Origin of the sequence: Streptomyces sp. NPDC057280 (assembly GCF_042668605.1) — a bacterium.
Taxonomy (GTDB): Bacteria; Actinomycetota; Actinomycetes; order Streptomycetales; family Streptomycetaceae; genus Streptomyces.
On record NZ_JBHUYR010000011.1, the window covers coordinates 171249 to 257761 of the forward strand.

General features: G+C 69.4%; 81 protein-coding genes, 6 pseudogenes and 1 riboswitch. Of the genes and pseudogenes, 55 read left to right on the forward strand and 32 right to left on the reverse strand.

Features of this window, described 5'->3' with window-relative positions:
- The first annotated feature begins 217 nt into the window (after positions 1–217).
- From ACFUO4_RS39525 to ACFUO4_RS39535, 3 genes are all read left to right on the forward strand, one after another.
- Positions 218–961 (forward strand): SDR family oxidoreductase, encoded by a 744-nt coding sequence (locus tag ACFUO4_RS39525; RefSeq protein WP_383494375.1) that lies wholly within the window; start codon positions 218–220, stop codon positions 959–961.
- An 84-nt stretch (positions 962–1045) separates the two neighbouring features.
- A complete protein-coding gene (locus tag ACFUO4_RS39530) occupies positions 1046–1516 on the forward strand; it encodes a carboxymuconolactone decarboxylase family protein (protein WP_079305911.1) in 471 nt (156 codons plus the stop codon).
- A gap of 277 nt (positions 1517–1793) precedes the next feature.
- Positions 1794–3338, forward strand: a complete 1545-nt coding sequence (locus ACFUO4_RS39535; protein WP_383494378.1) for an MFS transporter — start codon at positions 1794–1796, stop codon at positions 3336–3338.
- Positions 3339–3421: 83 nt separating this feature from the next.
- On the opposite strand, the gene ACFUO4_RS39540 is transcribed toward ACFUO4_RS39535, so the two are convergent.
- Complete coding sequence (locus ACFUO4_RS39540) at positions 3422–4549, reverse strand: PP2C family protein-serine/threonine phosphatase (RefSeq protein ID WP_383494381.1); 1128 nt, start codon at positions 4547–4549, stop codon at positions 3422–3424.
- Between the two features lie 422 nt (positions 4550–4971).
- On the opposite strand from ACFUO4_RS39540, the gene ACFUO4_RS39545 reads away from it, so the two are divergent.
- Together ACFUO4_RS39545 and ACFUO4_RS39550 are read left to right on the forward strand one after the other, a co-directional pair.
- Positions 4972–5229, forward strand: coding sequence for a hypothetical protein (locus ACFUO4_RS39545; protein ID WP_383494384.1), 258 nt, complete (start codon positions 4972–4974; stop codon positions 5227–5229).
- A 129-nt stretch (positions 5230–5358) separates the two neighbouring features.
- Positions 5359–5595: a hypothetical protein gene (locus ACFUO4_RS39550; RefSeq protein WP_383494387.1), complete on the forward strand. Its 237-nt coding sequence runs from the start codon at positions 5359–5361 to the stop codon at positions 5593–5595.
- A gap of 16 nt (positions 5596–5611) precedes the next feature.
- On the opposite strand, the gene ACFUO4_RS39555 is transcribed toward ACFUO4_RS39550, so the two are convergent.
- The 3 genes from ACFUO4_RS39555 to ACFUO4_RS39565 all read right to left on the reverse strand — a co-directional run bounded on the left by ACFUO4_RS39555 (position 5612) and on the right by ACFUO4_RS39565 (position 8122).
- Positions 5612–6046: a VOC family protein gene (locus ACFUO4_RS39555; RefSeq protein WP_383494569.1), complete on the reverse strand. Its 435-nt coding sequence runs from the start codon at positions 6044–6046 to the stop codon at positions 5612–5614.
- Between the two features lie 423 nt (positions 6047–6469).
- Entirely contained in the window at positions 6470–7474 is a 1005-nt protein-coding gene (gene ilvC / locus ACFUO4_RS39560) for a ketol-acid reductoisomerase (protein WP_383494390.1), read from the reverse strand.
- A gap of 117 nt (positions 7475–7591) precedes the next feature.
- A complete protein-coding gene (locus ACFUO4_RS39565) occupies positions 7592–8122 on the reverse strand; it encodes a GNAT family N-acetyltransferase (protein ID WP_383494393.1) in 531 nt (176 codons plus the stop codon).
- Between the two features lie 232 nt (positions 8123–8354).
- On the opposite strand from ACFUO4_RS39565, the gene ACFUO4_RS39570 reads away from it, so the two are divergent.
- Together ACFUO4_RS39570 and ACFUO4_RS39575 are read left to right on the forward strand one after the other, a co-directional pair.
- Positions 8355–9455, forward strand: a complete 1101-nt coding sequence (locus ACFUO4_RS39570) for a phenazine antibiotic biosynthesis protein (RefSeq protein ID WP_383494396.1) — start codon at positions 8355–8357, stop codon at positions 9453–9455.
- Positions 9455–10849 carry an aldehyde dehydrogenase family protein gene (locus tag ACFUO4_RS39575; RefSeq protein WP_079305905.1) on the forward strand — a complete coding sequence of 465 codons (1395 nt, stop codon included), beginning with the start codon at positions 9455–9457 and terminating at the stop codon, positions 10847–10849. Before ACFUO4_RS39570 ends, ACFUO4_RS39575 begins: the two co-directional genes overlap by 1 nt.
- A gap of 173 nt (positions 10850–11022) precedes the next feature.
- Here the strand turns inward: ACFUO4_RS39575 and ACFUO4_RS39580 are convergent, their stop codons facing one another.
- Complete coding sequence (locus tag ACFUO4_RS39580; protein ID WP_079305904.1) at positions 11023–11646, reverse strand: DUF5134 domain-containing protein; 624 nt, start codon at positions 11644–11646, stop codon at positions 11023–11025.
- 17 nt (positions 11647–11663) lie between these two features.
- On the reverse strand, positions 11664–12113 hold the full coding sequence (locus ACFUO4_RS39585; RefSeq protein ID WP_079305935.1) for a cupin domain-containing protein: 450 nt from the start codon (positions 12111–12113) through the stop codon (positions 11664–11666).
- A gap of 301 nt (positions 12114–12414) precedes the next feature.
- On the opposite strand from ACFUO4_RS39585, the gene ACFUO4_RS39590 reads away from it, so the two are divergent.
- Positions 12415–13311, forward strand: coding sequence for an RNA polymerase sigma-70 factor (locus ACFUO4_RS39590; RefSeq protein WP_079305903.1), 897 nt, complete (start codon positions 12415–12417; stop codon positions 13309–13311).
- 150 nt (positions 13312–13461) lie between these two features.
- Here the strand turns inward: ACFUO4_RS39590 and fdxA are convergent.
- Positions 13462–13764 (reverse strand): annotated as a pseudogene (gene fdxA / locus ACFUO4_RS39595) (ferredoxin); the annotation flags it as partial.
- Positions 13765–13941: 177 nt separating this feature from the next.
- On the opposite strand from fdxA, the gene ACFUO4_RS39600 reads away from it, so the two are divergent.
- The 3 genes from ACFUO4_RS39600 to ACFUO4_RS39610 all read left to right on the forward strand — a co-directional run bounded on the left by ACFUO4_RS39600 (position 13942) and on the right by ACFUO4_RS39610 (position 17795).
- On the forward strand, positions 13942–15684 hold the full coding sequence (locus ACFUO4_RS39600) for an L-aspartate oxidase (RefSeq protein WP_383494401.1): 1743 nt from the start codon (positions 13942–13944) through the stop codon (positions 15682–15684).
- 115 nt (positions 15685–15799) lie between these two features.
- Positions 15800–16546 (forward strand): SDR family oxidoreductase, encoded by a 747-nt coding sequence (locus ACFUO4_RS39605; protein ID WP_383494404.1) that lies wholly within the window; start codon positions 15800–15802, stop codon positions 16544–16546.
- Between the two features lie 244 nt (positions 16547–16790).
- Positions 16791–17795: a sigma-70 family RNA polymerase sigma factor gene (locus ACFUO4_RS39610; protein ID WP_383494407.1), complete on the forward strand. Its 1005-nt coding sequence runs from the start codon at positions 16791–16793 to the stop codon at positions 17793–17795.
- On the opposite strand, the gene ACFUO4_RS39615 is transcribed toward ACFUO4_RS39610, so the two are convergent.
- Complete coding sequence (locus ACFUO4_RS39615; RefSeq protein ID WP_383494410.1) at positions 17749–18471, reverse strand: RNA polymerase subunit sigma; 723 nt, start codon at positions 18469–18471, stop codon at positions 17749–17751. The two genes, ACFUO4_RS39610 and ACFUO4_RS39615, sit on opposite strands and share 47 nt — an antisense overlap.
- A 160-nt stretch (positions 18472–18631) precedes the next feature.
- A complete protein-coding gene (locus ACFUO4_RS39620) occupies positions 18632–19288 on the reverse strand; it encodes a TetR/AcrR family transcriptional regulator (RefSeq protein WP_079305898.1) in 657 nt (218 codons plus the stop codon).
- A 169-nt stretch (positions 19289–19457) separates the two neighbouring features.
- Here ACFUO4_RS39620 and ACFUO4_RS39625 point away from each other — a divergent pair, with 169 nt between their 5' ends.
- Positions 19458–20195, forward strand: coding sequence for an SDR family NAD(P)-dependent oxidoreductase (locus ACFUO4_RS39625; protein ID WP_383494414.1), 738 nt, complete (start codon positions 19458–19460; stop codon positions 20193–20195).
- 147 nt (positions 20196–20342) lie between these two features.
- Positions 20343–20747: an OsmC family protein gene (locus ACFUO4_RS39630; RefSeq protein WP_079305897.1), complete on the forward strand. Its 405-nt coding sequence runs from the start codon at positions 20343–20345 to the stop codon at positions 20745–20747.
- Positions 20748–20835: 88 nt separating this feature from the next.
- On the opposite strand, the gene ACFUO4_RS39635 is transcribed toward ACFUO4_RS39630, so the two are convergent.
- From ACFUO4_RS39635 to ACFUO4_RS39645, 3 genes are all read right to left on the reverse strand, one after another.
- Positions 20836–21555: an alpha/beta fold hydrolase gene (locus tag ACFUO4_RS39635; RefSeq protein WP_383494417.1), complete on the reverse strand. Its 720-nt coding sequence runs from the start codon at positions 21553–21555 to the stop codon at positions 20836–20838.
- 50 nt (positions 21556–21605) lie between these two features.
- Complete coding sequence (locus tag ACFUO4_RS39640; protein ID WP_079305895.1) at positions 21606–22556, reverse strand: alpha/beta hydrolase; 951 nt, start codon at positions 22554–22556, stop codon at positions 21606–21608.
- Positions 22557–22684: 128 nt separating this feature from the next.
- Positions 22685–23461, reverse strand: a complete 777-nt coding sequence (locus ACFUO4_RS39645; RefSeq protein WP_383494421.1) for a DUF427 domain-containing protein — start codon at positions 23459–23461, stop codon at positions 22685–22687.
- A gap of 413 nt (positions 23462–23874) precedes the next feature.
- On the opposite strand from ACFUO4_RS39645, the gene ACFUO4_RS39650 reads away from it, so the two are divergent.
- From ACFUO4_RS39650 to ACFUO4_RS39680, 7 genes are all read left to right on the forward strand, one after another.
- Positions 23875–24822 carry an alpha/beta fold hydrolase gene (locus ACFUO4_RS39650; protein ID WP_079305894.1) on the forward strand — a complete coding sequence of 316 codons (948 nt, stop codon included), beginning with the start codon at positions 23875–23877 and terminating at the stop codon, positions 24820–24822.
- A 120-nt stretch (positions 24823–24942) separates the two neighbouring features.
- Positions 24943–25437 carry a cupin domain-containing protein gene (locus tag ACFUO4_RS39655; RefSeq protein WP_361495098.1) on the forward strand — a complete coding sequence of 165 codons (495 nt, stop codon included), beginning with the start codon at positions 24943–24945 and terminating at the stop codon, positions 25435–25437.
- A gap of 628 nt (positions 25438–26065) precedes the next feature.
- On the forward strand, positions 26066–28753 hold the full coding sequence (gene aceE / locus ACFUO4_RS39660) for a pyruvate dehydrogenase (acetyl-transferring), homodimeric type (protein ID WP_383494426.1): 2688 nt from the start codon (positions 26066–26068) through the stop codon (positions 28751–28753).
- Positions 28754–28770: 17 nt separating this feature from the next.
- On the forward strand, positions 28771–29982 hold the full coding sequence (locus tag ACFUO4_RS39665) for a 2-oxo acid dehydrogenase subunit E2 (RefSeq protein ID WP_383494429.1): 1212 nt from the start codon (positions 28771–28773) through the stop codon (positions 29980–29982).
- 193 nt (positions 29983–30175) lie between these two features.
- Positions 30176–32941: an ATP-binding protein gene (locus tag ACFUO4_RS39670; protein ID WP_383494432.1), complete on the forward strand. Its 2766-nt coding sequence runs from the start codon at positions 30176–30178 to the stop codon at positions 32939–32941.
- A 478-nt stretch (positions 32942–33419) separates the two neighbouring features.
- Positions 33420–34151, forward strand: coding sequence for a sigma-70 family RNA polymerase sigma factor (locus tag ACFUO4_RS39675; RefSeq protein ID WP_383494435.1), 732 nt, complete (start codon positions 33420–33422; stop codon positions 34149–34151).
- Positions 34148–34663, forward strand: a complete 516-nt coding sequence (locus tag ACFUO4_RS39680) for a MarR family winged helix-turn-helix transcriptional regulator (protein WP_383494438.1) — start codon at positions 34148–34150, stop codon at positions 34661–34663. The genes ACFUO4_RS39675 and ACFUO4_RS39680 overlap by 4 nt, the downstream gene beginning before the upstream one ends.
- Here the strand turns inward: ACFUO4_RS39680 and ACFUO4_RS39685 are convergent.
- Positions 34653–35579: an alpha/beta fold hydrolase gene (locus tag ACFUO4_RS39685; RefSeq protein WP_383494441.1), complete on the reverse strand. Its 927-nt coding sequence runs from the start codon at positions 35577–35579 to the stop codon at positions 34653–34655. The two genes, ACFUO4_RS39680 and ACFUO4_RS39685, sit on opposite strands and share 11 nt — an antisense overlap.
- Before the next feature lie 164 nt (positions 35580–35743).
- On the opposite strand from ACFUO4_RS39685, the gene ACFUO4_RS39690 reads away from it, so the two are divergent.
- The 3 genes from ACFUO4_RS39690 (at position 35744) to ACFUO4_RS39700 (ending at position 38745) form a co-directional block, all read left to right on the forward strand.
- Positions 35744–36010 (forward strand): WhiB family transcriptional regulator, encoded by a 267-nt coding sequence (locus ACFUO4_RS39690; protein WP_079305889.1) that lies wholly within the window; start codon positions 35744–35746, stop codon positions 36008–36010.
- 176 nt (positions 36011–36186) lie between these two features.
- On the forward strand, positions 36187–37827 hold the full coding sequence (locus ACFUO4_RS39695; RefSeq protein ID WP_383494444.1) for a cytochrome bc complex cytochrome b subunit: 1641 nt from the start codon (positions 36187–36189) through the stop codon (positions 37825–37827).
- A 69-nt stretch (positions 37828–37896) separates the two neighbouring features.
- Positions 37897–38745 (forward strand): alpha/beta fold hydrolase, encoded by an 849-nt coding sequence (locus tag ACFUO4_RS39700; protein ID WP_383494447.1) that lies wholly within the window; start codon positions 37897–37899, stop codon positions 38743–38745.
- 109 nt (positions 38746–38854) lie between these two features.
- Here the strand turns inward: ACFUO4_RS39700 and ACFUO4_RS39705 are convergent, their stop codons facing one another.
- Together ACFUO4_RS39705 and ACFUO4_RS39710 are read right to left on the reverse strand one after the other, a co-directional pair.
- Positions 38855–39916 carry a ferritin-like protein gene (locus tag ACFUO4_RS39705; protein ID WP_383494450.1) on the reverse strand — a complete coding sequence of 354 codons (1062 nt, stop codon included), beginning with the start codon at positions 39914–39916 and terminating at the stop codon, positions 38855–38857.
- Positions 39917–40036: 120 nt separating this feature from the next.
- Entirely contained in the window at positions 40037–40609 is a 573-nt protein-coding gene (locus tag ACFUO4_RS39710) for a YceI family protein (protein ID WP_383494453.1), read from the reverse strand.
- Between the two features lie 741 nt (positions 40610–41350).
- Between ACFUO4_RS39710 and ACFUO4_RS39715 the strand changes: the two genes are divergently transcribed.
- The 6 genes from ACFUO4_RS39715 to ACFUO4_RS39740 all read left to right on the forward strand — a co-directional run bounded on the left by ACFUO4_RS39715 (position 41351) and on the right by ACFUO4_RS39740 (position 48491).
- A complete protein-coding gene (locus ACFUO4_RS39715) occupies positions 41351–42085 on the forward strand; it encodes an alpha/beta fold hydrolase (RefSeq protein WP_383494456.1) in 735 nt (244 codons plus the stop codon).
- Positions 42086–42291: 206 nt separating this feature from the next.
- Entirely contained in the window at positions 42292–43524 is a 1233-nt protein-coding gene (locus tag ACFUO4_RS39720; RefSeq protein WP_079305885.1) for an NAD(P)/FAD-dependent oxidoreductase, read from the forward strand.
- Between the two features lie 210 nt (positions 43525–43734).
- Positions 43735–44601 (forward strand): sigma factor, encoded by an 867-nt coding sequence (locus ACFUO4_RS39725; RefSeq protein ID WP_079305884.1) that lies wholly within the window; start codon positions 43735–43737, stop codon positions 44599–44601.
- A 367-nt stretch (positions 44602–44968) separates the two neighbouring features.
- Complete coding sequence (locus ACFUO4_RS39730) at positions 44969–45520, forward strand: hypothetical protein (RefSeq protein ID WP_079305883.1); 552 nt, start codon at positions 44969–44971, stop codon at positions 45518–45520.
- Between the two features lie 493 nt (positions 45521–46013).
- The gene (locus ACFUO4_RS39735; RefSeq protein ID WP_383494462.1) at positions 46014–47969 is read left to right on the forward strand and encodes an N-acetylmuramoyl-L-alanine amidase; all 1956 of its coding nucleotides are present in this window, start codon (positions 46014–46016) and stop codon (positions 47967–47969) included.
- Positions 47970–48137: 168 nt separating this feature from the next.
- Positions 48138–48491, forward strand: a complete 354-nt coding sequence (locus ACFUO4_RS39740; RefSeq protein WP_383494465.1) for an antibiotic biosynthesis monooxygenase family protein — start codon at positions 48138–48140, stop codon at positions 48489–48491.
- Between the two features lie 561 nt (positions 48492–49052).
- On the opposite strand, the gene ACFUO4_RS39745 is transcribed toward ACFUO4_RS39740, so the two are convergent.
- From ACFUO4_RS39745 to ACFUO4_RS39760, 4 genes are all read right to left on the reverse strand, one after another.
- Positions 49053–50009: a sigma-70 family RNA polymerase sigma factor gene (locus ACFUO4_RS39745; protein WP_383494468.1), complete on the reverse strand. Its 957-nt coding sequence runs from the start codon at positions 50007–50009 to the stop codon at positions 49053–49055.
- 14 nt (positions 50010–50023) lie between these two features.
- Positions 50024–51232 (reverse strand): NAD(P)/FAD-dependent oxidoreductase, encoded by a 1209-nt coding sequence (locus tag ACFUO4_RS39750; RefSeq protein ID WP_383494471.1) that lies wholly within the window; start codon positions 51230–51232, stop codon positions 50024–50026.
- 375 nt (positions 51233–51607) lie between these two features.
- Complete coding sequence (locus ACFUO4_RS39755; protein ID WP_383494474.1) at positions 51608–52081, reverse strand: NUDIX domain-containing protein; 474 nt, start codon at positions 52079–52081, stop codon at positions 51608–51610.
- A 438-nt stretch (positions 52082–52519) separates the two neighbouring features.
- A complete protein-coding gene (locus ACFUO4_RS39760; protein ID WP_383494478.1) occupies positions 52520–53347 on the reverse strand; it encodes an SDR family NAD(P)-dependent oxidoreductase in 828 nt (275 codons plus the stop codon).
- 184 nt (positions 53348–53531) lie between these two features.
- Between ACFUO4_RS39760 and ACFUO4_RS39765 the strand changes: the two genes are divergently transcribed.
- The gene (locus tag ACFUO4_RS39765; protein ID WP_383494481.1) at positions 53532–54422 is read left to right on the forward strand and encodes a helix-turn-helix transcriptional regulator; all 891 of its coding nucleotides are present in this window, start codon (positions 53532–53534) and stop codon (positions 54420–54422) included.
- Between the two features lie 108 nt (positions 54423–54530).
- Here ACFUO4_RS39765 and ACFUO4_RS39770 read toward each other — a convergent pair.
- Both ACFUO4_RS39770 and ACFUO4_RS39775 read right to left on the reverse strand, forming a co-directional pair.
- Positions 54531–54772, reverse strand: a pseudogene (locus ACFUO4_RS39770) (YhjD/YihY/BrkB family envelope integrity protein); the annotation flags it as partial.
- The gene (locus ACFUO4_RS39775; protein WP_383494484.1) at positions 54750–54971 is read right to left on the reverse strand and encodes a hypothetical protein; all 222 of its coding nucleotides are present in this window, start codon (positions 54969–54971) and stop codon (positions 54750–54752) included. The pseudogene ACFUO4_RS39770 and the gene ACFUO4_RS39775, both read right to left, overlap by 23 nt.
- 171 nt (positions 54972–55142) lie before the next feature.
- On the opposite strand from ACFUO4_RS39775, the gene ACFUO4_RS39780 reads away from it, so the two are divergent.
- The 5 genes and pseudogenes from ACFUO4_RS39780 to ACFUO4_RS39800 all read left to right on the forward strand — a co-directional run bounded on the left by ACFUO4_RS39780 (position 55143) and on the right by ACFUO4_RS39800 (position 59777).
- Positions 55143–55553 (forward strand): carboxymuconolactone decarboxylase family protein, encoded by a 411-nt coding sequence (locus tag ACFUO4_RS39780; protein ID WP_079305930.1) that lies wholly within the window; start codon positions 55143–55145, stop codon positions 55551–55553.
- Positions 55554–55831: 278 nt separating this feature from the next.
- Positions 55832–56059, forward strand: a pseudogene (locus tag ACFUO4_RS39785) (YhjD/YihY/BrkB family envelope integrity protein); the annotation flags it as partial.
- A 126-nt stretch (positions 56060–56185) separates the two neighbouring features.
- A complete protein-coding gene (locus ACFUO4_RS39790; protein ID WP_383494487.1) occupies positions 56186–56695 on the forward strand; it encodes a phosphatase PAP2 family protein in 510 nt (169 codons plus the stop codon).
- An 876-nt stretch (positions 56696–57571) separates the two neighbouring features.
- On the forward strand, positions 57572–58213 hold the full coding sequence (locus tag ACFUO4_RS39795) for a carbonic anhydrase (protein ID WP_079305874.1): 642 nt from the start codon (positions 57572–57574) through the stop codon (positions 58211–58213).
- A 628-nt stretch (positions 58214–58841) separates the two neighbouring features.
- Positions 58842–59777 carry an alpha/beta hydrolase gene (locus ACFUO4_RS39800; protein WP_383494490.1) on the forward strand — a complete coding sequence of 312 codons (936 nt, stop codon included), beginning with the start codon at positions 58842–58844 and terminating at the stop codon, positions 59775–59777.
- A gap of 324 nt (positions 59778–60101) precedes the next feature.
- On the opposite strand, the gene ACFUO4_RS39805 is transcribed toward ACFUO4_RS39800, so the two are convergent.
- Complete coding sequence (locus ACFUO4_RS39805; RefSeq protein ID WP_383494493.1) at positions 60102–60488, reverse strand: hypothetical protein; 387 nt, start codon at positions 60486–60488, stop codon at positions 60102–60104.
- Positions 60489–60680: 192 nt separating this feature from the next.
- Positions 60681–61613 (reverse strand): LysR substrate-binding domain-containing protein, encoded by a 933-nt coding sequence (locus tag ACFUO4_RS39810; RefSeq protein WP_383494496.1) that lies wholly within the window; start codon positions 61611–61613, stop codon positions 60681–60683.
- A 105-nt stretch (positions 61614–61718) separates the two neighbouring features.
- On the opposite strand from ACFUO4_RS39810, the gene mdlC reads away from it, so the two are divergent.
- The 5 genes from mdlC (at position 61719) to ACFUO4_RS39835 (ending at position 70332) form a co-directional block, all read left to right on the forward strand.
- Positions 61719–63299, forward strand: a complete 1581-nt coding sequence (mdlC, locus tag ACFUO4_RS39815) for a benzoylformate decarboxylase (RefSeq protein ID WP_383494499.1) — start codon at positions 61719–61721, stop codon at positions 63297–63299.
- Between the two features lie 62 nt (positions 63300–63361).
- A complete protein-coding gene (locus ACFUO4_RS39820; protein ID WP_383494503.1) occupies positions 63362–64816 on the forward strand; it encodes a benzaldehyde dehydrogenase in 1455 nt (484 codons plus the stop codon).
- Positions 64817–64874: 58 nt separating this feature from the next.
- The gene (locus ACFUO4_RS39825) at positions 64875–66158 is read left to right on the forward strand and encodes an MFS transporter (protein ID WP_383494506.1); all 1284 of its coding nucleotides are present in this window, start codon (positions 64875–64877) and stop codon (positions 66156–66158) included.
- 653 nt (positions 66159–66811) lie between these two features.
- Positions 66812–68242, forward strand: a complete 1431-nt coding sequence (locus ACFUO4_RS39830) for a non-reducing end alpha-L-arabinofuranosidase family hydrolase (protein ID WP_383494509.1) — start codon at positions 66812–66814, stop codon at positions 68240–68242.
- Positions 68243–69441: 1199 nt separating this feature from the next.
- Positions 69442–70332, forward strand: coding sequence for a magnesium and cobalt transport protein CorA (locus ACFUO4_RS39835; protein WP_383494512.1), 891 nt, complete (start codon positions 69442–69444; stop codon positions 70330–70332).
- A gap of 1088 nt (positions 70333–71420) precedes the next feature.
- Here ACFUO4_RS39835 and ACFUO4_RS39840 read toward each other — a convergent pair.
- Together ACFUO4_RS39840 and ACFUO4_RS39845 are read right to left on the reverse strand one after the other, a co-directional pair.
- Positions 71421–72299, reverse strand: coding sequence for an MBL fold metallo-hydrolase (locus ACFUO4_RS39840; protein ID WP_079305862.1), 879 nt, complete (start codon positions 72297–72299; stop codon positions 71421–71423).
- A gap of 11 nt (positions 72300–72310) precedes the next feature.
- Positions 72311–72378: riboswitch (guanidine-III (ykkC-III) riboswitch) on the reverse strand.
- A gap of 140 nt (positions 72379–72518) precedes the next feature.
- The gene (locus tag ACFUO4_RS39845) at positions 72519–72980 is read right to left on the reverse strand and encodes an amidohydrolase family protein (RefSeq protein ID WP_383494572.1); all 462 of its coding nucleotides are present in this window, start codon (positions 72978–72980) and stop codon (positions 72519–72521) included.
- Positions 72981–73317: 337 nt separating this feature from the next.
- On the opposite strand from ACFUO4_RS39845, the gene ACFUO4_RS39850 reads away from it, so the two are divergent.
- From ACFUO4_RS39850 to ACFUO4_RS39860, 3 genes are all read left to right on the forward strand, one after another.
- The gene (locus tag ACFUO4_RS39850; RefSeq protein WP_383494516.1) at positions 73318–73761 is read left to right on the forward strand and encodes a cytidine deaminase; all 444 of its coding nucleotides are present in this window, start codon (positions 73318–73320) and stop codon (positions 73759–73761) included.
- A gap of 162 nt (positions 73762–73923) precedes the next feature.
- Positions 73924–74067 (forward strand): RHS repeat-associated core domain-containing protein, encoded by a 144-nt coding sequence (locus ACFUO4_RS39855; protein ID WP_383494519.1) that lies wholly within the window; start codon positions 73924–73926, stop codon positions 74065–74067.
- A gap of 200 nt (positions 74068–74267) precedes the next feature.
- Positions 74268–74645 (forward strand): hypothetical protein, encoded by a 378-nt coding sequence (locus ACFUO4_RS39860; protein WP_079305858.1) that lies wholly within the window; start codon positions 74268–74270, stop codon positions 74643–74645.
- Positions 74646–74660: 15 nt separating this feature from the next.
- On the opposite strand, the pseudogene ACFUO4_RS39865 reads toward ACFUO4_RS39860, so the two are convergent.
- The 3 genes and pseudogenes from ACFUO4_RS39865 to ACFUO4_RS39875 form a co-directional block, all read right to left on the reverse strand.
- Positions 74661–74876: pseudogene (locus tag ACFUO4_RS39865) on the reverse strand (hypothetical protein); the annotation flags it as partial.
- Between the two features lie 15 nt (positions 74877–74891).
- Complete coding sequence (locus ACFUO4_RS39870) at positions 74892–75230, reverse strand: hypothetical protein (RefSeq protein WP_383494522.1); 339 nt, start codon at positions 75228–75230, stop codon at positions 74892–74894.
- Positions 75231–75352: 122 nt separating this feature from the next.
- Entirely contained in the window at positions 75353–76063 is a 711-nt protein-coding gene (locus ACFUO4_RS39875; RefSeq protein WP_383494525.1) for a hypothetical protein, read from the reverse strand.
- Positions 76064–76592: 529 nt separating this feature from the next.
- Here ACFUO4_RS39875 and ACFUO4_RS39880 point away from each other — a divergent pair.
- Both ACFUO4_RS39880 and ACFUO4_RS39885 read left to right on the forward strand, forming a co-directional pair.
- A complete protein-coding gene (locus tag ACFUO4_RS39880) occupies positions 76593–76931 on the forward strand; it encodes a DUF6233 domain-containing protein (protein ID WP_383494527.1) in 339 nt (112 codons plus the stop codon).
- A 172-nt stretch (positions 76932–77103) separates the two neighbouring features.
- The gene (locus ACFUO4_RS39885) at positions 77104–77730 is read left to right on the forward strand and encodes a GNAT family N-acetyltransferase (protein WP_383494530.1); all 627 of its coding nucleotides are present in this window, start codon (positions 77104–77106) and stop codon (positions 77728–77730) included.
- 27 nt (positions 77731–77757) lie between these two features.
- Here ACFUO4_RS39885 and ACFUO4_RS39890 read toward each other — a convergent pair.
- From ACFUO4_RS39890 to ACFUO4_RS39900, 3 genes and pseudogenes are all read right to left on the reverse strand, one after another.
- Positions 77758–77906, reverse strand: a pseudogene (locus ACFUO4_RS39890) (IS630 family transposase); the annotation flags it as partial.
- The gene (locus ACFUO4_RS39895; RefSeq protein WP_383494533.1) at positions 77907–78269 is read right to left on the reverse strand and encodes a hypothetical protein; all 363 of its coding nucleotides are present in this window, start codon (positions 78267–78269) and stop codon (positions 77907–77909) included. It abuts the pseudogene before it with no gap.
- A 1251-nt stretch (positions 78270–79520) separates the two neighbouring features.
- Positions 79521–80018 carry a cupin domain-containing protein gene (locus tag ACFUO4_RS39900; RefSeq protein ID WP_383494536.1) on the reverse strand — a complete coding sequence of 166 codons (498 nt, stop codon included), beginning with the start codon at positions 80016–80018 and terminating at the stop codon, positions 79521–79523.
- Between the two features lie 56 nt (positions 80019–80074).
- Here ACFUO4_RS39900 and ACFUO4_RS39905 point away from each other — a divergent pair, with 56 nt between their 5' ends.
- The 10 genes and pseudogenes from ACFUO4_RS39905 (at position 80075) to ACFUO4_RS39950 (ending at position 86135) form a co-directional block, all read left to right on the forward strand.
- Positions 80075–80782: a TetR/AcrR family transcriptional regulator gene (locus tag ACFUO4_RS39905; RefSeq protein WP_383494539.1), complete on the forward strand. Its 708-nt coding sequence runs from the start codon at positions 80075–80077 to the stop codon at positions 80780–80782.
- Positions 80783–80938: 156 nt separating this feature from the next.
- Positions 80939–81331 (forward strand): ATP-binding protein, encoded by a 393-nt coding sequence (locus tag ACFUO4_RS39910; RefSeq protein WP_383494542.1) that lies wholly within the window; start codon positions 80939–80941, stop codon positions 81329–81331.
- A gap of 765 nt (positions 81332–82096) precedes the next feature.
- Positions 82097–82465 (forward strand): STAS domain-containing protein, encoded by a 369-nt coding sequence (locus ACFUO4_RS39915; protein ID WP_079305848.1) that lies wholly within the window; start codon positions 82097–82099, stop codon positions 82463–82465.
- Between the two features lie 71 nt (positions 82466–82536).
- Positions 82537–82644, forward strand: a pseudogene (locus ACFUO4_RS39920) (RHS repeat domain-containing protein); the annotation flags it as partial.
- 50 nt (positions 82645–82694) lie between these two features.
- Positions 82695–83096 (forward strand): hypothetical protein, encoded by a 402-nt coding sequence (locus ACFUO4_RS39925; protein ID WP_383494575.1) that lies wholly within the window; start codon positions 82695–82697, stop codon positions 83094–83096.
- A gap of 229 nt (positions 83097–83325) precedes the next feature.
- Positions 83326–83925 (forward strand): sulfite oxidase-like oxidoreductase, encoded by a 600-nt coding sequence (locus tag ACFUO4_RS39930; RefSeq protein WP_383494546.1) that lies wholly within the window; start codon positions 83326–83328, stop codon positions 83923–83925.
- Between the two features lie 8 nt (positions 83926–83933).
- Positions 83934–84647 (forward strand): ferredoxin reductase, encoded by a 714-nt coding sequence (locus ACFUO4_RS39935; protein WP_079305929.1) that lies wholly within the window; start codon positions 83934–83936, stop codon positions 84645–84647.
- A gap of 12 nt (positions 84648–84659) precedes the next feature.
- On the forward strand, positions 84660–84932 hold the full coding sequence (locus tag ACFUO4_RS39940) for a DUF6510 family protein (RefSeq protein ID WP_079305845.1): 273 nt from the start codon (positions 84660–84662) through the stop codon (positions 84930–84932).
- A 165-nt stretch (positions 84933–85097) separates the two neighbouring features.
- Positions 85098–85358, forward strand: coding sequence for a hypothetical protein (locus tag ACFUO4_RS39945; RefSeq protein WP_383494550.1), 261 nt, complete (start codon positions 85098–85100; stop codon positions 85356–85358).
- A 282-nt stretch (positions 85359–85640) separates the two neighbouring features.
- The gene (locus ACFUO4_RS39950; RefSeq protein WP_383494552.1) at positions 85641–86135 is read left to right on the forward strand and encodes an SMI1/KNR4 family protein; all 495 of its coding nucleotides are present in this window, start codon (positions 85641–85643) and stop codon (positions 86133–86135) included.
- 90 nt (positions 86136–86225) lie between these two features.
- Here the strand turns inward: ACFUO4_RS39950 and ACFUO4_RS39955 are convergent, their stop codons facing one another.
- Positions 86226–86354, reverse strand: a complete 129-nt coding sequence (locus ACFUO4_RS39955; RefSeq protein WP_383494555.1) for a hypothetical protein — start codon at positions 86352–86354, stop codon at positions 86226–86228.
- Between the last annotated feature and the right edge of the window lie 159 nt (positions 86355–86513).

Genomic DNA, 86513 nt, shown 5'->3' on the forward strand with positions numbered 1-86513 from the left:
GGGGATCCATGTCGCCGAGCCGTGGTGCGACGTGTCCGACCATGCCAGACCCATCGTGTGAGGGCCGATCGCCAGCGGCACGCGGTCTTTCCGGGCCGCCCTGTCACAGATGCCGGGGCCGCCTGGTCAGGAGGGTACGAGCCATCGCGGCCGGTGCCGTGGCCGAGGTCGCCGCAGACCTGCGGGGCACCGTGCGTGATCAGAGAAGGGAAAGTCCATGAAGGTCGTAGTGATCGGCGGAACCGGACTCATCGGTTCCAAGGTCGTCTCCAAGCTCAACGAACACGGTCACGAGGCGGTGGCAGCCTCCCCGAACACCGGAGTCAACACGGTCACCGGCGAAGGTCTGGCCGACATCCTGAAGGGCGCCTCCGTCGTCGTCGACGTCTCCAACTCCCCCTCCTTCGAGGACGACGCGGTGATGGAGTTCTTCCGCGCTTCCACGACGAACCTGCTCGCGGCGGAGGCCGCCGCCGGCGTCACGCATCACGTGGCTCTGTCGGTCGTGGGCACCGCTCGCCTCCAGCAGGTCGGCTACTTCCAGGCCAAGCAGGTCCAGGAGGACATGATCCGGGACTCCGGGCTGCCGTACTCGATCGTCCACGCCACGCAGTTCTTCGAGTTCGCCAAGACCCTCGCGGACTCAGCGACCAGCGGTGACACGGTGTCCGTCGCCCCCATCAAGATCCAGCCCATCTTCTCGGGGGACGTAGCCGCGGCGGTCGGCCGCACGGCGGTCGGCACTCCGGTCAACGGGATCGTCGAGGTCGCCGGCCCCGACACCTTCACCCTGGAGGACTTCATCCGCAAGAGCCTCGCTGCCCACAACGACCCTCGCACGGTCGTGACGGACCCGACGGGTCTCTACTGGGGTGCCGCTCTGAAGGAGTCCGACCTGCTGCCCGGCCCCGACGCACAGCTCGGCGAGACGCACTTCGCCGACTGGAGCAGCAAGCAGTAGCTGCGGGCACGGAGCCCACGGCCCCGAACTCGCAGCAACGTCACATCAGTTCACCTCCCATCACTCGACTCTCAGGATCCCTACATGGACGCGCGCATCAACTACTTCGGCAACGCTCTCGCGGGCAAGGTCATGAAGCACCTCAACTCGGCAGGGGCCGCTGTGCACTCGGCGCTGCCCGTAGCCACCCAGGAACTGGTGAAGATCCGGGCCAGCCAGATCAACGGCTGCGGGTTCTGCACCGACATGCACACCAAGGACGCCGTCGCCGCGGGCGAAGACCAGCAGCGACTGCACCTGGTCGCCGCCTGGCGTGAGGCGACCGTCTTCACCGACGCCGAGCGCGCGGCGCTGGAGATCACCGAGCAGGGCACCCGTATCGCCGACGCAGCGGGCGGAGTGTCGGATGACGCCTGGGCCAACGCTGCCAAGCACTACGACGAGGACCAGCTCGCCGCACTGATCTCGTTGATCGCGATCATCAACGCCTACAACCGCATCAACGTCATCAACCAGCAGCCTGCCGGCGGCTACACGCCGGGCATGTTCGGCTGACCCTCCCGCTCCGGCCCCGCCGGACACCCATCGTCCGTCTCCCGCTCGCCCCGGCCCACCGAGCGGGAGACGGATCCCCGGCCACTTCCGCAGCGCATCCGCACGACGCCGCAGCACGAACCTCAGCGCCCCGGCTCCCACGCAAAGGCCCACCCGCGAACCACCGCCCCGGGCCGTACACGTCGCGATGCGCACTCCCCCCTCCCGAAGCCCCCGGCACCCGCTGCCCGGCACGAACGCACCGGCCGCCTCCTGGCCACTGTCCCAAGGAGACGACATGCCCCCCTCCCCCGCCCCGGGCGACCCCGCTTTCCTACGCGTCGCCAGTGCCCGTGGTCGATGGACTCTGCTGGCTACCGTGCTCGGCTCCAGTGTGGTGCTGCTCGGCTCGACCGTCACCAACGTCGCGCTGCCGCACATCGGAGACGACTTCGACGCCGACCTGGCCGCACTCCAGTGGACCGTGAACGCCTACATGCTGACCCTGGCGGGACTCATTCTGCTGGGCGGCTCCCTGGGCGACCGCTTCGGCCGGCGCCGGATCTTCGTCCTGGGAATCGTCTGGTTCGCTGCGGCGTCCCTGCTGTGCGGGCTGGCTCCCGACACCACCACGCTCATCGCCGCCCGCGCGCTCCAGGGCGTCGGCGGTGCACTGCTCACCCCAGGCTCACTTGCGATCATCGAAGCCTCCTTCCATCCGGACGACAGGCCGCGCGCCATCGGCCTGTGGTCAGGGTTCGGAGGCATCGGTGCGGCACTCGGGCCGTTTCTCGGCGGATGGCTCGTCGACGGGCCGGGCTGGCGCTGGACGTTCCTGCTGACGATCCCCCCGGCGCTGCTGTGCGTGCCCCTGGCCCTGCGGCACGTCCCGGAGTCCGTCGGCAGACCTCAGCAGCCCACCGACCCGGCCGGTACCCACACCCCGTCCCGGCGGGGCTTCGACCTAGCCGGTGCGGCGCTGGGCGCGCTGACGCTCGCGCTGGCTACCTACGCTCTGACCGAAGCACGTTCCGGCGGGCCAGTCGCCCTTGGCTCGGCCGCGGGCGGCATCGCGGCCGGGGCCGCATTCCTCATGGTGGAGCGGCGCAGCAGCGACCCGATGATGCCCCTGTCGATCTTCTCGTCGCGGCCGTTCACGGCCATCAACCTGATCACCCTGTGCGTCTACGCCGGGCTGGGCGGGTTCTTCTTCCTGACCGCCCTGCAATTGCAGATCGTCGCCGGCTACTCGGCGCTGGCGGCGGGCGCCGCCATGTTGCCGAGCACGGTGCTGATGCTGTTGTTCTCCGCCCGTTCCGGGACGCTCGCCCAGCGCCTGGGGCCGCGCATCCCGCTCACCGTCGGCCCTGTGGTGTGCGGAGTCGGCATGTTGATGACGGCGCGGGTGGGCACGCACGCCTCCTACTTCGCCGACGTTCTGCCCGCCTTGCTCGTGATGGGGACGGGCATGGTCATCATGGTCGCTCCGCTGAGTGTGACGCTGCTGTCATCGGTCGAGGCCGCCGACGCGGGGCTGGCCAGCGGGATCAACAACGCGGTCGCACGCGCGGCCGGACTGGTCTCGGTGGCCGCACTGCCGCTGCTGGTCGGCATGAGCCCGGACGCCTACCGCTCCCCCGACTCCTTCGACACGGCGTTCAACCGGGCCATGCCCCTGTGCGCGGGTCTACTGGTCATCGGCGCGGCAATAGCATTCGCTCTGCTCCGCGAGACTGCGGACACCTCTGACGCACGGCACGGCCGGGCGCACGGCTGGCTGATGGAGCCGCCGCTGGTGTCGCGCTTCGCCCATCACCGGGCTCCCGACCAGGCGGGGCGCTGAGACGCCTCGCCAGCCGGTCCCCACCCCTTCCACCGGCGAGAACCGGCGACGCCCGCAGGTCGGTCCTACGAGTCGGCAGAACATCAGGCCCCGCCCTTTCCGTCGCAGGACAGGTGAAGCACTGCCACGTCGTCCCGCATTCCACCGAACGGAACGGTCAGCAGCGACACGCCACGTACCAGGGCGTCGACGAACGGCTGCGCCTCCAGATGCGCGAGCCCACTGGCCAGCCTCAGCAAGCCCTCCTCGCCGAGCCGTCCGCCAGCCGTACGACCTTCGTAGAGCCCGTCGGTGAACAGCACCACGCCGTCCCCGTCCAGCAGCGCCATCTCGCTCTCACGCCAGTCCCCTTGCCCGGGGAAGAGTCCCAGCGGGAGACCCGGCGGCGGCTCCACCCAACGGACCTCTCCCCCGTGGCGGTACAGAAAGCCCGGGTGGCCGGCGGTGACCATCCGCAGCGTGCGGCGATGGGGCGAGAGGACCAGCGACACCACGGTCGCGTACGCCTCCTCCTCCGCTCGCTCCTCGGTCAGGATGCGTTCGAGCAGGCGGAGTTGTTCCAGCTGGCTCCGCCCGCACAGTACGGCCGTGCGCCATGCCAGGCGCAGATGGACACCGAGGGCGGCCGCTGCGGCACCGTGCCCGGACACATCGCCCATGACCACGTGGGCGCTGCCGTCGTCGCCGTGCACCACATCGCAGAAGTCACCGCCCAGCAACGCGTGCGAGCGGCGCGGCGCGTAGTGGAAGGCGGTCGTGAAGCCGTCCGTCCGCAGCGCCAGGTCGGGCGACAAGCCTCGTTCCAGCACGGCGTTGTCCCGCGCGATCTCCTCGTCCGCCACCGTGCGGCCCGCGAGGGCACGTTGGAGCGCCACCCAGATGTTCCGGCAGAACTCGCCGGGGGCGCTGTGCCGGTGATCGGCCCGGCCCTGCACCGAATTTGCGACGGAGCGGAAGGCATGGGACGTATGCGTGCCCTCGAGAACGAGCATGGCCGCGTCGGGGGCCCGGCGGCGTACCCGCGTGACGACATCGGCCAAGGTCCCTCCGGCCGGTGTGCTGCCCACCAGAACGCACAGCGGGCCGTGGGTACCGCACGCGCGGCATCCCTCCTCGACACTCGTGTGCCAGACCAGCGCATCGGCCAGCCGGTCCGGTAGCAGCCGCCGGACGTTGACCGCGTCCTGTTCGTCCTGCGACAGCAGGACCACTCGGAGGTCGCGGCAGAAGGAGACAGCCCCAGGGGGGCGGACCTCGCGAGGCCGATGTCCTCCACAGCGATCGGCGGCCGGAACGTCCGGCCGCGGAAGGGGGATGCTCATGTGTGGTCTTTCGTGCGGCGAGTAGCGATGGCGGCTCCACGCACGAGTGTCGGCGGCTCGCGTGACGCGCACCCTTTTTCTCCTGCCTGGCCCGATCTGTTCGCTCATGAGACAGGGACGCACACGTATCTGTGACACCAAGATCCCCACCGTGGGCCCGGACGCGGCAGTTGGGGGGATAGCTGCGGCAGTCCGGTTTGCTGTCACGAACCGGGGGCGCTGTCCGGTCAACGAAGAAGAGGCGGAGCTCCTCGCGGAGTTCCACCCGATGTGCCGTCATCGCCGCCGGCAGAGATCAGAGATGAGACCTCATGTTCAGCACTCCCGGAGACTCCCGCACCTGGCTGGTCGGGCTGCCGTGCCGTTCGGACGGCTCCAGGATCGTCTGGCTGTACTACGTCGTGGGCGAGGCGCCGGACAGCGCCGAAGCCCTGTGCGCGGCGGTGCGGCGGGCCGACAGCGCCAAAGAGCGGGCCGCCCGCGGCGACGTGCCCGTGGAACCCGATCGCGCCGAGGTGCAGCGCATCCGACAGCACGTCCTGGGCGACTTCGTCCTGGAAGCCTGCTGAACTCAGGCCGCGTCAGCCACGGCCTGCCAGCCGCGCCACTGTGGGGTCGACGCCTGCGGCTGTCACAAGCGCGCCCGCTGTCCGGTCAGTACGGGGATTGGTGTCCGACACGATCCGAGGAGGACCGGGATGATGTCCCATAGCGTTGATCTTCAGGCGGACCCCGCCACCGTCGCGGCGGCGCTCACGGCCGAGGCGACCGCTCTCGAAGGGCGGCTGCGCCAACTCCGCGAGGCCGTGCACGTCGTGAACGCTCGTATCGCGTCGATCGCCGAGTCCCTCCAGACCCTGCGCGGCACGGCGACGACACACGGCGGAGGTGAGCGTCGCCTCGGACCCCCGGACGACGCCCTCCACCACGGTTGAACACCGCACAGGCCTCTCAGCCCCGCGCCGGCACCTCCTGAAGCACCCACTCGTTGCCGTCCGGGTCGCTGAACTCGGCGTAGGAGTGATAGTCACGGCGCTGCGGGTCGGGTCCCACGATCCGCTTCTCAGCGGTGCTGCGGTGGAACACACCGCTGGTGTCATGGAAGATCTCGCCGGTCGCCACGCCCCTCGCGGCCAGTTCCTGGCAGGCCCGCTCGATGTCGGAGACGACGAGGTGCAGCCCCCGCACCGAGCCCGGAGCAGCCGTGGTGACTCCGGTCCCGAACAGGATCGAGCACGCCGATCCTGGGGGCGTCATGTGCACCACGCGGTAGGAGGCATCGATGGCGTGGTCGGCATCGAGCCGGAATCCGACAGCCTCGTAGAACGACTTCGCCCGGTCGACGTCCGAGACGGGCAGTACCAGAACGGCCAGTCTGAGCTGCAAGGCGTCGGCGCTCTCGCCGGCGGGCAACGTGCCCGCCTCGGCTGACGCGCCCTCGCCTTCCGCTCGGCTGACGGCCCGCGCGGCGTCCTCCACCTCCTCGATCTCCACCCGGTACCGGTGGATCCCGGTCCGCGGACCATTGGCCACGACGGTCCAGCCCTCCACCACACGCCACCTCGCGTCGGTGCCTTGCAGGTACGTGCCGTCGGGCGCGGCGGCGGCCCGCAGTTCGGCATCCAGTGCGGCATGCCGTTCATGCGGCACGCGGAGTTCCAGGGCGAAGCGGCGCAGCGACCGCGTGCCGTGCGCGGCTTCCGCCGCGGACAGGGGTACGGCGGCTATCTCGCGGAGCCCGCCGAGCAGAGTGACGTGCAGTGTCGTCATGAGACCGTCACCGGTTCCGTTCCGTGCCGACCGACGCGATCACGAGCGCTCCTCGTCGGTGACCCAACTCATCAGTTTGCGCAGTTCCTTGCCGGTGGTCTCCAGCAGGTGCTCGGAGTCCGCGGTCTTGTACTCGTTGTACTTCTTCAGACCGCCGTGGTACTCGGCCATCCACGCACGCGCGAAGGTGCCGTCCTGGATCTCGGCGAGGACCTTCTTCATCTCGGCCTTGGTGGCGTCGGTGATGATCCGCGGGCCGGTGACGTAGTCGCCCCACTCGGCGGTCTCCGAGATCGACCAGCGCATCTTCTCCAGGCCGCCCTCGTACATCAGGTCAACGATCAGCTTCAGCTCGTGCAGGCACTCGAAGTAGGCGATCTCCGGCTGGTAGCCCCCGTCGGTCAGCGTCTCGAAGCCGGCCTTGACCAGCGCTGACACACCACCGGCGAGCACTGCCTGCTCACCGAAAAGGTCGGTCTCGGTCTCCTCGGTGAAGGTCGTCTTGATGACGCCCGCGCGGGTGCCACCGATGCCCTTGGCGTACGACAGCGCCAGCGCGAAGGCGCTTCCTGTGGCGTCCTGCTCCACCGCCACCAGACACGGAACGCCGCGCCCCTCCTCGTACTGACGGCGCACCAGGTGCCCCGGCCCCTTGGGGGCGACCATGCACACGTCCACGTTCGCCGGCGGCTTGATGAAGCCGAACCTGATGTTGAATCCGTGGCCGAAGAGCAGCGCGTCGCCGTCCTTCAGGTACGGGGCGATGGACTCCTCGTAGATCTCGCCCTGGATCGGGTCCGGGACCAGGATCATGATCACATCGGCCTCGGCGGCGGCCTCCGCCACCGTCACCACGCGCAGGCCCTGCTCCTCGGCCTGCGCACGGGACTTGGAACCCTCGTGCAGTCCCACGCGCACGTCCACACCCGAGTCGCGCAGCGACAGCGCGTGGGCATGGCCCTGGCTCCCGTAACCGATGACCGCCACCTTGCGGCCCTGGATGATGGACAGGTCGGCGTCGGTGTCATAGAACAGCTCGGCCATGGCAATCCCCTCGCTCGTAACCGTCGGCGTCGCACCGCGGGGAGAAACCCCCGCCATTGAGCGACAGCAAAAACACTATCTCAGCCAATGTTGTCACATCTCTCACACTGTGCGAGTTCAGCAAGTAGGCAACGCGTCTTCGAAAAAGTGCTCTCGCGTTGACGGGCAGGCGAGGGCGAGGCCGATGTCCCGCGTCCGGGCCCGGACCGTCGACGCACTGCCCGTCTCCGGAACCGTGCGCATCGGAACGCCGGCGCGGTGCAGGATGGCCGCCATGCGGGCGTCGTCGGGGTGGATCAGGCCGTAGACCTCACCTACGCCCAACACGACGGCGAACCGGCCAAGTTCTCCCAGGAGCCGGGTGCCCAGCCCCTTGTTCTGCCATGCGTCCTCCACCAGCAGCGCTGCCTCAGCGTCCCCGTCGTCCGGCAGCAGATGCCCGATCGCGACGAGCCGCTCCAGCGAGTCCTGCACCGCCAGGTGAACCGAGTGGGGTCGGGACAACAGCGGCCCCAGGTAGGTGACGGGGTCGCCCATGGCACGGTGGTAGCGGCGCCATCGGGCGGCGGCGGAGCACCGGCGGTGCAGAGCGGCCACACGGGGCTCGTCGTCCTGGTCAACACGCACGATCCGCAGTCCCTGTCGCATGTCCCTCTCCCTCGGCACACCGCCGGTCGCCTGTGGCCCAGTCATCAGACCGGGTGACACGGGTCGTTGTGACGGTGTGCCGCTGCCAGGGGGCGGCCACGTTTTCCGAGGGACTGTCACAGCCGCCATCGCCCCTCGGTCTTCTCTGCGAGAGCGGGTCGGGCCCGCGCGGCCGCCCGGGACGCGCGGGTCTCACGCGTCCGCCCTCAGCGACTTCGAGAAAGGCGGTTCCATGCCGATCGGCTCAATGACCGTTCTGGACGCCGGCCCCTTCGACGGGGTGGACCCCGACGAGTACGTCAGGGCGGCCATGCGGTGGCATTTCACTCCCGAGACGGGGTCCCGGTACTGGCTGGACCGGGTCGACCGGCTCGGTTTCGACCCTTGCCACGACGTCAAAGGCGTGGCGGACCTGGCGCTCTTTCCCGATCTGACGAACGAGCTGCGCGATGTGCGGGTGTCCGATCTTGTGCCCCGCGGCTACGGTCCGCGGGCCCGACCGCTGCATGTGTTCGAAAGCGGCGGCACGACCGGGGCACCCAAGCGGGTCGTGCAGATGGACGACTGGGCGCGGCACGGCAGCGAGCAAGTGACCCGCCGGCTCCGGGACCACGGACTGCCCGTCGGCGCACTCTGGCTGACCGTGGCACCGACCGGCCCGCACCTCGTGGGCGATGTGCTGCAACGGGCCGCGGCAAGTCTCGGCAGCCCCGGGCTGGGGGTCGACATGGATCCCCGCTGGGTCAAGAAGCTCGTCGCCGCGGGGCGTCGCGACGAGGTCGACGCCTACACCAGGCATCTCGTGGACCAGTGCCGGCGCATCCTTCTCGGCCAGGACATCGGTGTCATAGCCGCCACCACCCCGATGCTGGAGCGCTTCGCCCTGGACAACGACCTCGTGGAGGTCATCAACGGCGGAGCACAGGCGATCATCTGGGGCGGCACCCACATGGACCCCGACACCCGGGACCTGTTGCAGACCGAGGTGTTTCCCGACGTGCCGGTGATCGGCATGTACGGCAACACCATGATGCTCACCGCGCTTCTGGAACGGGTGGGGCCCACGGCGTCGGAGCCGTGTGTGTTCGACCCGGTCTCGCCGTACGTCTTTCTGAGGGTCGTGGATCCCGACACCGGGCAACAGGTGGCGGAGGGCGAACGCGGTCAGGTGGTGGTGAGCCACGTCAGCAAGTCCATGCTGATCCCCAACAACCGGGAGCGGGACACCGCGTTGCGGGTCCGCCCGGGCGACGGCCACGCCGGGGACGCGGTCGCCGACGTCGCGCCGGTGCCTGCGGTCGAGGGTGAGACGGTCATCGAGGGTGTCTACTGATGGCCCCCGTACCGACCACCAAGCCGCTGCACCTCGACGCGCTGGGCCCACGGGGCAGCTACCGCACGCGTGTACCGAGCACGGTGACCGACGTGTCCGGTGCCCCGATCGCGCGGCTGAGTCTGGTTCCCCCGCTCTATGTGGCTCGGTCGATCGACGCCCTGCGCCAAGCGCCACCGATCGCCGCGGCCGACTTGGAGACCGTGTTCGCCACCGCCGGGGAGGTCTTCGCCGCAGGCACCGTGGGGGGTTTGAGCGTCCGGGAGTACGAGCGTCTCGTGAGCCGGGCCTCCGGCACACCGCTGGCCGTGGTGCGCGCCACGACACGGGGCACGGCGCATTTCGTACGGCACGCCGCCACGTCCGCCGACCGTGGCAGGCCACGCGGCGCCGCCCGCGACCTCAGCGATCCCGCCCTGCATCAGACGCACACCGTGTGGGCGCGCCAGGGCGACGTGTTCGTCGTCAACGCGTCCGGCAACCACCCCGGTGTACACCGCGTATGGCTGGAGGCGCTGGCGCTGGGTTACCGCGTCGCCGTGCGCCCCTCCCGGCGCGAGCCCTTCACCCCCTACCGGCTCGTCGCGGCACTGCGGCAAGCGGGAATCCGGGATGACCAGCTGATGCTGCTGCCCACCGACCACGCGACCGCCGACACGCTCGTCCGCGGCGCGGACCGGGCCGTGGTCTACGGCGGCGACGAAGTGGTGACCAAATACGCGCACGACGCCCGGATCCTGCCGCAGGGTCCGGGACGGTCGAAGATCCTCGTCACCGCGGACACCGACTGGCGTGACCATCTCGATGCCCTCGTCGCGTCCGTCGCCGGCGAGGGCGGCACCGCGTGCGTCAATGCCACCGCCATCCTCGTCGAGGGCGACCCAGCCCCGCTCGCCGAAGCCCTCGCGGCACGTCTGGCCGTCCTGCCCAGCCTTCCCCCGCAGGACGAGAGGGCCCGTCTGCCGGTGTGCCCACAGGGGCGGGCTCGCGCCTTGAGCGCGTATCTGAAAACGGTGGCGGCCGGGACGCACGCCTGGCTCGGCGGCGACGGGATCGCCGACGACCTCGGAGACGGCAGCGCCGTACTGCGCCCCGCCGTGCACCAGACCACGAGCGCCCGAGCGCCTCAACTGCGCACCGAACTGCCCTTCCCCTGCGTGTGGATCGCCCCCTGGACCCGCGCGGACGGCATGGCGCCGCTGCGCGACACGCTCGTGCTGGCGGCGCTGACCCGGGACCGGGACCTGTGGGAGTCCCTGTTCGCGGAGCCCAGCATCACCAACGTGTACTTCGGCGATCAACCGACCCACTGGATGGCGCCGGGTGTCCCCCACGACAGCTATCTCTCCGACTTCCTGATGCGGAGCAAGGCGGTGTACGAGGGCCCGTCCTGAACGGCGCTCACCTCCTCGGGGCGGGGCCGCTGTGAGCGGCATCCGCCCCTCGGCAGGGCGACTACCGTCGCGCCGGCCGTCCGGGGCGAGGGCCCGCGGTCACTCAGCACATGACCGCGGACCCTCGCGCCTTCGGCGTGCCCAGGCGCGTGCCCTTTTCTCGTTACGCGTGCTCAGTGGGGCAGGACCAGCATCACGGCCGTCCCGAGCGCCATCGCCCCTTCACCCACGTGCCGTGACGGCGTCGCCGCCGCGGCATGGCGCGCCGCGCTCACGGCCGACCGCAGCGCGGGCATGGGGCGGTTCAGGGACCACAGCGCGTACGCCAGCAGGCAGAACGCCAGCGACAGAGTGATCACGGAGCCGCCGAGGGGGACGCCGGCACCCGAAGCGTCGGGGCCGGTGGGGCGGGCAGCAGCCCCCTGGTGTGCGTGTGCCGCACCGGTGCCGATGTGCGGCACACGCAGCATCCAGGCCATCGCGGCCAGACCGGCCGCGTGCGGCACCCTGTGAGCCATCGTCGCCGTCCCCGCGGCCTCCCGGCGGCGGCCGACCGGCAGGAGAAACCACACCGCGCCGACGGTGAAGAAACCGCTGGCGACGGCAGCGGGCCCCGCGGGGACGTCGACCCAGGGCATCGCCGCCATGGACGCGGCCATGGCGGCGGCCAGCAGCCGGTCCACCCGGGCACCCAACCCGGCCGGGGGTGGCCCGACGCACCGCGCCAGCCCGGGCAGGAGCAGCGCCGTGAACAACAGCGTCAGCAGGCAGTGCACCAGGACGACGGGCGTGCCCATGCCGGGTCCGCGCCCGGTCAGACGGTGGGGCGCGGTGCCCTCAGGTGGGCGCGCTCCGCCAGTTCCTTCTCATCGACCAGTTCCAGCATGGGCTTGCCTGGAGCACACATCATGGTCACCACGAACCGGGTCCGCGCGTCGGCAAGCGCGTTGCCGTCCTGGTAGTGGATGGCGTCGCCGCCGGGCTCCCAGAAGGTGCCACCCGCCTCCACCACGCGCTCGGGCTCGCCCTCGAGCTCGAAACGGACCGCGCCCTCGACGACGTAGCCGAAGGCGGGGCCGGAGTGCCGGTGCGGGGGCGTGCCCGGGTCGCCGGGCTCCCACTCGACGAGAATGGTCATCGCCGACGCCCCCTCCGGGACGGTGAACGGTGCGGCGTCCTGGAGCACCTTCGCCGCTGTCATCCAGCCGGCCGTGCCCTCCTGGCCGCCGTGCCCGTGGTGGCCGTGGTGGCCGTGTGCTGTCATGTTGTCCGACACTGTGTTGCACCTTCCGTAGGCGTGAACATTGTTCGTCACTGGTGACCGGGGACCCGGCGCATGTGTGACAACCGTCCTCTCCGCACAGCCTTTTCACTCGTCGACCGCAGTCCCACGGAGTATGGGGCGGGCAGCGGAACCGCAAAGCAAACCCGGCGAATCAGGCGGGGCGATTACCACCGTGTGACCGGGGATCGCGAAAGAGATAACGTGAGCGGATGAGGCCCGCAGCGCGTAGCGTTACCCCTCGCGCGTAGCATGTAGGGCGCAAAGCCAGAAGGGACGACCCATGCGCGCCGGCGCCCAACCCGACCCGTTCGATCACGGTCTCGACGACTTCCTCTCGGCCAGACCCCGGTTGTTCGGCATCGCGTACCGCATCCTCGGCAGTGCCGTCGAAGCCGAGGACATCGTCCAGGACACCTGGCTGCGCTGGCAGAACACCGACCGCGCCCAGATCCAGGAACCGGCCGCCTTCCTGACCACGGTCACCACCCGGCTCGCGATCAACCTGGCCCAGTCCGCGCGGGTACGCCGGGAGTCCTACGTCGGGCCGTGGCTCCCCGAGCCTGTCGACACCGCCCAAGACCCGCACCTGGGGGCGGAACGCGCCGAGGCGGTCGAGCTGGCGGTGCTGTTGCTGATGGAGAAGCTCAACCCGACCGAACGCGCCGCCTACGTGCTGCGGGAGGCGTTCGACTACCCCTACCAGCGGGTCGCCGACATCCTGGAGACCAGCGACGCGAACGCCCGGCAGCTGGTCAGCCGGGCGCGCAAGCACCTGGGTGCCGAACGCAAGGAGCGCGTCAGCCCCGCGGCCCACCGGCGCCTGCTCGAAGGCTTCCTCTCCGCCGCGCGCACGGGAGATCTCTCCACCCTGGAGGATCTGCTGACCTCGGACGTCGTCAGTTACTCGGACGGCGGCGGCATCCGCGGCGCGTCCAGGATCCCCGTCATGGGCCGCGATCACGTCTCCCGTTACCTGGCCGCCTTCGCCCCACGGTTCTGGCCGGACACCGAGACCCGGTTCGTCGAGGCCAACGGCAGGCCGGCCGTGCTCGTCACACGCGACAACGCCCCGCTGGCCCTGTTGTGCGTGGACGCGTCCGAGGCCGGCATCGAGCGCATCATGTGGGTGATGAACCCGGTCAAGCTGAACCCCTACGTCCTTTCCCTGGGGGCCTGACCCGCATCCGCGCACGCCGTCCGTGGGTGCCGGCCCATGTCATGAATGGCCCGGGCCGGTGCGGGTCATTCATGACGGGAACCACAGGTCGGCGTCGGCGGACTCCTCCTTGCGGGCGGCGAACCCGGACAGGCCGTTCTTGACGGCGTGCTGCGGGGGCAGGGCGGCGACTGCGGGGTGATCGGCCCGTGCGACCCGCCCGGCGCCCTCCCCCGGCGGGTCGCGGAAGTACTCGGCGTTCACCGACCGGTACCGCGCCCACCGTGCCGGCAGGTCGTCCTCGTGGAAGACGGCCTCGACCGGGCAGACCGGCTCGCAGGCGTGGCAGTCGACGCACTCCCAGGGATTGATGTACAGCGTCCGCTCGCCCTCGTAGATGCAATCGACCGGGCACTCGACCACACATGCCCGGTCCTTGACGTCGACGCACGGCTCCGCGATCACGTAGGTCACCGTCCCCACCTCCCTCACGTCGGCCGGTCGTTGCGGACCGCACGGCCTTCGTACGCCGACCGGTGTGCGGTATGACCGGCCCGGACGGCAGGGTGTGACACCGGCGGGCGCCCCGCCCGGGCGGCGGTGTCACAAACCATCACTCCACCTGGTCGTAGCAGATGACCACCCCGAGCGATGGGAGCAATCGTGGTTGCCACCGAACAACGTCTTTCCACCACAGTGCTGGTGATCGGCACCGGCGGAGCGGGCCTGCGCGCGGCCATCGAGCTGGCCGAGGCCGGCATCGATGTCATCGCCGTCGGCAAGCGCCCCAAGGAGGACACCCACACCTCTCTCGCCGCCGGCGGGATCAATGCAGCCCTCGCCACGATGGACCCTGAGGACACCTGGCAGCAGCACGCCGCCGACACCCTCAAGGAGAGCTACCTCCTCGGCGACCCCCGCACCGCGGAGATCGTCACCCGGGGAGCCGCGCTAGGCATCGACGACCTGGAGCGCTACGGAATGGCCTTCGCCCGGGAGGAGGACGGCCGGATCTCCCAGCGCTTCTTCGGCGCCCACAAGTTCCGCCGCACCGCCTTCGCGGGCGATTACACGGGCCTGGAGATTCAGCGCACGCTCATCCGGCGCGCGAACCAGCTGGACATACCGGTGCTCGACAACGTCTACATCACCCGTCTCCTGGTCCACGAGGGTGCCGTCTTCGGCGCCTACGGCTTCGGCCTCGGCGACGGCAAGCGCTACTTGGTGCACGCGGACGCCGTCATCCTCGCGGCCGGCGGCCACACCCGGATCTGGCGGCGCACCTCGTCACGGCGCGACGAGAACACCGGCGACTCCTTCCGGCTGGCCGTGGAGGCCGGCGCCCGGCTGCGCGACCCGGAACTCGTCCAGTTCCACCCCTCCGGCATCATCGAGCCGGAGAACGCGGCCGGGACCCTGGTGAGCGAGGCAGCCCGCGGCGAAGGCGGCATCCTGCGCAACGCGCTCGGCGAGCGGTACATGAACCGCTACGACCCCGTCCGCATGGAACTGTCCACCCGCGACCGGGTCGCCCTCGCCTCCTACACCGAGATCAAGGAAGGCCGTGGCACACCCAACGGCGGAGTGTGGCTCGACGTCTCCCACCTGCCCCGGCAGACCATCATGAACCGGCTCCCCCGCGTCTACCAGACGCTGCTGGACCTGCAGATGCTGGACATCACCCGGGATCCCATCGAAGTCGCGCCCACCGCGCACTACTCCATGGGCGGTGTGTGGGTCCGCCCCGAGGACCACAGCACAGACGTGCGGGGCCTGTACGCCATCGGTGAAGCCTCCAGCGGACTGCACGGCGCCAACCGGCTCGGCGGCAACAGCCTCATCGAGCTGCTGGTGTACGGCCGCATCACCGGACAGGCGGCCGCCGCCTACTCCGCGTCACTGACCGCGCAGCCGCGCTCGGCCACCGCGGTGGCCCAGGCGCGGGCGGAGGTCGACGACCTGCTCGCCGCGGACGGACCCGAGAACGTCCGCGCCCTGCAGCGCGCGATCCGCAACACCATGACCGAGCACGCGGGCGTGGTCCGTGACGAGGACGGGCTGCGCACCGGGCTGGCGGAGCTGGACGCCATCGAGAAGCGCATGGAGAACGTCGGCGTCCATCCGGACATCGCGGGCTTCCAGGACCTCGCCCACGCCTTCGACCTCAAGTCGTCCGCACTGGCGGCGAGGGCCACGCTGGAAGCCGCCCTGGAGCGGCGCGAGACGCGCGGATGCCACAACCGCAGCGACTACCCCGCCATGGATCCCGCTCTGCGGGTGAACCTCGTCTGGTCCCCGACCGACGGCGTCACCCGCGAACCCATCAGCCCCGTCCCCGACGAGATCGCCGCCCTGATGGAAGAGGTCTCGGCGGACGGAAAGCTCGTCGAATAGGAGTCTTCTGCCCGGGAGAAGGTTTCCGGAATTCGGGAAAGGTGTCACAGCGCCGATCGATTCCCGGTCATACCTCGTACAGGCAGCAGCTGAGAATGAATGAAAGGAACCCCTCATGAAGGTCGTAGTGATCGGCGGCACCGGACTGATCGGCTCGAAAGTCGTCGGCAAGCTCAACGAACACGGCCACGAAGCGGTCGCGGCCGCCCCGAACACCGGCGTCAACACGCTGACCGGCGAGGGCCTGGCCGAGGTGCTGGAGGGCGCGGCCGTCGTGATCGACGTCTCCAACTCGCCCTCCTTCGCGGACGACGCCGTCATGGAGTTCTTCCGCACCTCCACCACCAACCTGCTCAAGGCGGAGGCGAACGCCGGTGTCACCCACCACGTCGCCCTGTCGGTGGTAGGTACGGAACGGCTCCAGGACAGTGGCTACTTCCGTGCCAAGCAGGCCCAGGAGGAACTGATCAAGGCATCCGGGATCCCGTGGTCGATCGTGCACGCCACGCAGTTCTTCGAGTTCATGAAGGGCATCGCCGAGTCGGCGACCGAGGGTGACACCGTCAAACTGGCCCCGGTGAAGATCCAGCCCGTCTATTCGGACGACGTCGCCGCCACCGTGGGCCGCACCGCAGTGGGCACGCCGGTCAACGGTGTGGTCGAGGTGGCCGGTCCCGACACCTTCCAGCTGGACGAGCTGATCCGCAAGGGCCTGGCCGCCAAGAACGACCCGCGCACGGTCGTTGCCGACGTGCACGCCCCGTACTTCGGCGCCGAGCTGCAGGAGACCACGCTGCTTCCCGGCCCGGACGCCCGCATTGGCGAGACCCGCTTCGCCGACTGGCTCGCCCAGCAGCAGTAATTGCGTGGTCATGGGCCTGTCGTTTCACATTCCGTGGAACGACAGGCCCATTCTTTTGGGCGCCGCAGAGCAGCCGTCGCCCAGGGCCGATTCCGCATCCACGCCGCTGAAAGGAACTTCAAAAAAGCACTGTCACAGCCTCCCTGGGTCCTCGGTCGTTGAGGGGGAGACGATTGCCGGGTCTGTGAGCGCCTCGTGGACGCATGGCGACAACCCGGGCCCGGGAGGAACGGAGTCAGAGGACATGTATCCAGAGGCATCCCCAGCCCAGGCGTCCGCCGCGGACCAGAATCTCGCCGAGGCCGTCACCACCTTCGTGGAACTGCGGCCTCGGCTCTTCGGTATCGCCTACCGCGTCCTGGGCAGTGCGACGGAAGCCGAGGACGTCGTGCAGGAGGCTTGGCTGCGCTGGCAGCGGACCGACCGCTCCGCGGTGGTCAGCCCCGCGGCGTTCTTGTCGAGCACGACGACGAGGCTGGCCATCAACGTGGCGCAGTCCGCCCGCGTCCGCCGCGAGACCTACATCGGTCCCTGGCTGCCCGAACCCATCGACACCAGCATCGACCCGGTGGCCGGCGCTGAACGCGCCGAGGCCCTCGAACTCGCCCTGCTCCTCGTCCTGCAGAAGCTCGCCCCCATCGAACGGGCCGCCTACGTGCTGAGGGAGGCCTTCGAGTACGGCTACGCGGAGATCGCGGCGATCCTGCGCCTCACCCCGGTCAACGCCAGGAAGATCGTGAGCCGGGCGCGCAAGCACCTCACCGACGATGAGAGGGACAGTGTCGACGTCCAGGAGCACCGCAGGCTGCTCGATGCTTTCGTCGCGGCCGCCCAGGAAGGTGACGTGGCCTCGCTGGAAGCGCTCCTGACGCCCGAGGCGGTGAGTCTGTCCGACGGCAACGGACTGCGCGGCGCGGCTCGCGTTCCCGTGGTCGGGCGTGCCCGGGTGGCGAACCTCTCGACCGCCTCGTCGCGCTTCTGGCCGACGGTGGAGATCGCACCCGTGCAGGCCAACGGGCGCGCCGGGGTTCTGCTGCACCGGGACGGCCGACCCACCACCTTCATGACCATCGCCGCCACGCGGCGGGGCATCCACCGGGTTCTGTGGGTGTTCGCCCCCGACAAGATCGCCACCCTTGTCGGACACCGCACCCGCGGCACGCTCCTGCCGGCACGTTTCGAGGACGCCGTGGCACGTGAGCTCACCCGGGAAGGGAACGATTCCAGCTACGCAGCTTGTCGGGGTTGAGCACCGCCCAGACCTCAAGGACCAGCGAGTCCGCGATGTCGAGGGCCAGCACCGCGGCGACCTTGTCGTCGCACCGCGCGACGAGGCCGGTGCGCCCGTTGACCGATCCCGTGAACAGGGTCACGCGACGCTGCCCGGTCAGCAGGACCAACAGGCTGTCGGCGACCTGCTCGTCGCCGTGGACCGGGCGGGTCAGCGCCCGGATCTTGCCGCCGCTGTCGAAGAAGGCCGCCGCATCGGGAGCCAGCAACGACCGCAGCCGGGAGCCGTCCTGATCACTGCACGCCTGCCGTACGGCAACGGAGATCTCATGCTCACGACGCGCCGGCACGGGCCGCGCACGCCGCTCACCCACACTCGACCGGGCCCGCTCGACCAGTTCCGCGTCCTCACCGCACAACGCCCGCAGGGCCAGGATCTCCCGCTCCCTTCCACCGGGCCAGGCCGACGTCTGCCGCGTCAGACACGCCTCGTCCACGACCTGGGCGAGCCAGACGCGGGGGGACGGCATCCGGATGCGCTCCGAATCGGTGAGGCGGTACCACCGTCGGTAAGCCTCGTCGACGACGTGCTCGGCCGCGACGCGGCTGCCGAGCGCCCGGCAGGCGATGTCCAGCAAGTGCCGCCGTTCGTCGACCGATTCGGCGAGCGGCACCACGCCAACGACATGATCCATAGAGCGACCCCCACGTCGGCGAAAGTCCGAAGCCGCGGCCGCTGTGACGGCATGACTCAGACGTTACTCGCCCGCGTTCGTGTCCGACCGGTCAGCCGGCTTGATCGAGACAAAAACTGCGGCATGATTTCACAACACACCGATGATGTGCCACTTAGTGTCAACTGGTCGTCGGTGCTGAGGCGCGGGTCGGGTCCGCCATCCGCAACCGAGCCGGGGGCGGATGGGGCAGGGCCGCGCGGTCGCGGGCCCGCAGCCCGTCGAACGCGATCTCCAGGAAGCGTTCCCACGCCCGCGGTTCACGGTCCAGCAACGGCTGGGCGGTCTGGTGGACGCCGCCGAGGAGCAGGACGATATCGGTTCCGGTGATGTCACCGCGGACGGCTCCTTGTGCTCTGGCCCGGGCGGTGAGGTCCTCGACCGTGTCGCAGAGCCGGTCGATCGCCTCGCGTACGTCCGCGTGCTGCAGTGAGGGCCGGCCGATGACGTCGCAGAACGCCCGGTCAGCGGCGAGCAGGCCGATTCCGAGGGCCATGAAGTCCTTCAGCGCACAGCCTGCGTCGTCGGCGCGCAGGAGCCGGTCCGCCGTCTCGAGCAGCCGGTCGAGCAGCTGCATCATGATCGCCGCGAGAAGGTCGTCCTTCGTCGGGAAGTGCCGGAACACCGTGCCCTTGGCGACACCGGCCCGCTGGGCGATCGTGTGCATCGACACATCCACCCCGGATTCGGCGAATGCCTCGGTGGCAGCTCGCAGGAGCAGTCGCCGATTGCGCACGCTGTCAGCCCTGGCCTGCCCCGCCGCGGCTCTCCCGGTCATGGCACCTCCTTCTGCGTGTCACAACATTAACACTGAATATGACTCGCGGGTCATGTTCAGTGTTACGCTGACACAACATGACCCCTCGGTCACCTTTGGGCCGCCTTGACCTGTCCTCGCACACGGCACGGCCTGCCCGTCTCACTCACCACCTCTTTCGGAGATGATCATGAGTTCCGTTCTCGACCCCAAGGTCGTCCTCGTCACAGGCGCCTCGTCCGGCATCGGCAGGGCGACCGCACTGGCGCTGTCCAAGGCGGGGGCCACCGTGGCCATCGGCGGCCGCAGGGCCGACCGCCTCGAAGCACTCGCGCAGGAAGCCCCCGGGGAGACCCTCGTCCTGGACATGGACGTCAGCGACCCCGAGTCGGTACGCGAGGCCGTCGACCAGACCGTCGAACGCTTCGGCACCCTCGACATCGTCGTGAACAACGCCGGCATCATGCTTACCGGCCCCATCCTGGGCGCGGACACCGCGGAATGGACCCGCATGGTGGAGACCAATTTGCTGGGTTCCATGTACACGGTGCACGCCGCGCTACCCCACCTGCTGCGCTCCCGTGGCGCGGTGGTCCAGATCTCCTCCACCTCGGGCCGTATCTCCTCGGCCGGCGCCGCGGTCTACTCCGCCACCAAGTTCGGCGTCAACGCCTTCGCCGAGGCTCTACGCCAGGAGGTGACCGAGCAGGGAGTCCGTGTCGTCCTCGTGGAGCCGGGCTTCGTCTCGACCGAGTTGGCCAACCACATCGCCGACCCGGCCCATCGTGCCGCGGTCAAGGCCATGGCCGAGTCGATGCGGACCCTTCAGCCGGAAGACATCGCGGCCGCGGTGGTCTACGCCGTCACCCAGCCCGACCACGTCGCGGTCAACGAGATCCTTGTACGCCCTACCGACCAGTCCCGCTGATCACCCGCGGCGCGGCAACCGCCGCCCCGCACCACCCGCTTGCAGCCGGGTACGGGACCGTGGCCGTCACAGTCGGGCGCCCCGCACGGTCTGAGCTTCGGGAGGCACACGTCGTGCCTCTGCCCGTACCTCGGCTGAGAGGCAAGCATGAACACGCGCATCGTTACCGTGGCCGAAGGAAAACAGCTCGCGCGCTCCGTGGCGATCGGTACACACCGCCTGACAGCCGACGAGCCGGAGCCCGTCGGCACCGACACCGGCCCCACCCCGGGTGAACTCCTCCTGGCCGCACTCGGAGCGTGCACGTCCATGGCCGTGCGAGCCTACGCGCAGCGTCACGAATGGCCGCTGGAGCGGGTGGACATCGCGGTCCGCTTCGGCGCACAAGGGCAGGTGGTCAAGAACATCGGCCTCGTTGGGGAGTTGACTCCCGCGCAGCAGGATCAGCTCCTGGCAGTCGCGGGACGCTGTCCTGTCCATCGGCTGCTGACCAAGGACGTCACGATCATCACGGTGCCCACGCTGCTCGCGGAGCCCGCGCCGCTGCCGTGACGATCAGGCCCAACGCAAGGACGCGGGGTGCGGGTCCAGCTTCACAGCCGGGTCCGCACCCCGCGTCCTTGCGTTGGGCCTGCGGCGCTCAGGCGGTGGCCTGCGCCGCCTCGTTGATCAGACGGGCCACGTCACCGGGGCGCGAGACGCTGACCGCGTGGGAAGCGGAGACCTTCATGACGGTCGCCCCGGCCCGCTCGGCCATGTAGGTCTGCACCTGCGGGGGGATGTTCCGGTCCCCGTCCGCCACCAGCACCCAGGAGGGAATGTCCCGCCACGCGGGCGCGGACGCCCCCTCCGCCAGGGCGGCTTCGGCCACCGGCCGCTGTGTCGCGGCCATGACGGCCGTGGTCTCCTCGGGGACATCGGCGGCGAACTGCTCGTGAAACTTGGCCTGTTCGATGTACAGGTCCATGACCTGGCTGCCGTCGGGCAGTGTCACCGGCACGGGCCGCAGCGTGTCGCCGAGGGTACTGCCGGGGAACTTGCCCGAGAGGGTGACGGCGCTCTCGCCTTCCTCCGGCAGGAACGCCGCGACGAAGACGAGCGCCTTGACCTCGGGCAGTCCCTTGGCCGCGTTGCTGATGACGGACCCGCCGTAGGAGTGGCCGACGAGGACGACGGGGCCGTCCACGGACGTCACGACCTGCCGGACGTAGTCGGCGTCGGCGGTCAGTCCGCGCAGCGGAGTGGCGACGGCGATCACCGGATAGTCGTGCGCGAGCAACTTGTCGACGACGCCGTTCCAACTGGAGGCGTCCGCGAACGCGCCATGCACGAGGACGATGGTGGGCTTGTGTGCACTCATGGAGATGAGGCCTTTCAACGTTCCGGGGGAAGGTGATCGGGTGAGTGGTGTCAGTCGGTTCCCAGAGCCGTGCGCAGCACGTGGATGGCCTGCTCGACGGCGGCGGTCGACGCCTGGGTGCCGCGGACCGTGTTCAGCATCATGAAGTCGTGCAGGGAGGCGTTGTAGCGGATGCTGGTCGTCGGAACGCCCGCCTGGATGAGCTTGCGGGCGTAGGCCTCGCCCTCGTCGCGCAGTACGTCGTTCTCGTCGACGACGACGAACGCCGGCGGCAGGTCCCTGAGCTCTTCCAGCGTCGCCCGCAACGGCGAGGCGGTGATCTGGGCGCGCTCGGCGGGGTCGGTGGTGTAGGCGTCCCAGAACCACTCCATGGCCTTGGCCGTCAGATGCGGGCCGTGCGCGAAGGTCCGGTAGCTCTCGGTGTCCTGGGCCGCGTCGGTGACGGGGTAGTACAGCGACTGGTGCACGAAGGCCACGTCGCCCCGCTGCTTGGCCATGTGGGTCAGGGCGGCGGTCATGTTGCCGCCGACCGAGTCACCCGCGACGGCCAGGCGGGAGGCGTCGAGTCCCTCGCCGGCGCCGTCGGTGGTGATCCACCGGGCGGTCGCGTAGGCCTGCTCGATGGCGACCGGGTACTTGGCCTCCGGAGAGCGGTCGTACTCCACGAACACCAGGGCGGCGTTCGCCCCGACAGTCAGCTCGCGCACGAGCCGGTCGTGCGTGCCGGCGTTGCCGAGGATCCAGCCGCCGCCGTGCACGTACAGGATGACGGGCAGGGGGCCGGTGCTGCCGACGGGCTTGAGGATGCGCACCCTTACGTCGCCGACCGACGCCGGAACGCTGATCCACTTCTCGTCCACGTCGGGCTTCTCGACGGGCTGCGCCTGCACGTCGTCGAGCAGCTTGCGCGCGCCCTCGACCCCAAGCTCGTACAGCAGCGGGGGCTTGGCGGTCGCGTCGGCGAAATCCTGCGCGGCGGGCTCGAGAACGATGTCGTTCATGGTGTGTTCCTTCGCTGGCGATTAAGGAGGACTTTTCACACCATGGGACCGGGCCCGGAGCAGATGTGTGACACCCACAGGGTCCCGGGCTGTCACACAGCCCGGGACCGACCCTCCGGAGCGGGGAATCAGGGACGCAGTGTGCCGGGCTTCGGCAGCAGCTCGCCGTCCACGAAGAGGTCGACGTGCTCGTTGTAGAAGGCCGTCAGGCCCGCGATGCGGTTGGCATGGATGGTCGGGAAGTCGTACGCCCAGGCGATGTCCTCGTGGGCGGCAGCGGGGCCGTCGAACGACCAGTAGCCGCTCGTCGTTCCCTTGTACGGGCATCGGGTCACCGTGTCGGTCTGCCGCAGCCGGGTCCAGTCGACGTGCGCGCGGTCGAGGTAGTAGCGCGTCGGCAGGCCGGTCTCGAAGAGTTTGACGCACGCCGGCGCCTCCGCCAGGACCACGCCCTCCAGTTCCACGCGGACACTGCTGGAGGAACGCACGGCGTCCACACGCGAGTACGGGCTCCTGGGGTGGACGAAGACGGGTTCGTCCTCCTCGAACCAGTAGTCGATGGCCGGCCACTCGAAGCGCACCGTGTCCTGGAGCGGGGCCGGGGCGTCCTTCCCCCACACCCAGGCGGCACCGGGTCGCGAGTCCCCGCCCACGGACAGAGTGTGCCGGTGCGCCGTGCCCGCGCCGTGCTCCTCGGCGACCCCTTCGTCGTCGAGGACACCGTCGACGAGGTCCCGCACCGGGATGCTGAACTGCGGATAGGCCTGCCACTCCCAGACGTACAGGGCGCGCCGCGTGTCGAAGACGGTGCGACCGCCGATCACGCCCTTGATACGGCGGGGCACCGGTTCCACGTGCCCGACGGGCACGAGGAAGCTGGGATGCAGAGCACTTTCGGTTTCCATGATCATCACCTGAGTCGGTCGGATGCTCCGGGCCCGTTCGGACCGGAGAAGGCGGGGTGTGCGCCCGGTACGCCGGCGGCATCGCGGACTGCGCGGTCCGGCCCATGCCTGCACGCAGCGCTGAGCAGGGCTTGTTTCGCTGTCACAGCACATGGCGGAGGCCGGTCTGTGCGGGGAGACAGTCCCCCGTGGTGAGGAGATCACGCCATGCACACGCGTACCCATTATGGCGCCAACACCTTTGACACTAACAAACCAAGGCCTTCGTGCACACTATTCACACTCTCGCCGCAGGCCGGACCCGGTTACGACCTGCCCCGTTAAGGCGACCGGCCCCGAACCCCGGTACCCCAGCCGCACCCGACCGGAACCGCGGCTCCTCTCCCCCACCGCTCCTTCGTCGGAGGATTCGTATGTCAGCCCTGCCCCTGCTCACCCCACTGCGACGCGTCACGACCGACGTGCTCGAAGTCGCCTACTACGAGACGGGCTCCCCCGACGGCGACACCGTCGTCCTTCTGCACGGTTTCCCCTACGACATCCACAGTTACGTGGACGTGGCCCCGCTGCTGGCCGAAGACGGATTCAGGGTCATCGTCCCCCACCTGCGAGGGCACGGCCCCACCAGATTCCTGTCCGACTCTCTTCCCCGATCCGGTCAGCAGGCGGCACTGGGGACTGACGTCATCGCGCTCCTGGACGCCCTCGGCATCGAGCGGGCCTACCTCGCCGGCTACGACTGGGGCGGTCGCGCGGCGACGGTCGCCGCGGCGCTGTGGCCCGAACGGGTCCTCGGCCTGGTCTGCGTCAACGGCTACCTGATCCAGGACATCGACGCCGCGATGAACCCCCTCTCCCCCGAACTGGAGGCGGGTTTCTGGTACTTCTACTACTTCCTCACCGAGCGCGGCCGCACCGGACTGGCAGCCGATCCACGGGGCGTCGCCCGAGTCATCTGGAAACGCAACTCCCCCGTGTGGGCCTTCGGCGAAGCCGAACTGGAGCGGGCCGCCGAGGCCTTCACCAATCCGGACTACGTCGACGTCGTCATCCACTCCTACCGGCACCGGCTCGGCCTGGCACCCGGCGCGGACGCGTACGCCGATCTGGAGGCCCGTCTCGCAGGCCTTCCTCCGATCACCGTCCCCACAGTCACCCTGGACGGCACCGCCGACGGCAACTTCCCGGCGACCGACGGGACGTCGACCGCTCACCACTTCACCGGCCCCCGCCTGCATCTGCAGGTCGCGGACGCCGGCCACAACCTTCCACAGGAACGCCCCGAGGCATTCGCCGCGGCGGTTCGGGACGTACGGGCCCTGCGCCGGGGGCACCCCCGCCACGACTGCCTCACCCGCTGACACCCGACCACGTGGCACCGCGGCCCGGCGCCACGCCGACGTCACATCGGGTCCTGCCCACCGGTCACATCGAGTGCGGGTGGGCACAGCCACCCGACCGCCTCAAGAAAGGAAGACACCATGTCGTACCCCTACCCGGAACAGAAGTACTTCGGAGACGACGGCGAGGTCAGCGCAGTGTTCCGGCCTGCCGACACCCCGCCCGATCTCGGCGAGAGCGGGCCCGGCAAGGACGCCACCCACTACCTGGCCACCACTGCGACCACCCGCGGCGAGTTCGGGCTCTACCGCGTCGAGATGAGGCCGCGGGCCGGCGGCCCGAAGACGCACTACCACAAGCGGATCTCGGAGTCGTTCTACATCCTGGACGGCACCGTGCGCATCTTCGACGGTGTGCGGTGGGTGGACGCCCGCAAGGGCGACTTCGTGCACGTGCCGCAAGGCGGGCTGCACGCTTTCCGCAACGACTCCGACGCGCCGGCGGACATGCTCCTGCTGTTCACACCGGGCGCGCCGCGCGAGGAGTACTTCGAGCAGGTGTCGACACTGGCGCATGCCTCGGAGGAGGAACGCTCCGCGTTCTTCGACCGGCACGACTCCTACTTCGTGGAATAGGTCCGCCCCTCCGGTGTCCCGCGGCGCCCGCGTCCTCTCCGCGGTCGTGGTCGCGGGGCATCCACCGTCGGGACGGCCCAGGTCCGCGTATCGGGCAGCTTGTCACAACAACACCTTTCGTCCGGTCTATAGGGCAGGGTGCGCGGGCGCATCCGACCTCGCCACCGCTCTCTCAGCACCTCCGGCCGTCATGCCAGGCCGCCCCGCCCAGCAAAGGAGACCGCATGAAAGTCGTCGTTGCAGCCGCCACGGAGCGGATCGGCTCGAGGGCGGTTACCCGTCGGCGGAACCACGGGGCACAACTGCTGCCCCTCAGCAGGACTTCGTCCGCCGTTCCGGACTGCCGTACTCCCTGGTGGGCACCACGCCGTTCTTCGAGTTTGTGATGAGCGCCGCCCGCGCGGGCGTGCACGAGGACGGGCTGCACGTGGCCCCGCTGGTGCTGCGGCCGGCCGCGGCCGGCGACGTCGCCCCCGACTCCCGTGGTGCTGCCCGGACCGGACTCCCACCTCGGCCGTCACACGTTGGCCCATGCCTCGAAGTCCGCTGATCCACCTACGCCGCACCGACCGACGCCCCACAGCACCCCTCACCGCACCCTCGCCCTACGTCTTGAGGAAAGCCGCCCATGAGTGACTCGTCCCGGCCTACCGCGTCCCCGCCGAGCAGTGAGCTCGACCAGCTTCCCGACCGCGACCGCGAGGAGACCGCGGAGTGGCAGGCCTCCCTCGACGCCGTCATACGCAACGCCGGACCTGATCGGGCGGTGTACCTGATCCGGCGCGTGCACGAGTACGCGGCCCGCGCCGGCCTGCGGGTGCCGGGGCTGCTCACCACGGACTACGTCAACACCATCCCGGCCGCCGCCCAGCCGATGTTCGACGGCGACATCGCCATGGAAACCAGGATCACCGCCCTGAACCGGTGGAACGCCGCGGCCATGGTGACCCGCGGCTCCCGGCTCGGCCTGGGCGGACACATCTCCACCTACGCGTCGGCGGCCTGGCTGTACGAGATCGGCTTCAACCACTTTTTCCGTGGCAAGGAACAGGACGGCTCGGGCGACCAGTTGTTCCTCCAAGGGCACGCCTCACCGGGCATCTATGCCCGGGCGTTCCTCGAAGGCCGCCTGAGCGAGCAGCAGTTGGACGGCTTCCGGCGCGAGGCCGGCGGTCACGGCCTCCCGTCCTATCCGCACCCCAGGCGGCTGCCGTGGCTGTGGGAGTTCCCGACCGTGTCCATGGGCCTCGGCCCTCTTGGCGCGGTCTACCAGGCACGCTTCAACCGCTATCTGCAGGCCCGCGGCATCAAGGACACCTCCGCCTCCCGAGTGTGGGCGTTCCTCGGCGACGGGGAGACGGACGAGCCCGAAGCCACGGCAGCCCTGACGCTGGCCTCCCGTGAGGGTCTGGACAACCTCACCTTCGTGATCAACTGCAACCTGCAGCGCCTCGACGGACCTGTGCGATCCAACTCCAAGATCGTGCAGGAGCTGGAGACCCGGTTCCGCGGGGCGGGCTGGAACGTCGTCAAGACCCTGTGGGGCGAGGCCTGGGACCCGCTGCTGGCCCAGGACACGACCGGTGACCTGGTACGCCGCCTCAGCGAGGAGCCCGACGCCCAGATGCAGACCTTCGCCGCGCGGGACGCCGCCTACATCCGCAAGAACTTCTTCGTCGGGGACACCCTGTCCACCCTCTCCGCCACCCTGAGCGACGCCCAGGTGGTGGAGCTCTTCGAGAACTCCCGCGGTGGACATGAGCCGTTGAAGGTGTACGCCGCCTACCGGGCCGCCGTCGAACACCGGGGAGCACCGTCGGTGATCCTCGCCCAGACGGTCAAGGGGCACACCCTCGGGTCGGCGTTCGAATCCCGAAACGCCAACCACCAGATGAAGAAACTGACCATGGCGCAGTTCCGCGAGCTGCGCGACGTGCTGGACCTGCCCATCCCCGACAGCGCCCTCGCCGGTGACGTCGTTCCCTTCTGGCACCCCGGGGAGAACTCGCCCGAGGTGCGGTACCTGCACGAGCGGCGCGCCGCACTGGGCGGCTCCGTCCCCGCGCGCCGCGTGATCCCCAAGCCGCTGCCGGAGCCCGCCGCGCAGCCGTTCGAGGCGCTGCTCAAGGGCTTCGGCCCTCAGGAGGTCGCCACCACCATGGCGTTGGTCCGCCTGGTGAAGGACCTGATGCGGGACGGCCGTACCGGCGCCCGCTGGGTGCCGATCATCCCCGACGAGGCCCGTACCTTCGGCATGGAGTCGATGTTCCCCACGGCCGGCATCTACTCGCCGCAGGGCCAGACCTACGACCCCGTCGACGCCGACCAGCTGCTGCACTACAGGGAGAGCGAGACCGGGCAGCTCCTCATCGAGGGCATCACCGAAGCCGGTTCCATGGCTGAATTCACCGCCGCCGCGACCTCGTACGCCACCCACGGCGAGCCGATGATCCCGTTCTACATCTTCTACGCGATGTTCGGCTTCCAGCGCACCGGCGACCAGTTCTGGGCCCTCGCCGACCAGATGGGCCGCGGATTCGTCGTCGGCGGCACCGCCGGACGCACCACCATGACCGGCGAAGGTCTCCAACACGGCGACGGCCACTCGCACCTCCTGGCCGCCACCAACCCGGCGGCCGTCAGCTACGACCCGGCCTTCGCCTTCGAGATCGCGGTCATCGTCCGCGACGGCCTGCGCCGGATGTTCGGGGAGCGGCCCGAGAACGTCTTCTACTACCTCACGGTCTACAACGAGCCGAAGCCGCAGCCGCCCATTCCTGCGTGGCCCGGCATCGAGGAGGGCATCGTCCGCGGCCTGTACCCGTTCCGGCCCGGCGACCGCGCCGTGTCCGGCCCTCGGGTGCAGCTCCTGGCCTCCGGCACCGCCGTCCACTGGGCACTGCGCGCGCAGGAACTGCTCGCCGCCGACTGGAACGTGCGCGCCGATGTCTGGTCGGTGACGTCCTGGACGGAGCTGCGCCGGAACGCGATGGACGCTGACACCGCCCGCACGCGCGGTGAGACCCGCGTGCCCTTCGTGACCGAGTCGCTCGCAGGTGCGCCGGGTCCGGTCCTGGCCGTCAGCGACTGGATGCGCCAGGTCCCCGACCAGATCGGCCAGTGGATCGAGCAGGACTACTACTCACTGGGCACGGACGGATTCGGCCTGTCCGACACCCGCGAGGACGTACGGCGCTACTTCCGCGTGGACGCCGAATCGATCACCGTGACAGCCCTGGACCGGCTGGCTCGGGCCGGACAAGTGGACCTCGACACCGTCGACCGCGCCCGCAAGCACTACGGCCTGGACACCTGAAGGAGCCATACGCCGCCATGACGATCTCCGTGACCCTTCCCGCGCTCGGCGAGTCCGTCACCGAGGGCACCGTGACCCGCTGGCTGAAGCAGCCCGGCGAGCCCGTTCAGGAGGACGAACCGCTGCTGGAGGTGTCCACCGACAAGGTGGACACCGAGATCCCCGCGCCTGCCACAGGCGTCTTGCTGACCATCGTCGTCGGCGAGGATGAGACGGTCGAGGTGGGTGCCGAGCTCGCCGTCATCGGCCCGCCCGACGCCGAACCGCCGGCAGCGGCCGCGACCACCGCCGCCCCGACCCCGCCGCAACCAGCACCCGCACCTGCGCCGCTCGCGCAGCCGCCCGCCACATCGCCCGAGCGGCGCCCACCGGCTCCACAGCTCGCACCGGCGCCGACGCCGCAACCCGCACCCCCCGCCGTGTCCGCGCCCGTCCCGATGCCTGCATCCGCGCCCGCAGCCGATGCGGCTCCGCACCCGATCCCGGCGGCGGCAACGGCTCCGCCGAGCGCAGCCCTGCGCGGGCACACCTCCGCCGTCCCCCGCCTGCGCAAGGCCGTCGGCGACAGCCTCAAGCAGGCGCTGCTGGAGCAGGCACAGCTGACCTCCACCATCGAGGCCGACGCCACCGGCCTGCTGCGGCTGTGGCGGCAAACAGCGGACAGCTTCCTGGCCCGCGAGGGCTTCGCCCTGACACCGATGCCGTTCTTCGTCCTGGCCGCCGCCCAGGCGCTCAAGGCGCACCCCGTCATCAACGCCAGGCTCGACACGGGCGGCGCCTCGATCACGTACTACGACACCGAGAACGTCGGCATCACGGTCGACACCGACCAGGGGCCGGTGACCCCGGTGGTGCGAGGCGCGGGTGATCTCACCGTCAGCGGCATCGCCCGTGCCGTCCACGCCCTCGCCTCTCACACCCTCGCCGGCCGGCTCACGCCCGCGGACGTGGCCGGAGCCACCTTCACGGTCTGCGACACCGGAGCACGCGGCGCCCTCTTCGACACCCTCATCGTCCCGCCGCACCAGGCGGCGATCCTGGGCGTGGGAGCCGCGGTCAGACGGCCGGCGGTCGTGCAGGACGGCGACGAGGAGTTCATCGGTGTCCGCGAACTGGTCCACCTCTCGCTCTCGTACGACCACCGGCTGGTGGATGGCGCGGACGCCGCCCGCTACCTCACCACCGTCAAGAAGATCGTCGAGGCCGCGGCGTTCGAGGACAGTCGCTGACGCGACTGCGGTGCGGTGGATACGCCGCACGCCTGTCCGAAGGTCCGGCAGCGCACGCCGGCCGGCCCCCCTGCAGCTCGGCCAAGGCCCCGCGGGACGCCACTGCCCTGAGCCTCACCGACGACCTGACCAGCGCCGCAGATGAGTTGTGCGGCCGAAGACCAGATCTATACGCTCGCAGCCGGGGGTGTTCATGAAAGGCAAGAAACCGGGCTTCCTGCACGGGCGGCAGAGCGAGCGGACGGTGCTGGACCGGCAGGTGGCCAAGGTGCGCGACGGCCACAGCGCGGTCCTTGTACTGCGCGGCGAGGCCGGTATCGGCAAGTCCGCCCTGCTGGACTACGTGGCCGAGACCGCCGAGGACTGCACCGTGGTGCGCGCGGCGGGAGTCGAGGCCGAGATGGAGCTGGCCTTCGGCGGTCTGCACCAGCTGTGCGCGCCCTTCCTCGATCGCCTCGGGCACCTCCCCGATCCGCAGCGGACGGCCCTGGAGACCGCCTTCGGGCTGAGCGCGGGCATTCCCCCGGACCGGTTCCTCGTGGGTCTGGCCGTCCTCAGCCTGCTCGCCGATGTCGCTGAGCAGACGCCACTGATCTGTCTCATCGACGACGTGCAGTGGCTCGACGGCGTCTCGGCCCAGATCGTCGGGTTCGTCGCCAGGCGCCTGATGGCGGAGCGCGTGGGGCTGATCTTCGCCGTCCGCGAGGCGGACGGCGAACGCGCCCTGCAGGGGCTGCCCGAACTCACTCTCGGCGGGCTGAGCGAGCCCGAGGCCCGCGCCATGCTGGCCTCGGTGCTTCCCGGCCGGTTCGACGAGCCGGTCCGCAGCAGGATTCTCGCCGAGGCGCGCGGCAATCCACTGGCCTTGCTGGAGCTGCCCCGCAGCACCTCCGCGGCCGAACTGGCGGGCGGCTACGCCTCACCGTCGATGGGGCCGGTCGTCGGCAGGCTCGAGCACAACTTCAGCCTGCGTGTCGAGGAACTGCCCCCGCAGACACGGCGGCTGCTGCTGCTCGCGGCGGCCGAGCCCGTCGGCGATGTCTCGTTGCTGCGCCGCGCCGCCGACATTCTTGGCGTGTCCATGAGCGAGGCCTCCCCCGCGGTGGCCGCGCACCTGCTGGAAGTGCGCACGCGAGTCCAGTTCCGGCACCCGTTGGTGCGCTCGGCCGTCTACCGCGCGGCAGGACCGGCCGAGCGCCGGGAGGCGCACAGGGCACTGGCCGAGGCCACGGACGCGCGGTCCGATCCCGACCGCCGCGCCTGGCACCTGGCCCGCGCCACGGCGGAGCCCGACGAGGCCGTGGCGGAAGAACTGGCCCGCTCGGCCGAACGCGCGCAGGCGCGTGGCGGCATCGCCGCGTCGGCGGCCTTTCTCGAACGAGCGGCCGAGCTGACGCCCGAGCCCGCCCGCCGCCGCAGCAGAGCGCTGGCAGCGGCGCGGGCCAAGTATCTCGCCGGAGCGTTCGACGCCGCGCTGGAGCTGCTCAACGTGGCCGAGATGGGCGCGCTCGACCCTCTGCAGCACGCCCAGGCCAGCCTGCTGCGCGGGCAGATCACCTTCGGATCCCGCAGTGCCGGTGCCACGGTGCCGCTGCTGCTCACGGCGGCCCGGGAGTTCGAGCCGCTCGACTCCGACATCGCCCGGGAGACCTACCGGGACGCGTTCTACGCGGCCCTCACCGCGGGCCGCGTGTCCAGCGGCCCCGGCCTCGAGGAGGTTGCCCGGGCCGCACGCACCGCGCCTCCGGCGGCTCACCCGGGCCCCACCGACCTCTTCCTGGACGGCCTGGCCGTGGCCACCACGGACGGCTACGCGGCGGGCGCCCCGATTCTGCGCAATGCGCTGAGCACGCTGCGGTGCGGCGGCTTCACCGCGGAGCAGTCGCTGGGCTGGCTCCCGTTCGCCTGCCGCATGGCCCACAACGTGTGGGATTTCGACAGCTGGAGCGGTCTGTCGGCCAAGCTTGTCCGTCTGGCCCGGGAGACCGGAACGCTGTCCGTGCTGCCCTCGGCGCTCCTGCTGCGGCTGGCGAACCGGGTCTTCGCCGGTGATCTGGACGATGCTGACTCGCTCGCCGCGGAGGCGGTAACGATCGGCGAGGCCACCGGCAGCCACTTCCTCGCACACTACGGGGCGTTGGTGATCGAACCCTGGCGCGGCCGCGAGACCGAGACCCTGCGGGCGATCGCGACGATCACCGGTGACCGGACCCTCAGCGGTGAGGGAAAGACGCTCACGGCTCCCCAGTGGGCGCTGGCCGTGCTGTACAACGGCCTCGGGCGGTACGAGGAGGCCTGCGCCGCCGCCGCCAAGGGCTGCGAGTACCCGCAGGAACTGGGGCTGGCCCTGTCCTCCCTGCCCGAGCTGGTGGAGGCGGCGGCCCGCAGCGGGCAGCGGGACCTCGCCGTCGAGGCCGCCGACCGCCTCACGGCCATCTGCGAGGCCAGCGGCACGGCCTGGGCGACGGGCACCTCCGCGGCAGCCCGTGCCCTGATCAGTGAGGGGGGCACGGCCGACGCCCTGTACCGGGAGGCGATCGCCCGCCTGGAGAGCACTCCGGTGCGGACGGCGCTCGCCCGCACACGGCTGCTGTACGGCGAGTGGCTCAGCCGCGAGAACCACCGCGCCGAGGCCCGGGACCAGTTGGCCCGCGCCCACGAGATCCTCGACCGGGCGGGCGCGGAGGCCTTCGCCGAGCGCGCCCGCCGGGAGCTGGAGGCCGCCGGGGAGACGGTGCGCAGGCGCGCCACCGGCCACGACGAGGCGCTCACGCCCCAGGAGGCCCAGATCGCCCGGCTGGCCGGCGAAGGGCTGACCAACCTCGAGATCGGCGCGCAGCTGTTCCTCAGCCCGCACACCATCGAGTGGCACCTGCGAAAGGTGTTCACGAAGCTCGGGATCCGGTCCCGCAAACAGCTGGCCGCCGTGCTGCCGGGCGGTGCAGCGACTCCCGCCTGACCCCCGGGCGAATCGTTACGCCGGGCGATCCGCGTGCTGCGCCGCGCCCCGTCGGGAGCCCGCGCGGGCCGCACCGACGGCATCCCCGCCACGCCGTGCGCCCCGGACCACGCATGGCCGGTCCTGTCGAGGTCCGGACCCGGCCAGGGACCCGAGGCGTGGGGGGTCACGGGGTGGGGGGTCACTGGGTGGTGGGCACGGGGCGGGGGGTCACGGGGTGACGGCCCAAGGGGGCGACGGCTCCCAGGGCCGCCCGGGACCAGGGGTGACGGGCCCCAGGCGCCTGCGCGACCGGGGATGACAGGCCCCTCCGGGGGCCCGTGGGCCAGGGGGTTGGCGGCCCTGGCCACGTGGTGGCCACGGTACGACCACGGGGTGCCCCACGGTCTATCAGGGGCGCGGCAGTGCCCGTGTCGGCGCGAAGTTGGTGTCGGCGGTGAGGGAAGCCGCCGATCCCCAACCAGCAGAGGAGCCGATCGTGGACACATCTGTGATCGCAATCCGGCAGAGTCCCCAGCCGGTGATGATGTCCATCACTGCCGTGCCCGTCGAACTCAACGACGCGGCCTCCGTGTTCGGCCGCATCCGGCCAGGACTGCTCAAGATCGCCAATCGGATTCTCCGAGATCCCGGCGAAGCCGAGGACGTCATCCAGGAGGCGTGGCTGCGGTGGCAAGGCACGGATCGCACCGTCGTCGCCGACCCCGGTGCGCTGCTCCGCACCACGACTGTCCGGCTCGCCATCAACGTGCTGCAGTCGGCGCGCAGGCGCCGCGAGTCCAGTGCCACCCCCTGGCTGCCGGAGTCCACGGACACCGGGACGACACCGGAGGCCCTCGCAGAACGCCAGGACTCGGTGGAGCATGCCGTTCTGCTGCTTCTGCAGACCCTGACCCCCAACCAGCGCGCGGCGTACGTGCTGCGCGAGGCGTTCGGCTACTCGTACACCCAGATCGGCGACCTGCTCCACCTGTCCGTGGGGAACGCACGGCAGCAGGTCTCCCGCGCCCAGGACCGACTGAACAACCGGCGGCACCGGCAGCACGTGGACGCGGCCACCCATCGACGGCTCGTCCAGGCGATCTTCACCGCCGCCCGCACCGGAGACCTCGGCCATCTGGAGCACGTGCTGACCGGCCAGGACGCGCCGTACTCCGGCGAGGGAACGGCCGCACGCGACGGTGCGCCGTCCCACCAGGCCACCGCATGAGCGGCACGGCGCACGGGGACGTGGTGTGCGAAGGACGCACCGGCTCCGCCGACGACCGCACGCAGTCCTGCGCGACCGACCGATGGGACGCCCTCGACCGCCTCCACCGCCGCGTCCAGGCGACGGTGGAACGGCGGCTGCGCGAGGAGACCGGGTTCGGAGTGAGCGAAGTACAGGCCCTGCGCCACATGGGCGGCGACTCCGCCGCGGACGCCGAACCCTTGCGGCTCGGGGACGTGGCCACCAGGCTCGGCCTGAGTCAGTCCGCCACAAGCAGGCTGATGGCCCGCCTGCGCCGACAGGGCCTGATCATCTCGAGCGCCGTCGACCACGACCGGCGCGGCGTGCAGATACTGCTGGCCCCGGCGGGACACGCCGCACTGCGCCGCACCTCGTCCCGCTACGAACAGGCCGTCCGGGACGCGGTCCGCGATCTCGGCTCACAGGACACGGATCCCCTCCTGCGGCAGTTCCTCACCGGCGACAGCGAAGCCCGTACGGTCATTCGCTGAGGAAGTCGCGTACGGCCGCCGTGAACATCTCGGGACGCTCGATGTGCCCGAGATGGCCCGTCTTCTCCAGGATCACCAGCCGGGCGTCGGGAAGGAGCCGGTGCAGCATGTGTGCCCAGCGCGGCCCGCAGATGAAGTCGTCGTCACCGACCAGGACCAGCGTCGGGACGGCGAGCCGGGACAGCTCCCCGCGGACGTCGAACGGAGGCTCCGCGCCCCAGGCCGGTGCCGCGAACATACGCAGGGACGCCCGCCCGGCCGCGAACTCCTCCTCGCGGCCCCAGTAGTCGTGGAAGTAGGCCGGGGAGATGGTGCGCAGCACCTTCGTCGCGCCGGCGTCGTCGGACCGGTCGAGTCGCGTGGTGAGACCCACGATGTAGGTGGCTACTTCCGGCCGCTCGTCGGCGTGCCGCTGGACGAAGCCGGTCATGTTGGCCACGGCGGCCGCCCAGAACTCCTCTCCCGTCATGGGTGAGGTGTCGTACAGGACGAGGGACGCCAGGCGCTCGGGGTGGTCGAGGGCGTAGCGCTGGGCGACGAATCCGCCGTGGGAGTGGCCCAGCAGGGCTACCTCGGCGACGCCCAGGTGCTCGATCACCGCGTGCAGGAAGTGGGTGTAGGTGGCGAGGGTGTAGTCGCGCGGGTCGGGCAGCCGGCCCGAGTCGCCCGTGCCGACCGGCTCGAGGTAGACGACGGTCATGCTGTGCTCCAGCTCGGGCATGCGCAGGTACTCCCAGCCGATGCCCGGCCCTCCGGAGTGGGCGACGCACACCGGGCCGGTTCCGGCGACGTGGTAGCGCTGGTCGACGGCGGCCGTACCGTGCCGGACGACGAGGGTGTGGGTGCCCGGGGAGAGGGGGTCCCGGGGATCGACGGCTGGACTGGGAAGGGGCCTCGGGCCCTGTGTGGCGTTCACAACTCCCAGATGGTGCGGCGCCCCCGGAACCCCGCTCAAGACATTGTGCCTAGTGTCACACTGTTTCTTTCACATCGTTGCTCTCCGCCATGGAATGTCACAGGGCCTCCCTCCGGACGGTCAGTTGCATGAGAGGCATCCGCGACGAGTAAGGAGGCGCTGCCATGAGTTGGCGCGAGAGAGCGGCTTGCCGGGATGTCGACCCCGATCTGTTCTTCCCCATCGGCACCGCGGGTCTGACGCTGGTCCAGATCGACGAGGCGAAGGCCGTGTGCGCCCGGTGCCCCGTGCGGGAGCGCTGTCTGCAGTGGGCGCTGGACGTCGGGCAGGTCGAGGGCATCTGGGGTGGCACGACGGAGAGCGAGCGCCGCGCGACACGACGGCGCTCGGCGCGCAAGAACGTCGAGGGGGTCGGCGCGAGAGCGTCCTGATCAAGATATCTCGTCGTGATCGTGTCTTGCGATGTCATGTCACATTTTCACCACTTTCTCGGTCCTTTCCGATGAGGGCAACGAAACCCGGCGCGGCAGTTCGCCGCCATGCACCGTTTCGTTGCGCAGACCCGGCCGCAAGGCGCTTCCGGTGATGTGTTGATGGTGGGAATGACATGAGCGATTCAATCGAACCGGTCACCACGGCGGGCAGCCGTAGCGGTGACAGACTCGCCCAGTGGGCGAGAACGCGGATGGGTACGGGGCCCGCCATCACGACCGGCACACGGAGGGCCCGTCCGGAGCACTGGTCGTTCCTGCTGGGCGAGATCTGTCTCTACAGCTTCGTCGTGCTGCTCATCACCGGTGTGTATCTGACGTTCTACTTCCACCCGTCGTCGAACGAGGTCGTCTACAACGGCAGTTACGCTCCCCTGCGCGGCCAGTTGGTGTCCGAGGCGTTCGACTCGACGATGCACATCTCTTTCGACGTACGAGGCGGCCTGCTCATCCGCCAGGCCCACCACTGGGCGGCGCTGATCTTCGTCGCCGCCCTGCTGGCCCATCTGATGCGCGTGTTCTTCACCGGCGCCTTCCGCAAGCCGCGCGAGCTGAACTGGGTGGCCGGTTTCGCCCTGCTCGTCCTCGGCATGTTCGGTGGTTTGACCGGCTACGACCTCCCCGGCGACCTCCTGTCGGGGACCGGGCTCGCCGTGGTGAACGGGACACTGCTGTCGGTACCGATCGTCGGCACCTACCTGTCGATGTTCCTGTTCGGCGGCGAGTTCCCCGGGCACGACCTGGTGCCCCGCTTCCACCTGATCCACGTCCTGATCATTCCGGCCCTGATGCTGGCGCTCGTCGCCTTCCACGGCTTCCTCGGGCACCGCCACCGGCACACCCAGTACCCGGGGCCCGGCCGTACGGAGCGAAACGTCGTCGGCCTGCCGATGCAGGTGTATGTCGTCAAGGCGGGCGGCTATTTCTGCCTGGTCGCCGGGGTCATCTTCACCATCGCGGCGATCGCTCAGATCAACCCCGTCTGGGAGTTCGGCCCCTATCGCGCCGATCAGGTCTCCGCGGGTTCCCAGCCCGACTGGTACATGGGCATCGCCGACGGGCTGCTGCGTGTCATGCCCGGGTGGGAGGTGAACTTCTGGGGCTACACCCTGGCCCTGGACAATCTCATTCCTCTCCTAGCCGGCCTCGGCTTCTTCCTCGTCATGGGCGCCTACCCGTTCATCGAGGGCTGGGTCACCGACGACGACCGCGAACACCACCTGCTGGAACGGCCACGCAACCGGCCCGTGCGCACGGCGTTCGGCGTGGCATGGCTCGGCGTCTACCTGGTGGCTCTGCTCGGCGCCGCGAACGACATCATCGCCGTGACCTTCCACATGTCTGTCAACACGGTCACCTGGACGGTGCGCATCGCCCTGTTCGCCGTACCGGTCGCCCTGTTCCTCGTCACCAAGCGCATCGCCCTGGGCCTGCAACGCCGTGATCGGGACAAGGTCCTGTACGGCCGCGAGACCGGCGTCATCAAGCGTCTGCCGCACGGCGGGTACATCGAGGTGCACCAGCCCCTCGACCCCTACGAACGCCATGCCCTCACGATGCACGAGCAGTACGGGCCCCTCGATCCCGGACAACGCGACAAAAACGGCCACGCGAACGGAAGGGTGCGCCGACTGCGGGCGCGGCTCAGTCGCGGTTTCTACGGCGAGGGAACACAGATCCTCAAGCCCACCGTCCAGCAGTACCGGGAAATTACTGGCGAACATGACTTCACGAGCAATAAAGACCTAGAGATATAAAGTGTCACACTCGCGACACACGCACGGTCCTTGAAGGTGACAACACACCGTTTCCCGAAAGGGCCTCCCATGAACCGCAGTTCCACCTACCAGCGGGTCCGCACCCCCCTCTCCCTGCTGGCCACCGCCTCCGTCGCCACCGCCCTCATCGCCACGGCGGTCGCCCCCGCCCACGCCGACAGGAGCACGTCCGCGACGGACGGCGAGAAGAAGCCCACGGTCGTGCTCGTGCACGGCGCGTTCGCCGATTCCACCAGCTGGAACGGCGTCATCGGGAGGCTGCGGCACGAGGGCTACCCCGTCGTCGCCGCGGCCAACCCGCTGCGTGGGCTGGACAACGACGCCGCCTACCTCAAGGAGGTCCTGGCCGGCATCGACGGCCCGGTGGTCCTGGCCGGACACTCCTACGGCGGCTCGGTGATCAGCGACGCCGCCCACGACGCCGACAACGTCAAGGCCCTGGTGTTCGTCGCCGCCTTCCTCCCCGAAAAGGGAGAGAGCGCTGCCGAGTTGGCGGGCAAGTTCCCCGGCAGCACCCTCGGTGACGCTCTTCGCTCGGTGCCCGTCACCCTGCCGGACGGCTCCCGCGACGCGGACCTGACGATCGACCCGAGCAAATTCCAGCTGCAGTTCGCCGCTGATGTCCCCCGCAACACCACGGACCTGATGGCCGTCACGCAGCGCCCGATCACCAATGCCGCGCTGGCGGACGACGCCTCCGAGCCCGGCTGGAAGGACGTCCCCTCCTGGGCCGTGGTCGCCACCCAGGACCGCAACATCCCGGCGCAGACCCAAGTCTTCATGGCACAGCGCGCGCACGCCCACATCACGCGCGTACGGGCATCGCACGCCGTGAGTGTCTCCCACCCCGCCGACGTCGCCGGGGTGATCGAGGCAGCAGCTCGGACCGTTCGCTGACCCATGGGCAACGCGGCTTGGGGGCGCAGGCATGCTGCATCCCCCAAGCCGCATTCACGTTCGTGGCCCCCTGCACCATCGGTCCAGGGGGCCAGCATGTGTGCGCGGTTCAGCCGCGATCTTCCGGAGCGACGTAGTCGAAGGTCGGCCCCGCGGTCTGGCCCTCGCCGTCGGGCATCGCCATCAGGCTCTGTGCCTGCCCCTTGAGCGCGTACATCGTGCCCACCGACACCCCGAGCATCGCGGGATTGCCGTTGAACGCCTGCTCCAGAAGCTGCAGCAGCTTGCCGTACGCGATGTTGAACGCCTCCTGCGCCGTGCGGATCGCACTGCCCTCCGGATGGTCCTCCAGCCGCGGGTTGGGCCGCATCGGGCGCACCCCGGCGGGGTCCACGGTGAGCGTCTCCCCGGTGGGCCCCGTCTCTGGTGTATCCCCCGGCTGGTAGCGCCGGCCCTGTGCGAGCTCCTGGAAGCGGTAATAATGCGAGACGGCCTTGCTCTGCGGGTGGAACATGTCCATGTCCCCGTCCCACACGTCGACGCGCGCCGCGCCCTCACCCTGCTCCACGATCTCCTCCAAGGCGGCGAGCGCCGAGGCGAGATCGGTGACCGGGCTTAGCCGCCCGCCGGTGTGCCCGAAGGGTCCTGCGGCCACCTGACGGGCGGGATCACCGGTGAAGACCTGTTCCTCGCCGAGCTCGGCGCACAGGTGCCGCAGACCCTTCTCGACCGCGTCGTAGAACTGACCGATCGTCATGTAGGCGTCGCCCTCCGCCGGGTCGCCCGGGTGGGCCGGCTGTTCGAGGCGGAGGAACATCGCGACCGCCTCCTCGCCGAACGGCAGCAGGGACAGCTGCATGGAGGGGTCTGCGTGCGGCATGGGCCGCGGATGCGGTGACAGTATCCGCGGGGTGTCGACGCGAGGTTGCCCGCCGACCGCGTTCAGGAGGTTCGCCACCAGCGCGAGGTGGATCATCTCCTCGACGAACACGCTGCTGACCACTTCGACGGCGTGGGCGTTCCGTTCGGGGTCGAGCGAATAGAGGGCTGTGAGGTAGGGCGGCAGCGTGGCGTGCTCCAGCTCGATGGCCCACTGCAGGTGCTCGCGCAGGTCCTCGATCGTCGTGATCGAGCGGAACCGGGCCTGGCCGGTGGTGTCTTGATGATTCATGGGGGGCTCACCTGCATTTCGTACGTACGATCCGGCCGCGGTTGCGGACCGATCTGTGGGCACCGGCATCGCTGCCGGCGTGGACCGCGCGGGGCGGTCGGTGTTGTGGCGCGAGGCCGGTCATGCGGCATCCGCGCGGGAGAGACGGACAGCGGAGATGTCGAAGCTGAGCCTGACCTTGTCGCTGATGAGGACACCGCCGGTTTCGGCGGGCGTGTTCCAGCCGAGCCCCCAGTCGGAGCGGCGCACCAGGGCGGTGCCGGAGAAGCCGACTCGGTGGTCTCCGCTCTCGTCCTGCGTGGCCCCGTCGAAGGCGAGGTGGATGTGGAGAGGGAGTTCGACGTCCTTGATCCTGAGGTGTCCCGTCAGACGGAACTGGCCGTCTCCGCGATCGGCGAGGCCCGCGGAGCGGAAGACCATCAGCGGATAGGTGGCGGCGTCGAGGAAGTCAGCACCCGCGAGACGGGTGTCCCGGTCAGGGCTGCTGGTGTCGATACTGCCGGTCTGGACGCTCAAGTAGGCCTCAGAGCGGCTGGGTTGGTACCCGTCCAGCTTGACCAGCCCCTCGAACACGCCGAACCGCCCGTGCACGTTCGCGATCATGGCGTGCCGGACGGAGAAGCCGATGGTGCTGCGCGCCGGGTCGATGGTGTAGACACCGGTCAGCGCTGCGTACGGGACGACGGTCGACATAGGTGAATCCTTGCGGTCGCTGGTCACGACGATCAGTCGCTGCGAGCCGTCGCCGTGTGCCTGCCGGGTGGTGGAGCGGACCACGGCCGGGGAAGGCCGGGCGAGGTCCGCGGAAGGACAGACAGGTGAGAACCCGCGCCTGTGACACCGAGCCCGCCGCCGGAACGGCGTTTGGCATGTCAGAGGGTGCCGACGCGTCAACGGGTCGCTGCCAGGCGCGCTGTACGGTCAGCACCGCGGGACTGCCCGCGTCGGGCACCGGGGCGAAGCCGTGCCCGGCCAGCTCCGCGACGATGTCGTCTTGGGAAACCGGCCACATCCAGAAAACCTCGGCACCATAGGCAAGCCGTCCTCGTGCCGCCCGAGTGTCTGGGTGGGCAGCGGGTGGACGATGCGCACCAGCAGGCTGACACGGCCGCCGTTCTCGCACGTGCGCGGCGGTGCGCGATCGTCGAATGGGCAGGCGAACGGGACGAGGGCACGTGCGTATCCCACTCAACAGGTCCGGCGCCTCATCCGTGACGGAAATACGGGCCCTGGACCGACAGCACGGGCCCCTGGCGTGGGATCTCCCCCTGCTGGCTGTCCTCCCCCCGCCTCACGGCGAACACCAGTGACACTGTGTGCCACTATGTTAGATGCATCCGGCGCAGCACATGATGCTCGTCGTTCCGGCCCGCCGCGGCCGCACAGCCTCCCCGGATCCCCGCCGCGGCCCCTACCTCGAGGGATGTACCGCCCATGCCCGCCATCCTCATCCACGGCGTTCCCGACACCCACCGCGTGTGGGACGGCGTACGCAGACACCTGACCCGCTCCGACGTCGAGGCCTGGGACCTGCCCGGATTCGGCACCCCACGCCCCACCGGCTTCGGCTCCAGCAAGGAGGAGTACGTGGACTGGCTCGTCGAACGCCTGGAGCGGGTCGGCGAGCCCGTGGACCTGGTCGGTCACGACTGGGGCTGCATCCTCACCGCCCGCGTCGCCTCCCTCCGCCCCGACCTGGTACGAACCTGGGCCGGCGGCAACGGACCCGTCAGTTCCCGCTACGTCTGGCACCCGCTGGCCGAGACCTGGCAGGACCCCGTCGCCGGCGAGCGGTTCATGGCCGAGCTGCACCCTGAGTCCTTCGCGAAGGAGCTGGTGAACGGCTTCGACGCGCCCGCCGTACCGGTGGCGGAGATGGTCCGGCACCTGGACGACACGATGAAGGACAGCATCCTGCGGCTGTACCGGTCCGCCGTGACCATGGGGACGGAGTGGGAACCGGCCCTGTCTGACGTCACCGCACCCGCACTGGTGTTCTGGGGTGAGCGCGACCCGGCCTGCCAGATCGAGTTCGGCGACGAACTCGGCGCCGCCCTGCGCGCCACTCGCGTCCTGCATCTCGACTGCAACCACTGGACAGTGCTGGAGCGGCCCGCGGAGGTGGCCGCCGCCCTCACGGCGCACTGGGCGCAGGGCACCGGACGCTAGCCCGCACGGCCAAGCGACGAGAGGCGCGGATCTGCGGGCCGCCTCGGCCGCGGACGCCCTTCGCGCCCTCGTCGCACTCCCCGCCCTGCCTTCGCAGCCCCGCACGTTCCCTCCACGGGGCGGGCCGGTGTCACAACCTGCGGGTTGTCACGGTCTCTCCGCACCAGGGCACACCAGTGTCCGGTGCGCGCAGAGACGGGAACATCATGTCGCGAGAAAACGGGTTCGTGATCGTCGGCGGCGGCCTCGCCGCAGGCAAGGCCGCCGAGGAACTCCGGCAACAGGGCTACGACGGACCGCTGGTCGTCGTCGGTGACGAAGCGGAGCGCCCCTACATCCGACCGCCGCTGTCCAAGGGGTACCTGCTCGGCAAGGAGGACCGCGAGTCCATCTTCGTGCATTCCGAGAACTGGTACCGCGAACACGACGTCGACCTCATGACCGGAACGCGCGTCACGGCCGTCGACGCACACGCTCGCCAGGTCGAGATCACCGGCGGGCGCCGGATGTCCTACACCAAGCTGCTCCTGGCGACCGGATCGTCCCCCCGCCGGCTGACTGTTCCTGGGGCGGACCTGGACAACGTGCTGTATCTGCGCCGCGTTGGGGACAGCGAGCGGCTCAAGGCCGCTTTTACTCCCGGCGCCCGGATCGTGGTCGTCGGGGGCGGCTGGATCGGTCTGGAGACCGCTGCGGCAGCCCGGACGGCCGGGGCGTTGGTGACCGTTCTGGAGCACTCCGAGCTGCCGTTGCTGAAGGTGCTCGGCCGGGAGGCGGCCGAGGTCTTCGCCGCCCTGCACCGGGACCATGGGGTCGTCCTGCGGCCCCACGCCGCCGTCGAGCGCATCACCGGTGACGGCACCCGCGCCGACGGCGTCCAACTCGCCGACGGAACCCGGCTGCCCGCCGACGCTGTGGTGGTGGGCATCGGGATCACCCCCAACGTCCGGCTCGCAGAGGCAGCCGGACTGGAGGTGCGCAACGGCATCGTCACCGACGAGCGTCTGCGCACCTCGGCCCCGGACGTGCACGCCGCAGGGGACGTGGCCAACGCCTACCATCCTCGGCTCGGCCGTCATCTGCGTGTGGAGCACTGGGCCAACGCCCTGCACCAGCCCCGCACGGCGGCGCAGGCCATGCTCGGCAGCGAGGCGGCTTACAACCGGCTGCCGTACTTCTACACCGACCAGTACGACCTCGGGATGGAGTACACGGGGTACACCGAGCCCGGCGGCTACGACCGCGTCGTCTTCCGCGGGAACCTGGCCGAGCGGCGGTTCGTCGCCTTCTGGTTGTCCGGGGACCGGGTCCTGGCGGGCATGAGTGTGAACGTGTGGAACGTCATCGACTCCGTCCGCGCCCTCGTCGAGTCCGGCGTCTCCGTGGCGGACGTGGCCCTGTCCGATCCGCAGACCCCTTTGGCCAGTCTTCTGCCCTGACGACCGCCGCGAAGCTGACTGCGGCACGCGGGCCGCAGGTTACTGCCCGGGAAACCGTGTCACACAATATGTTCCTGTCCGGTCAGCAGTGCACCGGTTGGACCCGCCCGATGAAAGCGGACTGCCCTATTCCAGGGGGCCTCGGCGGACGCCGGCCGGACTCAGGGGTGGCACCGCCTTGTCGGGTGCTGTGCGAAAGGGTGATGCCAGATGGACCGGGTACAGGACGACGAGACGGTGCCGCTCGCGGAGCTGGTCGACGAGCGACGCCGACTGCTCAATGTGGCCTACTGGATGCTGGGCCGGAGCCAGGACGCCGACGACGTTGTGGCGGAGGCCTACCGGCGCTGGTATGGCCTGTCCGACGACCACAGGGACAGCGTCGCCGAGCCCCGGTCCTGGCTGGTGACGACCCTCGGCGTCATTTGTCTGGAGCGCTTGGCGCCAACCGGGCGGTCACACCCGGGCCCGGTCGGCGCGGTGCTGCCTGAGGACCTGGACGAAGAGGTGAGCCAGGCTCTCCTCGAAGCGCTGGACACGCTGTCACCGGCCGAGCGGGCCGCATTCGTCCTCAACGACGCGTTCGGGATGCCTCCGGAGACGGTCGCCGCCATCGTCGGACAGACGGAACAGGAATGCGGCGAACTCGCCGCCCGGGCCCGGCACAGCCTTCGGACCAGGTGGGCGCACCCCACGACACCACAGCAGCACGACCGTGTGGTGCGAGCGGTTCGACAGGCTTGCGTGGCGGAGAACCCTGCCCGTCTGACGGCCCTACTGGCACCGGACGCCACGGTGTTCTTTGACGGAGGCGGCAAGGTCAGAACCCTGCCCCGGCCCGTCCACGGCGCACGGCGCGTCACCCGCAGCCTGCTGGGCCTCCTGGTCGGCCGGCCTCGCACCACATTGCACTGCCAGTCCGTCAACGGCCGCACTGGCATAGTGGTGCGCTACGGCGAAGAGGTCGCCGCGGTCATCAGCCTGGACGTTGCGGGCGACCGCGTCGTGCAGATCTGGGCTGTCCTCAACCCTGACAAGCTCCGCCAGTGGAACCGGGCAGCCACGCGCGAGAAATAAAGGACAACGCGGGCCGGGACTTCGATTTGCGTGCCGCCGGTGTCTGACTGGCTGCGGACGGGGTCGTGCTCGGGACGCGGATCCGCATCCTTCAAGAAGCTCTTGAAGATATCGGCACCCGCAGCCAGGACCGAGGCCTCGACTGCGCCACCTTCGTGATCACTTTCGCCGGCACCCGGCCACACTCCCACGGACAGTGGTGATCACCTTGCGCGATAGCACCTCGCATCGCCATCTTGCATCTTCCAGGTCCAAACCTCGTACGCTGTGACATACGATGCACCCACACATCCCGGGTCCGAGCCGAGCGGTACCGCAGCTGACTTCAGCGAGGCGCGGCACGGAGGGTTGAGGATGAGAGGAAGACATGGTCTCGGCAACTCGCACGGCGCATGAGATTGAGGTCACTGCGGAGAGCCTCCAGGAGGACCTCGCCCGCCTGGAGATTCAGAAGCAGGCACTGGAGAGGGAGCTGGCCGCCGTGGCCGCCCACCTTGACTCCGTGCAGCGCGCGCTGAGCGCCCTGACCGTCCTCATGGGCGAGCCATCCGGCCGCCGCGCCGCGGAGCAGCCCGAGCAGGCGAAGGCCGACGTTCCGGTCGTCGCGTCCACTGCCCGCACGCCGCAGGAGCAGTCCGCGCCGCGACAGACCAGGCCCCCGCAGAAAGGCAGGCCGGCAGCCTCCTCGCCTGCGGAGGCCGAGGAATCGCGCAGCTACGGGGCGCTCACCGAACAGATCCTGGAGTACTTCGCAGGCGTCGGCGACGCTGAGGTCCGCGCCCGCGACGTGGCCGCGGCGCTAGGCCGCGACACCGACTCCGGAAGCATCAATGCGGTGCGCAGCACGCTCGACCGTCTGGTCGGCACCTCCCGCCTACGCCGAGCCGGCCGCGGTCTCTACCGCGCCCAGAAGTCCTGACCCGATCGGAACCCTCTCGGCTCCGTGCTCTGAAAGCCACAAAGTGCCTCGGGCACCTGCCCGCGGGGGATCGAACAGGCGCCCGAGGCACGCACCCGCTGGCGGACGGCCCGCGGGTGGGCGAGCGGCTCCCATACCGGTAACCAAGCGTGTCACACGGTGTCGGAGTCACTGTGAAGAGTGTATAGCAATCCACACTGCCTTTGAATCGCACGGCCCGCTCCAGGGTGCGCTCCTCCCCTGATGCCCCAGTTCACGCCTGGCCTTCGCCTTCGCGGTTGCCCCCTCTCCCTGAACTTTTCGGCAACTCGCCCTTCGGAACGGGCTGTTATGCCCTTTCCGTTCAGTCTCGCCGCAACACACGTGTGACGGAAAACAGCTACTCTTTCCGTGGCCACTGCAACGAGCATGGCCCTATAGTCATCCGCGCATCGAGTTGTCGCCCCGGGCCTCCCCCATGAGCGGCACATGCCGCCAGCGCACCTTGATGCGCATGTTTCTTCCTCTGAGGAGCATCACCTTGCACAGAAGAAAGAGGGCCGTTGGCGTGCCCGTCGGCATTGCCGTGAGCGCGCTGGTCGCAGGCTCCCTGCTCACCTTGCCCGGCCACGCACTCGCCGACGACCCGAGCGCGTCTGCGAACGCTCGCCAACAGGCGCTGCTGGCCGCTGCCGAAGAGTTCGACATCCCGTCGAGCGTGCTGCTCGCTCTCTCCCACCAGGAGTCGGCCTGGGAGGGCCACGGTGCCCTTCCGAGCACCGACGGCGGGTACGGACCGATGAACCTCACGGACGTCACCCCCACCATGCTGGCGGCCGGTGACGCGGGCGCCGCGGGCCGCGCCGACCTCGACTCCCTCGCTGCAGACCCCGCGCTGCACACTCTGCGCCAAGCGGCCGAGCTGACCGGACTTTCCGTCAAATCCCTGCGCGAGGACGACACCACGAACATCCGCGGCGGTGCTGCGCTGCTCGCGTCGTACGAAAAAGAGCTGCTCGGGGCGACCCCCGCGGACCCCTCCCAGTGGTACGGGGCCGTGGCCCGGTACAGCCAGGCCAAGCAGGAGCAGGCGGCTGCCTCCTTCGCCGACCGCGTCTTCCGCACGATCCGCAGCGGCGCCTCGGCGACGACCCAGGACGGCCAGCGCATACGTCTGTCCGCTGGACCTTCCGTCGCCCCTGCCCGAGAGCAGATCCACTCCCTCCGCCTGAAGACCTCGTCGACGGCGGTGGCCACCGAGTGTCCCACGACCGTCGACTGCACCTTCGTGACCGGATCGCCGGCCGGCCGTCAGGTCGCCGACCGGCCGGCCAACGGCATCCGCATCGACACGATCGTCATCCACGACCTGGAGTCCACCTACGACGCCGGCGTCACGGGTCTGGCCAATCCCTCGAACCCCGCCGCGACCCACTACGTGATGTCCTCTGCCGGCGCGGTCACCCAGATGGTGCCCACCAAGGACATCGCTTTCCACGCGGGCAACTACTCGACCAACTTGCACTCGATCGGCATCGAGCACGAGGGGTACGCCGCGCACGGCGCCGCCTGGTACTCGGAGGCGCAGTACCAGGCCACGGCGGACTTGGTGAAGTACCTGGCCGCGCGCTTCGATATCCCGTTGGACCGGCAGCACGTCGTTGGTCATGACAACGTTGCCGGGCCCAACTCCGCGCTCGTCTCCGGCATGCACTGGGACCCGGGCTACGCCTGGGACTGGAATCACTTCATGAGTCTGCTCGGCGCCCCGGTCAGCGGCGTTTCCGAGGTGCCGCAGCCCGGCTCCGTCGTGTCGATCAAGCCGTCTTTCGCGGACAACGTGCAGACCCTCCAGGTCTGCCCCTCCGACGACCCGACCGGCCAGACGCCCACCTGCATCGAGCAGCAGCACCCGACCAACTTCGTCTACCTGCACACCGCGCCGAGCGAGACGGCCCCGCTCTTCGGCGATCAGGCGATCCACGGCACCGCGCCCGGCACCGATCGGGTGAACGACTGGGGCAGCACGGCTCAGGCCGGGCAACAGTTCGTCGTCGCCGACGTCCAGGACGACTGGACCGCGATCTGGTTCAGCGGTGCGAAGGTGTGGTTCCACAACCCCGGCGGAGTCAGCACCCGTACCAGCTACGGAGTCAAGATCATCAGGCCTGCGGGCACCACTCCCGTGTCCCTCTACGGCTCCAGCTACCCCGACAAGGCCGAGTACCCGGCCGGCCTGGGCGCCTCCACACAGGCACCGCTGAGCATGTACGCCATCCCGACCGGACAGGCGTACGTGGCCACGCGAGAGCCCGTCGCCACTGACGACTACTTCCCCTCCAGCTCAGCCGTGGTCATCGGAGGCAAGAAGATGTACACCATCCAGTACAACCACCGTGTCGCCCTGGTCTACGCGAACGACGTCACCGCGACCACGGCCGTGCACCACTGGGAGAACGACGGCAGCTGAGCCTGCCCTCCAGGCCGTTGGCCGCCCTCACAGGGCCCTCACGCGAAGTGCCGTCGGGCACCCCGCATGAGGGCCCTCACCCTGGCTCTCACGCCTCCATCGCCCCAGCGCTCAGATCAGCACCCGACGACCGGTCACACTCGCGAGGCGTCGTCGGTCAGAAGGGGCATGAGCCATTCTTTCGTATCGAAGACCAGCACCGACGAGCCTGTCACCGTCATCAAGAACTACACCGTGCCGACGGACGAAGCCGACCACTTCACCGACGTGTACCAGGAGAACGCCCGGATCATGGCGGCCCAGCCCGGCTTCCTCCGCTCCCGCCTGCACCGCCCCCTCTCCGAAGGCCCGCAGACACGCTTCGTCCACATCGCGGAGTGGGCGTCGGGGACCGCGCTCGACAAGGCCACCGACAATCCCGAGTGGCATGCCTCCCTGCAACGCATGTTCGACGACCCTGACCTGCACATCACCTCGGAACCGGCAACCTACCGCGTTGTCATCGAGCTGCAGCCCTCCTGACAACGCGTCACTCGGCACCCTGGTGAACAGGCAGGGGACCTTTATCTCGTTTCCTTGCGCGGCCCTGTCTGCACGTTGCTTCACCTTCCGGCGAAACAGCCAAGCCGTCAGCCAGGACACCGCGAGTAGGCCCACCAGTTCGATCACTTAAGCATTGAAGCAGCACTCAACCCGAGGGCCCATCCCCTCAACGACCGCCTCCTGCCAGCAGGTTCGCTCCAGTCGGCCTTCAGACTCTGCGAATCCGCTGGTTTCCGACCGACCCGCGCAGGCCATGCCTGGCGTCCGCACCGCACGACACCGCGCACCCCCCTAGGCGAGGGCGGTCGCGGCCGCCGACCTGCACGCGAGGTTGAACAGGTGCGGCCGGCAGGCAGATCCGGCAGCCACCCATGGCCTCTACCGCGATCATGCCGAACCCCAGAGCCAGAGGGGAGGGCGACTTCGGCACCTGGCTACTGCCCGCCCCCATCGGATTGCGTGGATCCGCGTGGGCGGCCCGTTCAACGGGCTTCCGGCTGCGAACGCAGGCACTGCACCTGACGGCGGTCAGCAAGGGGCTCACCACTGGGTGATGAGCGGCGCGCCCGGTTCATGCTGCCTCCAGTCCTCAGTGAGGCGGACAAGGCGGGCGGGGGCGGCGATGCCGCGCACCGTGGCGATCTTGCCTCCGGTGATGTCGAACGTCACGGCGCCGATGACTTGGTCGCCGACCACGAAGAGGATGGCGGGGGCGCCGTTGACGAGCGCGTAATGGACGGCGGGCGTGCCGCCGGCGAGTCGCCGTTTCGCGGGTGTGGGTGTGAAGCCGGCGCGTGCGACGGCGGCGATGCGCTGTGCGGTGTCGAACCGCAGCAGCTTCTCGGTCAGGCCGGCGCCGTCGGAGATCGCGGTGGCGTCGTCGGTGAGCAGCGCGACCAGCCGATCGGTGCGGCCCGAGGAAGCGGCGGCGAGGAACTCCTCAACGATCCTGCGGGCGGAGGCCGCATCGACTTCCTCTTCGCCGCCCCGTCGCGCACCGGTGATGCGGCGCCGGGCCCGGTGGAGGTGCTGCTGGCTCGCGGACTCGGTGACATCAAGGATCTCGGCGATCTCGGCGTGAGTATGGGAGAACGCTTCACGCAGGACATAGACGGCCCGCTCGAGGGGTGCCAGGCGCTCCATGAGCGTCAGTACGGCCAGGGAGACCGATTCGCGCTGCTGGAAGGTGTCGGCCGGGCCGAGCATCGGGTCGCCGTCGAGGAGCGGTTCGGGCAGCCAGGCACCCGCGGTGCGTTCACGGCGGGCCTGCGCCGAACGGAGCCGGTCCAGGCAGAGGTTGGTGACGACCTTGGTCAGCCATGCTTCCGGCACCTTGATCCGCTGCCGGTCGGCGGCCTGCCAATGCAAGAACGCGTCTTGTACGGCGTCCTCGGCATCGACGGCGGAGCCCAGCAGCCGGTACGCCAGCGAGGCCAGCCGGTTCCGGCTGGCCTCGAACTGGCTGATGTCGAAGCGGTCGGTCGCGGTGTTGTCCACTCGGATCACCCTAACTAGGCGGCTACGCGAGACGCCTTGTCGGCGGACGCGTGCGGCGCGGCGGCCAGGCGGTGCTTGCGCTTGGGCAGGCCGAAGGTCGGGTGTGAGGTGGTCCACAACGACATCTTGAGGATAACCGCCTTGATCCGCGCGGCCGTCCGGCCGCCCACGTACGTCGGCTTGGCCTGCCCTTCGTCGTCGACCATCTGCAGGATCCCGTCCCGCCGCCCGAGGCTGATGTGGTTGCCCACGTACTCCAGCTTGGTGTTCGGGATCTGGCCGCCGGTCAGGCGTCCCACGATCGCGGCCGTCGCCTGCACGCCGGTGTAGCCGGCCGACGCACACGACATCGGCAGCGGGCGGCCGTTGTCGGCGACGGCGAAGGCGCTGTCGCCGACGGCGTAGACGTTCGGATACGAGAGGGAGCGCATGGTGCGATCGACGACGATCCGACCGTTCTCGGTGACCTCCAGCCCGCCGGCGGCGGCGATGCGGCTGACGGCGAACCCGGCCGTCCACACCGTGGCGTCGGACGCCAAGGCAGTGCCGTCGGCACACAGCACCCGCGCCGCCTCGACGGCTTCGACCTCGGTGTGCTCCAGGACCGTGACGGCCAGCCGGTCCAGGGCCTGCCGCAGGTGGCGGCGGGCCCCGACGCAGAGGGCGGCGCCCAGCTCGCCGCGGGCCACCAACGCAACCGACAGGCCGGGCCGCGTTTCGGCGATTTCCGAGGCGGTCTCGATGCCGGTCAACCCGTCACCGACGACCACGACCCGCCCGCTTTCGCCCTGGCTGGCAAGGCTGTTCAGGCGCTTGCGCAGGCGCAACGCCGAGGGCCGGCTGGCGACGTCGAACCCGTGCTCAGCCGCGCCGGGGACACCGTGGGTGGCGCCGTGGCTGCCGAGCGCGTAGACAAGTGTGTCGTAGCCCAGCTCGCCCCCGCCGTCGGCGTCGGCCACGGCGATGACCTGGCGCTCGGGGTCGACAGCGGTGACACGGGCCAGGCGCAGCCTGACCCCCGTGCCCGCGAAGACATCGGCGAGCGGGGGAGCGTCGATCTCCCGGCCGGCCGCGAGCTGGTGCAGCCGCAGGCGCTGGACGAAGTCCGACTCGGCGTTGACCACGGTGATCTCGGTGTCCGCCGGGGACAACCGGCGGGCCAGGGTCCCCGCCACGTAGGACCCGGCATAGCCGGCGCCGAGGACGACGATGCGGTGCTTCATGTCTCGCTCCTGTCGGTTGATTTGCTCCCGGTGACTTGAGCGGGGCAGCCTCCCGATTCCTGACAGCAGCCGCATGTGATGTGGGTCACGGGGTGGGAGAAACGAGCCTCGGCGAGGGCCTGGGACCAAAGATCGCTAGTTCAGAGAACTCGCTGCACCTGTGCGGTTGTCCGGCTGTGGCACGTCAGCGAGCGCACTGTGACGGGTAGGCGCGCAGGCACCGATCGTGTCCCCCAGGGCCTGCTGGGTCGGCCTGGGGCCCTCCGGAGACGGGCGGCTCCAGGACTTCGTTGCCATGCCACCCAAGTGGGGAGAATGATCGCGCCTGGGGAACTTTTCACTCATCCGCATCCGGCATGAGCGAAGGGTTCCCGGTCAGCGCACCAGGTCGCACCAAGGGCCGTCCGGAACCAGGACGGCGAGAACGGACATCAATGTCGGCGGCTCGATCCGATCGACCAGCGTATCCAGGTCGAACCACGGGACCCAGGCGTGTTTGTGGAGATTGACCTGTTCATCGGGGAGGAGGCCGGTCGGCCTCAACGTCGGCTGCTCTTCGGCGAAATGGGCGACGAAGAAGTCCTCCGTCCCGACATACCGCTTCCCGTTCCACCAAACGTCACGTTCGACTGGCACAGACCGGTCCCGGATCGCAGAGGGGTCCAGGCCGGTCTCCTCCGAGAGTTCCCGCCGGGCCGCCATCAGCGGTGTCTCGCCTGACTCGATGCCGCCACCGGGCGGCTCCCAGAGCAACGTCCCGTCAAGCGGGTCACGCCAATGGAGAAGGAGCAGACGCTGGGCGGCATCCAGGCAGATCACGCGCGCGGCGGGCCGATGCGTTGTCTCCACAGCCTTGACACTACTTGACACTGTGCACGATCACCCCGGCAAACGCTCACGGTCACGGCACTAGAGAAGCCGTCGCCAGCCCGGTAGAGCCGGCAGGCAGGTTCGACAGCCCGCCCACGGCGGCTACCGCGATCATGCCCAACCCCAAAGAAAGGGAGGGCAGCCTCGGCACCCGGCTACTGCCCGCCCCCATCGGATCGCGTGGATCTGCCTGGGCGGCGCGAGGCCGTTTCGTGGGGTGTTCCAGGTCTTTCACGAGGGGGTTCATGCGGCCCGGCTGACCGGGCTGCGGGTATGCAGAGCAGGCCACTGGCGACATGCTCCTCTGGGAGTGTGGCAGGGGGCCATGAGCGAACCGGCAGGGCGGGGTTGCCCGTTGTGGCTGAGGGCCTGGCCGCGGCAGGCTGCCGCAGCCGGGCCCTTCGGGTTCCGCCGAGGTCAGGCGGTTCGGACCTCACCCTTGAGGGAGAGGGTCTCCCAGCGGTTGAGCTCGTCCAGCCGGGCCTGGAGGGAGGCGCGGATGTGCTGAACGGCATCAGCGCCGACGGCCAGGCGCAGGGGCGGTTCGTCCAGGGAGGCAACGCTCATGATGGCGTCGGCGACGGCACGGGGGTCACCGAAGGCCTCCGCGGGGAGTGCAGAGAAGTCGGTGAGGAATTTACCGACGGTGGGTGCGTAGGCGTCGCTGGGAAGGACGACGCGCAGGTTGGTGCCGAACTCGGTTCCGAACGTGCCGGGTTCGATGATGGTGACCCTGACGCCGGTGGGAGCCACCTCGTGGGCGAGGGCTTCGCTGATGAGTTCGACAGCCCCCTTGGAGGCTGCGTAGAGGCCGGAGGAGGGCCAGGCGAACTGGCCGATGAGTGAGGACGTCTGCAGGACGCGCCCCTGGGCGGCGCGTAGGGCCGGGAGGGCAGCCCTCAGAACGGTCAGGTTGGCCAGGACGTTGGTGTCGAAGATCGCTCGTGCCTCGGCTGCGTCGATCTGCTCGATCGCTCCGAAGAGTCCGTAGCCGGCGTTGTTGACCAGTACATCCAGCCGGCCGGCGGCACGGACAGTGTCTGCGAGAACGCTTTCTGCCTTGGCGTCCGTGAGGTCGAGTTCCACTGCGGTCAGCTGTCCCTGCGGTGCCAGACGCAGGAGCTCGTCGAGGCGGTCCCGGCGCCGGCCTACGGCGATCACATGAGCCCCTTCAGCGAGAGCGCGTTCGCTGACGAGGCGGCCGAAGCCGGAGGTTGCTCCAGTGACAAGCCAGGTGGAAGACATATCGATGCTCCTGAGAGTGCCGCACGATTGCGCGGTCGACGGGGTGGAACGGCCAGGCGGCCGTGCTTCCAGCGAACCGCTCGCACCTCGGTGAAACGAGGGGTGGAGTGGCCTCATGCTTCCTGGGACTGAGAGGACCACCCACACTCTGGCTGTACCGCGGCAACGGGGTGATCCTTGCCGTATGGACCGCAACGAAGGTCTCAGCGACTTTCTCCGCGCTCGCCGCGCTGCGATCGATCCTCACCAGCTGGGCATCGAGGACGCCTCCCCGCGTCGAGTGCCGGGATTGCGCCGAGAGGAGCTTGCGGCCTTGGCGGGCGTGAGTGTGGACTACTACACGCGCCTGGAGCAGGGCAGGCCGATCACGCCCTCGGAGTCGGTGCTGGACGCCTTGGCGCAGGCCTTGCAGCTCGACGAAGCCGAGCGCAGCTACCTGCATGCAGTGGCACGCCGCCCCTCCACTACGCGGCGCCGCGGCGTGCGAAGCACGCAGAAGGTGCGCCCCGGAGTGCACGCGCTCCTCGCACGTCTGGGAGACACCCCCGCCTTTGTCCTGGGGCGGCGCACAGACGTCCTGGCGACGAACCGTATGGCGCGTCTTGTGCTGGCCGACTTCGATGCGATGCCGATGCGTGAGCGCAACGCGGTGCGGTGGATCATGCTGGACGAGACAGCCCGCGAGGTGTTCGCTCACAGCTGGGATCAGGTGGCCGCGGTGTTCGTCGGGACGCTACGGATGGATGCTGCGCGTCATCCCGACGACGCCCGCACGGCGGAACTGGTCGGCGAACTGTCGATGAAGAGCGAGTCCTTCCGCAAGTGGTGGGCGGTGCAGAAGGTTGTCCGGATCAGTCACGACACCAAGGTGCTGCATCACCCGGTGGTGGGCGACCTGACCTTGCGCACGGAAGCTCTCACCTTCCCCGACGACCCCGACCAAACCCTCTTCACCTTCCTTGCCGACCCCGGATCGCCCTCCGACGAAGCCCTGCGGATGCTCGCATCCTGGGCGACCGATGCGCCCGACCGCCGTGGAACGGACCAGGGCCTTCCCAGAGGGGGCCAGCTCTAACTCTGCATCTGCCGGAGCTGGGGTACGCCCAAGTCTGGGTCTTTTGCTTGAGGCGTTCGTAGGGGGTTTGGCCACCGAGGGCGCCGTGCGGGCGATGGTAGGTGTAGTAATCCTCCCACTCACGGAGTCCCGCGCCGCTCCCGGGGCCAGCTTCTGGATGTTGTCCAGCGCCTGCTGCGTCGCCGACTGCCCGACGATGCCGAGCAGCGAGATCAGCGCCAGCAGGACCGGGACAGCGCCAGGATCCCGTAGTAGGTCGGCGTCGCGGCCCGGTCGGTTAGCTCGTCCTTGTTGAGCTCCTTCAGGGCGCCTTTCAAATGTCGCCAGTCACTCGGAGCCGGCCAGCCCAAACGCGACGCTCACCACTGAAACAGTGGCCAGAGCACCACAAACGAACCTCATCGTTGTCGGCGTCAGCAGCCGGTTGGCACCAATCGTGTTCGACATGTAGCCGTGGATCCGCCACGCAACATCGCGATAGTTGCACGCCACCACCACCATGGCGACCCCGAAGACTAGGCCCGACACGAGCTCCGCCCACGCACTCATCGACCCCCCGTAGAGGCGCTCGATGCCCAGTATCGAGCTCCGCGCTTGACCAGAACCATAGGGTGCCCCGCGCATGGGCGGGGACATTCACGTGTACTTCGGCAACAGTGGACTATGGAAAGCGTCGTGCCGGTCCGATGGCCCTGGGTCGGCAGCGCGCAGAATGGCGCCATGACGGAACACAGCGCTGACTACACGCGCGCGCTGAACAACGCTGAGGAGATCCTCGGGTTCAGCCTGGCGCCGTATGTCGATCCAGGGCCGACGGAACCCGTCAACGCCTACGACTTCACACGGATCGCGACCGAGCACGCCTTCGGTGACGTTTGGACTCGCAGCGAGCATCTCGACCTGCGCACCCGTGCTCTCATCTCGGTCACCATCACGGCGAGCCTGGGCATCCTCGAGCCGCTCCGGGGCCAGCTGCGGATCGCTTTGCACAATGGCGTGACCAAGGAGGAGATCGTCGAAGCCTTCATCCAGATGGCCGTCTACGCGGGTGTGGCTCGTGCCTTTGACAGTTACACCGTGGCACGCGAGGTCTTTGCCGAACACGACGAAGCGGACTCGCCTGACAATTGAAGCGTCGACGTCAGCTGCGAGGTCCTCACCCTGGCCCACGGGTTCGCAGGAGTGGGTGGTGATGACAGGGTTGATCACGGCTGGGGTGTGATCCGGCAGACGCCGGGGTGCTGCACGGAACAGACACGGCGGCCATGCAACCGGGGCTGCTGCTGTCGGAGTGCGAGGGGGTACCGCATCCAGCGGTACCGGACTTCGACTCCACGGCTGGCACGATCGTCCGCGCAAAATCGACTACCTGCCAGCCGCCCAGGGACGGCCCCGACAGTGGCTGACGGAACAGCTACTCCTACAACAAGACCTACGGCACTTTCGCCGGGGTGATCGTGTTCCTGGTGTGGCTGTGGATCACGAATCTGGCGATCCTGCTGGGCTTGGAGGTCGACGCGGAGCTGGCCCGCCAGCGCGCGGTGGCGGGCGGTCATCCGCCGGAGGAGCCGTACGTCGGGCCGCGCGACACGCGGAAGTGGGATGAGGAGGACCGTCGCCGTCTGGGCGGGACCTGAGCGCGCCGCACCGCGCCGCACTGACGTCGCGCCGGCGTGCGCTCCGGTGCCGGGCATGCTTGGCGGCCTGTGGGATACGAGCAGGTGATGAGGTTGCTGGCAGGGATTCGTGAGACGGACCGGAGTGTGGCCAAGCAGCTCGCTGCCCGCGCCTCGCCCGGCCTTCACCGTGCGCTGTCGGCGGTGGAGGAGACAGCTGAGGGAACCAAGCTGTGGTGCGGCGCGGCAGCGGTGATGGCCCTGATGGACGGCTGGCGCGGCCGCAGGGCCGCCGTCGCGGGCCTGGCCGCTGTGACCGTCGCGCAGCTGGTGTCCAACGGCGTGTGCAAGCAACTGGCCGACCGACCCCGGCCACCGAAGGACTGGTTCCCGCACGACGAGGTCGAGGACCGTCCCGACTCCCCCTCCTTCCCCTCCGGGCACACCGCCGCCGCGGTCGCCTTCACCACCGCCATTGCTCCCACATGGCCGCTGGCCGGTGCCCTGTGCACGGTGCCGGCCGCCATGGTGGCCATCGAACGCGTGCAAAGCGGCGCCCACTACCCCAGCGACGTCGCCGCCGGTGCCGCCATCGGCCTGGCCAGCGCCTGGTTCACCCGGCGGGCCCCGCACCTGATCCTGCGCCACTGGCTCTAGCCGTATCACTGCGAGCGTGTCTCCCACCGCGGGTGGGAGGCACGGACCGTCGCCGGGCAGCCCGCGCAGCGGCGTTTCGCCCCGCGGTACACCGTTGCGCCCGCGGGAACTCAGCAGCCCCGGGGCTTGCTTGGCGAGCTGCGGATGACCCCGCGGCGCCTACACAGACCTGCTTCGTCCCCGGGTCCCTCTCCCCCGGGAACATCGCACACGGAGCCCGCCCGAACGGGCGAGCGACATCGCTGCCCAACCGACACTCCGGCGTTGCCGCGACCCGGGGCGCTCACCGCCGATGCGGCGGTCCAGGCGGAGCGATGCAAAACGGGCCATGCAACCTGTCTGTCTGTGCGCGAAGAGGGAGACCCGGAAGTAGTGACAGCACGGCTGCCTAAGGAGACGGTGCGCGGCCAGCTCCGCAAGGAGCAGATCGAGACCGAAGGCGCAGCCGACGACCGCGGCAATCGAAGGCCGCCTTTCGCCTGCACGCGCCGCCCCGCTCGGAACCTGCTCGAGCGGGCCGACGCTTGTGTGCCCGCCAGCCCCAACTGCCGGACGCACGCGGACAAGCCGGCCAGGCCGCCGCCGCGACGCACTCAGGCCGCGACCATGCGGGTAACCCGAGCGCCGCAGCTCAACCCCGCGCCCGACTACCGCACCGAGCCGGTGTCCTGATCTTGTCCTGTGGCCCGCCGCCTCCCGCGCACGCAGAGGGGCGGCCCTACGCGGTGGGGCAGCTGCGCCGGGCACTGCGATTCCCTGAGGCTGGCCTGGCCAGGCGTCTGGGAGTACCGCCCAATTCGTCAGCGGGACACGATCAGGCGAGCGGCGGCGCGACCAGGCGGTGCGATGGCAGATGGCGGGTTCTAGGCTGCCGCCATGACCGAGATCCAGACCCCGACGCCCGGCGATGCCTTCGAGCTCCTGTTGGCCGGTAACCAGCGCTTCGTCGCAGGCACCCCTGAACACCCCAACCAGGACGCCGCCCGCCGAGCGGAGACCGCGCCGTCCCAAAAGCCCTTCGCCGTGCTGTTCGGATGCTCCGACTCCCGGCTGGCCGCCGAGATCATCTTCGACCGCGGCCTGGGCGACCTGTTCGTAGTCCGCACCGCCGGCCACGTCATGGGCCCGGAGGTGCTGGGCAGCATCGAGTTCGGTGTGGAGGTGCTGGGCTGCCCGCTGGTCGTGATCCTCGGCCACGACTCATGCGGCGCGGTCGGCGCCGCCTGCGCCGCACTGGAGGACGGCATGACACCGGCCGGGTACGTCCGGGACGTCGTCGAGCGGGTGACCCCCAGCGTGCTGGCAGCGCGGGCCGCCGGGCACGTCGAGCCCGATCAGATCCTCGCCGAGCACATACGGCACACCGCCGACCTGCTCCTGGATCGCTCCCGGGTCCTCGCCGACAAGGTCGCCGCCGGCGAGGCTGCCGTGGTGGGCCTGCGCTACAGCCTCGCCGACGGCAGCGCGCAGCTCGTCACAGCCCGCGGCCTCGAAGAGGCGGTCCCCGCGGCATCCTGACCGCACCGGCGGGGCTGCGTGGCCTGGCCAGGGGCAAGCCCGCTCACTTGGCGGCTAGGATCGCCCGCCCGGAGGAGGACTGCCCGACCCGACAGACACCGCGCTCTGGAGACGTCAGGTCCGACAGCCCCGCCATCAGGGCTGGTCCCAGTGAGCCGAGGCCCCGCGGCGCGGCGATTGGCGGTCGCAAGTCCCAGCCTCTCCCCCACGTAGCCGGTCAGGGGCGCAGGGCCCCCTGCGCGGACTTGCTCGATCTGTCCGCCCGGCACGACAGCGACCGCGAGAAGCTCAGCCGCCACTTGCCACACACGCCTGATCCGCTTGCTCGGCTCGGTGCGCGCCGGCGCGGACCGAGGGCGGCGCAGGAGCCAGACCAGAAAGACGATCACGTCGGCCTCGCGGCGAGCCAGGATCGTGGAACCGTAGCCCCGGCGGGCCGCCCCATGTTTTCGGGAGCCGTGCTCACCACCTCGGCATGATCGACAGATGTCAGTTCCGGGGTCCGGGCGGACGTCGGCGCACGCCTCTGATCGCCTGCCGCACCCGTCGGCGTGCTACCTTCCCACCCATCGATCAGCAGGAATCCTGATGGTTGGTGACCTCAAGCATGCCCTCGAAGGGAGCCGGTATGTCCCTGTTGGCCCGGCCGGCGGTGGCCGCCGTAGCCGCCCGAACGATGCAGCGCCTGACCCGACTGGCCGACCGGCGTCCCAGCGGGCCCGGATCCGCCGCCGCCTCACACGCCAGGTTCCCCGAATACCCGCGGAACGTGGACGAGTTGACCATCCCGGCAGCGACGGCCCCGGCCCGCGCCACGGTCTACCGCCCGGCGGTCGAGGGAGCCGCGCCGCCCGTCCACGTCAACTTCCATGGTGGCGGGTACGTCGTCGCACTCACCGAGGGCGACGATCCCCTGTGCCGCTTCCTCGCCGCCGAGGCGGCGGCGGTCGTCATCAACGTCGACTACGCCGTCGCGCCGCAGCATCCGTTCCCGGCGCCGCCCCGGCAGGCGTACGAAATCGTGCGATGGGTCGCCGAACACGGCCCGGAACACGGCTGGGACGGCTCCCGGCTCACCGTCGGCGGTCAGAGCGCCGGGGGCGGCCTCGCGGCGGCCGTGGCTCGGCAGGCACTGGAGCAGGGCGGACCGCCGATCGCCCTCCAGGTCCTGCACTATCCGCCGCTGGACCTGGTGACGAACGCCCGCGAGAAGCACAGTGCCGCCGCCAGGCCGGTGCTGCGGCCCTGGATGGCCGATGTCTTCGATACCTCATACGTTCCCGACCCGGCGATGCGCGCCGACCGGCTGGTGTCACCCGCTCACCCGTCGGACACGGCCGACCTGAAGGGGATCGCACCGGCGGTGGTCATCACGGCCGAGCTCGACCTGCTCAAGGTGGAGGGCGTGCGCTATGCCGACCGGCTCAGGACGGCGGGGGCACTGGTGGAGCACCAGGATGTGCCGGGAGTCGACCACGGGTACGACGGTTCGGACGATCAACGGGCCCGTGAGACCTATGCTCTGATAGCTCGCCACATACGGCAGGCGGCTGCCGGCGCCTAGAGTCTTGGGGTTCTGGCACAGACTTTGGGACGTCGTGGCGGAGGTCGCCGTGGACGGCGCGAGGGACCAGGCGGAACGGCGGCGCCATCCGGTACCGGACAACCCGTATCCGCACCGACATCGGGCCGGGCGACGCGCCAACCAGCGGCCGCCGGTCCGAGCGCTGCAGTGCTGGAGTACCCGGACCAGTGGGCGGTCCGTGTCGGCGCTGGACACGGACAAAGTTACCGCCCCGGACCTGGCCGAGCATCCCGCCGCCTACGCACACCAGCCCGCCCGACCTGCACTTTTCACGACGCAACACTGCCCAGTAGGAGGCGCGGGTCAGCTTGGTGAATGTGGCGACGCGGGGCGGCAGGCGGGCGGGGACGTGGCGTGTGGCAGTGATCGTCTCGACGCAGAAGGCAAGGTCGTTGCCGGTGCCTTCCATGTGCCAGGCGATGGCGCTGATGGGATGCAGTCGTCGAAGTAGATCGGGGTGGGGAAGCAGGCGAGTCCGTCGCGGGCGGGGGCTGCGTCTTCCAGGTTTCCGACGATCACGCTGTTGTTGTTCACGAGGGGGTGCCGGGCGATGCGGTCGGCCATGCTGCGGCGTGCAACCCATACCTCACTGGTGCGACAGGCGTCGGCGAAGTTGGCGCACATGGTGAAGTAGAGGCCGATGGCGTCGGGGTAGTGGACGAGGTCGCGGCCGGTTGCGGTGAGGTGCATGGCCGCCATCAGGTACGCGCCGTGGGGCAGGCCGCGGACGGGACCGCTAGCTCTGCCGACTGGTCCAACAGCAGCTCGGCTGCGCGCACCGCCGCAGCTTACTGGCGATCAACGGCGGTTCCGCCGCCGATCAGGCCGCCCGGCAAGGCCCGACCGGCGCGTTTTGCGCACGGCGAGACCGCGGCCGGCCGCTCAGCCCGCACTCGGCGGCAGCTGTGCAGGGCTGACCAGCTCCCCCAGAACATCAGCCATGAACTCCACCAGCCACCGCTGGGACGGACTGCGTGATGCCTCGTGCCGGGCGTAGAGCGCCACTTCGATCGGTTCCGTCTCGAACGGGAGACTCACGAGGCGGAGGCGGTGGGAAGCGGTGAAAACCTCACCGACGTATTCGGGGACGATCGCGATGAGGTCGGTGTGTTCCAGCAGGTAGGGCAGCACCGTGAAGCGGGTCGCGTCCACGGCGACGCGATCCAAGAGGCCGTGGGTGGCGAGGAGCAAGCGGGGCAGGACGTGGCCGTGGGGGCCGTACACCGTCGCGTGGTGCTCGGCCGCGAGGTCCGCCAGCGTGACGGAGGCGCCGCGAATGCGGGGATGGTCGGCGGCGACCATACCGACGTAACGCTCGTGGAAGAGCGGGATGCGCACGGTGCGGTGGGACGTGAGGACCGGCGTGGCGACGAAGGCGTCGAGTTCACCGCGGCGCAGCTGGCTCTCGACGGCGTCCACGTCCAGCGGGCGGACGGTGAAGGACACACCAGGAGCCCGCTCGCGGGCCGCCGCGACCAGCCGGGGCAGCAGGGTGGCCTGGCCCAGGTCGGACAGGGCGACGGTGAAACGCCCTGACATGGCGGTGAGGTCGAAGTCGTTGTCCTGGCGGATCACGGCGTCCATGCCGGCCAGCGCGCGCTGCAAGGGCTCGTAGAGGCGCTGGGCGCCGGCGGTTGGGGTCAGGCCGCGACCGGTGCGCCGGAAGAGCTCGTCGTCGAAGTGCCGGCGCAACTTGGCCAGGCTGTAGCTCACCGTGGGCTGGGTGACGTGGAGGGTTTCGGCCGTCGCCGTGACGCTGCCGGTCTCGTAGAGCAGCACGAAGACGCGGGCGAGGTTGAGATCGAAGCTGCTCATATCGAGCAAGTCTATATCGCATCCCGCCAACATTTATTAGTCCGAATGTCGTGCGGTGCCTAGCGTGGCCTGCGTCACTTCGACGTCGCCGCGAAAGGAACGTCTGTGCCATCCGTGCGCCGTGTCTGCCATGAGTTCCTCCAACGTCAGGAGCTCACCACCGTCTTCGGGAATCCCGGCTCCAACGAGCTGCCCTTCCTCGCCGACCTGCCGGAGGGCTTCCGGTACGTCCTGGGGCTGCACGAGGGCGCCGTGGTGGGCATGGCGGACGGCTATGCGCAGGCCACGGGACGTCCGGTGCTCGTCAACCTGCACGCCGCGTCCGGCTCCGGCAACGCGATGGGCGCGCTCACCAACGCCGTGGCCTCGCGCACTCCGCTGGTCGTCGTGGCCGGCCAGCAGGTGCGGCCGGCCATCGGGCCGGAGGCCAACCTCGCCAACGTCGACGCCCCGTCGCTGATGAAGCCGCTCGTCGGCTGGGCCGCCGAACCGGCCTGCGCCCAGGACGTGCCCCGGTCCCTCGCCCAGGCCGTCTTCGAGGCGCAGTTGCAGCGCCGGCCCACCTACCTCTCCGTCCCCTATGACGACTGGGCGGTTGACGCGGGCGAGAACGCGTCGGCCGTGCTGGACCGGCAGGTGCACCGCGCCGCAGTGCCCGGCGCGGAGCAGGGGCGCCGGCTGGCCGATGCGGTGACCGCCGCGCGCAGGCCCGCGCTGGTGCTGGGTGGTGACATCGACTCCGCCGGTCTCTTCGACGACGCGGTGCGGCTCGCGGAGCGGCTCGGCGCTGCGGTGTGGGCGGCACCGTCGCTGTTCCGGCTGCCCTTCCCCAACCGCCACCCGCAGTTCCGCGGGGTGCTGCCGGCGGGGATCGAACCCGTCTCCCAGGCTTTCGAGGGGCATGACCTCGTGCTGGTGCTCGGTGCACCGGTCTTCCGCTATCACGAGTACCAGCCCGGCCGGTATCTGCCCGAGGGCACCCGGCTGATCCAGGTCACGGAGGACGCCGCCGCCGCCGCCCGCGCGCCGATGGGCGAGGCTCTGGTCGCCGACCCGGCCGCCGTCATCGACTTGCTGCTCAAGGAGCTCGACGCGGCGACGGAGTCGGCGGGCGACTACCGGCCCACCCCCGCGCCGGCCACCGGGCAGGGAACGCGGCTGCATCCCGAGGAGGTCTTCGCCTCCCTCCGGGACGAACTGCCCGACGACACGGCGTACGTGGTGGAGTCGACCTCGACGAACTCCTCGTGGTGGCGCCAGATGGACCTGCGGCGCCCCGGCTCCTACTACTTCCCGGCAGCCGGCGGACTCGGCTTCGGCCTGCCCGGCGCCGTCGGGGTCGCCATGGCCCAGCCCGACCGGCCGGTCGTCGGCGTGATCGGGGACGGCTCGGCCAACTACGGCATCACCGCACTGTGGACGGCCGCCCAGCACCGCCTGCCCATGACCGTGGTGCTGCTGCGCAACGGAACCTACGGCGCGCTGCGCTGGTTCAGCGGCCTGCTGGGTGTCCCGGACGCACCGGGCATGGACATCCCGGGCCTGGACTTCACCCGCATCGCGGAGGGCTACGGCGTGTCCGCCCAGCACGTCGAGAGCGTGGACGAACTACGGGCGGTGCTGTCCCGACGCCCGGACGGACCCCGGCTCGTCCAGGTCGACACAGCGCTCACGACACCGTCCTGACCACGACGCCCGCTCCACGAACACACCTCACAGAAGCGCCCCCCTCACAGGAAGGAAGACCGATGACACTCCTGGACAACGACGTCTGGAGCAAGAAAATCCTCAGCGACGGCTGGCAGGACGCCACCCGTGAGCACCAGGTCACCGAACCGGCGACCGGCGCGCACCTCGGCACCGCCGGCCTGGCCACGCCCGAGGACGTGCGCCGCGCCGCCACCCGGGCCGCCCAGGCGCAGCGGCCCTGGGCGGTAACTCCCCCGCAGCAGCGGGCGGCCGTACTGCGCCGCGCGGGCGAGCTGTTCACCGAGCACGCCGCCGAGATCGAGGACTGGCTGATACGCGAGGCGGGCTCGGTACGGGCCAAGGCGGCGTTCGAGGTGCAGCTGGCGATCGGCGAGTCATTCGAGTGCGCGGCACTGCCCACGCACCCTCAGGGAGAAGTACTGACGTCCCAGGAGGTTCGCTGGTCGCTGGCCCGGCGCCGCCCCGCCGGCGTCGTAAGCGTGATCGCGCCGTTCAACTTCCCGCTCGCGCTCGGCCTGCGTTCGGTGGCACCCGCGCTGGCGCTCGGCAACGCGGTCCTGCTGAAGCCCGATCCGCGTACGGCGGTCAGCGGTGGCGTGGTCATCGCCCGGATCTTCGAGGAGGCCGGGCTGCCCTCCGGACTGCTGCACCTGCTGCCGGGCGACGGCACGGTCGGCCAGGCCGTCGTCGAAGCCCCCGAGGTACGGGTCATCTCCTTCACCGGCTCCACCCCGGTCGGCCGCGCGATCGGTGAACAGGCGGGCCGTCTGCTCAAGCGCGCCCACCTCGAACTCGGCGGGAACAACGCCCTGGTGGTGCTGCCGGGCGCGGACGTGCACAAGGCGGCCTCCGCCGGTGCGTTCGGCTCGTATCTGCATCAAGGGCAGATCTGCATGACCACCGGCCGCCACATCGTGCACGAGTCGCTGCTCGACGAGTACAGCGCCGCGCTGGCCGCAAAGGCACGGGCGCTGCCCGTCGGGGACCCCGCCCGCGAGGACGTGGCGCTCGGCCCGATCATCGACCGGCGGCAGCTGGAGCGGGTGCACGGCATCGTCACCGACAGCGTCGCGGCCGGCGCGACGCTGGCCGCGGGCGGCGAGATCGACGGCGCCGGCTACCAGGCCACCGTCCTGACCGGCGTCACCACCGACATGCGGGCATGGCGCGAGGAGATCTTCGGCCCGGTCGCACCCGTCATCGGCTTCTCCACGCTCGAGGAGGCCGCGCGGATCGTCAACGACTGCGAGTACGGCCTGTCCGTCGGCATCCTCGGCGACGTCGGTACGGCGATGAAGCTCGCCGACCAGATCGACTCCGGCAAGGTCCACATCAACGAGCAGACCGTCAGCGACGAGCCCAACGCCCCGTTCGGCGGAGTCAAGGCCTCCGGCACGGGGTCCCGCTTCGGTGGAGCCGCCGCCAACGTCGAGGCCTTCACCGAGGTCCAGTGGGTCACCGTCCGCCCGGACATCGCCGACTACCCGTTCTGATCCCCGCTCCCCCGTCCCCCATCCCCTCCCCCGTAGCCGCTACAAAGGGAACGCAGCCATGACACCCATCGCCTCACCGGACACCACCGACTCCCCCTCAAGAACAGGCTCGTCCGACCGCAACGTCTGGACCGTGGTCCTGTGCTGGATCACCGTCATGCTCGAGGGGTACGACCTCGTCGTCCTCGGCGCCATCATCCCCACCCTGCTCAAGACCCATCACCTGGGCATGACAGCCGCGGACGCCACCACGGTCGCCACACTCTCCCTCGTAGGCGTCGCCATCGGCGCCATCCTGGTCGGCCCGCTCGCCGACCGCTTCGGACGACGCCTGCTGGTCATCGGCTCGGTGGTGGAGTTCTCCGTCTTCACCCTCCTGTTGCCCCTGGCCACGTCCGTCGGAATGTTCGCGGCGCTCAGGCTCGTCGCCGGTATCGGTCTCGGCGCCTGCATGCCGGCGTCGCTGACCATGATGGCCGAGCGCATGCCCGCCGCACGCCGGGCGCGCGCCAACACCCTGACCATGACCGGCTACCACACCGGTGCCGTGATCACGTCCCTGCTGGCCCTGCAGGTCACCGACAACTGGCAGGTCCTCTTCTACGTCCTCGGCATCGCCGGACTCGTCATCGCGGTCATCCAGTGGTTCCGCCTGCCGGAGTCGGAGGCGTTCGTCCGTACCAAGGAAGCGCCCGCCTCCCAGCGCGTCGCATTCAGCGAACTCCTCAAGCCGGCCTACCTCCGCGCCGGCATAGGCATCTGGGTCGCCTCCTTCATGGGCCTGCTCCTGGTCTACGGCCTCAACACCTGGCTGCCCAAGCTCATGAACGAGGCCGGCTACCCCATCCCCACGGCGGTCACCCAACTGCTCATCCTCAACGTCGGCGGGGTCGTCGGCCTGGTGCTGGGCGGCTTCGTGGCCGACCGGCGCGGCATCAAGCCCACCACGCTCGGCTGGTTCGCGATATCGGTGGTCATGCTGGCCTGCCTCAGCATCAGGATGCACAGCGACCTGCTCCTCGACACCGTCGTCTTCCTCACCGGCGTGTTCGTCTTCTCCGCCCAGGTGCTGATCTACGCGTACGTGACGAACTTCTATCCGGCTTCGGTCCGCAGCACCGCCCTCGGCTCGGCCTCGGGCATCGGCCGTATCGGCTCCATCGTCGGCCCGTCGATCACCGGTGCCCTCGTGGCGTCAGGCATCGGACACCCCTGGGGCTTCTACTTCTTCGCCGCCGTGGCGGTCGCCGGATTCCTGGCCGTGCTCACCCTGCCCGGCCGGGAATCCGCGGCACAGGCGGAGGCAACCGCGGTGGCGCCGGCCGCCGAACCCGCCGTCTGACCCACCGCGGAGGGGCGGTACGGCACCGAACGGGCCGTACCGCCCTGTACTTGATGCGGTGAAGAACCCCGACAGCCGCTAACCCAGAAGATACGTCGGCCGGATACCCGCCCCAGCGGCCTCCGTATCGGCCCGGTCCTGTTCGGCCAGGCGGAGCAGGACCCGCTCAGCGATCCCCAGCTCCTCCCGCTCGGCCTCGACCTCCTGAGGCCGCTTGGCCAACTCCTCGGCGAGCGCGTCCAGTTCGCTACGGCCTTGATCCGCTCCAGATCGGACAATCCCACGCCCTCCCTACGATCCCCGGCGTATCGACACGGTGACGGATCGTAGGCGGCCCGCTCACGCAGGCGCAGCAGAACCAGCGACCCATCCCGACCGACCGGTCAGACGATCTTCACCTTGGACACCCGCCGCCCAACACCCGGAACAAGCACCGCTGCTGGAGTACTGAGCCTTCTTCCGGCTCGCGATTTTTCCGGCTCGTGAATTCTGTGAGAAGTATTGACGCGGGTGACCGGATCTTTATTATCCACTTGCTCGATACTTCGACCCTTGTTCGACATAACGAACATACGCGGGGATCGCGCCGCACCACCCCACGCACAGCCTCCGAGGAACCGCCAGAGCCGCGCACTCAGAAACACGAGGTCCCCATGCACAGACTCAGCTTCAGCCGCAGACGCCCGTCCGCGGCCATCGCCGCCGCGACCGCGACCATGGTCTCGCTCGCCGCGCTGCTGGTCTCCGGCCCGGCCGCCCAGGCGGCCACCAGCGGCGCCCTGCGCGGGACCGGTTCCGGCCGGTGTCTCGACGTGGCGGGCGCCAGCCAGACCAATGGCACCACCACCCAGATCTATGACTGCTGGGGCGGGGCCAACCAGCAGTGGACGCTGACGGACAGCAACCAGCTCACCGTGTACGGCAACAAGTGCCTGGACGTCCCGGGCCACGCCACGACGTCCGGGACCCGGCCGGCGATCTGGGACTGCAACGGCGGTACGAACCAGCAGTGGCGGGTGAACACGGACGGTACGGTCGTCGCTGTCGAGTCCGGGCTGTGCCTGAGCGTCGTGGGTGCCGGTACCACCAACGCCACGGCGGTGGAGATCGCGACCTGCAACGGCGGCAGCAACCAGAAGTGGACCGGCCTGTCCGCCTCGGGCAGCACATGTTCCCTTCCGTCGACATACCGGTGGACCTCGACCGGGGCACTGGCCCAGCCGGCCAACGGGTGGGCCGCGCTCAAGGACTTCACCACAGTGACGTACCAGGGCAAGCACCTGGTCTACGGGACGTACTCCGACGGCAACTGGAAGTCGATGGGCTTCGGCGCCTTCACGAACTGGTCGGACATGGCCTCCGCGCCCCAGACCGCCATGAGCCAGACCGCGGTGGCGCCCACCCTGTTCTACTTCGCGCCCAAGAACATCTGGGTGATGGCCTCCCAGTGGAGCGGAGGCTGGCCCTTCAACTACCGCACGTCGACCGACCCCACCAACCCCAACAGCTGGTCCGCGCCGCAGGCGCTGTTCACCGGTACCCTCCCCAGCACCGAGAACTCCCCCACCGGCGCGCTCGACCAGACCCTGATCGCCGACGACCAGAACATGTACCTGTTCTTCGCCGGTGACAACGGCAAGATCTACAAGTCGACCATGCCGCTCGCGAACTTCCCGGGCAACTTCGGGTCGTCGTACACGACGGTCATCAGCGACACCGTGGACAAGGTGTTCGAGGCGCCAGAGGTCTACAAGGTCCAGGGCCAGAACCAGTACCTCATGATCGTCGAGGCGCGGGGTGCGAACGGGCGCTACTTCCGCTCGTACACCGCCTCCAGCCTGAACGGCCCGTGGACCGTACAGGCCGGCAGTGAGAGCGCCCCCTTCGCGGGCAAGGCCAACAGCGGCGCCACCTGGACCAACGACATCAGCCACGGTGACCTGGTCCGGAACAACCCCGACCAGACCAAGACCATCGACCCCTGCAACCTGCAGTTCCTCTACCAGGGCAGGGGCGCCACCCAGAGCGGCCTCGACTACTCGCTGTGGCCGTACCGCCCGGGTGTCCTCACCCTGCAGCGCTGAACCGCTCGGCAAGCACAACCCAGGGGACCCCAGCCGAACGTCGGCTGGGGTTCCTCCCCTTAGGCGGGCGGCGGGCCCCCGGGGGCATCCCGCCCCTCCGGCGATCTCCTTCAACCGCCGGGAGTTCGGCCCGTCGCCGTACCGGGAGCGCACTACGACAGCACGCCGAACGCCGCCGCCATCAGCGGCACCAACAGGGGCAAGCCCCTGGCTGGTTGCGGAAGGTCCTTCCCTCTGCGGCAGTGGAGTTAGGCATGCGGTGCACTGTCGCGGCGAGCGCGTCGCAGGCCAGGGGCGCGGCCAGGACCAGCCCGACAGCGTAGCCGGGCAGCGAAGACGGCCGTGCCCGGCTGCCCGCCGGGTTCACCGAGATGCCCGTGAGGATGCCGACCACGTTGGCCGACGCGAGCGCCGGACCATCGGGGCCGTGGAGGCCGTTCAGCGCGCTACCCCGCCCGCAGCTGCTCGACCTCCTGCACGAGGCCGTCGATGCAGGTACCAGTCCCGGGTTCTCGGCCCGGGAGCGGGCGGGAGGCCATGCGTATCACCCGAAGTGCCGTCGGCGGAGCAGAGACGCATGCCCGCCTGCCTTGTCGATCTGCCTGGGCTGCGGGAACGCCACAGTCACTGACTGGAGAGAGCTGAGCTCTCCGAGCCTGGACTCGGAGAGCTCAGCGCGGGGCTGCTGCCGAACCCCGCACGCGGCGGGTAGCCCCATGGGCGGCTGCGATACGACGCGATCAGGCCGCGTCGAGGTGTCGAGGCCGATCAGAGCGATGACGTGGCCGGCTCGTGCTGTGGACCAGACGCAGATGACGGCCCCGGGCGCGATGTGCCGCCCGTGGCCTGCCCGCCATCCAGTCCTCGACGCGGTCCATTGCGTACAGCAGCAGGCCCAGCCCAGGCAGCAGCAACACAGCGACGGCAATCACAGCGAAAGTCCCTTCGGCCGGCGACATCGAGCCGGGTTTCCACCGGGTTGCTGCCCAGCAGCCGACCCATGTGAAGGTCTGGTGACGGCCAGCGCGGATGACCCACGGCAGTCGGCCTTTGCACTCGCGGGAGGCATAGAAAGCGGCGGCGGAAGCATCCGACAGAGTATGGAGTGTGTGATCTACCAGGAGCCGACGGGCGAGTGCGAGCAGATCGACTGCCGACAGGCAGACAGGGGATGTGAGGCTGTCCTGAACCGTCTGGCTGTGCTGAAGCCACAGGAGTTCGCCTGGATCCGCGTGGACGGACCAGGCCAGGAGGAGCTGCAGCGGCTGGGCGCCTATCTGAAGCTGCATCCCCTGGCGATCGAGGACGCGGTCCAGGCCCATCAGCGGCCGAAGCAGGAGCGTTACGGTGACGTGCTGGCGGTCGCGGTGAAGACGCTGTGGTTCGTCGAGCAGAGCGCGGATGTGGAAACCGGCGAAGTGATGGTCTTTCTCGGCCCGTCGTTCGCTCTGACCGTACGGCACGGGGTGAACGATCCCACCGTGGAGGCACAGCGCCGGCTCGCGGAGCAACCGGACATGGCACAGTTCGGGCCGGTCAGCATCCTGCATGCGGTGAGTGATGTGATCGTCGACGCCTACGCCGAGGCCGCCGCCCAGGTGCGGACGGACCTGACCGAGCTGGAGCGGTGCGTGTTCTCCCCCGCCCGCGAGGACCTGACCGAGCAGATCTACTCGCTCAAGCGCGAGGTGGTGGAGTTCCGCGACGCCGTCCAGCCGCTCGTCCCCGTCATGCAGCCCTTCACCACGGCGCGCGATGACTGGCCGCGGCAGGTCGTGCCGTACTTCCGTGACGTCGCCGACCATCTCACCCGCACCGACACCGAAGTCCGCGCCTTGGACGACCTGCTCGCCTCCGTCCTCGACGCCCACCTGGCGAAGGTGGGCACATGGCAGAACGACGACATGCGCCGCATCAGCGCCTGGGCGGCCATCTTCGCCATCCCCACCATGATCGCCGGGATCTACGGCATGAACTTCGCCCACATGCCCGAACTGGACTGGCGCTACGGCTACCCGTGCGCGCTCGCCGTGATGGCCCTCGGCGCGGGACTGCTGTACCGGGCCTTCCGCCGCAACGGCTGGCTGTAACCCTCAGTACCTGTCCTACCGTTCCAGCGCGGCTCCATGCCGGTCATTCGTAGGATCGGCGGGCAGCCGCGAGCTCTACGCTCGCGTGGCGCCCGGGGACACGGAGCGGGTGTGTGACGGCCGTCGCCGTACAGCGAGCGCGGCTGCGCCGCTTTACCCCGTTGTCGACGAGGTAGCGGATGCCGTCGACGATCTCTCTGCGGGGCCACTTCTCCGCGGGACGCGCGGATCGCCGATCAGTTACAACTGGCGTGTCATTTTCTCCGTGTGAAGTAATACGAGAAAATAACGGCCAGCGCTATAACGAAAGCTCCGATGACCAACTCCGCCGATGCATCGAGTGACGGAACGATTATTCCTGATTCGGTCATCTCCGCACGGACCAGATTTCTCAACTGCCGTGCCCTTTCTTCCGCTGAAGTCGGAGCACCTCATGTGCACCTCCGCGTCGGGGACCCTTGCGGCTCCTCGACTCGTTCATGTGGCTTGGTTACAGGGCAGCTTCGGTTCCGGCAGCCGCTGCCAGTCGCAGTCCAATGACAGCGCCGTGCACTTGCCCACATCGTCGACCTGGCCCAGCGCGTCGCCGATGGCGTCGGCGAGGTAGTAGTAGGTCCTCCCCCAGTCGTCATGGAATGCAGCGTGCCCGCCGGTTCGCGGAAGAATCCGGTGTTGACACCGTTGGCGGTCGTGGAAGCCAGGCCGAGGGCGGCGTGGCGGTACTTCTGCCAACCGAGCTTGGTGCGTTCGGAGTTGTCGGTGCCCGCGTGGACCAGCTCGTAGGCTGTGGCACCGACGGTGACGCCGGAGAGCTGGCCGTACTCCGTCCAGGTCTCGTTCGTGCGCGCGGAAGCCGCGACGCTCCCGTCGGTCTCCTCGTTGCCGAGTTTGTCGTATGTCCACGGCGTGGGGCAGCCGGTCTGGGCGATCAGTTGGCCGTCGTCGTTGTAGGTGAAGACCGCGCTGCCCGGGCAGGTGGAGGCGGTGCCGTCCTGGGAGGTGAGGCGAGATCGGCCTTGTCGAAGCAGAAAGCAGCCAGGCTTGTCCAAGGGCGAGAACGCCGGGCGGGCGGTGCTCCTGAGTGTGGCTCAGTCATCTGGGCAGATGATGAAGAGCGGGTAGGCGAGCCGCCGGGGTTGGTCGCCGATCTCGTTGAGTGCGGCGCGGATTTCGCGCAGGTGGCCGGTGGTCATCTGCAGCGGGGGTTCGTGGGGCTGATAGGTGGTGCGGACTGGGTAGTCCACGCCCGCTTCGGTGGTCATTTCGATGTGGCAGCCCAGGACGTGGGTGACGGGTCTGCGCTCGGAGAATTCGATCAGGCGGTCGATGGTCCGGGTGAAGGCGGACCAGTCCTGGACGTAGAGCCGGCCGGGGTAGACGGTGTCGCCGGTGAGCAGGATCCCGGTCCACGGGTCGTAGTACGTGACCGCTGCCTCGTGGTGTCCGGGAGTCGCCAGGCACTCCAGCGTGCGGCCTCCCAGATCGATCCGGGCCACGGCGGTGGGGTCCTCGTCGAATCCGAAGTACTTCCAGGCCGTGGCGAGGTCCGCGTCGACCACAGTGGTGTCGGGGCGACCGGCGAACTGGCTGTCGCCCGCGATGTGGTCGCCGTGGGCGTGAGTGTGCAGCACCAGTAGGTGGTAGACCTGTCGGGGGTGGCGATCGAGCCAGCCCTCGATGAGTTCGTCAACCACTTGGCGCAGCGGGAAGAACTCGCTGGAGGCGGTGGCGCCGGTGTCGATCAGCACAGCCCGCGCGTTGCCGAACAGCAGGAAAAGGAACGGCGCTTCGTAGTCGATCGCCATGTTCTGCCGCAGGATGACCGTGTGCTCGTCGTACGCGTAGACCTGGATGTCCGGATCGGTGTTGTGCTTGGACGACGGTGAGCCGTGAATCCAGCGGACGTTCAACTCGCGAGGCCGCAGGACCGGGTTGTCGAAGTCAATGACGGATGTGCCTGCTGCCATGACGCCTCCTGAGTGCGTCGTCTTAGCAGGCCGGGTACGGCGCACGTCTCGTCCGGGGCTGGCACCAGTGCGCCTCCGCCGCGAAGCTACCACGAGATCGATCGACGACCGCGCCGCCCAGCACCCATAAGAGGAGCAGGCGGTGAGCACGGGGTGTTGGAGACCGATCCGACGACGCCGATGAGCCATGGGAAGCGACGAGCACGGCACCCTGCCGCCTCACTGCGTGCGGTGCACCACGTGCCCGCCGGGCACCGTCAGCAGCACCGGCGCCTGAGCCAGCTCGTCCGCCGGGCCCTGGACCGGGTCCAGGGCCCGGGCCGTGAAGTCTGCGCGGCAGCCGGCGGCGATACGGCCCGTCACCTCGGCCTCCCCAGCCGCCCGTGCCGCGCGCGTCGTGACGCCTTCGAGGGCTTCGAGGGCTTCGAGGCCGGTCGGCCCCGCCCGGACCGAGGCCCCGCCTCTTGGTGCGCGCGCCGTGGCCGGGACCGTCGGGCGTCGTAGTAGGCGATGAGCCAGTCCGAGCCCAGGCCGACCGTTGCGCCCGCGTCGCGCAGGTCCCGCAGGCGCCAGGCGTGCCCGGCGCAGCCCAGTGGCCGCCCAAGCGCCGTCGCTTCGTCCAGCCGAGTGGGCCGGGAACAGAGCATGGCCGGGTCGGGATGTGATGGCACCTGACCAGATGGTTCGGGGCCTGGCTGACCTCCGTAAAAGCTTTGAGCACCAGCCAGGCTATGACCGGACCGCTCAAAGCGCCCACAGAAGCATCCCTGAGGAGTGACCAGCGCGGACAGCGGCACTATGACCACGCGGATGCGGCGCGCACTACACGCACGAGCGGTGCGCTGGCGTCGGGACGTGGGGCACCACGGTGGCGCCTCCGTCTTGGGGCAGGCAGCACAGGTTCCACAAATCCACGTGTCAGGGACGGGACAGCGGGTCTCCTGTGCTGCAGTAGTGCCAATCCTCGATCGCCTTCCCAGCCCGTGCCGCATTCCCGACTCGTGCCAAAATCCGGTGCATGAAACTCGACCAGGCGCTTGTAGACGCGGCCGTGGAACTTATGGAGCGACGCTGGCCTGCGGGCGAACCTGGCGGGGCAGCCGCTGTGCGGCTCGCTGACGGTGGCATCCTGACCAGCGTTGGCCTCGACAACATGAACGGCGCGGTTGCCCTCTGCCAGGAGACCGGAGCGTTCATCCAGGCCTACACCCAAGACCGAACTGTCACCGCGTCCGTCTGCGTCTGCCGTGACGTGGAGCGCGACAGGATTCTGATCTTGCCGCCCTGTGGCGTCTGCCAGGAACGGCTCGCGCTCTGGGGGCCGTCCGTCGAAGTCGCCGTCCCGCAGGAAGGCAACCCGACCCGTTGGACGGCGCGCACCCTCTCGGAAGTGAACCCCTACTACTGGGGCCTGCAGTTCACCGAAGGGCAGTGGCCATCCCAAGCACAGCACTCCGAGTGACCTCGCCCATAGCGGTACAGCAGCGAAGTACAGCCAACACAGCAACTGGTCATGACCTACAGCCGCCTTCGGGCAACCGAACGAGGGCTCGTACGACCGCCCGCTGATCCAAACGAAATCGGCTCGCCGAACCACCCTCCCATTGATGACGCTGCCAGCGGCGTGCGTCCCCAACTCGGCCGCTTCACCCAGTCCGACCCCTTCGGCCAGGAACCCAATCCCTACCTCTACGCCGACGGGGACCCAGTAAACAGCAGCGACCCAACTGGTCTGCTCTCCATCGAACGCGGGTTCACCAGCCAGTGACCAGGCCGCCGTAAACCGCTGCCGTGGGTAGCTGTGCCCACAGGTGGTGGGCAGACCTTGCCCTTGTTCGCTGCCCACCGAAACCGGAGCCTGGAAGACGGCCCCCATCAGCGCATCCGTTGGACGGCTCATCGGCATCCCGTGCCTGCGCGCTGCGCGCGCAGCCGTTCCCGACGCGTGCCGACAAGCAAGGAGAAGCCATGCGTCATCGTCTCGCCATCTGCACCGTCGCGGCGATCCTGCCGACGACGGCCGCCCTCTCCCTGACGGCAGCGACCCAGGCACAGGCCGACCCCGCGAAGGCCACCGTGACGGTCACCGGTTCGGTCGAGGACTGCCCCACCGGGTCCCCGGCCGTGAAAGTGACCATCACCACGAGCAAGGAGAGCCGCACCGACAAGACCGATGTCGACGACACCGGCGAGTACTCGGTGAAGTTCACCAAGATCTCCAAAGCGGGCCTGGCCGCCACAGCAACAGTGACCTGCGAGGACGGCAACACCTACAAGGACAAGTTCAAGATCAAGCGGCCCACCGGCACATCCCTCATCCAGGAGACCGACATCGAGGCCCCCTGAGGGCTTTCGTTTGGATCAGCGGGCTGACCGCAGGAACATGCCCGCGATGTGGAGTCCGGCCAGGTAGATCGTGGCTGTCTTCTCGTAGCGGAGTGGCGATGCCGCGCCACTGCTTGAGGCGGTTGACCCCGCTGATCCGTCCGGCCTGGTGCGAGGGCGTCCGCGCTGCCGAGGAACACGCAGGCGGGCCATGACGTCGGTGAAGGCCGGGGCATCGCCTGCCTGTCCGGCGTCAGTGAAGGTCGATCAGGCTTTCCAGCCGGCGTCGAGGCACGACTGCGCGAACGTGTGAGCTGCCAACTGCCAGGCGCTCGCGCCCCCGTCAGAGCCGCGAGCGAGGATGGTGGCGCCCTCAGCGATGCCGTTGGTCTTGCTGGACTGCGCCCACTTGTTGACGTTATTGGCGAGGTCGACGCGGGCGTCGGTGGTCTGAGCGGCCTGGTAGCCAGTCGCGAAGTCGTCGCAGGCGAGCGATGCCGCGTCGTCGAGTTTGGTCGGGTCGGCTCGCTCGTCGTCGCTTCTGCTGCCGCAGGCGGTGAGAGCGAGAGCGGCGAAGGTTAGGGCTGCAGGGCGTCTGAAGCGCATGTTCCCCCCTGGAACGGATGGTGAGGGGGCATCATGCCTGACCCGAGATGATCGTTTCCGGGCATGCCAGATCTGCGGCCTATGGAGGGGCATGATCGCGCTGATTACAACTACAAGCGTCGTCAGAGGTTCAGCTGCTGCCTTCTGCGGCGCCGGTTGCGGATGACGATGCCGTACTCGCGCACCACGATCTGGCGCCGGCCGCGACAGTGGTAGGCACGGTCAGAGTGCCGAGCTTGATACCAGCCGCTGTTCCCGTGCTTGCGATCAGGCAGAAGACTCCGGTCGACCACAGATCGCTGGATCGCTCGGTTGGCCACGGTCAGTCGATGCTGTCGTTGATCCTTCCGCCGTCGGGGTAGCCCAACGGGTCTTTGTCCTTCGTCGGCATTTTGTCGATCGTGTTCGACAGGATCGGCGCCAGATAGGTCATCCCGATTCAGCCCCTCACACCCGGCAAGCGTGCCCCCCTCGTCAACCGGGTCCGCGTCGAAATCGTGCGCGGCAATCAGCCGCTTGCAGTCGGCGACCTTGTCGTCATACGACCCGGCGTTGGACCAGACGACGCCCCCAGCGACGGCGATCGCGAGGACGACTACAGATACGACGACGATGACGGTACGGCGGAACCAGCAGTAGTGCCGACCCGCGTCCTCGTGAGGCCTGGCACCGACCATGCGCAGCACGTACCGGGCGCCACTGATCTCCAGCCGTCCCTCAGGTCGACCGAACTCACCGACCTCCACGGCTACTTCACCACCGTCGGCCGGGCCGCCCTCAACCCCCAGTCGCATCTCCACGCGGTGATCAACGTCAGGTGCAGACGCGGTCACGCGAAAGCTCCGCCACGACGGGGACTTGTGGCGGGTCAGTGGCCCAGCAGCCGGGCGACGACGGACGCGAGTGCAAGGAGCCGGCACGACAAGAACGATCCCGGTGTCGACGTACCGGCCGTCCGGATCCGGCACCCTTCCGGGAAGGCGATTGAGGGGATTCGCCTTCCGGAACAAGGCTGCCGTATTCCTTGTCGCGGTGCTCTTGCCGGTACTCCTCGGCCTCACAGCGGGCCCGGGCGGCGAGGCGGCATGACATCTGCGGCAGCGGTCCACGTACGGCATCGGGGCCTCCCCTGAAGCGTGGTCGGCCCGTGTGGCTGGGCTGTGGCCGAGGTGTGGTTTCGCAGGTGGGCACGATGCAGTTCCGAATCCGGGGATCTTGTCCGGCCAGGTCAGGGCGGCAGGTCGTCTCGCTGGACGCCCGCGGCGACCCGAGACCCCGGACACAGACCCGCTTGCTGACGCTCACCGTGCCCTCCCGCACCCCTGACGTGCGCGAGTAACGCCAGCCCATAGAATCGAACGCGTGAACGATAACGGCCTGTCGAGACTCGCTCTCCTGCGCTTTCTCGAGCGCGTGCAGCTGCGCGACTTGGAGCGCACCCGCCGGTGGATCACCGAGGAGGAACGACGGGAGGCCGAACGGCAGCGCGGCATCCAGGCCCGACCGCCCGAGCCTGAGTGGCTGATAGAGGAAGGCCTGAACCGGAACGCGCGGCCGGTGTACGTGCACGTCGGTGGCTGCCACATGAAGGGCAAGCGTTCGAAGGCAGCAAAGCGGGAGCAGGCGCTCCGGGCACTCGCGGATCGGGTGGAACCGTGTCCGCACTGCAATCCGGACGCGGCGCTCGGATTCATCGACTGACCTGCCAGGGTGCCGGTCCGGACAGCCGGGAGCTGCATCCATCTCCCGACCGCGTCACGGGATCGTGCGCCCGCCCGAAGAGGAGCAGGAGACGGCCGACGCGTCGGGTTACTGAACCTGAACTCGGGTTGTCGGCCTGGCTGTGGTCAGGTGAGCACCTGAAGCAGATCCGGTGGCCGTGCCGCTTATTGGGTTGAGCATGAAGATCATCCCATGCTACTTCTGGCGGATTCGTGAAGCTGATCACCAAGCGCTGGAAAGGCTGGCCGACATGGTGCTCGGAGACCTGGTGAAGCTGCGGCCGATGGAACCGTCGGATGCCGAGGCGCTGTGGCGCTGGAACCACGACCCCGACGTGATGCGCTGGATGGACGATGGCTACGCCCAACCGCTGGCCCAGGTCAGGAAGCGGATGGAGGAGCGGCCGCGCAACGCGTACGGCGACGTGCTGCTCGGCATCGAGATACTCACTGACGCACAGCTCATCGGCCTGGTCCGATTGCGTGACGCGGAGCCGGAGACCGGATGCGCCGAACTCGACATCTATCTCGGCGAGAAGGAGTACTGGGGGCACGGCTATGCCACCGACGCCATGCGCACGATCTGCCGCTACGGCTTCGAGAAGATGCGCCTACACAAGATCACGCTGACCGTCGTCACCGAGAACCACGCCGCTCACCACGTCTACCAGAAGGTCGGTTTCGTCAACGAGGGCAGGTTGCGCCAGGTCTTCCGACGCGACGGCCAGTGGTACGACATGTTCACGATGGGCCTGCTGGAAGGCGAACTCCGCTGCTGAACTTGCCTGTGCGGTGTCGCCCCGCAGTCAGGTGCCCATGGCCAGGCCGGTTCCGACGAGGTGGCCGTCGATGAGATGAGGCCCGTACTGGATCTTCCTCATCCGTGACGGATGGTCTGGAGGAGGTGTTCGGGTGTGGTGAAGGCGGTATTGGACAGCCAGCCGCGCCGCAGCAGCTAGTCGGCCTTGCGGGCGGCCGGAACGGAGATCGGCGCGCTGTGCAGCACGGGCGATGTCGTCGGCGCACGCGCCGAAGGCGCCTCAACGACGCGCATCGTGTCGAGGACTTGCAGCCGGACCGGAGTCGGGCGCTCACCGAGCTGGATCAGGTCACGTTCTTGGCTTCGACGGTGGGCTGCGTGGGCGCGGTCGTAGCCGACCTCGGCACGCTCGATGTCTTTCGAGGCGGGCTTCGAGGCGGGCGAGGAAGCCGCGGAGCCCGAGGCCGAAGGCGCCGACGCCAACGGGCGGCTGGCGCCTTCGCGAAGGCCATTCCAGTGGAGGGCAATGGTGCGGAGGTCCTGGGCGATGGTGTTCATCGTGGCGCTCCCGGTGCTGGTGGGACGGTGCGGTGCTGCCACCGGATGAGGCGTGCCTGCTGTCGTGGTGGACTGGGCGCGCCCCCTCGTTGTACTCGCTGGTGCGGGGTACTTGGTCTGGGTGAATCTCACGAAGAGCCTGCGAACTGTCCCGGTCGCCTTGGTGATCTACGTGTTTGTCGTGTTGGTCTTGCGCTTCTCCGGGAGTGGCATCACCTGGTGGAGGGCGCTAGCGATGGGCCTTGTCGTGACCCCGTTGGCGCTTTGGATGGCGTGGCTGCGCCGACGCTTTACGGAGCGAGCGATTGAGTTCGGTCGGCGCAGGGCCCGGCCGTGGCCGGAGGAGCGCCGCCGCTGAGGGCAGCGATCCCGGCGTACGTCTCTTCGGCGGTGTGGCCGTCGCCATGGGCGCGCGGGTCGGGCGGCAACCTGGACGTCCCCGGCGAGGACCCCTGCAGACCGCCCAGCGGGAGACGCTCCAGGAGACCTGACCCGAACTCGCCCTCAACGCACCGAACCTGCTCCTGACGCACTTCCTGCACGCCGGGCCCCGGCTGCCGCTGAACAAGGCGGAGGACAGCTGACCGCCGAGCAGCACGGCCGGATCCGCCTCGATCCCGCGGAATACGACATGTGGGCCGTCCACGACCTCGCGACCTGGCAGGGACTGACGGCACCACACGCCTTCGCCCGCCTCGACACCATCGAACGAGCCTGGCCGACGAAGACCCTGCCTACCTGATCACGCACACCTGCCCCCTCAACATCCGCCCACCAGCAGGCAACTGCGCCCGCCGAGAACACCAACACCCGGGCCCGGCAGATCAACCACCAGCACCAACTGACCGTACCTAGACCCCACCCGTCCCCGAACGGCTCGGCTGGATGCCCCAGGGAAGGGGTCGGACCGGGAGCAGAAGTCCTCGGCGACATCACCGGCCGCCGCATCCTGGACATCGGCTCCAGTGCCGGTCAGCACGGCGGACGAGGTGAAGAGCGGCACCGCTCCAGCCTGCCCCGCGGCAGGTCTGTCCGCGAGCGGCCGACACGGACGTCGCACCCCCGCACGGCCGCGCTCATGTCCGGTCGGCCTGCCGGGCGGCCGATACCGGCCTCGACCGGCAGGAGCCGGGTGCCGGCGATCGCCCAGCTGGTGGGGGCCGACGGGGACACCGTCCGGGTCGTAATCCACCGCTTCCATCGGGGGGACGCCCCGTGCACGCCTCAGCCCGACCGGGTGCGCCGATGCGGCTATATGCCCGGATGCGTGTTCGGTGGCGGGCCGAGGATCTCGATGTGGTGACGTGCGGCGGCGTGTCCGAGGGCCGCCGGGTCGAACGGCCCCGGGTCGGGAAGCCGACGCTCGCCGGCCGGAACACCGACCTCCTCAGCGAAATCCTCGAAGCCGGACGGTGTGGTGATCTGCAGGCAGCGCAGCGGCTCCTCGGAGCCGACGACGAACGTGTGGGGCAGGCCGACCGGCAGCAACACGAAGTCTCCTTGGCGAGCGGTGAGTTGCTGCCCGTCGCACAGGAAGCGGGCCGTGCCCGACAGGACGTAGAACATTTCGTCCTCTTCCAGGTGCCGATGCAGGGGCGGGGCGAAGCCGGCCGGGTTGAGGAACTCGGCCACGGTAAGTCGGCTCCGGGTCTGCGCTCCGGTGGCCTTGACGGTGACGAGGTTGCCGAGGAACCACAGCGCCTCACCCTCGGCGCTTCCCAGGACGTAGGGACGGACGATGGGTGACATGGCGCCTCCCTTTAGAGAGACAGCATCTAGTGAATAAAACGGTAGTATGCCGGGTCATGGGCGTCAACAGCAGTTCGGGCGGCCGGGGACGGCGCCGCTACGATTCACCGCTGCGTGATCAGCAGGCCCGGCAGACCCGGCAGACGATCGTCACTGCAGCGACCCGGCTCTTCGTCGTCCACGGTTACGCGGCCACTTCCCTCGCCGACATCGCCACCGACGCCGCGGTGGCGCGGCCGACCGTCTTCGCCGCTTTCGGCTCCAAGGCCGCACTCCTACGTGAGGTGGTGGACCGGGCGCTGGCGGGCGACGACGAACCCGTACCGGTAGCCGAGCGCCCCTGGTTCCGGCCAGTGCGTGAAGGGCAGACTCCACAGGCGGTCCTGCACGCCTACGCCGAGGTCTGCCGCATCATCGGCGGCCGCGCCGCGGAGATCTTCGAGGTGGTACGTCGGGCCGCGGACGAGGGTCCCGAGACGGCCGACCTGTGGGAGACGATGCAGCGCAACCGGCGAGCCGGAGCTTCCATGGTGGTCGATCGCATCGAGGCACTCGACCCCGGGCCGCACGGCCGCGATCGCGATCGTGCCGTGGACGTCGTGTGGATGTTCAACGATCCTTCCCACTACCAGTCCCTGGTTCGGACACGTGGCTGGAGCGAGCGGGAGTACACCGTCTGGATCGCCGATCAGATGCACCACGCCCTCGGCCTCGACGCCCCCAGGCCCGCCGGCTGCGCAGTACGGAATGAAGACGACTCGTAGCGTCGTGACCGAGGGCACGAAAGGTGAACCGGTCGAGGTCGGCGCTTGCTCACTGAGACAAAAGCGGTCTGCCGCTGAGTGGGCTTCCACACGTTCATGGGCGGGTCGTCCGGGCACCCGCGAAGTGATGGTGTGCAAGTTCCGGAGGTAGCAGTCGTGTATCTGCCCGAGGAGGAGTCCGCCGCCTTGGCGGGCTCGACCCTCCAGCTCGCCGAGCAGGCGCGGAACGTAGCCCGCGGTTTCCTGATGGCACGTCTGCCGAGGGGCGGGCCACAGGCAGAGGCGGTACTGCTGGTGGTGTCCGAGCTGGTCACGAATGCCGTACAGCATGCCGGCGGAGTGACCAGGTTCGGGCTGAAGACGGGTGAGGGCACGGTGACAGTGGTGGTCGAGGACTCCAGCCGCCGCCCGCCGCGCCCACGGCCGTTCGACCGGACAAGCCCGGGCGGGTTCGGCTGGCCCCTGGTGCAGACTCTGGCACAGGACGTGCAGGTGAACATCAGGCCGGACGGCAAAACGGTGTCCGCGGTCCTGCCCCTACCGGAGTGACGGCACCGCCTGGCCAACGCCTGCGACCCCTCCCGGCCAGTGCACACGGGCGTGCTCGGCACCACTTCAACGTGGTCAGCGAGCGGCTCAGGGGCACCCCGCACCAGGCCGCCCCACTGCGGGGCTCTCGGCCGGCGTCAGCTCCCCCGCTCCGCCTCGACCGGGATCTACTCGGACCCCACCAGCAGCACGGCGGACACAGTGAAAGGCGCCACGGCTCCAGCCCGCCCGGCAGCCGGGTTCAGTCCGCGAGCAGCCGCCCCGGACGCCGATAGCCCCTGCCCTTCGAGGGGAAGACCAGAGGCCACCTGCCACGACAGGCGCCCACCGGAAACACGACCTACGCGATCCCGAGGTCCATGCTGGCGAGAGCTCAGGGACCGCTCGGCACCCCGATGCACACGCGTGTCACTCCAAACAACGCGCCGGGCCCCCTCCTCTCGTCGCAAGGGGGGCCGGGATCTCGTGGCCGTGAGCTGAGCTGCTTCGGCCTCCCCAGGCGTTCACGGCCCCTCCCTGGTGTGCACCCTCCGACTGTCCCCGATGAGCCGCTGTCATGTCCGGTCGGCCTGCCGGGCCCGCGGCGACCGCCTCAGCCACCCTTGCACGCTGACCCCCGCCCAGTCGGCCAGTGCGGCGAGGAGTTCTCGTACCGCCCACCTGCCGCGGGCGTCTCGGCCCGCATACTGCCCACCAGGCAAAATCCCCCTTGCCGCGCCCAAGGCGCCCTCGCACGGTGCTTGGTAGTGGCGGCATAATCGCTGTATGACCGGTGAGGGCGTGCCGCGCACGCCTGCGGGGCGCGCACCGGAGGACCGTGTCCCGCAGGTCGTGCAGTACGGGCTGGGTGAAGCCTGGGTGATCGCTGCCGGCGGAGAATTCGATCTCAGCACCTCCTGCGCCCTGGCAGAGGCCTTGGAAGTCGCCGCACAAAAACACCAGCGGGTCGTGCTGGACGCGGCGGGCGTGACGTTCGCCGATTCCATGTTCCTCACCCTGCTGCTGCGCATCCACAGCCAGACAGAACTGCGCCTGGCCGCCCCCTCCCGGCAAGTAGCACGCATCCTGGAACTGACCGGAGCCGACACGGTGCTGACCGTGCGAGCGACCGTTGCCGAAGCCGCCGCGGACTGAATCCGTCTCGCGTACCGGACGCGAGCCAGTGGCAGGCCGAGGACCACACCGGCCGCACGGCCATCTTCGACCTGAACACCGCGGGCAACCTGGCCAGGGTCACCGGCACCGACGGCAAAACCACCGTCTACGACTACGACGGCGGCGGCCGGGTGACACAGGTGACCACCCCAAAGGTCACGGCCACGGCTACGCGGCCCTGGACCGGGCCGAGCGCAACATCGCCCGGATCACTTTCCTCGACGAGGCGTCCCGGGAACTGTATGCGGACTGGACCTCCTGCGCCCGCGAGAACGTGGCCTACCTCCACCTGGACGCGGGACGACACCCCGAGGACCCGCAGATGGCGAGCCTGATCGGCGAACTGTCGATGAAGAGCGAGGACTTCCGTCGCTGGTGGGCCGAGCACCCGGTACAGGACAAGACCTCGGGAACCAAGCGATTCCACCATCCGGTCGTCGGCGATCTGGAACTGGCCTACGAGACCCTGCGCGCAGCGGACGACGCCGATCAGGCACTGATCACGTATGCCGCCGAGCCGGGCAGCCCATCGCACGACGGCCTGCGGATGCTACTGGCCTGGGCCACCGAGGCACCCTCGCCGATGCCGGACGACCACCACACGCGCTGACCTTCTGACGGTGGGACGGCCGCATAGCGGTATGCAGACCAGCCCCGGTCGGTGAGAACAAGGACACCGCCGAGCGCACCCTGCGTGCCGTCACACCACGCTCGAGGCGGTGCTGCTCCGAAGCTTGCGGCGGCCGTATGTCCGAACGGCGTGCAGGCGCGGGAGGGGCGGCTCATGATGGGGGAATCCGGCTGTTCCGCCCTTCCGAGTCGAGGAGACCGACCACCTCATGAGCTCCTTCTCACCCGGTTTCCGCGGGCGGGCCCGTTCGCTGGCGGACCGGCTGCCTCCCGGCCAGTACCCGACCGAGCAGTTCCCCGTGCTGTCCGCGGGGCCGACCCCGCGGGTCTCCACCGACACCTGGGCCTTCACCATCACCACCGAGACCGGGGAGACACACTCCTGGACCTGGGAGGAGATGATGGACCTGCCACAGCAGGACACCGTCACGGACATCCACTGTGTGACCCGCTGGTCCAAGTTCGACACCGCGTGGCGCGGAGTCCCCATCGACGCCTTTTTCGAGGACGTGGAGACGTCCGCCGACTTCGTCGTCGCCCACAGTTACGGCGGCTACACCACCAACCTCCCGCTGGAGGACCTCCTCGACGGCAAGGCCTGGGTCGCGCACACCTACGACGGCTACCCGCTCTCCCCGGAACACGGCGGCCCGGCACGGCTTCTCGTGCCGCACCTCTACTTCTGGAAGTCGGCGAAGTGGGTGCGCGGACTGCGGCTCACGCACGAGGACGACCCGGGCTTCTGGGAGACTGTCGGCTACCACAACTACGGCGATCCGTGGCGCGAGCAGCGCAACTGGGGAGACTGAGCATGGCGATGTCCCTCGCATGGCGCCGGGCCCGCCTCGGCGAGCGCCGCCCGCAGACCGCCACCGCGCGCACCCTGCTGTTCACCGTGCCCGGCTGGCCCGGTCATCTGCCCGGCCAGCACGTCGACGTGCGCCTCACCGCCGACGACGGCTACCAGGCCGTACGCAGTTACTCGCTGGCCGCGCCCGCCGACGGAGACCGGATCGAACTGGGCGTGCAGGCCGTGGCCGACGGTGAGGTCTCGCCCTACCTCGCCGACGACCTGCCGCCGGGCGCCGAGGTCGAGATCCGCGGCCCGCTCGGCAACTGGTTCGTCTGGCACCGCGAACAGACCGAGCCCACGCTGCTCGTCGCGGGCGGCTCGGGAGTCGTACCGCTCGCGGCGATGATCCGGGCCCACCGCGCGGCCCGCTCGACGAGCCCGTTCCACCTGCTGTACTCGGTCCGCACTCCGGCCGACATCTGGTACGGCGACGAGCTCACCGACCGCCGAGACCCCCACCTCGACGTCGACGTCCTCTACACACGGCAGGCCCCGCCCGGCAGCGCCCGGGCCCCGGGCCGCCTCACGTCGACCGACCTGGAGAAGGCGGCGGCCCGTCTGGAGCCGGCCAGCCCGGTGTACGTCTGCGGCCCCACCGGCTTCGTGGAGACGGCCGGCAACCTGCTCGTCGACCTGGGCCGCGACCCCGCCACCATCCGCACCGAACGCTTCGGCTGACCGGAGGTCCTGATGGCAGACGACACCGCCCACCTCGACGGCAACTGTCTCGCCGGCCCGCTCTCGGAGATCCTCTCCGTGGAGGCGACAACGGCCTGGTGGCGCTGCCCGGAGTGCTCGCAGTCGGGCCCACTGGCCCAACTCCACGTCTACGGCCCTGAACCGGGCCTGACGGCCCGGTGCCCGGGCTGCGCGTACATCGCCCTCCGGCTGGTCAGGGAAGGCGAATACGTCTGGCTCACACTGGGTGGCGGGGCAGGGGCGTTCCGCTTCCGCGCACCGTAGGGCCCCCGGGCCCTCCGCCACCGGTGTGGATTCCGACGCGGCACCACGGCACCGGGGTAGGACCGCGGTCGTACCCCGGTGCCGATCAACACCGCCATGGCCGCCGCTGGCAGGATGATCGCCGTGGGAGCTCGGCGTCAGGGCTTCCGGGTGAGAGGAGCTCGCATGGCCACCCTTCCGCAGGACGTGACCAGTGCGGCCGAATGGATCGCAGGCGCGCTGCAACACTCCGGCTACCAGGCGGACTTCTCCCCGCAGAGCCTCGCGGAGATCGACCGCTTCATCGACGACCACTGGTCCGACGGGCGCGCTCGCCCCGGCGGTCTGCTGGCCGACGCTCTGGGGCACAAGCTCTTCTCCCTCGGCGCGTACGTCGGCCGAGACCATTCGGCGCGAGCGGGGCGGGAGTTGGCGGGCCGACGATGACGACCCGCGAGGGGAGATCAACGTCGAACTGCATCTCGCCGAAGGCGGCATCATCTGGCCGGTCCAACGAGTGATCAAGCGGCTCAGGAACGGCTCCGAGGACGGAATTGCCCTCTACGGAGCCCTGGTCGGCCGCTAACGAGCCTTTTCCGAGTGGCCACCGGTTGGGTGACCGGGATGCCTCCCGCAACGCACAAGGCGGTCGTGTCGAGAGAGAGGAGTCCAATGGGGCGAGGATCTCTGGATCGGGCTTGGTCGGGCGTGGAGCAGTGGCTTGAGGTGATGGCACCCGCGAGCCGGGCCGCGCTGCGGCCGCCCGCTGATCCCGCGACGATCGGGAGGGCACAGGAGGAAACGGGGGCCGAGTTTCCCGACCAGCTGGTACGTCTCTTCGAACTGCATGACGGCGCCGACCACACCGAAGCGGGCGCCTTCCTCCCGGGCGAGGCACGGCTGCTCTCCGTCCAGGAGGCCACCGTGCTGACCCGAAGGCTGAGCGGTTCCATCGACAGCGACGAGGTTCTCGGGGTGTGGTGGCACCCGCAGTGGATTCCCTTCTCGGCCAACCACGACGGGGCCAGTTGCTGCTTCGTCGACGCTCGTCCCGGGCCCGGCTACGGGAAGGTGGGCTATTTCTTCATGGAGAGCGGCGGGGAGTGTGGGCGGTGGGACTCGCTCGCCTCTTTCACCGAGAACCTGGCCGACGCGGTCGAGAACGTCACGAAACTGCGCGGCTATGTGCCTTTCGTCAAGGACGACACGCTGTCCTGGGACTGAACGAACGTCCCCGGGGCCGAGTCGGGGTTGAGCACGGCAAGGGGGGTGCGCACCCGGCTGGTGCGCACTCCCCCTTGTCACGGGCTGCGGTTACGGCTTCATGGTGCAGTCGGTCTTGGGGCCCGCGGCCGAGCAGTCGTCGAATCCCGGGATGTCCACCCAGTAGGAGTCGGAGTCGAGCAGCCGGAAGTACGACGCGAAGCCGCTGAAGCGGTCCACTGACCGCAGGGCCGAGGTGATGCTCCTGCCCTTGGAATGCTTCCCGAAGCTCTGGCTGAGACTTAGAGGTCCTAACAAAGGCGTTGGACGTGGCGGTGTGTGATGAGGCAGGTGGCGATGCCGAGGAAGGCTTCGTGGATGTCGTCTCGTCTCTCCCAG

What these genes read in the sequence shown, in the direction of transcription:
- ACFUO4_RS39525 (WP_383494375.1), top strand. Translation starts at nt 218, where the DNA reads ATGAAGGTCGTAGTGATCGGCGGAACCGGACTCATCGGTTCCAAGGTC.
- ACFUO4_RS39530 (WP_079305911.1), top strand. Translation starts at nt 1,046, where the DNA reads ATGGACGCGCGCATCAACTACTTCGGCAACGCTCTCGCGGGCAAGGTC.
- ACFUO4_RS39535 (WP_383494378.1), top strand. Translation starts at nt 1,794, where the DNA reads ATGCCCCCCTCCCCCGCCCCGGGCGACCCCGCTTTCCTACGCGTCGCC.
- ACFUO4_RS39545 (WP_383494384.1), top strand. Translation starts at nt 4,972, where the DNA reads ATGTTCAGCACTCCCGGAGACTCCCGCACCTGGCTGGTCGGGCTGCCG.
- ACFUO4_RS39550 (WP_383494387.1), top strand. Translation starts at nt 5,359, where the DNA reads ATGATGTCCCATAGCGTTGATCTTCAGGCGGACCCCGCCACCGTCGCG.
- ilvC (WP_383494390.1), bottom strand. Translation starts at nt 7,474, where the DNA reads ATGGCCGAGCTGTTCTATGACACCGACGCCGACCTGTCCATCATCCAG.
- ACFUO4_RS39565 (WP_383494393.1), bottom strand. Translation starts at nt 8,122, where the DNA reads ATGCGACAGGGACTGCGGATCGTGCGTGTTGACCAGGACGACGAGCCC.
- ACFUO4_RS39570 (WP_383494396.1), top strand. Translation starts at nt 8,355, where the DNA reads ATGCCGATCGGCTCAATGACCGTTCTGGACGCCGGCCCCTTCGACGGG.
- ACFUO4_RS39575 (WP_079305905.1), top strand. Translation starts at nt 9,455, where the DNA reads ATGGCCCCCGTACCGACCACCAAGCCGCTGCACCTCGACGCGCTGGGC.
- ACFUO4_RS39580 (WP_079305904.1), bottom strand. Translation starts at nt 11,646, where the DNA reads ATGGGCACGCCCGTCGTCCTGGTGCACTGCCTGCTGACGCTGTTGTTC.
- ACFUO4_RS39585 (WP_079305935.1), bottom strand. Translation starts at nt 12,113, where the DNA reads ATGACAGCACACGGCCACCACGGCCACCACGGGCACGGCGGCCAGGAG.
- ACFUO4_RS39590 (WP_079305903.1), top strand. Translation starts at nt 12,415, where the DNA reads ATGCGCGCCGGCGCCCAACCCGACCCGTTCGATCACGGTCTCGACGAC.
- ACFUO4_RS39600 (WP_383494401.1), top strand. Translation starts at nt 13,942, where the DNA reads ATGGGAGCAATCGTGGTTGCCACCGAACAACGTCTTTCCACCACAGTG.
- ACFUO4_RS39605 (WP_383494404.1), top strand. Translation starts at nt 15,800, where the DNA reads ATGAAGGTCGTAGTGATCGGCGGCACCGGACTGATCGGCTCGAAAGTC.
- ACFUO4_RS39610 (WP_383494407.1), top strand. Translation starts at nt 16,791, where the DNA reads ATGTATCCAGAGGCATCCCCAGCCCAGGCGTCCGCCGCGGACCAGAAT.
- ACFUO4_RS39615 (WP_383494410.1), bottom strand. Translation starts at nt 18,471, where the DNA reads ATGGATCATGTCGTTGGCGTGGTGCCGCTCGCCGAATCGGTCGACGAA.
- ACFUO4_RS39620 (WP_079305898.1), bottom strand. Translation starts at nt 19,288, where the DNA reads ATGACCGGGAGAGCCGCGGCGGGGCAGGCCAGGGCTGACAGCGTGCGC.
- ACFUO4_RS39625 (WP_383494414.1), top strand. Translation starts at nt 19,458, where the DNA reads ATGAGTTCCGTTCTCGACCCCAAGGTCGTCCTCGTCACAGGCGCCTCG.
- ACFUO4_RS39630 (WP_079305897.1), top strand. Translation starts at nt 20,343, where the DNA reads ATGAACACGCGCATCGTTACCGTGGCCGAAGGAAAACAGCTCGCGCGC.
- ACFUO4_RS39635 (WP_383494417.1), bottom strand. Translation starts at nt 21,555, where the DNA reads ATGAGTGCACACAAGCCCACCATCGTCCTCGTGCATGGCGCGTTCGCG.
- ACFUO4_RS39640 (WP_079305895.1), bottom strand. Translation starts at nt 22,556, where the DNA reads ATGAACGACATCGTTCTCGAGCCCGCCGCGCAGGATTTCGCCGACGCG.
- ACFUO4_RS39645 (WP_383494421.1), bottom strand. Translation starts at nt 23,461, where the DNA reads ATGGAAACCGAAAGTGCTCTGCATCCCAGCTTCCTCGTGCCCGTCGGG.
- ACFUO4_RS39650 (WP_079305894.1), top strand. Translation starts at nt 23,875, where the DNA reads ATGTCAGCCCTGCCCCTGCTCACCCCACTGCGACGCGTCACGACCGAC.
- ACFUO4_RS39655 (WP_361495098.1), top strand. Translation starts at nt 24,943, where the DNA reads ATGTCGTACCCCTACCCGGAACAGAAGTACTTCGGAGACGACGGCGAG.
- aceE (WP_383494426.1), top strand. Translation starts at nt 26,066, where the DNA reads ATGAGTGACTCGTCCCGGCCTACCGCGTCCCCGCCGAGCAGTGAGCTC.
- ACFUO4_RS39665 (WP_383494429.1), top strand. Translation starts at nt 28,771, where the DNA reads ATGACGATCTCCGTGACCCTTCCCGCGCTCGGCGAGTCCGTCACCGAG.
- ACFUO4_RS39670 (WP_383494432.1), top strand. Translation starts at nt 30,176, where the DNA reads ATGAAAGGCAAGAAACCGGGCTTCCTGCACGGGCGGCAGAGCGAGCGG.
- ACFUO4_RS39680 (WP_383494438.1), top strand. Translation starts at nt 34,148, where the DNA reads ATGAGCGGCACGGCGCACGGGGACGTGGTGTGCGAAGGACGCACCGGC.
- ACFUO4_RS39690 (WP_079305889.1), top strand. Translation starts at nt 35,744, where the DNA reads ATGAGTTGGCGCGAGAGAGCGGCTTGCCGGGATGTCGACCCCGATCTG.
- ACFUO4_RS39695 (WP_383494444.1), top strand. Translation starts at nt 36,187, where the DNA reads ATGAGCGATTCAATCGAACCGGTCACCACGGCGGGCAGCCGTAGCGGT.
- ACFUO4_RS39700 (WP_383494447.1), top strand. Translation starts at nt 37,897, where the DNA reads ATGAACCGCAGTTCCACCTACCAGCGGGTCCGCACCCCCCTCTCCCTG.
- ACFUO4_RS39705 (WP_383494450.1), bottom strand. Translation starts at nt 39,916, where the DNA reads ATGAATCATCAAGACACCACCGGCCAGGCCCGGTTCCGCTCGATCACG.
- ACFUO4_RS39710 (WP_383494453.1), bottom strand. Translation starts at nt 40,609, where the DNA reads ATGTCGACCGTCGTCCCGTACGCAGCGCTGACCGGTGTCTACACCATC.
- ACFUO4_RS39715 (WP_383494456.1), top strand. Translation starts at nt 41,351, where the DNA reads ATGCCCGCCATCCTCATCCACGGCGTTCCCGACACCCACCGCGTGTGG.
- ACFUO4_RS39720 (WP_079305885.1), top strand. Translation starts at nt 42,292, where the DNA reads ATGTCGCGAGAAAACGGGTTCGTGATCGTCGGCGGCGGCCTCGCCGCA.
- ACFUO4_RS39725 (WP_079305884.1), top strand. Translation starts at nt 43,735, where the DNA reads ATGGACCGGGTACAGGACGACGAGACGGTGCCGCTCGCGGAGCTGGTC.
- ACFUO4_RS39730 (WP_079305883.1), top strand. Translation starts at nt 44,969, where the DNA reads ATGGTCTCGGCAACTCGCACGGCGCATGAGATTGAGGTCACTGCGGAG.
- ACFUO4_RS39735 (WP_383494462.1), top strand. Translation starts at nt 46,014, where the DNA reads ATGTTTCTTCCTCTGAGGAGCATCACCTTGCACAGAAGAAAGAGGGCC.
- ACFUO4_RS39740 (WP_383494465.1), top strand. Translation starts at nt 48,138, where the DNA reads ATGAGCCATTCTTTCGTATCGAAGACCAGCACCGACGAGCCTGTCACC.
- ACFUO4_RS39750 (WP_383494471.1), bottom strand. Translation starts at nt 51,232, where the DNA reads ATGAAGCACCGCATCGTCGTCCTCGGCGCCGGCTATGCCGGGTCCTAC.
- ACFUO4_RS39760 (WP_383494478.1), bottom strand. Translation starts at nt 53,347, where the DNA reads ATGTCTTCCACCTGGCTTGTCACTGGAGCAACCTCCGGCTTCGGCCGC.
- ACFUO4_RS39765 (WP_383494481.1), top strand. Translation starts at nt 53,532, where the DNA reads ATGGACCGCAACGAAGGTCTCAGCGACTTTCTCCGCGCTCGCCGCGCT.
- ACFUO4_RS39775 (WP_383494484.1), bottom strand. Translation starts at nt 54,971, where the DNA reads ATGAGTGCGTGGGCGGAGCTCGTGTCGGGCCTAGTCTTCGGGGTCGCC.
- ACFUO4_RS39780 (WP_079305930.1), top strand. Translation starts at nt 55,143, where the DNA reads ATGACGGAACACAGCGCTGACTACACGCGCGCGCTGAACAACGCTGAG.
- ACFUO4_RS39795 (WP_079305874.1), top strand. Translation starts at nt 57,572, where the DNA reads ATGACCGAGATCCAGACCCCGACGCCCGGCGATGCCTTCGAGCTCCTG.
- ACFUO4_RS39800 (WP_383494490.1), top strand. Translation starts at nt 58,842, where the DNA reads ATGTCCCTGTTGGCCCGGCCGGCGGTGGCCGCCGTAGCCGCCCGAACG.
- ACFUO4_RS39805 (WP_383494493.1), bottom strand. Translation starts at nt 60,488, where the DNA reads ATGCACCTCACCGCAACCGGCCGCGACCTCGTCCACTACCCCGACGCC.
- ACFUO4_RS39810 (WP_383494496.1), bottom strand. Translation starts at nt 61,613, where the DNA reads ATGAGCAGCTTCGATCTCAACCTCGCCCGCGTCTTCGTGCTGCTCTAC.
- ACFUO4_RS39820 (WP_383494503.1), top strand. Translation starts at nt 63,362, where the DNA reads ATGACACTCCTGGACAACGACGTCTGGAGCAAGAAAATCCTCAGCGAC.
- ACFUO4_RS39825 (WP_383494506.1), top strand. Translation starts at nt 64,875, where the DNA reads ATGACACCCATCGCCTCACCGGACACCACCGACTCCCCCTCAAGAACA.
- ACFUO4_RS39830 (WP_383494509.1), top strand. Translation starts at nt 66,812, where the DNA reads ATGCACAGACTCAGCTTCAGCCGCAGACGCCCGTCCGCGGCCATCGCC.
- ACFUO4_RS39840 (WP_079305862.1), bottom strand. Translation starts at nt 72,299, where the DNA reads ATGGCAGCAGGCACATCCGTCATTGACTTCGACAACCCGGTCCTGCGG.
- ACFUO4_RS39850 (WP_383494516.1), top strand. Translation starts at nt 73,318, where the DNA reads ATGAAACTCGACCAGGCGCTTGTAGACGCGGCCGTGGAACTTATGGAG.
- ACFUO4_RS39860 (WP_079305858.1), top strand. Translation starts at nt 74,268, where the DNA reads ATGCGTCATCGTCTCGCCATCTGCACCGTCGCGGCGATCCTGCCGACG.
- ACFUO4_RS39870 (WP_383494522.1), bottom strand. Translation starts at nt 75,230, where the DNA reads ATGCGCTTCAGACGCCCTGCAGCCCTAACCTTCGCCGCTCTCGCTCTC.
- ACFUO4_RS39895 (WP_383494533.1), bottom strand. Translation starts at nt 78,269, where the DNA reads ATGAACACCATCGCCCAGGACCTCCGCACCATTGCCCTCCACTGGAAT.
- ACFUO4_RS39900 (WP_383494536.1), bottom strand. Translation starts at nt 80,018, where the DNA reads ATGTCACCCATCGTCCGTCCCTACGTCCTGGGAAGCGCCGAGGGTGAG.
- ACFUO4_RS39905 (WP_383494539.1), top strand. Translation starts at nt 80,075, where the DNA reads ATGGGCGTCAACAGCAGTTCGGGCGGCCGGGGACGGCGCCGCTACGAT.
- ACFUO4_RS39915 (WP_079305848.1), top strand. Translation starts at nt 82,097, where the DNA reads ATGACCGGTGAGGGCGTGCCGCGCACGCCTGCGGGGCGCGCACCGGAG.
- ACFUO4_RS39930 (WP_383494546.1), top strand. Translation starts at nt 83,326, where the DNA reads ATGAGCTCCTTCTCACCCGGTTTCCGCGGGCGGGCCCGTTCGCTGGCG.
- ACFUO4_RS39935 (WP_079305929.1), top strand. Translation starts at nt 83,934, where the DNA reads ATGTCCCTCGCATGGCGCCGGGCCCGCCTCGGCGAGCGCCGCCCGCAG.
- ACFUO4_RS39940 (WP_079305845.1), top strand. Translation starts at nt 84,660, where the DNA reads ATGGCAGACGACACCGCCCACCTCGACGGCAACTGTCTCGCCGGCCCG.
- ACFUO4_RS39945 (WP_383494550.1), top strand. Translation starts at nt 85,098, where the DNA reads ATGGCCACCCTTCCGCAGGACGTGACCAGTGCGGCCGAATGGATCGCA.
- ACFUO4_RS39950 (WP_383494552.1), top strand. Translation starts at nt 85,641, where the DNA reads ATGGCACCCGCGAGCCGGGCCGCGCTGCGGCCGCCCGCTGATCCCGCG.